Genomic DNA, 114,571 nt, shown 5'->3' on the forward strand with positions numbered 1-114,571 from the left:
TAGTGCACTGGGGTATCGTTCGCCACGGGAATATCTGCGGCGACGAACCAGTCATGGGTTAAGTGATAAAAAGTGTATGGAAATATAGGGGCCAATCCAGTCAATCCTTCCTTGCCAGAATCACAAAATGGTACTAGTTTCAAAAAAAGTATCTAAAGGAAATGTTTGATGGCAGTGATATACCTCTGGAATTACCATAACGCTTTATCTGCTATATGACTGGCTTTGTTGTCATCCTTTCTGATGATTCCAGGCGAGCCATGCCGAGTAGACGACACACATATTATTCATGCGTATAAATCCTTTTTCTTAGCACATCGCATAATGTCCTCCTGATCGAACAGGATGCGGCTTTAAGAGCTGCATTGCCGGGTGGCGGCTACGCCTTACCTGCGAAAACCAATCATCAATTGCCATCATCAAACAAACCCGCCTCGACACTCACCGTAGGCCCGTGCAAGCGTAGCGCCGCCGGGCGCAGCCACGCCTCCGATTAAGCAGATTGCTGCCGCCATTCCCTGACATGGTCAATCAGGGCGCGGAGCTTTGGCGCAATATTGCGACGCTGAGGGAAGTACAGATAAAAGCCAGGAAAATGGGGAAGAAAATCATCAAGCAATGATACAAGCTGACCTCCTTCAATATACGGCCTGAATGTTTCCTGAGTGGCAAGCGTTATGCCGCCACCGGCAAGTGCCAGCCTCAGCATCAGACGCAGATCGTTAGTTGTAATCTGCGGTTCAATCGCCAGGTCGAACGCTTTTCCGTTCTCTTCAAATGGCCAGCGATAAGGCGCAACATCCGGGGCTGGTCGCCAGCCAATGCATCGATGATGCATCAGCTCACGCGGGTGAACGGGTATGCCGTTGCCTGAGAGGTAGGAGGGAGAGGCAACCACCATTTCACGTTGCTTTCCGGTAAGCGGAATAGCAATCATATCTTTTTCAATGACTTCTCCGAGCCTCACGCCAGCATCGTAACCTGCTGCCACGATATCAAACTCCTCATCCGTGACAACAATATCAAGGGTCACCGCTGGGTTAGCAGCCGCAAACGAGGCGATTAGCGGACCCGAAAGAAATTCTTCCGCAATCGAGGTCACTGCGATCCTGAGAAGGCCACGTGGCATATCGTCAGAAGCCATATCATCGAATGCGGCTTCAATACCGGCTACCGGTAATGACAGAGATTTATGCAGCCGTTCTCCCGCTTCCGTTAAATTCACTGAGCGTGTCGTGCGCATGACCAGCATTGTCCCAAAGGCATCCTCAAGCCGTCGTATTCCCTGACTGACCGCCGAACGGGTAACGCCCAGCCGTGCCGCGGCCTTACTGAAACTATGCTCTTCTGCCACCGCGATGAAAAGGGGTAAAAGGTTAAGATCTATCTTCATTGTTTAACGCTGCTAACCAGTGAGTCCAGTAAAAGCAGGATACTGGAACTAATCATCAAGTTCTATTATCTCTTCGAACCCAACTGAAGGAGAGCATCATGGATAAAGTGATATTAATCACCGGCGCATCAAGTGGCATTGGAGAAGGCATTGCCAGAGAGCTAGGAACGGCAGGCGCGAAGGTTTTACTGGGAGCACGCAGAGTGGAGCGTACCGAGGCGATTGCCGCAGAAATTTGCAGTGCGGGTGGTATCGCGAAAGCCCAGCAGCTAGATGTCACAAACCGGCAGTCTATGGCTGGCTTCGTACAGGCCGCGCTGGATAACTGGGGCCGTGTTGATGTTCTTATCAACAATGCGGGCGTTATGCCGCTTTCACCGCTTTCTGCTGGCAAACAGGATGAATGGGAACGCATCATTGACGTTAATATCAAGGGCGTGCTGTGGGGTATTGGCGCTGTGCTTCCGCTGATGGAAGCGCAGGGATCTGGTCAGATAATAAACATCGGCTCTATTGGTGCACTTTCCGTTGTGCCAACGGCGGCAGTGTATTGTGCCTCTAAATTTGCGGTACGGGCTATTTCAGATGGTTTACGACAGGAAAGCTCGAAAATTCGCGTAACGTGCGTTAATCCTGGCGTAGTGGAAAGTGAACTGGCGTCAACCATTACCCATGCGGAAACCATGGCGGCAATGGATGTTTACCGCGCTGTTGCACTTCAACCTGCTGATATTGCTCGCGCCGTAAGGCATATCATTGATGCGCCGGAAAGCGTTGATACAACAGAAATAACCATCAGACCAACCGCGTCTGCAAACTGAAGCACGATTGTAATATATACATCCATTTTAAATTTAATACATCTGGCGGGTATGGTGCCCGGTAACCGCTCGCCTTAACAAAATAATGTACATCACCAATTATCAGGAGAATTATCATGAGAAATATTTTTTCCTTAACTGTAGCGGCAGTTCTGCCTTTCATGACTTTTATTAGTAGCGCCCAGACTATTAGCGCTGTCGACTCAACCATTGACAGTGCTGAGAAAAAAATCTCTTTACTGGCGCAGGAGGAGGGTAAATCCTATGAAATCCTGGGGGCATCTGTTAAAAACAGGGTCTATATGACGGCAAGATTAATTTCTGACAATCCAAAAGAAACCATTCTGACGAAGTGAATAAGTATGGGGAAAGCACCATTAAAAGGGTGCCGAAGCAACACCGCAACAATAGTGTTATTAATCTTATCGCGACTTGACATTCTAAGGAGAATACATGAAAAACGAAACGCTTTACACAGGTGTCTGGGTTACTGAAGATGGATTAATTCGCCATGAACTTTTACCGGATGGACGTTACGATGAAGCACGCGGCACACGGCTTAGTGCCTACCAGGGAGACTATGAAATTCGTCAAAACAGAATCTACTACCAGGACGACTCCGGTTTTACCGCTGATGGGATCTTTGTCAGTAATGACGAACTTCATCACGCCGGAATGGTGCTTATCCGTCAGAAGTAAATATTTTTTCCATAAAGTGTGAAATAGGTTTTAATACATCATAAAGAGGCATGCTTTGCTGAGTCAAAGCCATCGCCATAATGGCAATGGACTGCCTGTTAAAATTCAAATTGTGCCATGTATATTTATTAATCAGGTTTTTTTCCACTTATATAAATATCAGGGCGCGTAATGGTCCATGCATAGTTTTCTCTGTTTACCGGCTCGTAGCCAAACTTTTCATAAAGCCAGGGCGCTGTGGTTGTAAATAACATCACCCTGCGGAGCCGATCAAAAATGGGGTGACTATGTATGCATTCCATAACCCATCTTCCGAGCCCTTCACCCTGGTATTCTTCAAGCACATAAACATCGCAAAGGTAGGCGAAGGTAGCGTAATCTGTTATCAGGCGAGCAAAACCAATCTGATTTTCTTTATGGTAGACGCCGAAGTTAAAGCTGTTTTCGACTGACGCAGAGACAATATCCAGAGGAATGCCTTTTGCCCAGGTCGATCTCGTTAAATATCGATGGATGGCCTGTACATCCAGTTTTTCTCTGTCTGTACTCACCAGGTAGTTATTCTTACTCCATTCATATTTCTCTGAAATATTCACTTTTGTCCTGCCCGTAAGTGAGTGGGGAAATCTACCTTATCATTCGCTATCGAAATTGTAATGCCTGAATCGCCCGGGATTATCAGCCGCTACCTGGCTCAGTGCGCCGGGATATAAGGCTCTTTCACAAACTCCGCCAGCAGCCAGACCATATCGTGCAGCAGCCCGGTCAGGTCTTTTGCCACGTCCGCAGGCAGCGTACCGCCCCTTACCGCACGCGTAAGTGCCAGCGCATAATTCACCTGCAACGTCGTCTCCTGCCAGCAGTCCGGCACACAGGAAACGATCTTTTCCCCCGCAATCAGTTGCTCAACCAGATGCGAGGGGAGTTCTGCATCGCAACGTTCACGCAGGCGTTTCAGTACCGTCAGCAGACGCTCGCAAAGGGTGGCATGGGTCAAGGCATCGTCGGTTTCAACCAGCACGCTGACACAGGCGGCGCAGGTATCTGCCAGTTCGAACAGATCCGCAGAATCGGGAAGGGGCAGATGAGTAAGGTGATACAGCGCGCTTTCTTCAGCGAGCGAGTAAGAAAATCCAGGGAGAGTCGTCATTGAGCATCCTCTTCAGGTAAAAATGTCGCGTCATGCTTGTGGGTTCCAGGCCCCGGTTACGGTGGTGCCGCAACGCAGGCACTTTACGGCCATGAAGATGTGATGAAAAGCCGCCATCCTGAATTACACAAGGTTACTTCCTGGTTTGCGAGGCGCCTTCCAGAAAGCCCTGCCATCCCTCTCTTTCCAAACACCACCCCCTGCGTTTATGGTGTGACTTACCCTCAACTGGCATCAGATGGCACATATGGCGAGCGAAAAAGAGAACAAAGACTGGGTCAAATTTGCACAAACGCCAGGGAAGATAGAGCGCATTGAGGCGTATTTCAGCGGGCATGGCTATGCGCCACATCGGCATGACACCTACGCGATAGGCAGAACCTTGTCCGGGGTACAGAGTTTTCACTATCGGGGTAGCCAACAACACAGCCTTCCGGGCGGGACGATGGTCCTGCATCCCGATGAAGTGCATGACGGAGAAGCGGGGACGACTGACGGATTTTAGTATCGGATGCTGTATATCGATCCCGCGTTAATTCAGAAAATCCTGGGCGGAAAACCGCTGCCGTTTATTCCCGGCGGGATCTCATCCGATCCCCGGCTTTTCGCGGCGACTGAATCCCTGCTCAAAGCGCCAGAGGAAACTGTCGATACGCTGGAAGAAGAGGATGCGCTCTACGATCTGGCCAGCACGCTGGCCATTGTGGGAGGGCAACGCGTTCGTCGATGCGCATTCGATTATCGTCGCGCAGAGCGTGCACGCGAGTATATACAAACCGAGTTTAGCCAGAACATTACGCTGGAGACATTATCCGCCGTCAGCGGCAGGGATCGCTGGAGCCTGAGCCGGGATTTTCGTGCACTGTACGGAACAAGCCCGTATCGCTATGTAACGATGCGCCGTCTTGAATATTGCCGACGTTTGATAGAGAAGGGGCTGTCGCTTGCTGAAGCAGCCGTTGAAGCCGGGTTTTCCGACCAGAGTCATATGACTCGCCAGTTTATAAAAACGCTGGGGATCTCGCCGGGACGCTGGCAAAAATTCATTCAAAACTGCCGTGCCTGAGTTGCACGATCGTTCAAGACTGGCGCAACGGCCTTACTCTATCCTGGTGACTTCTCAACCATAGGGAGTGTCACCATGTATCAACCTGTTAATCTGGAATTTAAATTTTCCCTCTTTGACGCGCACTGGCAGCCGAAAGTCATCGCACAGATGAATGACTACCAGTTTAAAATTGTGAAAATTGAGGGAGATTTTATATGGCACTCGCATCCTGAAACCGATGAAGCATTCATCGTTGTCGAGGGTGTGTTACGTATTGATTTTCGTGACGGGCATGTGCTTGTTAATCCGGGGGAACTGTACGTGGTGCCAAAAGGTGTAGAGCACAAAACCTCTGCAGAGGGGACGGTAAAAATGATGATGATAGAACCTTGCGGCGTCCTTAATACCGGGCACGAAGGCGGGGAACGCACCGCCGAGAATGATGTCTGGATTTGACGCCGGATGGCGGTTACGCCGTATCCGGCCTACAAAAACTACCAACCAAACCGGCCGCTACTCCTCGCTTATCATCGTCAAGAACCGCTTCACTGTCCGCGAGCGTTCAAAGCGCCGCCAGCAGAGCGCGATATCGGTATAAAGCTCCGGTGAGCTCAGCGCGTGGTAGGTGACATTCGGCGGAGAGATGGCCGCCATCGATTTCGGCACCAGCGCGAATCCGCCGCCTGCAGAGACCATGCTCAGGGAGGACGAGAGCTGAGACGACTGCAGCGCGTGCTGTACGTCTATTCCGGCCCGTTCGCAACAGCTGTAAACCCGGTCGAACAGGCCGGGAGCGACCTCCTGCGGGAACAACACCACTGGCGTATCCCGGAGCTGCTCCAGCGCCAGATCGCCGCTTGTTGCGAGCGGATGGTCGCGATGCAGTGCCACCACCATCGGCTCCCGGTCGAGGATTTTTAACTCGAATGCCTTGCTGCTCTCACACGGCAGCCGCACGAAGGCGATATCCAGTTCCCCCTCCGCCAGCATCGCCGTCAGCGAAGACATATTGGCCTCCACCTGGTGTACCTGCACCGCCATGTTCTGTACCTGAAACTGACGAATGAGCGCGAAAATTTTGGGATGAAAAGCATCTGAACTGGTGATGCCAATCGACAGGTTGCCGTTCAGACCGCGCGCGATGCCGCGGGCTTTCTCCAGCGCGGCGTCGCTCAGCGCCAGGATCTTACAGGCATCCTCGTAGAAGGCTTCTCCCGCTTCGGTTAGCTCCACACCTCTCGTCAGACGCCTGAACAGCGGCGTGCCCACTTCCTCTTCGAGCCGTTTGATCTGCTGACTCAGAGGAGGCTGCGAAATACCCAGCGCTTTGGCCGCCCTGGTGAAGTGTCGCTCGCGTGCAACCGCGACAAAATACCGCAGATAACGAAGTTCCATATCTAAAACGTCTCAAACCAGCATGGATTCTATATTGGAACTCTCTGCTGAATCGGGTCAACATTTATTTAACCTTTATAAATAAAGTTGAAGAGGACGAGCATGATGATGCACTCATCTGCCTGCGACTGTGAGGCGAGCTTATGCGAGACCCTGCGCGGGTTCTCCGCTAAACATCCTGACAGCGTGATCTATCAGACATCGCTAATGAGCGCCCTGCTAAGCGGCGTCTACGAGGGGGACACCACCATCGCCGATCTGCTGGCACACGGTGATTTTGGTCTGGGCACCTTCAACGAGCTGGACGGCGAAATGATTGCCTTCAGCAGCCAGGTGTACCAGCTGCGCGCCGACGGCAGCGCACGCGCCGCGAAGCCAGAGCAGAAAACGCCGTTCGCGGTGATGACCTGGTTCCAGCCGCAGTACCGCAAAACTTTTGATGCGCCGGTCAGCCGTCAGCAGATCCACGACGTGATCGACCAGCAAATCCCCTCGGATAACCTGTTCTGCGCGCTGCGCATCGACGGTAACTTCCGCCACGCCCACACCCGTACCGTACCGCGTCAGACGCCGCCATACCGCGCGATGACCGATGTTCTGGACGACCAGCCGGTGTTCCGCTTTAACCAGCGCGAAGGGGTGCTGGTTGGGTTCCGCACGCCGCAGCATATGCAGGGCATCAACGTGGCCGGCTATCACGAACATTTCATTACCGACGACCGTCAGGGCGGGGGACATCTGCTGGATTACCAGCTGGAGAGCGGCGTGCTCACCTTTGGCGAAATACACAAGCTAATGATTGACCTGCCCGCCGACAGCGCGTTTTTACAGGCCAACCTTCACCCCAGCAACCTTGATGCAGCGATCCGTTCCGTCGAAAACTAACAGGAGAACTACCGTGAACAGTGAGAAACAGTCACGTCAGTGGGCGCACGGCGCCGATATGGTTGTCGGCCAGCTGGAAGCGCAGGGCGTGAAGCAGGTGTTCGGGATCCCGGGGGCGAAAATCGACAAAGTCTTTGACTCCCTGCTGGACTCGTCCATCGAAATCATCCCGGTACGCCACGAGGCGAATGCGGCGTTCATGGCGGCGGCGGTAGGGCGTCTGACCGGCAAGGCAGGGGTGGCGCTGGTTACCTCCGGGCCGGGCTGTTCGAACCTGATCACCGGCATTGCCACCGCCAACAGCGAAGGCGACCCGGTGGTGGCGCTGGGCGGGGCAGTGAAGCGGGCGGATAAAGCCAAACTGGTGCACCAGAGCATGGACACGGTTGCCATGTTCAGCCCGGTCACCAAATACGCTGTAGAAGTCAGCTCTCCGGATGCGATTGCTGAGGTGGTATCGAACGCGTTTCGTGCCGCCGAGCACGGCAGGCCGGGGGGCGCGTTCGTCAGCCTGCCGCAGGATATTGTTGACCAGCCCGCCACGGGCGCGATTTTACCGGCCAGCGGGCCGGCGCTGATGGGCCCGGCTCCCGAATCGGCCATTAACGATGTGGCGAAGCTCATCGACAAAGCCAAAAACCCGGTGATCCTGCTGGGGCTGATGGCGAGCCAGCCTGCCAACAGCGCGGCGCTGCGTAAGCTGCTGGAGAAAAGCCGTATTCCGGTCACCAGCACCTATCAGGCCGCCGGGGCGGTGAACCAGGAGCACTTCACTCGCTTTGCCGGACGCGTCGGTCTGTTCAATAACCAGGCGGGCGACAGGCTGCTGCATCTGGCGGATCTGATTATCTGCATCGGCTACAGCCCGGTGGAGTATGAGCCTTCCATGTGGAACAGCGGCGACGCCACGCTGGTGCACATTGACGTGCTGCCGGCCTATGAAGAACGCAATTATGTACCGGATCTGGAGCTGGTGGGGGATATCGCTGAAACGCTGAACCTGCTCGCTAACCGGATCGATCACAAGCTGGAGCTGAGCCAGCGTGCGTCAGAGATCCTGGTCGATCGCCAGCATCAGCGCGATCTGCTCGATCGCCGCGGTGCCTCGCTCAACCAGTTTGCCCTGCATCCGCTGCGTATCGTGCGGGCCATGCAGGACATCGTGAATAACGACGTGACTCTGACCGTCGACATGGGCAGCTTCCACATCTGGATCGCCCGCTACCTTTACAGCTTCCGGGCGCGTCAGGTGATGATCTCCAACGGTCAGCAGACCATGGGCGTTGCGCTGCCGTGGGCCATTGGCGCGTGGCTGGTCAATCCCGGGCGCAAGGTGGTCTCGGTGTCCGGCGACGGCGGCTTCCTGCAGTCAAGCATGGAGCTGGAAACCGCCGTGCGTCTTAATGCCAACGTGCTGCACATCATCTGGGTGGATAACGGTTACAACATGGTCGCCATTCAGGAAGAGAAAAAATACCAGCGCCTTTCCGGCGTGGAGTTCGGCCCGGTCGATTTCAAAGCCTATGCCGATGCCTTTGGCGCCAGGGGCTTTGCCGTGGAGAGCGCCGATGCCCTTGAACCGACGCTGCGTGCGGCGATGGATGTGAATGGCCCGGCCGTGGTGGCCATTCCCGTTGACTACAGCGATAACCCGCTGCTGATGGGCCAGCTCCATCTCAGCCAGATTTTGTGACTCACTATAAGGACAGAGAAATGCAAAAAGTTGCTCTCGTAACCGGCTCAGGCCAGGGGATTGGTAAAGCGATTGCGCTGCGCCTGGTGAAAGATGGCTTTGCCGTCGCTATCGCCGACTATAACGATGAGACGGCGCGAGCCGTTGCCGATGAAATCATCCGTAACGGCGGTAATGCCATCGCCGTGAAGGTGGATGTCTCTGACCGCGACCAGGTGTTTGCGGCGGTTGAGAAAGCCCGCACCGCGCTGGGCGGTTTCAACGTGATTGTGAATAATGCCGGGATTGCGCCGTCTACGCCCATCGAATCCATCACGCCGGAGATTGTCGACAAGGTCTACAACATCAACGTCAAAGGGGTGATCTGGGGCATGCAGGCCGCGATTGACGCGTTTCGCAAAGAGGGACACGGCGGCAAGATCATCAATGCCTGCTCCCAGGCGGGCCATACCGGTAACCCCGAACTGGCGGTATACAGCTCCAGTAAATTCGCGGTTCGTGGCTTAACCCAGACCGCAGCACGGGATCTCGCGCCGCTGGGGATCACCGTTAACGCCTACTGCCCGGGCATCGTGAAAACGCCAATGTGGGCGGAGATTGACCGCCAGGTGTCAGAGGCGGCAGGTAAACCGCTTGGCTATGGCACCGAAACCTTTGCCAAACGGATTACGCTTGGCCGCCTGTCCGAACCGGAAGATGTCGCCGCCTGCGTTTCGTATCTCGCCGGGCCAGATTCCGACTACATGACCGGCCAGTCTCTGTTAATCGATGGTGGGATGGTGTTCAACTAAAAACGTAATACTAATAAGCTCTGACATGAGTTTTCCCCTGCCCCCGTGCAGGGGCTTTTTTTTGTCTCCTCCGCCATTGTGCATTACACTGCGCGCTGCAAAACTTTAGTCATGACGATTTGACAGGCGGTAACAGCGATGAACGGTACAATCACAACGTGGTTTAAAGATAAAGGCTTTGGATTTATCAAAGATGAAAACGGTGACAACCGCTATTTTCATGTGATTAAGGTCGCCAACCCTGATCTGATCAAGAAAGATGCGGCGGTGACTTTTGAGCCAACCACCAATAACAAAGGCCTTTCTGCCTATGCGGTGAAGGTGATCCCGGAAAGTAAATACCTCTATATTGCAGGCGAGCGCGTGAAGCTCACCTCCATCAAATCCTTCGTGGTGTTTAGCGAAGAAGAGCCTGCGGATACGGGCATCGACAAAGAGAACGCGGTGCTGTCTGTCGGGCTGCTGATGAATAACATCAAACCGAAAACCGACAAAAAGCCGGGCGAAATGCGCACGGTGAAGAAGCTGGCGATCACCACCTTCCAGAACACCACGCTGATCTTTACCGAAGATGAAATCGATATCGACGCTACGGTTAAGCTGCTGAAGTAATCTGTTGTCGGGTGGCGTTTCGTGCATTCTGACCCTCTTCCCTGAAGAGAAGAGGGTAAAATGGTTGCCTGTTCAGGCGATCCACATCATTCCCGCAGGGGTTATTTCTCGATCATCTGAACAATTTGGTCGCGGTTGATGGCATGTTCATTTCCGGCAACATCTTCATAGGTAATTAAACCGTTATCATCATCAACTTCTGGTTTTCCATGCGTAATAATCATCTCACCATTTTTCTTCTGTAAGACATAGTCACTTGAACATCCTGCAAGGGTAAGTGACAGAAATACCAGACTAAAAACTGCAACTAACTTCTTCATCTTCATACCTGATTTAAAAAAGCCACGACGGGCCGAAAGACGTTACTGATAATCCAGTCATTAAAATTGAGTCATCAGTAACACTGCATAGATTATGAATATAAATATGAGCGAGCCTATGACGGCGCGGCGTTCAAGTGGCGTGACAACTTTTTCCTGTTTGTCATGGGGTTTCGTTAACATTCTTTTCTCTCCGTTATCCAGCCAGCGTACCCGAGACGTTCACCGGCAGGTGATAGTGCCCGGCAATATTCAGGAAGCGATCGACATTGGCGGAATGGCAATTCCAGCCGTAATCCCTGCTGAGTAATTTATATTTCCCTGTCCCGAAGCGGTGGTAGGGCAATAACTCGACACCCAGAAAATTGCGCCGTCCGTGGGTCAGTGAAGCAATTAACGCCAGTAACTTCGCCGCCTGATCCGGTGCGTCATTAAATCCAGGGATCACCGGGATGCGGATAATGATCTGCTGATCTCCCTGTAATAACCGGGCAAGATTGCGGACAATCGTTTTATTGCTGACGCCGGTAAAACGTTTATGCAGCGTGTCGTCTGCACTTTTTAAATCGTACATAATCAAATTGCAGCCAGCGGAAGCCTGATGAAGCGCATGCCAGGAGGCATAGCCAGCGGTTTCAAGGGTGATATGAATATCCTCGGTCTTCAGTCGATCAATAAGCGCCCGGGCAAAATTGGGCTGGGTAGCCACTTCACCGCCGCTCAGCGTGACGCCGCCGCCGGACTGCCGGAACCAAATCTCGTCCGCCATCACCCGTTCAAAGACCGTCCCTGCGCTAACATGTTCACCAATTACGCCGATCGCGGCGGTGGGACAGTGTGCTTCGCACAGGCCACAGCCTGTACAGCTGCGGTCGCGTTCCAGGATGTGAATATTCTCCATCCGCCGATGAAGCCCTGTCGGGCACAACGCCGCGCATTTGCCGCAGTGCAGGCAGCGGTCAGCGTGATAAAAGAGCTCCCTGCCGGGGGTTATTCCCTCCGGGTTGGCGCACCAGGCGCAGCGCATCTGGCAACCTTTGAAAAAGACAATACTGCGGATCCCTGGCCCATCATGTAACGAAAACCGCTGAATGTTGGAGATCCAGCCGGACACCTGATCAGAAGGATCGCTGAGTGGTTCTGCTGATAATCTCATCCTGGACCTCTTTACTTAATTCAACGAAGAACGCGCTGTATCCCGCTACCCGAATCATCAGGTTGCGATAGTCGGCGGGATTTTGCTGGGCCTTACGCAGCGTCTCATCGTCCACGTAGCTGAACTGCAGCTGGGCATTTCCCAGAACGCTGGCGGTGCGCAGCAGGTGGATCAGGCTGTTCTGCCCCTCTGTCGTTTCCAGCATGCTGTACATCAGCTTGATGTTATGCACCATGCCAATGTCCATCTCTTCAACGTTAATCCGGCTGACGGAGTTGATAATGGCGGTAGGGCCGAGGTAATCCGTTTGCTGAGCCGGGCTTATCCCGTCTGCGAGCGGTTTACCTGCCAGACGCCCGGAGGGCAGTGCGCCGGTGATAAGCCCGAACGGCGTGTTATTGGAGATAGAGAGCGTGCCGAAGGCGAATGGCGCATAAAGCATCCGGTACCGGCGGTGCTCCTGCTCAAGAAAACGCACCAGCTCTCGTGCGATCTCGTCCACGGCCAGAATGTCGTTACCGTACTTCGGTGCCCGCAGACAGGCGGTCTGGATCTCGTCGTAGCCGACAAAATTGTGGTCGAGTGCTTCTACGATCTCCGGCAACGTGAAGCGGGAGGTTTCATAGACCAGGGTTTTGATCGCCATCAGCGAGTTCACGCAGTCGGCGAGGCCGGTCCAAATCAGGCCCGGTCCGGCATTCAGGGAGGCGCCGCCCTGGGTGACATCTTTTGCCGTCGCCATACACCCGTCGATAAAGCATGACATCAGGGGCTTACGGGCATGCTCGGCGTGCAGTTTCTGTACAACCCGCGTGGCCTGTGCCGCGTTGCGAACGATGGCGGAGAGCTGGCTTCGCACCGCCTGTTCTACCTCTTCATACGTGGTAAATTGCGTCACATCGCCGGTTGCCGGGCCGCACGGCTTTCCGGCACGATTATGGCCGTTGCGCAGCGCCAGCTCGATGGCGGCCGTAAAGGTGGTGTAACCCACCGAGGTCCACTGGTACATTTTTCCTGACTTTTGCGGCTCGACGCAGCCCATCAGACAGTAGTCGCGGGCGTCTTCGTAGCTGAAGCCTTTATGTAGCATCATTCTGATATGCGCATCGTCAAAGTGGCAGGCCGGGAATCCCATCCCGCTGCGCACGACGTCGACCACTTTGCGCATAAACGGCTGGGGAGACTGGTTGTGGATACGTACCGCCAGCCCGGGCTGGTAGATTTTTAATTGTGCCGAGCAGTCCATGATCATCAGGGTCAGTGGGTTGGTGGCGTCGCCGCCTTCGCGTTTCTGCCCACCCACCACAAGATTGATAAAAGGCTGGTAACCCGCAAAGTACATGGCCGTCGGTTCACTGCAGATCCACAGGGTTTCGGCCATTTTGATCATCCAGCAGCAGAGCAGCTCTTCTGCCTGCTGCCGGGTGAGCGTACCGTCGTTGAGATCGCGCGCCAGCAGCGGCCAGAGATATTGATCGACGCGGCCAAGAGAGATGCCGGTCTGGTTCTCCTCCAGCATAAAGAGAGAGTGAACGAACCAGATAGCCTGTAGCGCATCGTGAAAATGGCGCGGCGGATGTTCCGGTACGTGACGACAAATGTCGGCAAGCTGCAGCAGTTCGTCCCTGCGCAGAGGGTCATTTTCCGTTTCGGCAAGCTGCGCCAGGTAGCGCGAGTAGCGTTGTGCATAGGTCACTACACCGTCGCAGGTATGCAGCATGGCGGTGTAAAAATTAAAGGCGTCGCTATAGTCGGGCGTAGTCGGATCGAGTGTAGCCAGACGTGCCGATGCTTCGTCCCGAATCCCTTTTATGCCTTTGCCAAGCAGGAGCGTGTCGTAGCCCGGGCAGGAGTCGCCACCGCCGTTTTGGGTTTTGATGGTGACATCGCAGATCCCGTCGTCGTGGCACCACTCCCACAGCCCGAGCGTCGTGAGCCGGGTTTGCGCCATCTCGTCCAGCGAGCGACCTTCCCAGTAAGGAAACACCTCTTCCCGCAGCAAACGCCGTGTTTCATCATCAATCTGGTACGGGTCCTGCGCGCGATGGGGGAGGTTATCCAGCTCTCCGGCCACCCAGCGCCAGCTTATTTCAGGCGAGACTTCGCCGCCCCGTGCGCCCCCGGCCGGATGGCTGACGATCAGTTCATTATCGGCCACGTACAGGGGAGCCTTTTCACAGGCGCGGCGGAAGGCCAGCGCCCTTAACAGGGTGTTATCCATCCCGGGGTTTTCTTTATACACTTCGGTGACGCTGACGGCCCGGTGTGCAGAGACAAAAGGCTTTGCCTGCAGGTACTTATCACGAAGCTGTATCACTCGCAGGGAAAGATGTTCTGTGTTCATGCTATCTCTCCTCAAATGGCGATGACGATCAGTCCTGCCACAATGCAGCAGATCCCAACTTTTTCGAGAATGCTGCTGCGCAACTGGTAAAACAGGCTGCTCATAAGCGTAATCATGACTATCCCCATACCTGACCAGAGGGCGTAGGCCGCCACGGGTGAAATGGCTCCCATAAGCATCGACAAGGCATAAAATGAAATGACGTAGCACACCAGACATTGAATGGTTAGCGGGATATTTTTAAAATTATCCGTTTTAGGGAGCAGAAGCGTGCCGATAACTTCCATCGTGACTGAAATAATCAGCCAAAACAGATAGGTTAATAGAGTAAACATAATTGTTCGCTGTGTTATTTATTTTGCTTAATCGCCAGGTTTAATATGATTATTCCACTGATGACCAGGCATAAACCCATCCATGCATTCTGCCCGAGCGTAAAATGAAAGATACGCGTCTGAATATAGCTAATGCTGAATATGCCGAACGCAGACCAAATTGCGTACGCCACGCCAATATGAATTCTGCGTAATGCGAGGGATAAAAAATAATAACTGATTCCGTAGCATATTATCGCAGCGGTTCCCACAGCAGGACGCTGAAAACTGTTTGAGAGCGATAATAATGTTGTGGCAATCACTTCAATGGATACCGCCGCAATCAGTGCGGTAACGCTTTTGGATAACGTCATTGAATTATTCTCACAAAATAAAATAATACGTAGGGATTACAATAAAACCGATGCCGTGTGTTCACCTCCCGGAAATAAATAATTTAAATATAAGAAATTAAACACACATCCGTGTGCTTACAGAATAAAGGTCCCTTCAATAACCAGACACGCTTCACCCGTCAGCGCGATACGCCCGTTATCCTTAATATGGCAAATCAGCTCTCCTTTACGGCATCCCCCCTGTTGGGCATGCAGCGTTTTCTTGCCCAGCTTTTCACTCCAAAGCGGTGCCAGAAAGGTGTGCGCGGAGCCCGTCACCGGATCTTCGTCCACACCTACCTGAGGGCCAAACCAGCGAGAACGAAAATCATAGGTGCGTGATGCAGCGGTAACGACCACGCCACGCGTGTTAAAAGTATTGAGGGCGGCAAAGTCAGGGTTAAGGGTGTCTAACTGCGCTTCGTCATCAATCACCACGATGAGATCGGCGGCTTGCCAGATTTCGCCTGTCCCTTCTTCCAGCCCCAGCGCGCTAAGCAACCCCTGCGGAGCCTCAATGAGAGAGGGGATGGACTGTGGGAAATCGAGCGTGAATTTGCCGCCGTTTGAGGTCACCGTCAGTTCACCGCTGCGCGAGAAGAAGCGAATGCTGTCGCCAGCACTTTCGTCACCTAGCAGAACGCTGGCCGCCGCGAGCGTTGCATGGCCGCAGAGATCCACTTCCACCGCAGGCGTAAACCAGCGGATCCTGAAACCGTCGTCCTGTTTAACCACGAACGCGGTCTCAGAAAGGTTATTTTCTGTGGCGATATGCTGGAGAACAGAGTCTTCTGGCCAGGCGTCCAGCAGGCAGACTGCTGCTGGGTTGCCGGTAAAGGGGCCGTCAGAGAAGGCGTCAACCTGGTAAAACGGGATGCGCCGGGTGCTGTTATTTTTCACCCATCACCTCAAGATCGTTATAGACCGTATAGCGGGTCACTCCCAGGGCCTGCGCCGCGTGCTGGACACCGCCTCGCATTTTGAAAATGCCTTTAGCATGCATTTCCGCAACAATTTTTAGCCGCTGTGCTTTCTGGACTTTTTTACCCGGGACCGAATGCTTATCAATAATTTCCTGGATTGACTGCTCGATGATACCTCCCAGGTTCATATCCTGCGGGTCCGTCTCTGCAAGCGGGCTGACCGCTATCGCGTCCAGATACTTGCGCATTTGCTCATAAGGCGAGGTATCGACATTGATGCAAAAGGCCATTAACGGTACCCCTTCATCACTGTAGTAAATGGTTGAGGCGCTGTTCAGGATCTTCCCGGATGCAGTGACGGTTTTATAGTTTTTGACTGTAACCGGGGTGCTGTCCTGGCTGTTTTTCAGCAGCAGAGCAAAGCCTTTGTCCTTTTCAGGACCGGATAAGAGATTGTCACCCGCCTTTCTACCGCTCACATGCCCGTTGATAATTTTTACAACGGACTGTTCAGGTGTGGTCAGGTTGTGCAACACAATCTCCTGGTTCGCCGACAACGTACCTGCCAGTGCTTCCATTGCCGCTTCCAGTGGCCCGGAAATCAGTTCAATATGTTTCGCGTAATCTGATTTCATTCGTGTTCCTCTCTATCCGGCATGGTCAGATGTTCTGTTTAATCGCTCGTTTTCATTTCCGTCCCCTGCCATTCCTGGCTGAGGCGGCCTCTCCGTAGCGTCAAATTATACCTGTTATGTTTAAATATCAACAAAAAGTTGATGTTGGTGTCATGTGCGCGTAGATTTCAGGGCTCACCGTACGGTTAAAGAGACCGGAACAGCATAATTTTTAAGGAATACGATGAAGATCCTGAGCGTAATGGTGGCCATAGTGCTGCTGACAGCATGCCAGCTGGTACGGCCTTTTGGCGAGGCTACGACCTATCAACCCTTCACTGTTTCTGCCCATCCCGGGCTGGATGGGCGCTATCACTGTATGCGAAGCGCACTCGTCGCGGAAGGCTACGACGTGGAGCTGATTTTCCCTGAGCGGGATGCTCCCAACTTTTTTGATATTGCTAAAGGAGACAGGCTGATTGCCCAGATCGATATGTCTCATACAACGGGGGCAAACTTTATCGATATTACCCTCATCTCTGGTGCAAAACAGACCAATGCAGAACTTGCTCGGGTGTTAACACCCTGTGTTGGCGGGTGATTGTTGAAAACGTGGGACATGTGGGCGGCCCCCCTTCCCGTATCGTCCACGTAACAGAAAAGCTGTAATTCAACAAAAAGTTGATTATTACTCATTGTGTTTATAATATACCCCCACTGGCATCCGTTAAGGGGGGTATATGAACAGCGATCGTCAAAAGAAAACCGGCTGGAGTAAATGGTCAGAGCGAGGCTTCGTTTATGCCGTCGTTCTGCTTTGCATCATCAACTACGTTTACCAGCTCTTTCGCATATTCTCTGCCTGAGGTCTGCCGTCTAATGTCAGACGGGTGAGAAAGAGGCATTTTCCCGCCTGACAAAAACAAATGAAGCATTGGTTAAGCTGTTATTACTTTTCGTAATCAGTATAAATCGCTAAAAAAAATAGTTTTTCAGACAAAAAACCTCACAAATTTAGTGGTAATTACAATTCAACATTATCATTTATAAACTGTGGAATTATAAATTGGAGTGGTTTTTTGCTTCGTTTTTCTTTCTTTTTCTGGTGCGTTTGACTGCGTTTTTGCATTTTATGTGGTTAAAGGGGTTGGTTTTTTCACTGATTGACACATTTATCGTTACTAAACACAATATAACCTCACAGTGACAGTGGTATTAATCCTGAAGCCAGTTTAGGGAGGTATTCGTATAAAAAAGAATAGGGATCTTGTCGCCTGTCAGGCAGCGTGTAGCGGTTATATTGTGGAATTTAATAATGGCTCCCGCCTCTGGATAAACCGGGAAACATTGCTTGTCGTATGGATTGATAATTCGCAGGCACCCCGAAAAGGAGGGATGCGCTTTCAGAAGACAAAGATGAATCTTTTTGCCTATCTTCTGGAGCACGCAGTCCGAAAAGAGATCAGCCGTGATGAATTATTACATCAGGTATGGGAAAAGTACGGCCTTAAGTCATCCAGCAGACAATTGTGGCATGCAATAGGCCAGCTGAAACTCAGCCTGTTTACATTGGGTATCCCTTACGAATTTATTTCGTCAAATAAAGGGAAGACCTATTCGCTCGAAAAAGTGAAGGTCTTCTTTATTACCCAGGCTGAGATTAATGATGAAGCATTTTAAGAATGCATAAGCAACTTAACTTTTTTTAAATGAGATTGTAAGGATGTCTAATCAAATTAAGATATTTCTGGCGGTATGCACTTATGCCATCACCAGCACTCTGGTTTATGCCGCGAGTTCTGGCACGATCACCTTTACCGGTTCGGTAAACAGTGAGACCTGTGCGGCGGTGGTAAATAATGGTAGTGCTGATGGCACGTTATCTTTACCCGCCGTACCGACCTCAGCATTAAGTGCAGCAGGAGCGACAGCGGGGGCAACCGCGTTCACCATTAATTTGACCGGTTGTGACCCTGCAAATACTAAAACCCGCGCTTTTTTTGAAGCGGGGGGACAGGTTAACAGCGCCGGGCGCTTAAACAACTCGGATACCGCCGGGGCAACAAACGTGGAGCTGGAATTGCTTGATGTGGATGACAACAGCTCCGTCATTATGGCGGGTGACTATGCTTCACAGTCCACGTCCGGAACCACGATTGATGCGTCGTCAACAACCGGCACGCTGAATTATGCCGTCCGTTATTATGCGACCGGGGCGGCGACATCCGGGGCAGTAGCCAGCTCTGTGACGTACAGTATTATTTATCTCTGATTTAATCGCACAGTACGGATATAACAATAATTAAACAAGGAGTGTGTTCTTCTTGAGGTCTGTCGTCGGCCTGAGGAATCAGGCCGTTTTTTACCAGAATGGAAAAATATGAAATTAAAATTTATCGGTACGTTTATTTTATTCTGTTTTTTTAACCATATCGCTGCGGCAGCGATCTCTCTTTCCGGAACGCGCGTTATCTATCCGCAGGGAAAAAAAGAGATAGCGCTGGAAATTAAAAATCATGGCTCACAGCCGGTGCTGACCCAAAACTGGATAGATGACGGAAACAGTGAGGCATCACCCGACAAATTAAATACGCCTTTTGTAATTACGCCGCCTATCGCCAGAATTAATCCGGAACAGGGGCAGTCATTGCGTATATCTGCTGTGGAAAATACGCTACCCCGGGACCGGGAATCGGTTTTCTGGATCAATGTACTGGAAATTCCGGCGGTCAATAAAACGGCGGTAAATAAACTGCAAATGGCTTTCCGGACACGCATTAAATTATTTTATCGCCCTGAAGGCCTTGCCGGAACACCTGAAAAAGCCGCGCAGCAGCTCAGCTGGCGAAAAGTATCTGCCACGCAGCTGGAAGCAATCAATAACACGCCCTGGAGCGTTTCTCTGGCAGGGGTGGCATCCGGCAACTGGAAGACGGTGGGGGATGTCGTGCCTGCCTGGGGTAAAAAAACGTTCACGATAAAACGCGGACATGCTCTCGCCTCCGGCGGAGATATCACCTGGACATATATCAATGATTATGGTGCTGAGCGTTCCGCAAATGGTCTCCTGAAAAATTAATTCACAGGACTCGGATGTTATGAAGAAGGGATTATCGGTATGGCCACCGCTTTCAGGCGTGGCTTGCGGGGTGATTTCTGCGCTGTTTTTCTCTTCCGGCGTTCAGGCTGACGATGACATACAGTTTGACAGTAATTTTTTGCGCATCTCACATCCGGAAAAAGTCGACCTGTCGGCGTATATGAAAAACGGACTGCCGGCGGGCCGGTACCGGGCGGATATTTACCTGAATAATAAGCTGGTCATGATCGATGATATTCGCATTAGCGGAAAAGAGACCGACTCGCAGAGAATTCTGTTGTCGCCAGCGACCGTCGCAGGATTACAGTTAAAACAGAACAGACTGTGTGTAAATAACGACGGGCAATGGTGCGATCTGCAGGCTGTCCTGCCAGAAAGTCATCTGGAATTTAACGGCGGCAGACAGCGGCTTGATGTCAGTATTCCCCAGGCCATGCTGCAGCATGCCGCGCGCGGCCAGGTGAGCCCGGCGCTCTGGGATGCCGGGATCCCTGCGCTATTACTGGGTTATAACGTGAATGGCTACCGTAGCGAGAATAGCGGCGGAGAATATAACAACCTCTATGCGGCGCTGAACGGTGGGCTGAATATCGGCTCCTGGTATTTTCGCCATAACGGGACGTTAAGCTGGCAGCAGCAGAATGGCACGCAGCAGAAAAAATATACGGTGCTCAACAGCTACGTGCAGCATCCGCTGGCGGGTATTGAGGGAAACCTGACGTTAGGGGAGTCGAACACCTCCGGGCAGCTATTTGACTCTGTGGCGTTTACGGGGGCATCGGTCGCCAGCGATGACCGGATGCTGCCCGCCTCCCGGCGAGGCTACGCGCCGGAGATCCGTGGCGTGGCGCAAACCAACGCGAAAGTGATGGTACATCAGAACGGTAAGCTCATTTACGAGACGTCTGTTTCGCCCGGGGCCTTTGTTATCAACGATCTGTATCCGAGCGGTTATGGCGGCGATCTGAACGTCACGGTACGTGAGGCGGACGGTTCACAACATTTTTTTGACGTTCCCTATGCATCGGTTGCGCAGCTGCTGCGCCCGGGAACACACCGTTACAGCGCGACGGCGGGCAGGCTGAGGGGGGATTATCTCAGTGAACGTCCGGCATTTGGTGAAGTGACCTATCAGCGGGGGCTGACGAACCGCCTGACCGGCTCAGGAGGGATACAGGCGACGTCATTTTATCAGGCCATGCAGGCCGGCTTTGCGGTGGGAACGCCTGTCGGCGCGGTGTCATTCGATACCACCTGGTCGCAAACCCGGCTAAGAGAACAGACGCTGCGGGGAGAAAGCATCCGGCTGAGTTACAGCAAATTTATTCCGGCGAGCCAGACGCAGTTTTCCCTGGCCACCTGGCGATACTCGACGGGAAATTATCTTTCTCTGATGGATGCCGCCCTTTTACATCAGCAGCGGCCTGGTGAGGAAACAGACGGACGGACAGGTAAAACCCGCAATCGTATGACGCTGACCCTCAACCAGGGGTTACCGGATAAATGGGGACAGCTGTATGTAACGGGTATTCTGCAGGATTACTGGGGCCGAAAAGGCCACGACCAGCAGTATCAGGCGGGCTACACCCTGACCACGGGCAGGGTGAACTGGAATCTGGGGGTTAACCGCAGCCGCACGGCCGGGGGCGATTTTCAAAATATCTGGACACTGAGTTTCAACATGCCGCTGGGAGGGATCTCCTCGCCGCTGCTTACCGGGCAGATGTCGCGTGACGGCCAGGGACATTTCAGCGAGCAGGTTGCGCTTTCCGGCAGTGCAGGTGAACGACAGCAATTTAGCTGGAATGCCGGGGCATCGCATCAGCATCAGTCGGGAGATTCCGGGCAAATTGGCGGCACGTGGACCGGGCCGGTTTCCACCCTCACGGCAAACTACGCCCAGGGTCAGGCGTGGAAAAGTGGCTCTCTGGGAATGAGCGGTACCGCAGTCGCGCATTCCGGCGGCGTGACTTTCTCTCCCTGGACCGGCAACACCTTCGCGCTGGTGGAGGCGAAAGGTGCTGAAGGGGCTGAAATACCGGGCTATGCCGGGACGCGCGTTAACCGCGCTGGTTATGCGCTGGTGCCAAATCTGATGCCCTATCAGAAAAATAGCGTGTCGATAGATCCCACCTCGGTAGAGGATGACCTGGATCTCGACAGCACAAGCCAGCAGGTGATCCCGTACGCGGGTGCCGTGGTGAAAGTGAAATATCGTGCCGCTGAAGGCGTGCCGGTACTGGTGACGGTACGCCGGAGCAACGGAGAAGGTGTGCCTTTCTCGGCTCGTGCCATCGATGCCAGTCATCAGACAGTGGGATATGTCGGGCAGGGGGGGCGCCTGTATGCCCGTCTGACGCAGCAAAGTGGGGTACTGGAACTTCGCTGGGCGGATGATGCAGCGTCCCGCTGCAAAATGAAGTATTCGCTCCCGTCCACGGCGGGCAAAAAATTGCTGACCTTCGACGCAATCTGTAATTAATACGACGTAACAACGTCAGGACGCTAATGAAAGTTTTAGTTTGTGTATTTACTGATAATGAATTTTTCTTTTCAGCCATGGTGGAATTGATCGCCTCGCATCCGCTATTAGCGAAAAAATATACGCTGTGTAAAATCCGTTCAGATGAGACAGGTGCGTGGATGCGGACAGCCAATAATGAACATATGATTATTGCAGGGCCGGACATGGAATCGCTGGTCAGAATTTTTTGCCTGGAAAAACAATGGGATTATTTGACCGCGCGTTACAATGCCCGCGAAATGCAGGAGTTTCTGTCCCGGAGAATAAACCGACAGCATGAAGCAAAAAAACACCTTGTACGAACAAGAACACACTTAAAACTTTCAACGCAGGAGTTGCGCGTGCTGTCCTGGTTTATTCTTGGGATATCGCCGCATAACATGTCCAGACACTATGGTTTATCAATTAAAACGATCAGCACCTATAAGCGGCGCCTGATGGATAAACTGTATATTAAATCTGATGCCGAGCTGTTTAAGGTTGGCTTGATGTATCAAACATACCGTAACCATTTTGGCTGATTGATGAGGGTTGAATGAACATTTCCGTGAAGGCAGGGGCGGTGATATTTCTGTTTCTGATGGTAATTTCACAAGCGGTAATGGCTGTAACCTGCTCGCTAAGCAGTACGTCATCTTTTAAGGGGGGGAGTATTGTTTCGACACCATTGAATTATGCAAAAATTTCAGTAAGTAATGATATGCCTGATGGTACAGTGTTATATCAGCAGCGATATCGGCCTGGATTTAGTAGCGTTACTGTGAATTGTGATGAGGCGGCGACGTGGTATTACATAACAACCATGACCAGTACCCCTCAGCCTTTATCTGGTTGGTCAGGCACGGTTATACCATCGGAAAGTACATCATGGTCTTCATGGGCAGGAAAAATTTATGAAACAGGGCTCCCGGGTATTGGATTAACGTATTCTATGCTTAGTGCCCATGGTGCTGTTCCTGCCAATATAGGAGGTTCGTGTGCTGCCAGTACCAGCTGTACTGAATCGAGTTCTATGTTGAGCGTCTATCTTACTTTAGTAAAGACTGGCCCGGTAAGTCCAGGCGTAATAAACGCTGCTAATTTTCCTACGATGAATATGGCTTTAGGCAGAAAGACCAGTGCCGTAGACCTGTTCACATTATCATTCTCTGGTTCTATAGATGTGTCCCTCCCGACCTGTACTACGCCAGATTATACTATTTTACTCGGAAAATGGACCACCAGTAGTTTTAACGGAAAAGGTAGTACAACTCCCTGGGTTCAGTCAGATATACATCTAACCAACTGCGAGGTATTTAATGGAAGCCAGGTGACCTCCTGGGATAATGTATCGTCAGATAATGGCACCATTTCTACAGGCACATTTAAAAATAACGCATGGTCTATATCATTTTCACCCGTTAGCTCACTAATTGATGCTACTAATGGGATCATGTCAGTTGATAATAGTACATCAGATGCCGCTACGGGAATTGGGATCCAGATTAGTGCAGGAGATGTTGCTACTGCAGATACAAATATCATTGATTTCGGCCTCCCGATTACCGGAGGACTTCCTTCTGATGGTACAGGTAGTATAACCATTCCCCTTTCTGCAAGATATATCCAGACAGAAGATAGTGTTACGGCAGGAACTGCAAACGGGAAATTAATTTATACGATAAGCTATCTTTAGCGTGATTTGATCTGCCAGCAGCGCCTAAAAAAGCCTCTGCTAAAAGAGGCTCAGGCAATCTTTTCTCACTGTTATGGCGTTAAGCGTGTTTTGCCGTGAGGGCAGGTTTTGAAAATGCATCGTGTTGTCGAAGCGCAATACGGGGTTTCAGGCTCTCTGTCACCCGGGCAGCTGGACATGTTGTGCATGACTCGCCAGAGTGTCGGACTGTATTTATCAATTTGTATAATGTTTACGGTGCGTAATTTTTCGGAAATAATAAAACCGTTGTTGTTAACCGTAATTTTATCACCCGGTTTGATAAGATAATCACCTTTATACCACAATAAATATTTATGGTTATGTTGCGTGATTATTTTGGTAAAGAAGGTGCCTGTGATGGGACTGACAATAGTGCCTAATGAAATCCATAATTTTGTTATTTCCACTCATCTACCTTTTTAACAAATAAAATACTCTATAAATACAGTTTAGCCACCTCAGTAGAGAGTACATAATAGTTATTGCCTATTCATAAGATTAACGCTGATAAGCATCTGATAAATATGCTGTCAAATATACGACAATACTTTACATTGATAAAACATTACGTTGAATATTTAACAAAAGTAATAATATGTTTGTGCTGCGGTGGTAATAAATGATTAAATATTAAACGACAGTCCGGATTTAATGTTCCTCCCACAAAGATAACACCTCCTCAACGTTTCTTACGCCATCGCGAAAATAATTAACATGGCGTTTTTCGATAAAAAAGACTTCAAGGGATAAGAGGAGGAACAGCAACACCACAAAAATAACGAGAAAATTTTTGATCATAATTTGTACCGTATGACGTAAAACCAGGCGGGATAGCGCTTTTCAATGACCTGATGAATTCGAAAACAGGTTTATCACCACCACACCCGCAATGATCAGCCCCATTCCTGCCAGGGCGGCCATATCCAGTTTTTGGCCATAAACAACCCATCCCACCAGACTAATCAGGACAATTCCGGCTCCTGACCATATCGCATAGATAATGCCCGTCGGTATGGTTCGCATGGGAATGGTTAACGACCAAAACGCAAGAAGGTAGAAAAGAACCGTAACGGTGGCAGGCCATAGCCGGGTAAAGCTGTCGGATAATTTTAATGCTGTTGTTGCAATAACTTCACAAATAATTGATATAAAAAGAAAAAGGTAGCTATTCATATAAAGGCCTGTCACAACATACTTCTGTATCACCCAAATCGGGTGGAAAAATAGTATCAACATTTAGTTGTAAATTAAACTTAGTGTTTAATTTTGTGTGAGCCAGCGCACCTTCTCAGGCCAGCTTAAAAACAGAAAATTTTCTGGTTATCGGCGCTATCGCTTCCGTATCCCCGTAGAGCGCAATGGCGACGAATTCCAGTGCTTCAAGCGTGGTTTCTTTCGTTGCCTGAATCTGGGCTTCAGAGGAGGGGCCAAGCATCGTCGTCGTAAAGAAATTAAACGGGATCCCCGCTTCCTGACATTTCAGTGCCGCGGTTTTTAACTGATTGCTGTTTTTGGCCTGCAGAATCACGACCGGATAATGGCTAAGATAAGCGTTCAGCCCGCTTTCAGCGTTTGGGTAGTCATGGAAGAGGACATCATCCGCCTTGCGCATGATCCCGGCGGCCAGGTGGGCCGTGGCATTCAGCAGCAACGCCGGATCCTGCGTGCGGTTAACAACGACATAGAGTTTTTTTTGATTGTCTTCAAACATCTCGATTCCTCAGTGATTTTTTGATTTATACCGTAGCTGGTCATTCACGAACGTTACGCAAAGTATGCCGACAGCAGGTAGCAGCCAGGCCAAACCCTGATTATGTAGCGGCATCCTGGCACTGAGCGTTGTCAGCCATAAGGGGCCGCCCGCGGCGCTAAGTGCCTCAGCCAGACCAAACAGAAAGGTAACGAATGCCGCAGGGACAATGACCCGCGCTGGTGAGTGGAAGGTTGTCCGCATGAAAAAGGTCACGATAAGTACAACAAACACCGGATAAATCGCCGTCAGAACCGGCACCGATAACGCAATCAATTGGGTCAACCCGATATTTGATATCAGCATGGAGACGATGGCAAAAAACCAGATGCAGGTTCGATAGCTAAAACGGGTATGGTCGCTGAACCAGGCGCCACAGGCCGATGTCAGCCCGACAGCGGTAACCAGGCAGGCAAGGGTCATCAACACCCCCAGAAAAATGTCGCCGCCAGGTCCATAGCTAAAGTGGACATAAGCACTGAGCACCTGAGCGCCGTTTGTTGCCCCATCAATCAGCCCGCTGCTACTTAGCCCAAGCCGGAACAGGCCTGCATAAACCACGACAAGGCCCACGCCTGCAATCAGGCCGGAACAGAACGCATAACGAGTAATAAGGCGGGGAGAGGTTACCCCTCTGGATTGAATCGCTCTGACAATCACCAGCCCAAAGACCAGGGCTGCCAGCGTATCCATCGTCAGATAACCATTGGTGATCCCCTGAGAAAAAGGGGAGGTGGCATACAGACCCTGTGGAGGCAGGGGAGCCCCCGCTGGTACGAGCATCGCCGTGATTGTCAGTACCAGAAGCGCCACGATTTTCAAAGGCGACAGGAACTTGCCTACCGTATCGAGAAGGCGGCCGGGATGAAGGGAGATCAGAACGACCAGCGCGAAAAAGCTCAGGCTCCACCATGCTAAGCCATACGCGCCAGGGTGATAATGTTGTAATGCCAGCTCGTACGAGACGGTGGCGGTTCGCGGAATGGCGAACAGCGGTCCGATACAAAGATAACAGGCAATAGTCAGGACCAGACTGCAGAGGCGTCCGGTGGGCTGGGTTATTGCCTGCAGCGATCCCCCGGCTTTCGCCATGGCAATGGCGGTCATCACCGGCAACCCGACACCCGTCAATAAAAAGCCCATTGCGGCATACCAGACGGATGTTCCTGCCTGTAAGCCGATCAGGGGCGGAAAAATGATATTACCGGCCCCAACAAACAAGGCGAAGTTGAGAAACCCCAGGATAAAAATGTCTCTGACGCGGAAAGTTGTCATGTGGATATCGTCTTCACTCTGGTTTTCGGCAGCGCCAGAGGTTAATTATAAAACACGCCCTGAAACCGGGCGTGCCAGCCGTGCATGGGGATCAACGATGGCCGTGATGCCCATGAAAATCATGCCAGCCATGTGCATGGGAAGGATCATGGTGCCAGTGATGATGATCCGGATGATGGCGATCGGTGGAGTGATGATCCCTGATCACGCAGCCGCTGAGCATCAGGCTCAGGATAACCAGGGAGACATTCAGACATAACTTACTGTTCGGCATACTGCCATCCTCTCAAGAGTGCTTAATGAGTTGAGGGCAATGATATAGATTAAACAAAAAGTTGTAATTTCAACATTTGTTGTATGTTGAAATTAAAGGTAACAAAATTATTCAATGCGTAAAATCTTATGAAAATAAAATTACAATTTAACTTATTGTTTTTTAGGCACTTTTGTTTTGATGGATTTGTCTGGCGGTATAAAAATTGGCCTTTTCTCTCACTTCTGTAAAAAGCGTAATAATAAGTAATGGAGATTGTCACGCAGCGGAATAAAACGGATAGTGCGCCCCACAGGAACAAAACCACATAAGGAAAATGGTTTATGAAAACGTTACTCTCTCTTGCTGCACTTCTCGGTCTTGCCTCGTCTTCTGCTTTTGCTGCCACCGCACAGGACTGTGTAAAGGCAGATAACCCGCAAATTGAAGCACTCTTTGACAGATGGAATGCCTCATTACAAACAGGCGATGCCCATAAAGTGGCGGAAAATTATCTGAGTGATGCGGTTCTGCTACCGACAATTTCAAATCAGGTGCGACTGACCGATCAGGAGCGCGTGGATTACTTCCAGGATTTTCTGAAGAAGAAGCCTTACGGGAAAATTGATAGCCGCACCATTCGTCTGGGCTGCAATAAAGCTATTGATACCGGAACGTATACCTTCACTTTCGCCGATAAATCGACCGTGACTGCCCGCTATACCTTCACCTATGCGTGGGACGGAAAAGAGTGGAAAATTTCCTCCCATCACTCTTCCGCAATGCCTGAAGGATAAGATCTGTCCCCTCTCCCTTTGGGGAGAGGGGGAACCACTCAGCGTCTTACCGGCGCTCCGTTCGCCACGTAATATGCCGCTGTACTCTTCGCCAGCGGCTCACGCCCGCGAATGGCATCAGCAATTTTCTCACCGATCATAATGGTGGTGGCGTTCAGGTTGCCGGTGATGATCTGCGGCATGATCGACGCATCCACCACGCGTAACCCTTCCAGCCCGTGAACGCGGCCTTCGCCATCGACTACCGCCATCTCGTCATAGCCCATTTTGCAGCTTCCACACGGGTGGAACGCGGTTTCGGCGTGGTTGCGCACAAACTCGTCCAGCTGTTCGTCGGTCTGGCACTCAACCCCCGGGCTGATTTCGCGGCCACGGTATTTGTCCAGCGCGGGCTGATGCATGATTTCGCGGGTGATGCGGATCGCATCGCGGAATTCCTGCCAGTCCTGCTCGTGGGACATATAGTTGAACAGGATCGCCGGATGCTGGTGCGGATCGCGTGATTTAATACGTACATGCCCGCGGCTTGGTGAGCGCATCGACCCAACGTGACACTGGAAGCCGTGCTCTTTCACCGCGTTGGAGCCGTTGTAGTTAATCGCCACCGGCAGGAAGTGATACTGAATGTTCGGCCACTCGAACTCCTCGCGGCTGCGGATAAACCCACCCGCCTCGAAGTGGTTGCTCGCCCCCACGCCGGTGCCGCCAAACAGCCACTCGGCGCCAATTTTCGGCTGGTTCCACCACTGCAGGGCAGGGTAGAGGGAGACCGGCTCTTTGCATTCGTACTGGAGATACATCTCCAGGTGATCCTGCAGGTTTTCGCCCACGCCGGGCAGGTCATGCACCAGCGGAATATCAAACTGCTTCAGCAGTTCCGCGTTGCCCACACCGGAGCGTTGCAGGATCTGCGGAGAGGCAATCGCCCCGGCGCACAACAGCACCTCTTTGTTTGCCGATGCTTTGGACGGAATGGTGCTTTCGCCTTCCAGCCACTCGACGCCCACGGCGCGCTTGCCGTCAAAGAGAATGCGATCGGTCATGGCATGGGTACGGATGGTCAGGTTCGGGCGCTGCTTCGCCTGGTCCAGATAGCCGCGCGCGGTGCTGGCGCGTCGGCCCTGTGGCGTAACCGTTCTGTCCATCGGGCCGAACCCTTCCTGCTGATAGCCGTTGAGATCGTCCGTGCGCGGGTAGCCCGCCTGTACGCCCGCTTCCACCATTGCCTCAAACAGCGGGTTCACGCCCGGTTTGGAGGTGGTGACGCTCACCGGGCCGTCGCCGCCGTGGTAGTCGTTCGGACCCACGTCGCGAGTTTCAGCCTTACGGTAGTAGGGCAGGCAGTTGAGGTAGCTCCAGTGCTCCAGACCCGGCTCTTTCGCCCAGTTGTCCAGATCCATCGCGTTGCCGCGCACGTAGCACATGCCGTTGATGAGCGACGACCCGCCCAGCCCTTTACCGCGTCCGCACTCCATGCGGCGGTTATTCATATAGGGCTCTGGCTCGGTTTCATACGCCCAGTTGTAGCGCTTGCCCTGCAGCGGGAATGCCAGTGCGGCAGGCATCTGGGTGCGGAAGTCAAAGCGGTAATCCGGGCCGCCCGCTTCAAGCAGCAGAACGGTGGTATCCGGATCTTCAGTCAGTCGTGTTGCCAGAACGTTGCCGGCAGAGCCGGCACCAATAATGATGTAGTCAAATTGCAAAAAAACCTCCCGGTTAAAATATGGACTGGAATTTACCCATCTCAACCTGGATGGACTTCACCTGGGTGTAACTCTGGAGCGTCATCACGCCGTTTTCACGGCCGATACCGGAGTGTTTGTAGCCGCCAACCGGCATCTCTGCCGGGGATTCACCCCAGGTGTTGATCCAGCAAATACCCGCCTCAAGCTGATTAATCGCGCGATGGGCCCGGTTCAGATCGGCCGTCACGATGCCTGCCGCCAGCCCGTAGTCGGTATCGTTGGCGCGGCGGAGAGCTTCTTCTTCAGATTCATAGGTGAGGATGGACATCACCGGCCCGAAGATCTCTTCGCGCACAATGGTCATCTCGTCGGTGCAGTCGGTGAACACGGTCGGAGCGACCCACGCGCCGTTGTCAAAGCCTTCGCCCTTCAGCACGTCGCCGCCGCACAGCACGCGCGCACCTTCCTCTTTGCCTTTGGCGATATAGCGCAGCACATTGTCGCGGTGCGGGAAGCTGACCAGCGGGCCAAAGTTGGTGTTTTCATCGAACAGATCGCCCGCGCGGATGCGGCCCACGCGCTCAACAATTTTCTGCTCAAACGCGGCCTTGAACTTCGCGGGTACGAACACGCGGGTGCCGTTGGTGCAGACCTGGCCGGAGCTGAAGAAGTTGGCCATCATCGCGATGTCGGCAGCGAGATCGAGATCCGCATCGTCAAACACAATCAGCGGGGATTTGCCGCCCAGCTCCATCGTCACCTCTTTCAGGGACGAGGCCGCCGAGTTCGCCATCACCTTTTTGCCGCTGGCGACGCCACCGGTGAAGGAGACTTTCGCGATGCCCGGGTGTTCGGTCAGGTACTGGCCGGTCTCCGCGCCTACGCCCGGCAGAACGTTAAACACGCCGTCCGGCAGGCCCGCTTCGGTGTAGATTTCCGCAAGCTTCAGGGCGGTGAGGGGGGTGACTTCGCTCGGCTTGAAGATCATCGCGTTGCCCGCCGCCAGCGCCGGGGCGGATTTCCACAGGGCGATCTGGATCGGGTAGTTCCACGCGCCAATACCCGCCACCACGCCCAGCGGCTCGCGACGGGTGTAGACGAAAGAGGTATCGCGCAGTGGGATCTGGCTGCCTTCCAGCGCCGGGATCAGCCCCGCGTAGTACTCCAGCACGTCCGCACCGGTGACGATATCCACGGTTGAGGTTTCCGAATACGCTTTACCGGTGTCGAGGGTTTCCAGCTTCGCCAGTTCGTCGTTCCGCTCGCGCAGGATATCGACGGCGCGACGCAGAATGCGCGAGCGCTCCATGGCGGTCATTGCCGCCCAGATTTTTTGCCCTTGCCGGGCACTCTGGACGGCGCGATCGACATCTTCGCGCCCGGCGGCCTGTACGGTCGCCAGAACGTCGCCGTTAGCCGGGTTAATGGTCTCGAAGGTGCGACCGCTGGTGGCGGATGTATAACCACCATTGATATAAAGCTGCTGTTCTGCCATTCGGGACATAAATTCTCCTCGGTTATTCGGTCGGTAAATGCTGGCTGATAAAGTGGCTGGTGAGCGACTGGGCTACGTTTTTATCCAGCGGTTTGCCGCTTAGCGCGGCGCGCAGCCACAGCCCGTCGATCAGCGCTGCAAGCCCGTAACCCGCCTCCTGCGCCTGTTCACGCGGCAGTTCGCGGCGGAATTCGTACACCAGGTTTGAAAGCAAACGGCGGCTACTTACCTGTTGCAACCGGTAGAGCATCGGCTGATGCATGCTGCTCGCCCAGAACGCCAGCCAGGCTTTCATTGCCGCGCTGCTGATCTGGGTTTCATCAAAGTTGCCGCCAACAATCGCCTGCAATCGTTGCTCTGCGCTGCCATCCGGCAGGGCATGCAGGCGGCTCAGAACCGCGTCGCGCAGCTGGCCGGTGATGTCGCGCATGGTCGCTTCCAGCAGGCCATTTTTATCTTTGAAGTAGTGACTGATGATCCCGGTTGAGACTCCCGCCCGACGGGCGATCTGCGCGATGGTTGCGTCATGCATTCCCACTTCATTTATTGCTTCCAGCGTGGCGTTGATCAGTTGCCTGCGCCGGATCGGCTGCATCCCCACTTTGGGCATTTTTGCCACTCCATTCATCAGCGTTGGTTAACCATTAAAGCGGTTTTTGATTGGACGTTCAATATAAAATGTGTCTTAATTGTTGCGGATTTGGATTTTAATAGTTACAAAAATAGTGGGGATACTGGATGACAGATCTTTCGCAAGACAGAGAAAAGGACAAAATCAATCCGGTTGTTTTTTATACATCCGCAGGACTGATTTTGTTGTTTTCCCTGATGACGATCTTCTTTAGCGACTTCTCTGCCGAGTGGATTGGGCGCACCCTGAACTGGGTGTCGAAGACCTTCGGCTGGTACTATTTGCTGGCGGCGACGCTCTATATTGTCTTTGTTGTTTGCATTGCCTGTTCGCGCTTTGGTTCGGTGAAGCTCGGGCCCGAGCAGTCAAAACCCGAGTTTAGTCTGTTAAGCTGGGCGGCGATGCTGTTTGCCGCCGGTATCGGCATCGACCTGATGTTCTTCTCCGTGGCCGAACCGGTCACGCAATATATGCAGCCGCCGGAAGGGGCAGGGCAGACGATGGAGGCCGCGCGCCAGGCGATGGTCTGGACGCTGTTCCACTACGGACTGACCGGCTGGTCGATGTACGCCCTGATGGGCATGGCGCTCGGATACTTTAGCTATCGTTATAATTTACCCCTCACCATTCGCTCTGCGCTGTACCCCATTTTCGGTAAAAAGATTAACGGCCCGATAGGACATAGCGTCGATATTGCGGCGGTGATCGGCACCATCTTCGGTATTGCCACTACGCTCGGGATTGGCGTGGTGCAGCTCAACTACGGGCTGAGCGTGCTGTTTGATATCCCGGATTCGCTGGCGGCGAAAGCCGCGCTGATCGCGCTGTCGGTGATTATCGCCACCATCTCGGTCACTGCCGGCGTGGATAAGGGGATCCGCGTGCTCTCCGAGCTGAACGTCGCGCTGGCGCTGGGGCTGATTCTGTTTGTGCTGTTTGTGGGCGACACCTCGTTCCTGCTCAATGCCTTAGTGCTGAACGTGGGTGACTACGTGAACCGCTTTATGGGCATGACGCTGAACAGCTTCGCCTTTGACCGCCCGGTGGAGTGGATGAACAACTGGACGCTGTTCTTCTGGGCGTGGTGGGTGGCGTGGTCGCCGTTTGTCGGCCTGTTCCTGGCGCGTATTTCGCGCGGGCGCACCATCCGCCAGTTCGTGATGGGCACGCTGATCATTCCGTTCACCTTTACCCTGCTGTGGCTGTCGGTCTTTGGCAACAGTGCGCTGCATGAGATCATCCACGGTGACGCGGCGTTTGCGCAGGAGGCGATGGCGCACCCGGAGCGCGGATTCTACAGCCTGCTGGCGCAATACCCGGCGTTCACCTTTAGCGCCTCCGTGGCCACCATTACCGGTCTGCTGTTTTACGTCACCTCGGCGGATTCCGGTGCGCTGGTGCTGGGGAACTTCACCTCGAAGCTGAAGGACATCAACAGCGATGCGCCAAACTGGCTGCGTATCTTCTGGTCCGTCGCCATCGGCCTGCTGACGCTCGGCATGCTGATGACCAACGGGATTTCCGCCCTGCAGAACACCACGGTGATCATGGGTCTGCCGTTCAGCTTTGTGATCTTCTTTGTGATGGCCGGGCTGTACAAATCGCTCAAGGTGGAAGACTACCGTCGCGTCAGCGCCAGCCGCGATACCGCGCCGCGCCCGTTGGGCGCCCAGGACAGACTGAGCTGGAAGAAGCGTCTCTCGCGCCTGATGAACTACCCGGGCACGCGTTACACCAGCCAGATGATGGAGACGGTCTGCTTCCCGGCAATGGAAGAGGTGGCGCAGGAGTTGCGATTACGCGGTGCCTACGTGGAGCTGAAAAACCTGCCGCCGGAAGAGGGCGAGACCCTGGGGCATCTGGATCTGCTGGTGCATATGGGCGACGAGCAGAACTTTGTCTATCAGATCTGGCCGCAGCAGTATTCGGTGCCCGGGTTTACCTACCGCGCGCGCAGCGGCAAATCGACCTACTACCGGCTGGAGACCTTCCTGCTGGAAGGCAGCCAGGGGAATGATTTGATGGATTACAGCAAGGAGCAGGTGATTACGGACATTCTGGACCAGTATGAACGGCACCTGAACTTTATCCATCTCCACAGGGAAGCGCCGGGGAATAGCGTGATGTTCCCGGATGTGTAAGCGAATCGCATTCTAAATTGATGCCGGGTGGCGGCTTCGCCTTACCCGGCCTACCGCGAGCCAACTTTGTAGGCCTGATAAGCGAAGCGCCATCAGGCTTGTAGCAGCGTCAACACGCTGTCATCCCTTTTGTGCCAGAAGAGGGTGAAACGTGTGCCCTCCGCATATTCTCCAGCCGGGCGCGAAAGCACCAGCACAAGGGTTTTATCATCTAACGCTGCGACTCTCGCACAGTCAAAACCCATGTAAATCTTTACCTGCGGAAACAGCGCTTTAAACAAACTTTCTTTCGCGCTAAACGCGAGCGTCAGCGCCTGTGCAAAAGGGTAGCCTGAACGCGTTAAACACGCTGCTTCCTGCGCATTGATGATACCGTCCTGGATTTCATGGGCTTCACGGTCGGAAAGGATCGCCTCTGTATCGATACCTACAAGGGCATGAGGATGGTGAACCACAACCGCCATCGCCTGCGTGCCGCTGTGAGTGATGCTACCCGAAACCCCGTGCGGCCAGAGCGGTTCGCCGCTGGGGCCGATGCCGGGAACGGCGTGGCCAGGTAAGGCATGCGCGGCGGCGATGCGGCCCGCCAGATGTTCGGCTTTGCGTTTGCGTCCGGCGTCAGCCAGCTGTGCGTGATGGGGGAGCCAGAGGAGATCGGCGTCGTTGAAGGTGGTGGGGGCGAAGGTGATGCGGTGAACGGTGAGGCTGGCGAGAACGAACGTGCTGTGGGTTGTGTGCATGGTATTCCCTTCAGAATTGTGCGGCCTGTTGCCCTCACCCCGACCCTCTCCCACAGGGAGAGGGAGCAAACACTAAAAACGGCAACGGGGTTGCCGTTTTGCTTTTACCTCGCCCTCACCCCGGCCCTCTCCCACAGGGAGAGGGGGGAAGTCACTGCCTGTATCAGAATCGGGTATTCACGCTCATATACCACGTGCGGCCTGGCTCATTATAGGTATAAGCCCCTGCGCCGTACATATAGGCACCCGTCGAGGTATTCCCGGTGGTCTGGGCATTACCCGCACGCCACTGGCGTTTGTCGAAGACGTTATCCACGCCGCCGGTCAGGCTGACGTTTTTGGTCACGTCCCACGTCGCGCTCAGGCCAAGGATGCTATACGGGCTGACCTCGTCTTTCTCTGACCCGGTCACCGGCTGACCTTTGTAGTTGTACTTCTTCGGCTGCTGCTTGCCGTACCAGGTGAAGGTCGACTGGAGCGACACATCCTGATGCACCTGCCAGCTCAGGGTAGAGTTCAGCGTGTACTCCGGGATGATCGACAGACGGTCGCCGGTCTCCTTGTTCTTGCTCTGCAGCATGTAAGTGATGTTGTTGGTCCAGTTGATGGTATCGCTGACCGGCACGTTCAGGGAACCTTCCAGGCCTTCAACCACTGCCTTCGGCACGTTCTCCCACTGGTAGATATCGGTGGTGACTTTGCTGGTGGAGGTCTGGCCGATTGGCGCATAGCCCGCTTCAATCTTGTTGCGATAGTCGTTGCGGAACCAGGTCACGCCCGCCAGCCAGCCGTCGCGTTTCCACTCCAGACCAATCTCTTTGTTGATGCTGGTTTCGGCTTTCAAATCGTCGTTACCCATCATGTAGCAGCCCACGCCGTCAGAGCTGGCGTAGCAGCCCTGGCCCTTGCTGTATAACAGGTAGTTCGGGTTGGTCTGGTACAGGCTCGGTGCTTTGTAGGCACGCGCAATACCCATCTTCAGGGTGAAATCATCCCCCAGACCCTGCGACAGGTTCAGGGACGGGCTCCAGTTGTTACCCACGATGGTGTGATGGTCGAAGCGCAGCGCCGGGGTCAGCATGGTGCTGTCGGTCAGCTCCATATTGTTTTCCGCAAACAGGGAGAAAATCTCTGCGGAGGTATAGGGGCTGCGATCGTCGCTCATCCCTGGAATGGTCCCGCCCTGCAGGGTTTGCGAGAAGGAAGTGGAATCCTTCATGCGCTGCTGGTTCCACTCGGTGCCCAGCGTCAGGTTCTGGTTGACGATGAAATCAATCGGCAGGTTGATCTCACTGTGCAGCATGACGTCGGCCAGGTCGGTATCGGTGAATTTATCGCTGTTGAACAGCCCTTCGGTTCCTCCGGCCAGCCCTTCACCCAGACGCGAGTTGCGGGTGTGTTCGTACTGTGCCCAGTTGCTGGTGGTAATGCCGTTATCCCAGCCGCCATTCCACGTGACGGCGAAGTTCTGACGATAGATACGGTTGGTCTCTTTACCGTAGTTCTTCTTCACCAATGCATTGTCGTTGTTGGTGTTCTGGGTATCACCGGCGTAGAGGTTGTTCTGGCGGCTGTACCCCGCTTCAAACTCCAGAGACTGCATTGGCGCAAAGTCCCAACGCACCACGCCATTGATGTCTTTGTTTTCTACCCCTTCACGGCCTGCAGGCAGGGTGTTGGCATAGGCCCCGGTACGCTCGGACTGATGGCCCTGGTTGATGTCCCACGCATCGGCCTGGGTTTTGTCAAGGTTACCGTACATGCGGAAGCTGAAGTCGCCGCCCAACGGGCCGCTCAGGCTGAAGTTGGTGCGTTTTGTGGAACCTTCATCCTTGTGTTCAGGCGCGTTCAGATAGGTGTTCCAGGAGCCGTGCCACTGGTCGTCGAATTTTTTGGTGATGATGTTCACCACGCCACCTGCCGCACCGTTGCCGTAACGCGCGGCGGCCGGGCCACGGATCACTTCAATACGCTCGATCATCTCTGGCGGCACCCAGCCGGTATCACCGCGGGTGTCGCGCTCGCCGCGCCAGCCCAGACGAATCGAGTTACGGCTGGTCACCGGCTTGCCGTCGATCAGGATCAGGGTGTTTTCCGGGCCCATACCGCGGATATCAATCTGGCGGTTGTTACCGCGCTGGCCGCTGGTGGAGTTACCGGTCAGGTTAACGCCTGGCATGGTGCGGATGATTTCAGACACGTCACGCGCGGGCGGATTTTTACGGATCTCATCGGCGGTAATGGTGGAAACCCCCGGCGCCTGCAAATTCTGCTCGGCGGCGGTGATCACCATGGTGTCTTCATGCTGCGCGGAGGCGGTATTGTCGTCTGCCATGGCAGGCAGCGCGACGCCATAAATCCCTAAATTGACCAGCAAGGCCAGAGAGTGAATCTTCTTATTCATTGGATGTCCCGCTTTTATGGTTTCTTATGAACGCGCTTCCCACAGCGCGGGCATTACGCTATTGCAAATGCAAATAGTTATCAATAATATTATCAATAAAATTTGTCCTGAAACAAAAAAGACTGTTAAACATGAGGTTAGAAGGGTGACGGTGTTAACAACGGGAAGTGAAGCCTGGTGGCAGTCGAAAAACGGCCCGGAATGGGTGCGTGAACAGGGGAAATATCGGGTCACCTTCTGGTGGCGCGATCCGGCGGGAACGCAACACACCTCGGCGGTGAAACGCGTCTGGCTGTATATCACCGGCGTAACCGATCACCATAAAAATGCCCGCCCACAATCCCTCGAACGCATCCCGGATACCGACGTCTGGCAATGGCAGGGCGAGTTCAGCCCCCAGTGGCGCGGCAGCTACTGCTTTATCCCTTCAGAGAATACAGACGATTTTGCGCCCGATGTGTTTCACGGTGAGCAGCCGGATCGCCTGGCGCTGCGCGAAGGCTGGCGCAAGCTGCTGCCGCAGGCAATGTCCGACCCGCTTAATACCCAGAGCTGGCGAGGCGGGCGAGGGCATGATGTCTCTGCGCTGGAGATGCCCGACGCTCCGGTGCAGCCCGGCTGGGATCGCCCCAATACGCCATACCGGCAGCCGGTCTGCATTGACTGGCAGAGCAAGCGGCTGGGCAACCGTCGTCGCGTCTGGATATTTACCACTGGCGATGACGATCCGGAACGCCCGCTGGCGGTGCTGCTCGACGGCCAGTTCTGGGCCGAGAGCATGCCCGTCTGGCCAGCGCTGACGGCGCTTACCCTCGGACGCAAACTGCCGCCTGCCGTCTACGTTTTAATCGATGTGATAGATATGGCGCATCGCAATAACGAATTGCCCTGTAACCCCGATTTCTGGCTGGCGGTGCAGGAAGAACTTCTCCCTCTTGTAAAACAACGCATGCCATTCAGCGACCGCGCAGACCGTACGGTGGTCGCAGGCCAGAGCTTCGGTGGACTCTCCTCGCTTTATGCCGCACTTAACTGGCCGCAGCGTTTTGGCTGCGTGCTGAGCCAGTCCGGCTCTTACTGGTGGCCGCATCGCGGCGGGCAGCAGGAAGGGCTGCTCATCGCGCAACTTAAAGCGGGTGAGAAAACCGCACGCGGCCTGCGCATCGTCCTTGAGGCCGGGCGCAACGAGCCGCTGATTTACCGCGCAAATCAGGCCATTTACGACGAACTGCACACACAGCAGCAGGTTTACTGGCGTCAGGTTGACGGCGGACACGACGCGCTTTGCTGGCGCGGTGGGCTGACGCAGGGGCTGATGACCCTCTGGCAGCCGCTTATTCACTAACGGAGTCTGTATGGAATTCAGCAATCCTTTCGATAATCCGCAGGGGCAGTTTGCTATTTTGCGTAACGATCAGGGGCAGTACAGCCTGTGGCCGCAGCAGTGCGAATTGCCCGCAGGCTGGCGCGTGGTATGCGACGCGCAATCGCAGGACGCATGCCAGCAGTGGCTGGCCGAACACTGGCAGACGCTCAGCCCCTCTAATTATGCGGGGGAGCATGCATGAACCGTCTGCCGCTTGTTGCCGCCCAGCCGGGCATCTGGATGGCGGAGCAGCTTTCCAGCCTGCCGAACGCCTGGAGCGTGGCACACTACACCGAACTGAAAGGCGATATTGACGCACCGCTGCTGGCAAAAGCCGTTGCCGAAGGCATGATGCAGGCCGACACGCTGCGCATGCGCTTCACCGAGGATAACGGTGAGGTGTGGCAGTGGGTGGATGCATCAATGACGCTGCCTGAACCGGAAATCGTGAATGCCGGTTCCCATGACGCCGCCGTGGCGCTGATGGACGCCGACCTTAACCAGAACCTTCGTGTCGACAGCGGTCAGCCCCTGGCGTTTCACCTGCTGATTCAGATCGGTCCGCAACACTGGTACTGGTATCAGCGCTATCACCATTTGGTGGTCGATGGCTTCAGCTTCCCGGCGATTACCCGCCAGATCGCCGCGATTTATGCCGCGTGGAAGAGGGGCGAGCCCACGCCTGACTCCCCGTTTACGCCGTTCGCCGGGGTGGTGGAGGAGTATCAGCGCTACCGCGACAGCGAGGCGTATCAGCGCGACGGTGCCTTCTGGGTTGAGCAGCGCAAACAGCTTCCTTCTCCGGTCTCGCTTTCCTCTGCGCCGCTGCCTGGGCGTGCCGCCACCACCGACATCCTGCGCCTGAAAATCGCCGCCGATGGCCGCGCCTTCAGCCAGCTTGCGCAGGCCGCAGGACAGGTACAGCGCACCGATCTGGCGCTTGCGCTGGTGGCGCTGTGGCTGGGCCGTCTCACCGGACGGCTGGACTACGCCGCCGGGTTTATCTTTATGCGCCGCATGGGCTCCGCTGCCCTGACCGCGACCGGCCCGGTGCTCAACGTGCTGCCGCTGGCGGTGAACATTCATCCGCACGAGAGCCTGCCGGAACTGGCGCAGCGCCTGGCAAACCAGCTGAAAAAAATGCGTCGCCACCAGCGCTACGACGCCGAGCAGATCGTGCGCGACAGCGGGCGTGCCGCGGGTGATGAAGCCCTGTTCGGCCCGGTGCTCAATGTCAAGGTATTCGATTATCAACTGGACATCGACGGCGTGGAGGCCACCACCCACACGCTGGCCACCGGCCCGGTGAACGATCTGGAGCTGGCATTGTTCCCGGACGAGCAGGGGGGGCTGAGCATTGAGATCCTCGCCAATAAACAGCGCTACGATGAAACCACGCTGGCCCGTCACGTGGCGCGCCTGAATGCGATGTTGACGCAATTTGCCGCTAACCCGGACCTGCGCTGCGGCGAGGTTGAAACGGTCTCAGAGCAGGAATACCAGCAGCTTACACGCATCAACGATACCGGGCTGGCGCTACCGTCCACCACGCTTGCGGAACTGGTGGCGGAACAGGCGAGCAAAACGCCGGACGCGCCCGCACTGGCGGATGCGCACATCGAGCTCAGCTATCGCCAGATGCGCGAGCAGGTGGTGGCACTGGCGCATCTGTTGCGTGAGCGCGGCGTGAAACCGGGCGACAGCGTGGCGGTGGCGCTGCCGCGCTCGGTATTCCTGACGTTAGCACTGCACGGCATTGTGGAGGCGGGGGCCGCGTGGTTGCCGCTGGATACCGGCTACCCGGACGATCGTCTGCGGATGATGCTGGAGGACGCGAAGCCGTCGCTGCTTATCACCACCGACGAACAGCGTCCGCGCTTTAGCGATCTGTCCGTCGGGACGTTTAGTTACAACACACTATTACCGGCTGCGGAGGCTGAACCGCTGCGGCTGGCGAAGCCGGAGCAGACGGCGTACATCATCTTTACGTCGGGCTCGACAGGGCGTCCGAAGGGGGTAATGGTCGGGCATACTGCCATCGTTAACCGTCTTAAATGGATGCAGGATCACTACCCGCTGACGGCGTGCGACGTGGTGGCGCAGAAAACACCGTGCAGCTTTGACGTGTCGGTCTGGGAGTTCTGGTGGCCGTTTATCGCCGGGGCGAAGCTGGTGATGGCCGAGCCGGACGCGCACCGTGATCCTCAGGCCATGCAGCAATTCTTTGCGCACTATGGCGTCACCACTACCCACTTTGTGCCGTCGATGCTGGCGGCGTTTGTCGCCTCGCTGACGCCGGAAAACGCCGACTGCTGTAAAAGCCTCAGACGGGTATTCTGCAGCGGGGAAGCACTGCCGACGGAACTTTGTCGCGAATGGGAGCGGCTCACCCACGTGCCGCTGCATAACCTCTACGGCCCGACGGAAGCGGCGGTGGACGTTAGCTGGTATCCGGCATTTGGACCAGAGCTGGCGGCAGTTGCAGGTAACAGCGTGCCGATCGGTTTTCCGGTATGGAACACCGGGTTGCGGATCCTGGATGCGATGATGCGCCCGGTACCGTTTGGCGTGGCGGGCGATCTCTATCTCACCGGCATTCAGCTGGCGCAGGGGTATCTGGGGCGTCCGGATCTCACCGCCAGCCGCTTTATTGCCGATCCGTTCGCGCCGGGCGAGCGGATGTACCGTACCGGTGACGTCGCCCGCTGGCTGGACAACGGCGCGGTGGAGTATTTAGGCCGCAGCGACGACCAGCTGAAAATTCGCGGCCAGCGCATCGAGCTTGGCGAAATCGACCGGGCGATGCTGTCGCTGCCCGACGTGGCTCAGGCGGTGGCGCACGCCTGCGTGTTCAACCAGGCGGCGGCCACGGGCGGCGATGCCCGTCAGCTGGTGGGATATGTGGTTTCTGAATCCGGTTTACCGCTGGATCGCGACGCGCTGCTTGCCTCACTCAGATCGCAATTGCCGCCGCATATGGTGCCGGTGGTGTTACTGCAAATCAGCGCGCTGCCGTTAAGCGCAAACGGCAAACTGGATCGCAAGGCGCTGCCGCTGCCGGAGCTGACCAGCAAAACCAGCGGACGCGCACCGGAAAGTGCAACCGAAATTGCCGTCTCGCAGGCGTTTGCGTCATTGCTGGGCTGCGCGGTGAACGACATCGAAGCCGATTTCTTTGCCCTCGGCGGCCACTCGCTGCTGGCGATGCGCCTGGCTGCACAGCTCAGCCGTACGTTCGCCCGCAAGGTGACGCCGGGGCAGATAATGGTCGCCTCTACGGTCAGCAGGCTGAGTGCTCTGCTGGATTCGCCGATAAGCGACGAGCAGGCACAGCGTCTGGGTTATGAAACCTTGCTGCCGCTGCGCGAAAGCGACGGCCCGACGCTGTTCTGCTTCCATCCGGCTTCCGGTTTCGCCTGGCAGTTCAGCGTGCTGGCGCGCTACCTTAGCCCGCGCTGGTCCATTACCGGAATTCAGTCGCCGCGCCCGGAGGGGCCGATGCAGCAGTGTGCGGATCTGGATGGGGTGATTGAACATCATCTGACTACGTTACGTGGCCGGCAGCCCCACGGGCCGTATTACCTGTTCGGCTACTCGCTTGGCGGTACGCTGGCGCAGGGGATTGCTGCGCGTCTGCGTGAACAGGGCGAAACCGTCGCCTTCCTTGGTCTGCTGGATACCTGGCCACCGGAAACCCAGAACTGGGCGGAAAAAGAGGCCAACGGACTCGACCCGGCGGTGCTGGCCGAAATTGAGCGCGAGCGTCAGGCGTTTATCGCCGCCCAGCAGGGGCAGGGCTCCAGCGCGCTATTCAACGCCATTGAAGGTAACTACGCCGACGCGGTGCGGCTGCTCACCACGGCGCACAGCTCGCGGTTTGACGGGAAAGCAACGCTGTTTGTTGCCGAGCGCACGCGAACGATGGATCCGCAGGTGGCGTGGTCGCCGTGGGTAAATGAACTGGAGGTATACAGCCAGGATTGCGCCCACGTGGACATCATTTCGCCGCAGGCGTTTGAGAAGATTGGGCCGGTGTTGCAGAAGATGTTGGGGGAGTGATTTCCCCTCACTCTAACCCTCTCCCTGTGGGTGAGGGCATCAGCGCGCACGCTTTCCAAGCGGCACCACCAGCGGCGTGCCCGCCACCGGGTCGTCAATAATCATGCAGCGCATGCCGTAGATCCGCTCGATAAGCGCTGGCGTCACAATCTCCTTCGGCGCGCCCTGCGCCACAATTTCGCCGTCGCGCAGTGCAATTAAATGCGTGGCATAGCGGCAGGCCTGATTCAAATCATGCAGCACCGCCGCCAGGGTGTAACCCTGCGTGCGGTTGAGCTCGCTCAGCAACTCGAGCAGATCGATCTGATGGCTGATATCAAGCCAGGTCGTCGGTTCATCCAGCAGCATAATGGAGGTCTCCTGCGCCAGCACCATCGCGATCCACGCCCGTTGACGCTGGCCGCCGGAAAGCGTGTCCACGCTCTGCCGGGCAAGGTCCGTAATGCCCGTTGCCTGCATCGCGCGGTTCACCGCGTCTTCATCTTCCTTGCGCCAGCGGGTAAACAGCGGCTGGTGCGGATAGCGTCCGCGTGAGACCAGCTCCTGCACCGTGATGTCTCCCGGCGTGGTGGCGTTTTGCGCCAGCAGCCCGATGCGCCTGGCCACCTCTTTACTGGCAAAGCGCTGGATCTGCTCGCCGTCGAGGAATACGTGGCCTTCAACCGGTGTCATCAGGCGGCTGAGGGTGCGCAGCAGGGTCGACTTGCCGCAGCCGTTCGGGCCGATAATCGCCGTGAAATGGCCGTCAGGAATGTTGACGGTTAAGTCATGGGCAACGATTTTTTTGCCGTAACCGAGAGTAAGGCTTTCGCCGCACAAGCGGGTGGTTGAATCGGTCATTTCTTGCGTGACTCCTGAACGAGCAAGACGATGAGGTAAATCCCGCCAAGGCTGACGGTGACAACGCCCACCGGAAGTTGATAAGGCATAAACAGCCGCTGGGCGCAGAGATCGGCGGCCAACAGTAACATTGAGCCGCACAGCGCCGCCTGGGTTAAGCCCCAGCGGGCCGTACCGCTAAGACGACGCGCAATGTGAGGGGCAACAAGGGCGATAAAGGAGATGGGTCCGGCAATCGCGGTGGAGGCCGCGGTGAGCAACACGGCGACCAGCATCAGCATCAGACGCGAACGCTCAACGCCGACCCCCAGCGCACAGGCGCTGTCGTCACCCATTTCCAGCAGCCGCATGCGCCGCACCAGCAGCAGCGCGGCGATAAACATCAGCAGAATCAATGGCGCGGCTGGCCAGACTTTGCCCCAGGTCAGGCCGTTGAGGGAACCGGCATACCACAGCCCGGCCGACAGCGCCGTTTCCAGCGAAGCCTGCAAGAGCAGCCAGGTATTGAACGCCATCAGCATGGCACGCACGCCGATACCGATAATGATCAGGCGGAAAGTGTCGATACCGTTGCGCCAGGCGAGCAGCCAGATCACCAGCGCGGTCAGTATCCCGCCGGTCATCGCCGTCACGGTGATGGCCGTCAGATGCTGACCAAACAGCACCATCGCGACCAGCACGCCGCTCCAGGCACCGGTGTTGAGACCCATTACATCCGGGCTGCCGAGCGGATTGCGCATCAGCGACTGGAAAATCGCGCCGCTGACGCCAAGCGCGGCACCCACCAGCATCGCCATTGCCACGCGCGGCAGTCGCCACTCCGTCACCACCATCGTGACAGCGCGCGGGGCGCTGCCGGTGAGCGCGTTAAACACCTGGGCGAGATCGAGCGTCACCGCGCCGCTGCACAGGCTTGCGATCGCCAGCATCAGAATGGCGATAACCAACAGCGAAACGCTGACGATCAAACGACGAGAGGGGGCCATCATGCGTCACCTCCGCGTTTACGTCGTACCAGGAAGATCAGGACCGGTGCGCCGATAAAGGCGCTGACCACCGAAACGCGCAGTTCGCCGGGAACCAGAAGACGCCCGACAACATCAGCGAACAAGAGCAGAGCCGGGGTGGCCAGCAGCGTCACCGGCAGAGACCAGCGGTGATCGGCCCCCACCAGCCAGCGCGACAGATGCGGCATCATCAGCCCGATAAAGGCAATCGGGCCGACCACTGCCGTCGCACTGCCGCACAGCACGGTGATGACCACTAATCCCGTCAACTGGGTTCGAGCCACGCGGTTGCCGAGCGCGGTGGCGGTGTCGCTGCCAAGGCTCAGGCTGTTCAGCGCCCGGCTTAAACCGAGTGCCACGGCGGCGGCAATCATCACCGGGATGACCACCACCTTAAGCGTCTCCAGCGTGCGGATATCCAGCGAACCGGCCTGCCAGAAGCGGAGCTGATCGTAAACGTCCGGGTTAAGCAGGGCGATGCCGTTAGATAACCCTTCCAGCACGGCGGCAAGCGCCACGCCCGCCAGCGTCAGGCGTACCGGGCTAAGCTGCCCGCCGCCCTGGCTGCCGGTAAAGGCGACAATCAGCGAGGCCGCCAGCGCGCCGCAAAAGGCCATTACCAGTTGTTCTGAGGGAGAGGTAAACCCGAACAGCGCCGCGCCAAGCACAATGGCAAAACTGGCACCGCTGTTCACGCCAAGAATGCCGGGGTCGGCCAGCGGGTTGCGGGTGAGGGTTTGCATAAGTGCTCCCGCAAGGCCCAGTGCGCCACCGGCAAGTAATCCGGCCAGGGTACGGGGCAGGCGGGCATCCAGCACGATGGTGCAGTCGGCGCTCTGACAGGTACCAAAGAGCGCATCAACAATCACGGAGGCGGGCAGCGGTTTCGCACCAACCAGCAGACTGAGCGCCATCGCAAGGATTAACAGCAGCAATAACACGGGCACGGCAACGGCGCGCACCGCAGAAGAAGAGGAAAACGACATAGCAACATCCATGATTTGATAATGATAGTGATTATCGTTATCTATCTTATTTGGCTATGTTAGCATGTGCGCCCATGGAATGGGTAGAAATAGACTCAAGGTCTTGTCATGAATCAAAAATCCTGGCTGATTAACCTCAGCCTGCTGAAGACGCACCCGGCGTATCGCGCCGTGTTTATCGCGCGTTTTATCTCCATTTTGTCCCTCGGCCTGCTCGGCGTTGCCGTCCCGGTACAGATCCAGACGTTGACGCACTCCAGCTGGCTGGTCGGGCTGTCGGTCACCTTAACCGGCGGGGCGATGTTTATCGGTCTTATGATCGGCGGCGTGCTGGCCGACAGGTACGAACGCAAGAAGCTGATCCTGCTGGCGCGCGGCACCTGCGGGGTGGGGTTTGTCGGATTGTGCCTGAACGCAATGCTGCCGGAACCCTCCTTACTCGCCATTTACGCCCTCGGGCTGTGGGATGGTTTCTTTGCTTCGTTAGGCGTGACGGCGCTGCTGGCCGCCACACCCGCGCTGGTAGGGCGTGAGAATTTGATGCAGGCGGGGGCAATTACCATGCTTACCGTCCGTCTTGGCTCGGTGATATCGCCGATGGTGGGCGGCCTGCTGCTGGCCACCGGTAACGTGGCGTGGAACTACGGCCTCGCGGCGGCGGGGACGTTTATCACCACCTTAACCTTGCTGCGTCTGCCGCTTCTGCCACCGCCACCGCAGCCGCGTGAGCATCCGCTGAAATCGCTGATGGCGGCGATCCGGTTTCTGTTCAGCAACCCGCTGATTGGTGGTATTGCGCTGCTCGGTGGCCTGCTGACGATGGCCAGCGCCGTACGCGTGCTGTATCCGGCGCTGGCGGGGGTGTGGCAGATGAGCGCCTCAGAGATTGGCGTGTTGTACGCCGCCATTCCGCTCGGCGCGGCGTGTGGTGCGCTAACCAGCGGCAGGCTGGCGCAGAGCGCGCGTCCAGGGTTGATTATGCTGTTGACGACACTGGCATCGTTTATCGCGATGGGGTTCTTCAGCCTGATGCCGGTCTGGGCGCTGGGTGTGCTGTGTCTGGTGCTCTTCGGCTGGCTGAGCGCCATCAGTTCTCTGTTGCAGTACACCCTGATCCAGACCCAGACGCCGGAGGGGATGCTCGGGCGCATCAACGGCCTGTGGACTGCGCAAAACGTGACGGGCGATGCCATTGGCGCGGCGATCCTCGGTGGGCTGGGGGCCGTCATGACGCCGGTGGCTTCGGCGAGCACCAGCGGGTTTGCATTAGCCGTTGTAGGTGGGATCCTGTTAATGGTATTAGCAGAATTGCGCCGGTTCAGGCAGGAGGTTGTATTGAACGACGGTGCGGCCTGATGCCCTCACCCCGCCCCTCTCCCACGGGGAGAGGGAGGGAAAATGCCTACTTAAACAATGCATTTAATCTCTCTAACACCAGCATCGCGCTGTAATAATCCAGGCGGAACGTCTCCGTTCCCAGTGCCCACACGCGTTTATTCTTCACCGCAGGCAGGTGAGCCAGCAGCGGGTTGGCGTAAATCGCCTCAACGTCTTTTTGATCGCCGGCAAACAGGAACAGGCCTTCACCGTTCAGCCCGGTAGCCAGATTTTCACCGCCTAACTGGATGATGTCGTGACGTTTGCCCTGACTTTTTGATGTGTGCAGCCCGGCAGGCAGTTCGGCCAGGGTAAAGCCTAACTGGTGCAACAGCTGGCCCTGGGCAGACTCCGCGGTCCACAGGTTAGCGCTGTGCGCGGCAGCGGTGTACACAATGGCGTTCACCGGCTGCGGCGGCAGCGTCATCTGCTGTTTCACCTGCGCGAGTTGTTTATCGAATGCTGCAATGCGTTCGGCGGCCTGTTTTTCCTGTCCGGTTATCGTGCCTAGCTGCTTCAGCAGTTCCTGCCAGCTTTTGTCGTCGTAGTTGATGATGAGCGTCGGCGCGATGGCGGAGAGCTGATCGTACAACGCCAGGGCCGAATCTCCGCCGGTCGCGCTAATCAGAATCAGATCCGGCATCTGCGCCGCCACCGCTTCCGCACTCGGCTCGCCAATGTACAGGCGCGCCACGTTGCGCTGTTTCGCAATATCACCCCACTGACGTAAAAAGCCCTGCGCATCCGCCACGCGGTTATTGGGCGTGGTCGCCCCGCTGGCCACTACCGGAGCGTCAATCGCCAGCAATGAGCCGGTCAGGGTCACGCTGGTGGAGACAATGCGCGTGGGTTTGCTCTCCAGGGTATGCACGCCGCGGCTGTCGGTTACCTGACGCGGCCAGTCGGCGGCGATGGCTGAGGTTAGTCCTAAAACAAAACATCCCGTTAAAAGAAGGGCATTACGGCAAACGGCGGGGAATTTCACAACGCGGCATCCTGTTCTCTTTGAAGTTAATGCTTCTCATTTTCATGATTGCGGCGAGGGGATGCAAGCGATACTCGCACAAGATGTTCGCTCTGCGGTTGACACCGGCGCGATGTGGGATTAGGTTAGCCAACGAAAATATAAATGATAATCATTATTGCTTCTTTTATCATTTTATGGAGGATGATATGGATACGTCCCTGGCTGAGGAAGTTCAGCACACCGCGACCACGCTGCCATCAGACAGCTTTTTCTTTATGTCGCCTTACCGCAGTTTTACCACGTCAGGCTGTTTTTCCCGTTTCTCTGAACCCGCCGAGGGCGGTGATAACCCGTCGGGGGCCTTCCAGCAGAAACTGGCTCAGGCTTTTCGCAACGCGAAGGCCAGCGGCATTGCCCATCCCGTGATGGTGGGAGCCATCCCGTTCGATACCCGCAAGCCCTCATCCCTGTTTATTCCGCAGCACTGGCAGACCTTTTCGCGCCCGGCGCGTCAGCAGTCCGCGCGCTATTTTTCCGCTTCCCAGGCGTTGAGCGTGGAAACCCGCACTGAGATCCCGCCGCAGCCCGTGTTTGAAGAGATGGTTGCCCGTGCGGCAGCGCTCACCGCCACGCCACAGGTGAACAAAGTGGTGCTGTCGAGGCTGATTGATATTGCGACGGATAAAACGATTGATAGCGGCGCGCTGATGGAGCGACTGATCGCCCAGAATCCGGCCAGCTTTAACTTCCATGTGCCGCTGGAAGATGGAGGCGTACTGCTGGGCGCGAGCCCGGAACTGCTGCTGCGTAAAGAGGGGACACACTTTAGCTCTCTGCCGCTGGCGGGCTCTGCGCGTCGTCAGCCGGATGACGTGCTGGATCGCGAGGCGGGTAATAAGCTGCTGGCCTCCGAGAAGGATCGCCACGAGCACGATCTGGTGACCCAGGCGATGAAAGCCATTCTGGCATCGCGCAGCCATCATCTCAGCATGCCAGCTTCCCCGCAGCTGATCACCACCCCAACGCTCTGGCATCTGGCGACGCCGGTGGAAGGGGAGGCCCGTGAAAATGAGAACGCCCTGACTCTGGCCTGTCTGCTGCACCCGACGCCTGCGCTGAGCGGTTTCCCGCATCAGGCGGCAAAAGAGCTGATTGCCGGGCTGGAGCCGTTCGACCGCGAACTGTTTGGCGGCATCGTTGGCTGGTGTGACAGCGAAGGAAACGGCGAGTGGGTGGTGACCATCCGCTGCGCACGTTTGCTTAAAAATCGCGTTCGCCTGTTTGCCGGTGCGGGCATTGTGCCAGCCTCCTCCCCGGTGGGCGAGTGGCGCGAAACCGGGGTGAAGCTCTCCACCATGCTCAACGTTTTTGGTTTGCACTGAGGAATCATCATGACCATCCCCTTTACCCGTTGGCCTGAGGAGTTTGCCCGGCGCTACCGTGAAAAAGGCTACTGGCAGGATCTGCCGCTGACCCACATTCTGACCGACCACGCGGAGAAAGATACCGTCGCCATTATTGACGGTGAACGTCACCTGACCTGGCGCGCGTTCAACCAGGCAGTGAATAACCTGGCCTCCGCCCTGCAGGGGCAGGGCGTGCGTCGTGGCGAGACCGCGCTGGTTCAGCTCGGCAACGTGGCTGAGTTTTACATCACCTTTTTCGCGCTTCTGCAGGTGGGTGTGGCTCCGGTGAACGCGCTTTTCAGCCACCAACGTAACGAGCTGAACGCCTACGCCGCACAGATCAAACCCGCGCTGCTGATTGCCGACCGCGAGCACGCCCTGTTTGCAGGCGATGATTTCCTGAACCGTTTTGTGGATGAACATCGCTCAGTGCGTGTTGTCCTGCTGCGTGGCGATAACGGCGCACATGCCCTGGAGGCGGCCATCGCCCACCCGGCGGCCCATTTTATCCCCAACCCCACGCCCGCCGACGAAGTGGCGTTCTTTCAGCTTTCAGGCGGCAGTACCGGCACGCCAAAGCTGATCCCGCGTACGCATAACGATTACGACTACAGCATTCGTCGCAGCAACGAAATTTGCGGCATTACCGCGGATACCCGCTATCTGAATGCGCTACCGGCGGCCCATAACTACGCCATGAGTTCCCCGGGTTCGTTAGGGGTATTCATGGCTGGTGGCTGCGTGGTGCTGGCGCACGATCCGAGCGCCACGATCTGCTTCCTGCTGATTGAACGCCATCAAATTAACGTCACCTCGCTGGTGCCCCCGGCGGTCAGCCTGTGGTTGCAGGCGATTGCCGACGGCGCGGGCAATGCGCAGCTTAAATCGCTGAAGCTGCTGCAGGTGGGGGGCGCACGCCTCTCCGCCACGCTCGCCGCGCGCATTCCGGCGGAAATTGGCTGCCAGCTACAGCAGGTGTTCGGCATGGCGGAAGGGCTGGTGAATTACACCGCTCTCGACGATACCCCGGAGCGCATCATCCACACCCAGGGCCGTCCGATGTGCCCGGATGACGAAGTATGGGTGGCGGACGAGCAAGGCAACCCGCTGCCGCGTGGCGAAACAGGACGTCTGATGACCCGTGGGCCGTACACCTTCCGCGGCTATTTCAACAGCCCGGAACACAACGCCAGCGCCTTTGATGCCAACGGTTTTTACTGCTCCGGCGATCTGATTGCCATCGACGAGCAGGGGTACATCACCGTGCAGGGGCGCGAGAAAGATCAGATCAACCGCGGCGGGGAGAAGATCGCCGCTGAAGAGATCGAAAACCTGCTGCTGCGCCATGAGGCGGTGATCCACGCCGCGCTGGTGAGCATGGAGGACAGCCTGTTGGGCGAGAAAAGCTGCGCGTTTCTGGTGGTGAAACAGCCGCTGCGCGCGGTTGAGGTGCGTCGCTTCCTGCGCGAGCAGGGCGTTGCCGAATTCAAACTGCCGGATCGCGTGGAGAGCGTGGATGCGCTGCCGTTAACGCCGGTCGGCAAAGTCGATAAGAAACAGTTGCGCCTGTGGATCGCTGAACGCGCCCGGGCCTGAGGAACAGAGTATGGCTATTCCAAAATTAACCGCTTACGCGCTGCCAACTGCCGCAGAGTTGCCGACAAGTAAAGTGAACTGGGCGTTTGAGCCTGAACGTGCCGCGCTGCTGATCCACGATATGCAGGAGTATTTCCTGAACTTCTGGGGCGAAAACAGCGCGATGATGCAGCAGGTGGTGGCGAACATCGCCAGGCTGCGCGCGTACTGTAAAGCGCACAACATTCCGGTTTACTACACCGCCCAGCCGAAAGAGCAGAGCGACGAAGACCGCGCCCTGCTGAATGACATGTGGGGCCCGGGCCTGACCCGCTCCCCGGAGCAGCAGCGCATCGTCGCTGAACTGACCCCGGATGAAGCGGACACCGTGCTGGTGAAGTGGCGCTATAGCGCGTTTCATCGCTCGCCGCTGGAGCTGATGCTGAAAGAGACAGGCCGCAATCAGCTGCTGATCACCGGCGTGTATGCTCACATCGGCTGCATGACCACCGCCACCGATGCGTTTATGCGCGACATCAAACCCTTCTTTATTGCCGACGCGCTGGCAGATTTCACCCGCGAAGAGCATCTGATGTCGCTTAATTATGTGGCGGGGCGTTCCGGCCGCGTGGTGATGACCGATGACCTGTTGCCGTCGGTTCCGGCGTCAAAAGCGGCGCTGCGTGAGCTCATCCTGCCATTACTCGATGAAACCGACGAACCGATGGATGATGAAAACCTGATCGACTACGGCCTGGATTCGGTGCGCATGATGGCGCTCGCCGCACGCTGGCGTAAAGTCCACAGCGATATCGATTTCGTGATGCTGGCAAAAAATCCGACCCTCGACGCCTGGTGGGCGCTACTCTCCCGCGAGGTGCAGTAATGGTTTTTGATTTCACCGGCAAAACCATCTGGGTGACAGGGGCGGGTAAAGGGATTGGTTATGCGACGGCGCTGGCCTTTGCCGACGCGGGCGCGAAGGTGACCGGATTCGATCTGGCCTTCCCGCAGGGGAATTATCCGTTTGCTACCCAAACGCTGGACGTATCTGACGCGGCGCAGGTGAGCGATGTCTGCGGGCGCTTGCTCGCCGTAGAGGAACGTCTGGATATACTGGTCAACGCCGCCGGCATTCTGCGCATGGGCGCCACGGACCAGCTTTCGCAGGAGGACTGGCAGCAGACGTTTGCGGTCAACGTTGGCGGGGCGTTTAACCTCTTTCAACAGACGATGGGCCAGTTCCGTCGTCAGCAGAGTGGGGCGATTGTCACCGTGGCGTCCGACGCGGCCCACACGCCGCGCATCGGGATGAGTGCCTATGGCGCCTCGAAAGCGGCGCTGAAAAGCCTGGCCCTCACCGTCGGGCTGGAGCTGGCGGGCAGCGGCGTGCGCTGTAATCTGGTGTCGCCGGGGTCAACGGATACCGATATGCAGCGCACCCTGTGGACCTGCGACGATGCGGAGCAGCAGCGCATTCGCGGTTTTGGCGAGCAGTTTAAGCTGGGGATCCCGCTCGGGAAAATTGCCCGTCCTCAGGAGATTGCCAGCACGATCCTGTTCCTGGCCTCCGATGCTGCCAGCCATATCACCCTGCAGGATATCGTGGTGGACGGCGGCTCCACGCTGGGGGCGTAATGATCTGGAAACGCCATTTATCGTTAGATGCGCTGAACGCCACCAGCCAGAACACGCTGGTGGCGCATCTGGGCATCGTTTATACCCGCCTTGGCGACGATACGCTGGAAGCGGAAATGCCGGTGGATACGCGCACCCATCAGCCGTTTGGCCTGCTGCACGGTGGCGCGTCGGCGGCGCTGGCGGAAACGCTGGGCTCGATGGCCGGTTTTCTGATGACCCGCGACGGGCAGAACGTGGTGGGAACAGAGCTGAATGCTACCCATCATCGTGCGGTAGCGCAGGGGACCGTGCGCGGCGTGTGTCAGCCGCTGCATCTGGGTCGATCCAGCCAGAGCTGGGAGATTGTGGTGTTCGACGAGCAGGGACGGCGGTGCTGTACCTGCCGGTTGAGTACGATGGTGCTGGGGTAATGTTGTGCGGCCTGTTGCCCTCACCCTAACCCTCTCCCACAGGGAGAGGGAACGGTGTAGTACAAAATTAGAGCATTGAGACGACGCGTTTAAGTAACCGAATTCGCGGCGCAATGGACGCTTTGTCCAGCCACTCCGCCGGGCTGTGGAAGCCCGCGCCAATCGGCCCTAAGCCGTCAAGCGTGGGGATACCCAGCGCAGCGGTGTGGTTGGCATCGCTGCCGCCGCCGACCGCCTGCCAGGTAATGGCGATGCCTTCCGCTTTACCTGCCGCTTCAACCTGCTGCATCAGTGCCTGAGTCGCAACGCTTGCTGCCATCGCCGGTTTGTGATTGACCCGCGTCAGCGTCGTCGTCACGCCGTCTAAAAAGCCTTTTTCACATAAGGCTTCCAGCGCCTGATTCACCCGGTCGTACTCGTCGTTTTCCCAGAAGCGCACGTCGAGCTCGGCCACGGCGTGGTCCGCCACCACGTTTGCCGCGCTGCCGCCGCGAATCACCCCTACGTTGAGTGTGGTGCCGCGCGACCCGTCGCTCAGCGCATTCAGGGCAACGATGCTGTTTGCCAGCGCAGTGATTGCCGAACGGCCTTTTTCCGGGTCGTTACCCGCGTGTGCCGCCACGCCCTTGAAGGTAAGGTGATAGCCCGCCATACCTTTACGGGCTTTCACCAGAGAGCCATCAGCACGGGCAGCTTCGCACACCAGCACGCAGCGGGAGCGTTGTGCCAGTGCACCGATCCATTCGTGGGAGTATACCGAGCCCGTTTCTTCGTCCGGGTTCATCGCGACCGCGATTGCCAGGCGATCTTTATCCGCAGGATCTAGCTCGCGCATTGCCCACAGAATATTGAGCAGTCCGCTTTTCATATCAGACACGCCGGGGCCGTAGAGACGCGTATCGTCCTCGCTCAACGGGCGTTCGGCCACGGTGCCGGGGGCAAAAACGGTATCAAGATGGCCGACCAGCAGCACGTCGAACTGCTCTGCCTGCGGCTTGTTGCTGACGAAGAGGCCCGGGCCAACCTTCTCGCCCAGGTTTACCTGCCCGGTATGCCAGCCTTCGCGTTGCCAGAGAGATTCTAAAATGCCAGCCACGGCGGCAACGCCCGCGATGGTCTGGGTGCCGCAGTCCACGTTCACCAGGCTTTTCAGCTCTTCAATGTAGCGATCCAGATTCATTTCCTTTTCCTTGTAAGCGGTAAGCGGTAAGCGGTAAGCGCGCGATCGCGCAGGGTCATTCTGGCGAGGTTGAGCGTAAAAAAAATGATACAAATCATCCCGTAAGGTTGAGCCAGGACGAAAAACGCAGAAGTGTGACCGATGACAGCGACGGGGTTGTTTCAGCCTGAAAGTGATCGACTTAACACTGTGGTGTAAATCTCTGGTTTGACCACGCATTATTGCGTTTCAAAGTTGTTAAATTTTACGCGTTGTTCTAGAAACAAAATGTAACATCTCACTGTTCCACAACAACGGACAACAACTATGAACAACTCAGGGAAATACCTTACATGGGCACTGCTTTCCGTTGTGGGAGCTTTTGCCCTGGGCTATATCGCCCTCAACCGGGGGGAACAGATCAATGCGCTCTGGATTGTCGTTGCCTCCGTCTGCATTTATCTGATCGCGTATCGTTTTTATGGTCGCTATATCGCCAAAACGGTGCTGGCGGTTGACGGCACGCGCATGACGCCCGCCGTTCGTCATAACGACGGGCTGGACTACGTTCCGACCGATAAGAAAGTGCTGTTCGGTCACCACTTTGCGGCGATTGCCGGGGCAGGCCCGCTGGTGGGGCCGGTGCTGGCGGCGCAGATGGGCTATCTGCCGGGGATGATCTGGATCCTTGCCGGCGTGGTGCTGGCGGGGGCCGTACAGGACTTTATGGTGCTGTTCGTCTCCACCCGTCGCGATGGCCGTTCGCTTGGCGAGCTGGTGAAAGAGGAGATGGGCGCGACGGCCGGGGTGATTGCGCTGGTGGCGACCTTTATGATCATGGTGATCATCCTTGCGGTGCTGGCGATGATTGTCGTGAAAGCGCTGACCCACAGTCCGTGGGGGACTTACACCGTCGCGTTCACCATTCCGCTGGCCATTTTTATGGGGATCTACATTCGCTACCTGCGTCCGGGACGCATTGGTGAGGTGTCGGTGATTGGTCTGGTGCTGCTGGTGTTCGCCATTATCTCCGGCGGCTGGGTGGCAGAGAGCCCAACCTGGGCACCGTTCTTCGACTTTACCGGCGTACAGCTAACCTGGATGCTGGTGGGGTACGGGTTTGTGGCGGCAGTGCTGCCGGTATGGCTGCTGCTGGCCCCGCGTGATTACCTTTCCACGTTCCTGAAAATTGGCACCATCGTCGGGCTGGCTATTGGTATTTTGATCATGCGCCCGACGCTGACCATGCCAGCGTTAACCAAATTCGTTGACGGTACGGGCCCGGTCTGGACCGGTAACCTGTTCCCGTTCCTGTTTATCACCATCGCCTGTGGTGCGGTGTCTGGCTTCCACGCGCTGATTGCCTCCGGGACCACGCCGAAGATGCTGGCGAATGAAAATCAGGCCTGCCTGATTGGCTACGGCGGCATGCTGATGGAGTCCTTCGTGGCGATCATGGCGCTGGTCTCTGCCTGCATTATCGACCCGGGCGTCTACTTCGCGATGAACAGCCCGATGGCGGTTCTGGCTCCGGCGGGCACCGCCGACGTGGTGGCATCCGCAGCACAGGTGGTAAGCGGCTGGGGCTTTGCCATTACCCCGGATACGTTGACGAGTATCGCCAGTGAAGTGGGCGAGCAGTCGATTATCTCCCGCGCGGGTGGCGCGCCTACGCTGGCGGTGGGCATGGCCTACATACTTCACGGTGCGCTGGGCGGGCTGATGGATGTCTCGTTCTGGTATCACTTCGCCATTCTCTTTGAAGCGCTGTTTATTCTGACGGCGGTGGATGCGGGGACGCGTGCGGCGCGCTTTATGCTGCAGGATCTGCTGGGCGTGATCTCCCCGAACCTGAAGCGTACCGATTCGCTCCCGGCGAACCTGCTGGCAACGGCCTTGTGCGTGCTGGCGTGGGGGTACTTCCTGCATCAGGGCGTGGTGGATCCGCTTGGCGGTATTAACACGCTGTGGCCGCTGTTCGGTATCGCTAACCAGATGCTGGCAGGGATGGCGCTGATGCTGTGTGCGGTAGTGCTGTTCAAGATGAAGCGCCAGCGTTATGCCTGGGTGGCGCTGCTGCCTACTTCCTGGCTGCTGATTTGTACCCTGACGGCGGGCTGGCAGAAAGCCTTCAGCCCGGACAATAAAGTGGGCTTCCTGGCGATTGCCAATAAGTTCCAGGCGATGATCGACAGCGGTAAAATTCCTGCGCAGTATACGGAATCACAGCTGTCGCAGCTGGTGTTTAACAACCGTCTGGATGCCGGGTTGACCATCTTCTTTATGGTGGTGGTCGTGGTACTGGCGTTGTATTCTCTGAAGACCGCGCTGGCGGCCCTGAAAGAAGACAAACCGACAGCGAAAGAGACACCGTATGAACCGATGCCTGAGAACCTGGACGAGATTGTGACCCAGGCGAAAGGGGCGCATTAACCTGTGTGCCGGGTGGCGCTAGCGCTTACCCGGCCTACATTTCTTATCCTCCCTCTCCCTTTGGGAGAGGGCCGGGGTGAGGGAAACAAACGAGAAATGACTTATGTTCGACACCCTTTCGAAAGCAGGCAAATACTTAGGCCAGGCCGCCAAAATGATGATTGGCGTGCCGGACTACGACAACTACGTCGAGCATATGCGCGTCAATCATCCGGACCAGACGCCAATGACCTACGACGAATTTTTCCGCGATCGCCAGGACGCCCGTTACGGCGGCAAGGGCGGGGCGAAGTGCTGTTAACCCTCTTTCGGTAAATAGAGGCTGATCTGTTCCTGTTTACAGCCGTAGATCGCCGCCAGCTTTTCACGGGTGCGCTTTTGCGGACGGGAGTCCAGCGCTTCCAGCTGTGATACGGCAGACTGGGTGATGCCGAGTTTTTCTGCCACCTCCTGCTGGGACATGCCGCGCAGGATGCGCCAGGCGGCCTGCAGGCTGACGTTCTGCCAGGTCATGATGCTGCAAACCTCACCTGGAAGTTCAACGTCATCCAGCTCATCGTGTTCGACTTCAATATCCTCCAGATCGTCGTCGGTTTCGTCGTCGATTTCCGCCATCTGCAGGCACATACGAAAATATTCATCATAGGGAATAACCACGTACTGCGTTTTTCCGTTATCGTCCTTAATTAGCTGAACAGCCATAGGTGGCTTTCTCCTCGTGCAGGTAAGTTGTTGATGTTCTGCGCTTAACGGCCAAAACATAACAATGGTTATCGGGTTCGTCCCGAAGCGTATAGACGATGCGGTAATCGCCAACGCGTACTTTAAAAATGCCTTCTTTGCCCCATTGGACCAGACAATCTTCATCCGTACCTCCACTGTACGCCCACACAAAGTATAAGGAAATAATAAGACTATTAGATAAATTCCGAATTTCTTATGGGCTACTGTAGAGCGGAGAACAAATGCAGGTAAGCGGCAAAACGCAAACCGTCGAGGCTGTGCGAAAACGCCTCTGCCGGGCGACAGAGGCTTGCAGAAAATGTGCGATCAGGCGTTCAAACCGCCGTCCACATCCAGCCCCGTACCGGAGATCTGTCCGGCGGCCGGGCTGGCGAGGAAGGTGACCGCCGCCGCGATATCTTCCGGTTGTCCGTAATGACCGACGGCAATCATCTGACGCTGGGCTTCTGCCTGTTCGCCGTCCTCCGGGTTCATATCGCTGTTGGTCGGGCCGGGATGCACCAGGTTCACGGTAATACCGCGGGGCCCCAGATCCCGTGCCAGACCGCGCGTAAAGGAGTTAAGCGCGGATTTGGTCATGGAGTAGACGGAGATACCCGGCATCGCCACGCGGTTTGCCAGACAGCTACCGATATTGATAATGCGTCCGCCGTCAGACATGTGTACCAGCGCTTCCTGAGTGGCGATCACCACGCCGCGAATGTTGACGTTAATCAGGGCATCGATATCCGCCAGCGTCATGGACTCCAGCGGGCCGCCGCGGGCGATACCGGCGTTATTGACCAGAATGTCCAGTCCGCCGAGGGTGCGCGCCGCATGGGTGACCGCGTCCTGAATAGCCTCTGCGCTGGCGCTATCGGCCTGAACCGCCTCACTGTGCCGCCCCAGCGCGCTTATCTCATCGACCACGGCCTGGGCTTTATCGACGGACTTTTCATACGTGATAACCACATCGGCACCGGCGCGTGCCAGCGACAGCGCGATAGCACGGCCCAATCCCCGGCTGGCACCGGTGACCAGCGCTTTCTTACCGGTTAAATCGATCTGCATGATGACCTCGTTGCGAGAGTGGTGAGAATCATCATTAGGTATAGTCGCTCGGCGCGTTTAACGGCTGAAGGATTCCACTTTCTCGAATGCCGCGCGCAGAACGTCAGGTGTGAGCGCCACGGGCAAATAGTGAATCGACTCCACCGGGCGCAGGGTGTGATTGATGACCTTGTCCAGTTCGTCACGGTTGTTGATATCCACCTCCAGCTCGCGAAGCCGGGTCGGCAGGTTAAAGCGCTGATACGCGGTGACAAGCTGCGCCAGCACGTCGTCCTGACCGAGCAGGGCGCTTTGCACCAGAATGCCGTAGGCCACTTTGGTGCCGTGCAGGTATTTTTCCGTCTGCGGCAGGACGGTTAAGCCGTTATGCACCGCATGTGCCGCCGCCACGCGTGTATAACGTTCGCCGAGCCCACCGACCATGCCGCCACCGGCAATAATGGCATCCACCACATCCCTGAATGCCTGCGTTGCTTCGCCGCGCTGCTGGTCAGCCAGCGCGTCCTCGCTGCGTTCCAGCAGCACGTCGCGGATAGCCAGCGCGCCGTTAATCCCCAGACGTACGGTCAGCGGCAGGTGTTCAGGCTGCGGTGCGAGTACAACCGCTTCATACCACTTCGCCAGGGTATCGCCGATACCAGCCAGCAGGTATTCCGCCGGGGCGTTAAGGATGATTTGCGGCTCCACCAGCACCAGGAAATTGGCATCGTCGAAAATTTCAAACTGCAGCGCCTGCCCGGCATCGTTGTACCAGACGGAGAGCGGCGTCCATGCCGCACAGGTAGCGGCGATAGTCGGGATACCCACGAACGGAACGCCCAAACGACGCGCCACGGCTTTGACCGTATCCATCACCGCTCCGCCGCCAATGCCAATCACCACGGCCGCCTCGCTGCCGGATTCATTCACCAGATGGGTGACGTCACGCTCGCTGCAGTGGCCTTTGAACAACAGGTGTTTTGCGCCGGGGGCCGCAAAGCTCTCCGGCAGGTAGGGACGTGCGCCTTCAAGCGCGCGTTCGCCGTAGATCCACACCGCGCGGGAAAGCTGCTCCGAGGTGAAGAAGTCATGCAGATGCGCAAGGCTTCCGGGGTGAGAAAAGTAGTTCGCCGGGCCGGGAACGACGCGGATATCGGTGTTGCTCATGGTGTTGTCCTTTTTTAGCAAGCGCTAACCCGATGTTATGTCTGGACATCCGGATGGCTAATAATATTTGGCTTTATCTTATGCCTTTTCTGTCGTTGTCAGTCAACCGGAGCTGTGAAAAATTCAATAAATCAAACTATTAATGAGGATCCTACGCGGATGGTTTCCAGTCGCCTTGAGATGCGCGGTATCAGCCTGGCCTTTTCCGGCTTTCAGGCGCTGTCGCGCGTGGACTTTACCCTGAACGGCGGATCGGTGCATGCATTGACCGGGGCTAACGGCGCAGGGAAATCGACGCTGATGGCGGTGCTGTGCGGAACGCACGATCGCTATGAGGGGGAGATCTGCATTAATAACCAGCCGGTGACGATCCGCGAACCGCTCGATGCCAAACGGCTGGGGATCCACCTTGTGCAGCAAGAAGTGGACGTGGCACTGGTTCCGGGGCTGAGCATCGCTGAAAACATCATGCTCGACCAGCTGGCGCAGCCGGGACATCGCTACCGCTGGCGTGCTATTCGTCAACAGGCGAAGCAGGCGCTGGCGCAGCTCGACGTTACGCTGGACGTTCGCCGTTCCATCGACAGCTGTTCGTTGGCTGAAAAACAGCAGGTCCTGCTGGCGCGGGCGCTGTCGCATCACTGCCGTTTTTTGATCCTCGATGAACCTACCGCACCGCTGGATGCCCACGACAGTGAACGCCTGTTCGCGGTGGTGCGACGTTTAAAGCAGCAGGGCATTGGCGTGGTGTTTATCTCGCACCGCATTCATGAACTGAAAGCCATCTGTGACACCTTAACGGTGCTGCGTGATGGCAAGCTGATTGAGACCGGCCCGATGGCGGATCTCAGCGGTGAAGCGATCGTCGAGAAGATGCTCGGCCACGAACTGAGCGATATCTACCCGCCAGCACGTCCTGTGCATAGCGACGAGACGCTGCTGCGGGTTGAGGGGCTGCACGACGACGCGTTGCTGAAAGATATCTCTCTGCATCTGCGTAAAGGCGAAATCCTTGGCATTGCCGGTCTGGCGGGCGCAGGCAAAACCGAACTCTGCAAGGCGCTGTTTGGTGCCAGCAAAAGCCGGGTGGAGCGTGGCGAGCTCAATCATCAGCCCTGGAAACCGCGCGATCCGGCCGATTCTGTGCTGCGCGGGCTGGCGCTGGTACCGGAGGAGCGGCGCAAGGAGGGGATTTTCATCGACGAGCCGGTGAGCATGAACCTGGCCGTGACGGCAGATAACAGCTTTTCGCGCTGGAGTCTCTTTGGTCATCGTCAGGCGTGGCGCTGGGCGGAAGAGGTGATAGCCCGCGTTGGCGTGCGAACACGCGGGCCGGGGCAGGTTTTACGTCGGCTTTCTGGCGGTAACCAGCAGAAGGTTGCTATTGGCAAATGGCTGCGCAATGACGCCAGCGTGCTGATATTTGACGAGCCGACCAAGGGCGTTGACGTCAAAGCGAAGACCGATCTGTTTCAACTGATCGACGGCCTGGCCCGCGAGGGCAAAGGGGTGATTTACGCTTCGGGCGAATTTGCCGAACTGGTAGGGCTGTGCGACCGCATCTGCGTGCTCTGGGACGGACGCATCGTGGCGGAAATCCCCGGGGCCGAGGCGCGGGAAGAGACACTACTTTATTATTCAACCGGAGGAACGGCGTCGTGAGCAAGGCCCTTTCAGTAACGGCGACGGTATCTGGCCGTCAGCAACTTTTCGATTTTCTCTACCGGTGGGGCATGTTGCTCACCGTGGTGGCGCTGGTGGTGGTTTTTGGCCTGGCCTCAGACAGCTTCCTCGACCCGAACAACATCATCAACATTCTGCGCTCGATTGCCATCGTCACGGTGATTGCCATTGGCGTATCGATTTCACTCACCGTGGGCGGGTTCGATCTCTCCGTTGGCTCCACGGCGTCGCTGGCGAATGCGCTGGTGATTTCGCTCTTCGTCTGGCACGGCTTCGGCACCACCGAGTCGATCCTGATCACCCTCGCGCTCTGTACCCTGGTCGGGCTGTTTAACGCCTTTCTGATCGTCATTCTGCGTATTCCGGACATGCTCGCGACGCTTGCCAGCCTGTTCGTGATACAGGGCGTGGCGATGACCTACAGCTACGGCGGGTCAATTACCGAGAACATGGTGCTGCCGAGCGGTGAAATGGCGGAAGGAACCATTCCGGCGGCGTTCGGCCTGCTGGGGCAGGTGCCGACCATCGTCATCATCATGCTGGCGGTGACCCTGCTGGCACAGCTGGGATTGTCATTGACCACCCACGGCCGGCGCATGTACGCCATCGGCGGTAACCCGGAGGCGGCGCGCCTTTCAGGCATTCGCACCACGCGCTACAAGGTCGCGGCCTACGTGCTTGCCTCGCTGCTGGCCGGACTGGGTGGGATTTTGCTGGCCTCGCGCATTGGGTCGTCGCAGGTGAATGCGGGCGGCGGATATCTGATGGACGCGGTGGCGGCAGCGTGGATCGGCTTTTCGCTGGCCGGTTCCGGCAAGCCGAACGCGCTGGGAACGCTGGTGGGGGCGGTCATTCTGGGCGTGCTGTCGAACGGGCTGGTGATGCTCTCCGTACCGTATTACGCCATGGACATTATAAAAGGGCTGGTGCTTGCCGTGGCGCTGGCGATTACTTACATACAAAAACGCTGACAACACAACGGGATAAAAAATGAAAAAGATTGCACTCTCTTTGGTGGCTCTTGGGTTACTCACCTCTCTGCCGGGCTTTGCGGCCACGCCTGCACCGGTTCCGGCGGCCATTGCCAACCACGACGGCCCCATTCGCATTGCGGTGATCCGCAACCTTGGCTCGGATGACAACACCACGCAGTTTGTCGCCGGGGCGATTCAGGAAGGGAAAAAACTTGGCTTTAAGGTCAGCACCTTTTTAAGCAACGGTGACGACGCAAAATTCCAGGACTTTGTGAATCAGGCGATCAGCCAGAAATATGACGGGATTATTCTCTCTCAGGGGCGTGATCCGTATGCGACCGCGCTGGTGAAGAAGGCGGTGGATGCCGGGATTAAGGTTTCGGTGTTTGATACCGCCGTCAACGGCGAGATCCCAGGCGTGACGGTCACCCAGCAGGACGATGCCTCCCTGACGAATCTCTCCTTCGGCCAGCTGGCGAAAGATTTCAACGGCAAGGCCAATATCGTCAAGCTGTGGGTCGCTGGTTTCCCGCCGATGGAGCGTCGTCAGGCGGCGTATAAGGAACTGCAGAAACAGTACCCGAATATCAAAGAGCTGGAGTCTATTGGCGCGGTGTCGTCGGACGTGCAGGGCGATACCGCCAACAAGGTCGGGGCAATTCTGGCGAAATACCCGAAAGGTAAAATCGACGCTATCTGGGGCACCTGGGACGCCTTCAGCCAGGGGGCGTATAAAGCCCTGAAGGAGAATGGCCGCACTGAAATCAAGCTCTACAGCATCGACATCTCCAACCAGGATTTACAGCTGATGCGCGAGCCGGGAAGCCCGTGGGCAGTGAGCGTGGCGGTGGATCCAAAGCTGATTGGGGCAACTAACGTGCGTCTGATCGCCAACAAGATTGCCGGAGAGCCGACGCCTGCGACCTATGATTTTAAAGCAGCGGCGATCCCGCAGGCGCTGCTGACGGCCCAGCCGGGTGCGGTGAACGTGGCGTCGCTGGGGAAAATCATTCCGGGCTGGGGACAGACCGAAGACTTTATTGCGCCGTGGTTTGCGACGCTGGAAGCGAAGTCAAAATAGTACCCGGTAAGGCGCAGCCGCCACCCGGCGAAAGGAGCTAAAGGTGACAACATTACCCACCCCTGAATACAGCCGCAATATGCGGCTGATTGGCCATAGCGACCAGGGCGGTCGCCCGGACGGCGTGCAACTGATGGTGCACCGCGGTTATGCGTATATTGGCCATATGGTGTCGCAGGGCTTTTCGATTGTTGACGTGCGCGACCCGAAAAACCCGAAAGCGGCGGGTTATGTGCCCGCGCCGCCCGGCACCTGGAATGTGCATTTGCAGGCACACGACGATTTGCTACTGGTGATTAACGCCCGGGATCTGTTTGCCGATGCCCGCTTCGCCGATGAAAAGGTCTACTACACCCGTCAGGTGGGGGAGACCGTCAGCGACGTGCAGGACAAAGGCTGGAGCGCCGGGCTGCGCGTGTTTGATATCTCCACGCCGGACAGGCCGCGTGAAATCGGCTTTCTGTCGTTAAATGGCATTGGCATTCACCGCATCTGGTACGTCGGCGGTCGCTGGGCCTATGTGTCGGCGCTGATCGACGGCTTTACCGACTATATCTTCCTGACCATCGACCTGGCCGATCCGCGTAAGCCCGAAGTGGCAGGGCGCTGGTGGTTGCCGGGCATGAATCAGGCCGCAGGTGAACGGCCAGAGTGGCCGGAAGGCAAACGCTACGCGCTGCATCATGCCATTATTGCCGGGGATACGGCTTACGGCAGCTGGCGTGACGGTGGTTTAACGCTGCTGGATGTGAAAGATCGCACTCAGCCGAAGCTGATTAGCCACCGCAACTGGAGCCCGCCGTTTGGTGGCGGAACGCATACCGCGCTGCCGCTGCCGGACCGCGATCTGCTGGTGGTGCTCGACGAAGCGGTGCTCGACAACCAGGAGGACGGCGAGAAGTTCATCTGGCTGTTTGATATCCGTGAGCCGTCGAACCCGGTAAGTATCTCCACCTTCCCGCAGCCGGATGAAAGAGACTACGTGGCGAAAGGCGCGCATTTCGGCCCGCATAATCTGCACGAAAACCGGCCGGGAAGCTTTGTCAGTTCCACGCTGATCTTCGCCACCTGGCAGAATGCAGGGGTGCGTGCGTATGACATTTCGAATCCCTACCGCCCGGTGGAAACGGGGGCGCTGGTACCTGCTGCACCTGAAAGGATGATGGATACACGCCCGAATCGCCCGCAGGTGATCCAGTCGTGTGATGTTTTTGTGGATACGCAGGGAATTATTTACAGCACGGATTATAACGGCGGGTTGTCGGTGATTGAATATTTGGGCTGAAAGGGAATGCGGGACTGAAATATATTTATTAGGTGAATGCTTATATTTATAGATTCTTAAAATAAACGCGCCGACTTTATCTTTAAGTCCTGATACGTACTATGGCTCTTTTTTTATTCAAGGATGAATTTAATGAGCCTGAAAAAATGTGCAGCCTGGTTGCAAATAGCACTGCAACTCCTTCCGTCGTCATTATTTTCGCTGAGCGCGACGCCCGTCGCCGCGCAGGATAAGGTAGCCGAGCCGCAAACCACAGAGCGGGTAGTGGCACAAACCGCCGTGCAGGCGGGGTCACTGCTGGAGAGCGGCAGTGGCCGTTCTGTCGCCAGCGCAATTACGTCCCAGGCAACAAATACCGCCACGCAGGAAATTGAGTCCTGGTTAAATCAATTTGGTACCACGCGTCTGAATATCGGTACTGATGAGCATTTTTCCATTCAGGACGCGGAGTTAGATCTGCTTATCCCTTTATACGAGCAAAAAACGTCGCTGCTGTTCACCCAATTGGGTGGCCGTCGTCACGACGACAGAAATATCGTTAATGTCGGGTTTGGCTACCGTGAATTTAATACCGCATGGATGTGGGGCGTGAATACCTTTTACGATCGCCAGGTTTCGGCGAATCAGCATCAGCGCCTTGGTGTTGGAGCCGAGCTAGGCTGGGACTATCTGCGTCTTTCAGCCAACGGCTACTACCGTTTAAGCGACTGGATGTCTTCGTCCCGCTATCGCGATTATGACGAGCGCGTGGCGAACGGCTTTGACCTGCGTGCAACCGGGTATCTCCCCGCGTATCCGCAGCTTGGGGCGAACCTCGTCTACGAACAATACTATGGTCAGCACGTCGGGCTTTTCGGTGACGATGAGGACGATCGTCAGAAAGATCCTTACGCCGTAACCGTTGGACTGAGCTACACGCCCGTTCCACTGGTTACCCTGGGCGTAAACCAAAAAATGGGTAAGGGCGAGGCATCGGATACGCAGTTTAACCTTGCGGTCAACTGGGCGCCGGGCGTGCCGCTGCGCACGCAGCTTGATGCGGACCAGGTGGGGGCACGCCGTACGCTGCTGGGGTCACGTCAGGAGCTGGTCGATCGTAATAACAATATTGTCCTGGATTACCGTAAGCAGGAGCTGATTTCGCTCGCACTGCCAGAAAACATTGCCGGGAATGAAAATGCCCGCCAGACCGTAACCGCGAAGGTTAAAACGAAATACGGGCTCGAACGCATCGACTGGCAGGGTGACAATTTGATACGTAACGGCGGCAAAATCACACCGGGTGCCGATCCGGCCCAGGTGGTGATTACGCTTCCAGCCTGGAAAAATGGCGGTTCCAACGCGTATACGTTAACCGCAACGGCCTGGGATAAGCACGGTAACGCTTCTGATACCGCGCGGATGACGGTGAACGTAAACGGAATGGACGTAACCACGCTGCAGCCCAGCCTGACGGCGTCTCCGTCCCGCTTACCGGCGGATGGCACCAGTCAGTCGGTATTAACATTGGCGCTAAAAACCGCATCCGGCGAGGCTGCAACCGGGTTATCGGAGCGTCTTGGCGCATCGATCACCCTGAAAAATGCCGTTACAGGCACCGCGGCGCCTGTCGCACCGCAAATAAGCGCGTTTCGCGAAACGAGCAGCGGCGTATACAGCGCAACGCTTATCAGCGGAACCGCGCCTGCCACCCTCACCATTCAGACGTTCATCGACGGCAATATTAAGCTTGCTACCGCCTCTGTGACTGAAGAGGCGGTGTCCGAGGTTGTGGAACTTGCATCACTCAGTCCGTCGACCGTAAGCGCACCGGCAGACGGCGTAACGCCAATTGTCGTAGTGGCAAGCGTTGTCGATCGGTCCGGCAATCCCGTTTCGGGGCAAGAGGTGAAATGGACAGCGGATAACGCTGCGGTTCTGCTGTCTGCTGAACGCACCCTCACCAATGAACAAGGGCAGGCCAGCATTCAGCTCATTAGCCGTGACGTGGTTTCGACGACAGTGAGTGCGCAACTGGCGGACGGTAACCCGCTCTCTACCCCGACGCTAAAATTTGTTGCGGACAGCGCCAGCGCACAGGTGAGATCGGTCAATGTCGATAAAACCCGCATTGTTGCCAATAACAGCGACAGCGTAACGTATACCGCGCAGGTCGCAGATAACAGCAATCATCCGCTTGAAGGCGTGACGGTTAACTGGACGGTGAAGCGGGAAGATGGCACGACCGCAGGAAGCAAAACCTCGGTTACCGACGCCGCCGGAAACGCAACGCTGTCGCTGTCGTCAGCAAAAACGGGCGTTGCCTGGGTTTATGCTGATGTAAATCAGCAGAATGCGGTGAAAGCGGAAGCCGTAACGTTTGTCGCAGACACCAGCACGCAGCGTATCGCCGCCGTGGTGGCCGATAAGCAACAGGCCGTGGCCAACGGCAGCGACAGTATTACCTGGACGGCGCAGGTGCGCGATCTGCAGGGTAACGCCATTTCGGGCGTAGAGGTTAACTGGTCGGCAGATAACCCAGACGTTAAGCTCGCCGCCAGCAGTACGCGGACGGATGCGCAGGGCAATGCCTCGCTGGTGGTTACCTCGCTGAAATCAGGCAGCGTTGTAATCACGGCTCAGACCGCTGAAAGCGCACCCGTTCGTGCTGACAGCGCAACCTTCACGGCCGATCTCACGACCGCGAAAATGACGGAGATGGCCGCCGACAGCGTGACGGCGGTAGCCAATGGCACCGACGGTATCACCGTGCGCACTACCGTTGTGGATGCCAATGACAACTCGGTTGACGGAGCGAAGGTTGGCTGGGCGGTGAGCCCTTCCGGCGCGACGTTATCCGATACGAACAGCGTGACGAATGCATCGGGTGAGGCGAGCGTGACCTTACGTTCTGAAACCGCGGGGGAATATTCTCTTCAGGCCACGTTCGGCAATAACACGTTACGTGTGACAAAACTGACCTTCACCGGTGACACCACCACGGCAAAGCTGGCTACCCTCACGGCGGATAAAACGACCGGCATTGTGGCCGACAGCGATACCGTACTGTTAACCGCAACCGTGGTGGATAGCCATCAGAACCCTGTACCAGGCGTTGCCGTTAACTGGAGCAGCAGTAATGCGGCTGATGTGACCCTGACACCCGTTTCAGCAATGACCAATGCGCAAGGGCAGGCTGAAACGCGCTTCTCATCGCGCAAAGCGGGCAACATGACGGTTACCGCGACGGTGAATGGTAGCGGTCAGACGCTTACTCTCTCCGTGACCGGTAATCCGGCGACAGCGCAATTTACGAGCCTGAGTGCGGATAAAAAAGAGGCGGTGGCTGACGGGAACGCGACCATACGCTGGACCGCCACCGTCGAAGACGCCAACCATAACCCGCTTAGCGGTGTGGATGTGGCGTGGCGTGTAGATAACAGCAGCGTGAAGCTTGCCAGCGCCAGCACAAAAACCAACGAAGCGGGTCAGGCGGTTGTAACGGCGTCAACGACAACGGCCGGAACGGCAACGGTTAGCGCAACAGTTGTCGGTTCAACGGCGGCGATAAACGCGGAGCCGGTAACATTTATTGGCGATGCGACCACCGCCAGGGTTGAGAGCCTCAAGGCCAGTTCTGACCACGCGGTAGTCAACACCGACCGCATTACTTACACCGCAGTGGTGAAAGACGTAAACGGTAATGCCGTCAAAAATGCGACGGTCAACTGGAACACCACGCTTAATACCCTTTCAGCGCAAACCAGTGTGACCAATGGCAGCGGCGTGGCGACCGTGAAGCTGAGTGGCCCGGATACCGGTACGGCAAAGGTGAGTGCAGAGAGTAATAACACCACTAAAACCGATCAAACGGTTGTGTTTATTGCCAGCTATTCAGCCATGTGGAGCGTCACCGGTTCGACAAGCGCATTCAGTACGGGCGCAATATTTGGCTTCCCTTCGCTTGGGTTTGTGGCAACGGGAAGTACGCAGGGGCCGACGTCCCTGGTATGGACCGCAGAAGGTTACAGTACGCTTGTCGTTCCGATGAAGGACGAACAAGGCAATACCCGGGACGTGAAGATTCGCGCGCAGCGCAGATCGGATTGCTCCACCCGTCCGTTCAATGTGGCGGTTCTGTGTAGCAGTTGGGAAACCACAGGCTATAGCGCCAGCCTTAAGTATGTTGAGGCCGATAACCCGGATCTCCCGAGCGGGGTTTACCGTGGGGATATCAAGTTTGCCGGTAAAGACTGGCATTCATCGTGGTCTCTCGATTACACCGTGACCACCACGCTCACCAAAAACTGATGCAAAAACCTCCCGAAAGGGAGGTTTTTTTTAACTGTACTGGCGCACTCTTGCCACCAGCTCTTCCACGCTGTCGATGCGATCGGCAATCACAATCAGCGCTTTACCCAGCGTGATGGCGTGGCGCAGACATTCGTGGCGCATCGCGTCGTCCTGAATGGTATCGATGTCCGCGACGTGAGACAGCCCCACACTGCGGCGGATCAGCTCCGTTCCGCAGAAACCAATGGTATCTCGCCAGACCTTTTTCAAAAATTCAGAGGCATAGCCCGGCGCACTCAGCGCGGCATCCCGGGTTTTCTCGTGCGCCAGCGCCTGGAAGCGCTCCGCAAAGGTATTCCATAACGCCTGAATGTCGATCAGACGCTGTTCCCGGGCGGCAGCGGCATCGCGGATGCCTAAATGCCCCGGCAGGCCACAGAAGTTCAGCAGCAGGTTGCCGATGGCGGTACCCACGTCAAACCCAATCGGGCCAAAGTAACCGAATTCGGCGTCGATCGCTTTTAGACTGCCCTCGGCCACGAAAATCGATCCGCTGTGGATATCCCCGTGCAATAGCGCTTCGGCGTGAGAGAAGAAGCGATGCTTCAGGGAGGCCACGGCAATTTTCAACTGGGCGTCGTCGCGCAGGGCGGCGACATCGTTTTCCAGCTCAGCCGGATAGTTGTTGCGCTCGTGGATCTGGTACGGATCGTTAAAGAACAGATCTTCAGTAATCTCGCACATCTCCGGGTTAATGAACTGGGCAACCTGCGCTTTTTTCTGGTGCGGGTGCAGGTAAAAATCGCTGGTGTGGAACAGCGTGTGCGCCAGGTACTCCCCCAGTTGACGCGCAGCCTGCGGGTAGGCGTTATTCTTAATCAGCTCCCCGCGCCAGATGCGATGGTCGGAGAGATCTTCCATCACCATGACCGCCAGTTCCGGGTCAAAATGATGAATTTTCACGGTATGCTGCGGGCTGTGCTTGTAATGCTCCACCAGCGTTTGCGCCTCAAGACGGGCGCGGTCCAGCGTCAGCGGCCAGGACTCACCGACGCAGCGAACGTATGGCAGCGCCTGTTTTACGATGATGCGGCTCACGCCCTGAGCATCGAAAATTTTGAAGACCAGATTGAGGTTGCCGTCGCCCACTTCCTGCGCCTCTACCAGTGATGATGGATTATCAAGGCCGCCAAACTGCCTGGCATACTCCACGGCGTCCTGGGCGGTAAAGGTACGGTATTGCGACATTGCCTGCTCCTCACTGATTTGCGAATAAAGACATTTAGACGTCTATACATCTGGATTTCATCCTGACACAATGTGCTACAACAACGCAACAGGGAATTAACGACATGCAGACATTACAGACGACCAGCCTGCGGGTGGCGGATAATCAGCTCTTTATTCTCGACCAACAGGCCCTTCCGCAGGAGAAACGCTGGCTTGACGCCTCAACGGTCGAGGCGCTGGTGGGGCATATTCACGCCCTTAGAGTGCGCGGTGCGCCGCTAATTGGTCTCTCTGCAAGTCTGCTGCTGGCGCTGCTGGCGGAAAAGGGGAAAAGCCGCGACGAGCTGGCGCTGGCGCTGGAAACGCTGCGCGCTGCCCGCCCGACGGCGGTCAACCTGATGAACAATCTCGACCGCATGAAGCAGGCGCTCTGGCAGGAAGATTTCGTTCCGGCGCTGGTGACGGAAGCTCTGCGACTGATTGACGAAGACAGGCAGCTTTGTGACGCCATTGCGACAGCGGGCAGCGCACTGGTGAAGCCCGGTAGCCGCCTGCTGACCCACTGTAACACTGGCGGTCTGGCAACCGCAGGCGTCGGCACTGCGCTGGGTGTTATTGCTCGCGCACATGAGGAGGGCAACGTCAGCAACGTCTGGGTGGATGAAACCCGTCCGCTGCTGCAGGGCGGCAGGCTGACCGCGTGGGAGCTCGGCGAGCTGGGCGTGCCGTATCAGCTGATTACCGACTCCATGGCCGCCAGTCTGATGGCAAAAGGGGAGGTGGATGCCGTGTGGGTGGGGGCAGATCGTATTGCCGCCAACGGCGATGTGGCGAACAAAATCGGCACCTATTCCCTGGCGGTGCTGGCGAAATTTCACGGCATTCCGTTTTATGTCGCCGCCCCGCAAACCACCCTCGACCCGGCCTGCCCGAACGGTGAGGCGATCCCGATTGAGCAGCGCGCGGCCAGTGAAGTGACGGGCGTGGCGGGAAGCTTCGGCGCGGTACAGTGGGCACCAGAAAATGCGCAGGTTTACAACCCGGCGTTTGACGTCACCCCAGCCTCGCTGATTAGCGGCTGGGTACTGGATACGGGCGTGGTCACGCCGGAAGCGGTAGCAAACGGGAAATTCGCCTGAGTCCGGCTATCCTTGTAAGGGGTTCCCCTGAGAGGACAACATCGTGACGCTCGATCCCGAAACAGACTTAAAACTGGAACGCGTGGTGGATGCACCGCGCGACCTGCTGTGGCTCTGCTGGACGACGCCAGAGCACATCAAAAACTTCTTTATTCCTGCCCCCCATAAAGTGACCGAATGCGACCTCGACCTGCGCGTGGGTGGACGGTTCAATACCGTTTTCGACGTGGACGGGCAAAAAATGGACAATAAAGGTGTTTTCCTGGAAATCGATCCCGGCAAAAAGCTGGTCTTTACCGACGGCTATACCGAAGGGTGGAAACCGGCCGAAAAGCCGTTTATGACGGCGATTTTGTTGCTGGAAGATCTCGGGGAGGGCAAAACCCGCTATACGGCGATTGCGCGCCATCCCACGAAAGAAATCCGTGAGCAGCATGAACAGATGGGCTTCCATGAAGGCTGGGGGATCGTGCTGGATCAGCTGGTGGGGTATGTGAAGGGATTGAAGCATTGAAGATAGAGCGGCCTGATGCCCTCACCCCAGCCCTCTCCCACAGGGAGAGGGAGCAATGCTTCCACCTATGCGAGACGCGGATACGCATCCGCAATCGCATCACCGGTAAACTGCGCCACCCAGCCCTCCGGATTATCGAATATACGGATGGCCGTAAAGTTTGGCTCTGAGCCCATATCAAACCAGTGTGGTGTGCCCGCCGGTACCGAAATCAGGTCGTTTTTCTCGCACAGCACCTGATACACCTCATCGTCAATGTGCAGGCAGAACAATCCCGCGCCTTCCACGAAAAAGCGCACTTCATCTTCGCCGTGGGTGTGCTCGTTGAGGAATTTCGCGCGCAGCGCTTCTTTTTGCGGGTTGTCGGCGCGCAGGCTGATCACATCCCAGCTCTGGTAGCCTTTCTCCGCGACCAGCTTGTCGATGGCATGCTGGTAAGCGTCAATGACCACTTCTGGGGCAGGGTCGCGCCCTAAATCACGGTCAGCCGCCCAGCGTTCAAAACGCACGCCTTTGGCGTTGAGCTGTTGGGCGATCTCGGCGGCGTCGGTGCTGTGCCACAGGTGCTTACTCGCGTCTTTATCGGAATAAATGGTTAATGCGCTCATGAAGGGATCTGCTCCGGGTTAATCTCGTCGAACTGGTGAACCTGATGATGGTGGCTTGCACCGTCATCATCACCGCGAATCAGCTGCAGGGTGCGAAAACCGGCCTGTTCAGCAGCGTCCAGCTCCTGATGGATATCCGACAGGAACAGGATCTGCGACGGGGCAATGCCCGTCTGCGCCGCAATATTCTGATAAGACTGCACCTCACGCTTGGCACCAATATGGGTATCAAAGTAGCCGCTGAACAGATGAGTAATATCACCTTCATCGCTGTAGCCAAATAACAGTTTCTGCGCGGCGACGGAGCCAGAGGAATAAACATAGAGATCAATACCTTGCGCTTTCCATTTTTCCAGCGCGGGCAGCACGTCCGGGTAGAGATGGCCGGTAAAGTCGCCGTTGACGTAACCGTCGTGCCAGATAATTCCCTGCAGGGCCTTCAGCGCCGTCGATTTACGGTCTTCATCCATAAAGGTGAAGAGGGTCTCGATAAGATCGCTGACGCTGGCGTGCGGAGCGTCGATTTCATCGCGCAGGTTGTCCAGAATCGATTTGACCGGCTCGGCGTACTGCTGGGCGGTGACGAAGGCCGCCAGACGCTCACGCGCATAAGGGAACAAAACATCATGGACAAAACGGATATCGCTGGTGGTTCCCTCAATATCCGTCACAATCGCGCGAATCATATCTTCTCCAGTTGTCGTAAACGCATTTCGCATTCAAATAAGAATTCTAATCCTTCCAGATGACGGCGGGCTTCGGCCACATCACGTCCCCAGCAGGTTAAGCCATGGCCGCGCAGAAGAAAACCATAATTAAGCGGGCGCTCCTGCGTGTAATGGGCGATTCGCGAAGCGAGGGCGTCTATGTCCTGGTCGTTATCGAATACCGGAATGGCAACCGTAGACAGGTGCGTAGTCTGCCCGGTGAGGGATTTTTGCATCTCAAAGCCGCTGATGTACAACTCCGCCTCTTTCACCAGCCGCGAGAGCACCGTGGCGTTCACCGTGTGGACGTGCAGTACGGCGTTGGCCTCCGGGAACAGGCGATAGATGAGCGTGTGTAACCCGGTTTCGGCCGAAGGTTTACGGCCAGAGGGCGCGCGATTGGTGGCGATCTCCACCTGCAAAAAATCATCCGGCGTGAGGCTGCCTTTGTCTTTGCCGGATTCACTGAGCCAGCACAGGTTTTCATCCTGACGTACCGACATGTTGCCGCCGGTGGCGGGGGCCCAGCCTTTGGCACCAATCCAGCGGCAGGCTTCGACCAGTTGCGTGAGTTGCAGGTTGTCTGTCATTTCCTTTTACCCTCTCGGTCAGGAATATTCATATTGTTTAGACGTCTAAGCGTCTTGATTGCCAAAGACTAACATCGTGTTATAGTGGCAGCAACATAAGTATTACAAGCAGGCACCCCACAATGAGCAATAACGCATTGATTCCGCAAAGCAAACTTCCCAACCTGGGCACCACTATCTTTACGCAGATGAGCGCTCTGGCCCAGAAGCACAACGCCATTAACCTCTCGCAGGGGTTCCCGGATTTTGATGGTCCAGGCTATTTGCAGGAGCGTCTGGCCTGGCACGTTGCCCAGGGGGCGAATCAGTATGCGCCGATGACCGGTGTGCAGGCACTGCGTGACGCCATTGCGGATAAAACGGCGGAATGCTATGGCTATCAACCGGATGCCAACAGCGACATTACGGTGACGGCAGGTGCGACTGAAGCGCTGTATGCGGCCATCACCGCGCTGGTTCGCGCGGGCGATGAGGTTATCTGCTTTGACCCAAGCTACGACAGCTATGCGCCTGCCATCGAACTGTCCGGCGGCGTGGTGAAGCGCGTGGCATTACAGCCGCCGCATTTTCGCCCCGACTGGCAGGCGTTTGCTGCGCTGCTGAGCGACAACACCCGGCTGGTCATTCTGAATACACCACACAACCCGTCGGCGACCGTGTGGCAGAAGAGCGATTTCGCCGCGCTGTGGCAGGCCATTGCGGAACATGAAATTTATGTCCTGAGCGACGAAGTGTATGAGCACATCTGCTTTGCCGGGGAAGGGCACGTCAGCGTGCTGGCCCATCCGCAGCTTCGCGAGCGCGCTGTGGCGGTGTCGTCATTCGGTAAAACCTATCATATGACCGGCTGGAAGGTGGGGTACTGCGTGGCGCCGGCGGCCATCAGCGCGGAGTTGCGTAAAGTGCACCAGTACCTGACGTTTGCGGTGAACACGCCTGCCCAGCTGGCGCTGGCCGATATGCTGCGCGCTGAGCCTGAGCATTACCGTGAGTTGCCCGAGTTTTACCGCGCACGCCGGGATCGGTTTGTGAGTGCCCTGAGTCAGAGCCGTCTGGAGATCCTGCCGTGTGAAGGCACCTATTTCCTGCTGGCCGATTACAGCGCCATCTCCGATCTGGACGACGTCAGTTTTTGCCAGTGGCTGACCAAAGAGGTGGGTGTGGCGGCGATCCCGTTATCCGTCTTTTGCGCCGATCCCTTCCCGCATAAGCTGATTCGTCTCTGCTTTGCGAAACAGGAATCGACGCTGCTGGCGGCGGCAGAGCGTCTTAACGCGATCTGATTATTTGACCGTCCAGGCTTCTGAATAACGGCGGTCTGCAAAGAGTTCCAGCAGACCGTTGATTTGCTTGAGGCGTAATACCTCGTCGCTATCCATTCCCAGTTCCTGACTGATTCTCTCGTCGTCCCAGCCAAGCTGCACCAGCTCGCGGACGATATCGGACATCGCATTAATCTGATGGCGGCCGCGCGCCCGATTGTGGCGAATGGTGGCCGCTATCCGGTCGAACTTTTTCTGCCGCTCTTTACGCAGACAGGTGACAGGAAGATAGCCTTTAAGCTGGCGTTTCAATACCGCCCGGTTGGACCCAATTTCATGCCGATGGAAGCCGTCGACAATTTCATAATGCCGGGCCTCACTTTCCGTCACTACAATGGGTTGGGTAAAACCGTCCATTTCCAGGGATTTACAGAGCAGCCGTTTTTCCGGCGGGGCAACGTTGTTGGGGTTGTAATCGTTCGCGGTAATCTCGTCCTGTTTGATCCACAGCACGCAGTCGACAGGCTGTTCGCGAAAAGGGCTATTTTCATGGATGGCCTGGCGAAAGGCGTTAATGGCTTCAATGCGTTTATCTTCGGGCAGAGACTGAAGATAATTTTTCATCTCGTTAATTAATTGCTGCTGCATAAGATCCCCCACTCCTTGCGTTTTGATTTCATCCGTTCGCTGTAACGCTGGTAATGCCTGGGTTTGTTCGGACTGAATGACAGCGCCCGGCACCAGTAGTCATTGTTGAGTAATACCTTGCACACGCGTCGCCAGGACGGGATATCTTTGGCGCCGATATCGCCCTCCTGGGTGTCGGGAATATCGGCCATGCCTCTCTTCTGATACCAGTGCAAATAGATCGCGATTTTATTGCGGTAATGTTCCGCAGTGGTGTGCGGCATGCTGTCGAGAAGCAGCATGGCGTATTCCCGCCAGCTGAGCGCGTCGGGTTTCAGAATTTTGCGGTGGCCATAGAAATGATTGTCCTGCCCTGCGTAGACCCCGCCACTGTGCACGCCGTTTACCCGCTCACACATCGCCGCCCAACGTTCGGGCTCCACAACATGATAGAGCCACAATCCCTGACGTTGCTCCGGGCCAAAGGGTTCACAGATGCGCATATAGCGCGGCGGCACGCCAGCCTGAAACATCAGGTCGTAAAGCGGGTTATAGCACCCGCCCGTTTTCGCAAACCAGGTCCAGATATCGGCGGTTTTCCAGTCATAAAGCGGATAGACATACCAGGCGTGCCCGCCGGGGGCGACAGTGGTCCAGGGTTTGTCATCGGCAAAGCGCTGCTTTCGTGCGTTGGCGATAGTCAAAAAGCGATTGTAGGATTCATCGGCACGAATGCCGATCATCATTGCTGCCGGGCGCCTTTTGGCAAACCAGTCGGAAAATTCGCGAACAAAGGCCTCGAAGGTCATGCCCGGCTGGTAGAACGAGAAGTAATCTGGATCGGTTACCGCCTCTTCCGGGGGCGTGCGTACCCAGTTTTTACCCGGCTCCCAGCACTGCCATTCGGGCTGGAATTGTGAAAGTGAATTTTGCGTGGTCAACGGGAGCGCTACCCACCAGCATTTTTCAATCACATCGGCGTATTGTGCGATCATGTTATTCACATGCTGAATGGTACAGGTGAACTGCGCTTCCCAGTCGATAAATAGCAGACAGATTTTCTTTCCCATTTTTCGGGCTTGTTGGGCCGTTAAATGGAACATAATGGTGGAATCTTTTCCGCCAGAAAATGAAACACAGACCCTTGGCAGATTCTCAAGCGTCCATGTTATGCGCTCTGTGGCAGCGTCAAGGACATTTTGATTAAGTGGATGCTTATAAATTGACAAAGGCAACTCCTCCTGGAAATAAATACCGGACGTTCATGTCAATGCAGGAGAGAGAATAATAGTAGTGAAAATAAAGGCAGGTAAATCAAAAAAGGCAGATTTTTTATTATCTATAAATGAGGGTTATATTTTGAAGAGAGAAATGGCTGTAAATATTACAGCCATTCGGATTTATTTTTGCGTAATCTGCTCAACAAACTTCGAGAAAACCGAGCTGTTAAGCGCTGAGCGGTTATAAACCATGAAGACTTCCATTTGAGGCAGCGTGAAGGGGGCGTCCACTTTTTTCAGTCGCAATACGTCACGGTATTTTTCATACAGGACTTCCGGGATATATCCCACTAAATGCGATGCGCTGATCATGTTTATGATTGAAAAGAGAGAGTCGCAGCGAAAACCGATTGTCCTGTCGGCATGCACTTCCTCAGTCTTTGACTGATAGTGTTTCACACCCGCTTCATCGCTCAGGAAGATCGTAAACTTCTCTTTCTGCAGCTCTTCCAGGGTAGCGGTCTCCTGCAGACGGGGGTGATCCTGGCTGCACACCAGAATCATTCGGTAATTAACATAGGGAACGCATACCATTGAGCGATTGTTGATAGGCGCAATGGAGAAAATTAAGTCTGCTTTACGGTAGGCAAGCAGGTCTTCTGCGGAATCCGCGGATAGCAGCATGTCATGAAGCTCTATTTCATAATTGTGCTCTCGCATCAATAGCTTCATGGGGTTGAGCAGATTGTCGGTTGTCAGAACCTGCGGGCAGTAGATGACAAAATTCTTTTTGAGCGATGAGCCATGCATGATGTTGATGGTCTGCTCAAGCTGATTGAGGTTTTGCTCAAGATGATGATGCAAATTTGCCCCGACGGTGGTGGGAGTGATCCCTTTTCCCGAACGGATAAACAGCGGATCGTTCAGCTGGTTACGCAGCCGCTGCAGGGATTGACTAACCGCGGAAGGCGTTATGTAGAGCGTTTCTGCTGCCTTGCTGATGCTCAGGTGTTGGTAGATGCATTCGAAAATGACCAGCAGATTGAGATCGAATTTTTTTAAGTCGTAAAGATTTGCCATGTTTCATCCTGAGTGTGCTGCGTTGCGTTATCACATCACTGATAACTATAGAAGGAACGTAACCATTTACCATCCTTGATGGTTAGCTCGCTTAATTATGATTGAAAACCAACTTAATATATCACGAACGTAGATTAATGAAATAGAACTTCAATAATGGTTAAGATATTTTTACCTTTAAAATAGAAAACAGAACTGAATAAAAATAGTCAGATTTATATATGGACAAGTAATTATCACTCATTTTTATTTTTACTGGCGTGAGCATTAGCAGCGATGGGGAATGCGTAGTTTGGTAAAACCTATCGCAGCCATAGATATGATTATCCCTTCAATCCATTGCCCTGTCCCGACACGAGTGCTGTAATCGGGGGGCTGTAACGACCTTGATATAAAGGTATGTAGAGCGCAACGCAACGCCAGTCTCACTGGCACTGAAAGTTCCTGTGGAAAGTTCAGGTATCAGGGCCGCCCACCAGGGCGGCCTTTTTACTTTCGGGCTTTTATTCATTGGGTTCACAACGTTGTCTTGTTCGGGTTGTTAGGTATGGCTGATTGATTTGATAAAGCAAACGCATTAGCCCATGTAGCGAAAGTTCGTTACCTTACATCTCAACGAAAACACGGAGGAAGTACAGATGTCTTTGATTAACACCAAAATTAAACCTTTCAAAAACCAGGCGTTCAAAAACGGCGAATTCATTGAAGTCACTGAGAAAGATACCGAAGGCCGCTGGAGCGTGTTCTTCTTCTATCCGGCTGACTTCACTTTCGTTTGCCCGACCGAACTGGGTGACGTGGCCGATCACTACGATGAACTGCAGAAGCTGGGCGTAGACGTGTACTCTGTCTCTACCGACACCCACTTCACCCACAAAGCGTGGCACAGCAGCTCTGAAACCATCGCAAAAATCAAATACGCGATGATCGGTGACCCGACTGGCGCCCTGACCCGTAACTTCGACAACATGCGTGAAGATGAAGGCCTGGCAGACCGTGCGACCTTCGTTGTTGACCCGCAGGGCATTATCCAGGCTATCGAAGTTACCGCTGAAGGTATCGGCCGTGATGCATCTGACCTGCTGCGTAAAGTGAAAGCAGCTCAGTACGTGGCGTCTCACCCAGGCGAAGTGTGCCCGGCGAAATGGAAAGAAGGCGAAGCGACGCTGGCTCCATCTCTGGACCTGGTCGGCAAGATCTAAGTCTGTAAAGCCTGGCGGCGCTGCGCTTGCACAGGCCTACAGTATCGTAGGCCGGGTAAACGACGTGCCACCCGGCAACCCATGGGCGCCCCCCGCGCCCATTTCATTCCAGCACCATGATGCAAGTTGCATTCAGGCCGCCCGTATAAGGCAGCTTGCATGATGACGTTTTTAGAGAGGGAAGAACAATGCTCGACACTACAATGAAAACCCAGCTCAAGGCATACCTTGAGAAACTGACCAAACCTGTTGAGCTGATTGCCACGCTGGACGACAGCGCTAAATCGGCAGAAATCAAGGAACTGCTGGCGGAGATCGCCGAACTGTCACCGAAAGTGACCTTCAAAGAAGCGAACGATCTGGCGGTGCGTAAGCCATCTTTCCTGATCACCAACCCGGGCTCTGATCAGGGGCCGCGTTTTGCCGGTTCACCACTGGGCCATGAATTTACCTCACTGGTGCTGGCCCTGCTATGGACCGGTGGGCATCCGTCGAAAGAGGCGCAGGCGCTGCTGGAGCAGATCCGCGATATCGACGGGGATTTCACCTTTGAAACCTACTATTCGCTCTCCTGCCACAACTGCCCGGACGTGGTGCAGGCGCTGAACCTGATGTCAGTCCTGAACCCGCGTATCAAACACACCGCGATTGATGGCGGCACTTTCCAGAACGAAATCACCGATCGCAACGTGATGGGGGTTCCGGCAGTGTTCCTGAATGGGCAGGAGTTTGGCCAGGGCCGTATGACCTTGTCCGAAATTGTGGCCAAAGTGGATACCGGCGCCGAAAAACGTGCCGCAGAAGAGCTGAACAAGCGCGATGCGTATGATGTTCTGATTGTCGGCTCTGGCCCGGCGGGCGCCGCGGCAGCGGTCTATTCCGCACGTAAAGGTATTCGCACCGGTCTGATGGGCGAACGCTTTGGCGGCCAGGTGCTGGATACCGTGGATATCGAAAACTACATCTCTGTACCGAAGACCGAAGGCCAGAAACTGGCTGGCGCACTTAAAGCGCACGTCAATGATTACGCAGTGGATGTGATCGACAGCCAGAGCGCCAGCAAGCTGGTTCCTGCCGCAGTCGAAGGTGGCTTACACCAGATTGAAACTGCTTCCGGCGCGGTGCTGAAAGCCCGCAGTATTATCATTGCCACCGGTGCCAAATGGCGCAACATGAACGTGCCAGGTGAAGATCAGTATCGCACCAAAGGCGTGACCTACTGCCCGCACTGCGATGGTCCTCTGTTTAAGGGCAAACGCGTGGCGGTGATTGGCGGCGGTAACTCCGGTGTTGAAGCGGCTATCGACCTGGCGGGCATTGTTGAACACGTTACCCTGCTGGAATTTGCACCAGAGATGAAGGCAGACCAGGTACTGCAGGATAAAGTACGCAGCCTGAAAAACGTCGACATCGTGCTGAATGCGCAGACCACGGAAGTGAAGGGCGACGGCAGTAAAGTCACCGGTCTGGAGTACCGCGACCGCGTCAGTGGCGATGTGCACAGCGTTCCGCTTTCGGGGATCTTCGTGCAGATTGGTCTGCTGCCAAACACCACCTGGCTGGAAGGCGCCATTGAGCGTAACCGCATGGGCGAGATTATCATCGATGCCAAATGTGAAACCAGCGTGAAGGGCGTATTTGCGGCGGGCGACTGTACTACCGTGCCGTACAAGCAGATCATCATCGCGACCGGTGAAGGGGCGAAAGCGTCTCTGAGCGCGTTCGACTACCTGATTCGCACCAAAACAGCATAATAAAAGTCAGTAAGACTGCACCTGCACCAGGAGAGGCCACCAGAAGGTGGCCTCTTTTTTTTATCTCACGACCATCACCGGAATGTGGGTGTGACGGATAACGCTGGAGGCGTTTGAACCCAGCAGATGCGTGGTAATGGACGGATTGCGTGAACCGATAACCACCACGTCGGCGTTCAGCTCGCTCGCCAGCTCGTTAACGGCATCGCGCACGCTGCCAAACCGGACATGCGTTTTAATGCGGGAAGGGTCGATGGTGAAGTGCCCAACCATCGTTTGCAGGCGATTTTCCGCCTCGTGCTGCAGATGCTCTTCAAAGCGGCGTACATCGGCGGCAAAGCGATGCAGACTCAGGCTGGCAGAACCCGGCAGCACGTGTAGAAGATGAATAATCCCGTCCTGCTGCGCCAGAAATTCCGCATGGCGTACGGCCTTGTCGCTCAGCTCCATCTCAAAAACATCAACCGGCATAATAATTCTTTGATACATACCCGTTTCTCCTTGTTTATAAACGCTGGAATCATTCAACCATAAAATGAATATGGTTTTTGTAAGCGCTGCGGCACTTTTCTGTTTTTCCCAGGATAAATCTCAAAAGCCCGCTAATCCCGGGCAGGTCGTCAGGGAACGCTACCCTTAAATACTTACCCGGATCCTTTCGGAGGTCGCATGAAAGCACTCACGTACCACGGTCCACATCATGTTCGTGTCGAGAATGTCCCCGATCCTGTTATTGAAAAACCTGACGATATTATCCTGCGCGTAACGGCCACGGCGATCTGCGGATCGGATCTGCATCTCTACCGCGGGAAGATCCCCAAAGTTGAACACGGCGATATTTTTGGCCACGAGTTCATGGGCGAAGTGGTGGAGACGGGCAGGGAAGTGAAGACGCTGCAAAAAGGCGACCGGGTGGTGATCCCGTTTGTCATCGCCTGTGGTGACTGCTTCTTTTGCCGCCTGCAGCAGTACGCGGCCTGCGAGAGCACCAACGCCGGTCAGGGCGCCGCGCTGAATAAAAAGCAAATTCCCGCACCCGCAGCGCTGTTTGGCTACAGCCATCTTTATGGCGGCGTGCCCGGTGGACAAGCGGAATACGTTCGGGTGCCCAAAGGTAACGTTGGGCCGTTCAAAGTGCCTCAGCTGCTCTCCGATGATAAAGCGCTGTTCCTCTCCGATATCTTGCCTACCGCCTGGCAGGCGGCGAAAAATGCCCAGATTGAAAAAGGCTCCAGCGTCGCCGTTTTTGGTGCAGGACCGGTGGGGTTACTGACCATCGCCTGCGCGCGGCTGTTAGGTGCTGAACAGATCTTTGTGGTTGACCATCACCCGTATCGTCTGCGTTTTGCCGCAGAGCGCTACGGCGCCATCCCCATCAACTTTGATGAAGACAACGACGCAGCGGAAAAAATCATTGAGCAAACCGCAGGCCAGCGCGGCGTGGATGCCGTCATTGATGCCGTGGGGTTTGAAGCCAAAGGCAGCACCACGGAAACCATCCTCAGCAACCTTAAAATTGAGGGCAGCAGCGGTAAAGCGCTGCGTCAGTGTATTGCTGCTGTTCGACGGGGCGGGGTGGTGAGCGTGCCCGGCGTGTATGCGGGCTTTATCCATGGCTTCCTGTTTGGTGATGCCTTCGATAAGGGGCTCAGTTTTAAGATGGGCCAGACCCACGTCCACGCCTGGCTTGGCGAGTTGTTACCGCTGATCGAAAAGGGGCTGCTGACGCCGGAGGAGATTGTCACCCACTATCTGCCGCTGGACGATGCCGAACGCGCCTACCGGATCTTTGAAAAACGGGAGGAGGCGTGCCGCAAGGTGATTCTGGTGCCCGGTGCAGAAACGCCGGAAGCGGCGGAACAGCAGGTTAAAGGGCTGGTGAATGCGTTTCCGGGTGGGGTGGTTTAAGACGGTCCCCTTACCTGCGGCACGATATAGGACGTCCAGGTGAATCTGCGGAAAGAGGATGCGCAGGCATCCTCTGTGCAACGCGGGTCGCGCTTGTTCAGATGGGATTAACGCAGGTAATCGCCTGCCGCTTCTGGCTGGTAGAGCAACGCCAGTACTTCCAGATGGGTCGAGGCACCGCCCGGCAATTCCCAGTGAATGGTATCCCCCGTACGCAGGCCCAGCAGGGCCGCGCCGACCGGTGCCAGCACGGAAAGCTGAGCGCTGCTGTCGGTCATTTGCGCCGGGTAGACCAGCGTGCGGGTTAACTCTTCGCCCGTTGTCAGGTTGCGGAATTTGACCTGGCTGTTCATGGTGACCACGTCATGCGGCATGGACTCTGGGGTACACATCTGCGCCCGGTCGAGCTCTTCATTCAGGGCATCGGCTACCGGGAGCGAGGCGAATTCTGGTTTTTCCAGAAGTCGGTCAATACGTTCTGCGTCAAGTTCATTGATAATGATGGTGGGTCTGGACATTTTTTACTCCATGTCGTTAATGCTGCGTGTAACGCAGAAACCAATCCAAAAGAAAACCCTCGCCGTCTGGCAGCGAGGGTTTAACTCTCCCGATGATACTGTCTGCGCACGCAACTTTGAAGTGATAGAGGTCACATTCATGGGCCATATGAATTTTCGCTGAAATTTATTCAGTCTGCATTTCTGGCGGATTGCGTTACGCTGAACGTTCTGAATCAGGATAGTGGGTAAACGCAGTTCGCGTCTGACCCTCATTAAGAGAGCGCTATGTACTTTTATCAACCGTCACAGGGGCATGGCCTGCCGCATGACCCGCTGAATGCCATTATTGGTCCGCGTCCGATTGGCTGGATCTCCTCCTGCGACCAGGCAGGACAGATCAACCTGGCACCGTATAGCTTCTTTAACTGCTTTAACTACCGCCCGCCGATTATTGGCTTTTCCAGCAACGGCTGGAAAGACAGCGTGCGTAATATTAACGAAACGGGTGAGTTTGTCTGGAACCTTGCCACGCGCGATCTGGCTGAGGCGATGAATCTCACCTCCGCTACGCTGCCTCACGATCAAGACGAGTTCTCTTTTTCCGGATTGACGCCTGCGGCAAGCCAGCTTGTAAAGGCGCCACGCGTGGCCGAGAGTCCGGTGAACTTTGAGTGCCGCCTGTCGCAGTGTATTCAGCTGACCGGCGCCGACGGCACACCGGTTGACACCTGGCTGGTGCTGGGCGAAGTGGTGGGGATTCATATTGCCGAATCGCTGCTGGAAGAGGGGATCTACCAGACGGCGAAAGCGCAGCCCATCCTGCGTGCGGGTGGGCCGACGGCCTATTATGGCATCAGTGATGAACACCGCTTCGATATGGTGCGCCCGATTGTGGATCAGTAACCCACTTTATCGATAACAAACTGTTTGCCACAGTTACCCGGATGTGGCTGTGGCGCAAAAGAGCCGGCAGACAGCGGGTTATTAATGGTGCTGGCCTTAAGCGAGATCTGCATTTCGGTCAGATAGGCCGGATTACCATTGCAGGTCAGTTTGAACGCTTTGACGTTGTCTTTGCTCCAGCTTTTCGCCACGGCGTTATCAAAATCTTTACGGCTTACCGTTTTACCGTAGTTATCCGCCAGGAATTTACCCACCGCGCTGTTTTTTATCTCCTGATTCATCCGCACCATGGTGCCGAAATAGGCGTCAGGATCAAAGCCGAAGCAGACGCCGTGTTTGGCGTACTCATAGCGTTCCAGGCAGGAGTTACCGCCAGCACCGGGCATGACGCTGTTCAGCTTTGCGGCACCCGACAGTGATAGCCCGGTTTCGGCGGCTGAGCATTTGCGGCTGGCTTTGGCTTCCGGCATGTTCGGGATTGGGCGGGTCGCGCAGCCAAAACGCATCCAGCGGCGTTCATCCACGCCGCGTGCGGCGATGGATTTAGGCAGGCTCGGCCATAATCCGTGTACGGTCAGATAATCGGTCTTGTTATTGCTCTCTTTTTGCAGACGGCATTCTTCGGGTTCGTTACGGTTACGTTCAGCCATGCTCTGGCAGAACCCGGTTTGCCAGGAAAGCGCCAGAACGTAGCGATCGAAATCGCCATACTGCGTGGCTTTGAGCGGATCCGCCTGCGCGGAGAAGACACAGAGTGCAAGCGCCATGGCGCCAGACGGGATAACGATATCCTTCCTGAACATGTGATTTCCTGATGGGTTAACGCGATAGATTTCTGGAAGTTATTAAAGCACAAAAAGCGCCCGCAGGCGCTTTTTGGATATCGGTCATTTTACTCAGGCTGCGCCAGGAACCAGCACTTCGGTTGCGATAATCACGATGATCAGGCCCACAAGCACCGGGACCGACGTGCGTTTTACCACTTCGAACGGCGAGATTTTTGCCATCCCGGCGACCGCGACTACGACACCCGATACCGGCGAAATGGTACGACCGAGGTTAGACGCCTGCAGCATGGGAATGGAGAGGTAAGCCGGGTTAATACCGGAAGAATGTGCCAGTTTTGGGATCATCTCAACGAAGGCATAGAACGGCGCGTTGCCTGAACCGGTGGTCATAGCTGCCAGCATGGTCAGCACCACCAGTACCAGCATCAGGATAATGCTGGCAGAGCCAAACGACGTGGCGATGGAGATGAGGCTCTGAATAAAGCCGATAGTGCTCAGCCCCTGCGCGAAGACGCCTGCCGCCACCAACAGCATCACAACGCCTGCAAATGCATCAGCCATACCGCGATACGCCACTTCCAGGCCAGAAAATACCTTCTGAGTGTTGAAACCGCGAATAAATTCCAGCATGGCGGCCAGCAGCATACAGATAACCAGAATGGTAATGATGTGCAGCTGTGGTCCCCATTTGCCGTCAAAAATCAGCACGCCGATGATAGGGGTGAACGGCAGAATGGAATAGAACGCCGGGGCGGTGGTGGTGATTTCATTCACGTCCATCATTTCGTGGCTGATGTGCTCTTTTTTATCGAGATAACGCTGCCAGAAGAAATGCGCGATGCCCATGCCCACGATAGCCACAATGGAAATCGGCAGCGTGGTTTTAAAGGCGAAATCGATGAGTGACATTTCCGCGGCTTTCGCCGCCAGTACGACGTCGCCAGAGGTAGGGGAGAGAATAATGGCCGCCGGAGAGGCGCAGATAGCCGCCGCTGCACCACGGCTAATGCCGACGTTAACCATCACCGGGAACAGGGTAGCCATTAACAACACCCCCAGGCCAGTGGCGGACGACACGGCCAGCGACATCAGACAGGCGAGGAAGTAGGCTGCCACCATCAGCAGATACGGGGAGTTGATGTACTGCAGCGGCCTGGAGGCCAGCTTCACGACCATATCGTTGGCACCAATATGGGTCATGTAGGCGGCAAAACCGCACAGCATCATGATCATCATGCCCAGATCGCCACCACGGCTCATGAGCAGAATTTTAATGTATTCAACAATGTCTGTGGCGGTATACCCGGTGCTGGCTGCGCTGGCGGGTAAGACCTGGTGACCCATCAGGGCGCTAACGATCAGCAAGGCCAGGCCGCCGACAAATAACACGCCCGTGGCGGAATACCCCTTAATGATGTAGCGTGCTACACCGACAATGACGACGACTCCGATAAGGAGCTCGAAAAACGTAAGCATGATTTCCCCTGTATCCTTGCTGCCCGAGAGCACAAATAATCAATAAAAAAGAAGGATGAGAATGTGCCGAATTAATGGCCAGTCCTTGCTGATTAAAATCAATAAATATACTACTAAAGCAGATGTTAGCGATATTTTTGCCATGGTGATGGCAATAATGACATATGGGTATTGACCGGTGACAACAGTGGAGTATGTCATTTAAATGCTAATGAGTTGTTAATTAATTGGTTTTATATTAACACGTTCCTGAATAAGAGGGGAAAAGACTTTTCCTGCCGGTGCGCGTTGGTGAGTGGGTCCGTACAGCGTTTCGCGGGAAAGGGGCTGAGCAGCACGAAAACACTGGCTGTAGTGGCTAATGATAATCTTTATACCTTGAAGACAGGGCGTTATGTTTGCCCTTAAAGCCATATTAACAGAAGGGTTATTTTTGCCGGTGGGCATTATTAAAAAAGGTTTAAACGCGCCCGGGAGATGATTATTCAACAGGCCGCCGTGCCGCTCTCAGAATATTCTCGCAAAGTGGCTGATTAATTAGGAGTAATGCCGATGCCGTTAAGGCTCCATTCAACTATTGTATGGTAAACTTTGCCTCGAATACTAAGAATGGTAATTGCATTGTGATCGTACGTAATAAATTTTTCTTCATTTTTCTGTTTATTTTTGCACAGTTAACGTTCTCTTCTGTGGCACAGGCTGAAGAGAACGCGACGGATAAGGGCTGGTTCTCCACCTTTACGGATAATGTTTCGCAGACCTGGAATGCGCCAGAGCACTATGATCTCTACGTGCCGGCCATCACCTGGCATGCACGCTTTGCCTATGACAAAGAAAAGACCGACAAATATAACGAGCGCCCGTGGGGGGCAGGTTTTGGTCAGTCGCGCTGGGACGAAAAGGGCAACTGGCACGGTATTTATCTGATGGCCTTTAAAGACTCCTTTAACAAATGGGAACCGATCGGTGGCTATGGCTGGGAGAAAACCTGGCGTCCGTTAGCTGACGACAACTTCCACGTTGGCCTGGGCTATACCGCCGGGGTGACTGCACGCGACAACTGGAACTATATCCCCATTCCGGTTCTGCTGCCGCTGGCCTCAATTGGTTATGGCCCTGCAACGTTCCAGATGACCTACATTCCCGGTACGTACAACAACGGTAACGTTTACTTCGCCTGGATGCGTTTTCAGTTTTAACTGAAAAAAGCTGACAAAGCGGTGAAAAAATGCGCAGTCGTTGATTCATATGGGATAAAAATCCGCCAGCGAAAATTAACGCGACTTTAGTCACTTTTTATCAAAGATCCGCTGGACAAAAGGTCCCACAATTGTTGTACTGGTAACCGACACAGCATTTGTGTCGTTTTTTAATGTAAAGGTAATTTTGATGTCTAAGATTAAAGGTAACGTTAAGTGGTTTAATGAGTCCAAAGGATTCGGTTTCATTACTCCTGAAGATGGCAGCAAAGACGTGTTCGTACACTTCTCTGCAATCCAGTCTAATGGTTTCAAAACTCTGGCTGAAGGTCAGCGTGTAGAGTTCGAAATCACTAACGGTGCCAAAGGCCCTTCTGCTGCTAACGTAATCGCTCTGTAATTCAGACGCGTCAGCAAGAATTTCAAAACCCGCTCACTGAGTGGGTTTTTTTCGTTTTGCATCAGCCAAGCAGATACATCTTCAGGAAGCTGGCAACGATCAGCACGCTCAACAACACCACGCCTGCGCTCATCAAACTCTCTTTCATTCTGTCACCCTCGTTCTGTATTGGCACCAGAGTGACAGAGAAAAATTAAGCCAACATTAACGCTTCGGCAGTTAGTGGGGGCTGGCGGAAGAAAATAGCCAGAATGCGATCCCGGTCATCGCAAAAGAGCCGAGCATATTTATCGCAACGTTCAGCAACGCCCAGCCGATACGGCCTTCCTGAAACAAAAACACCGTTTCCGCAGAAAAGGTGGAGAAGGTGGTTAAACCGCCGCAGAACCCGGTGGTAATCAATACTTTCCACATGGGATCGATGTGCGTCATACGGTTAAACCAGGCCAGACCCATGCCAATGATAAACGCACCAATCAGGTTTGCGGCCAGTGTTCCCATTGGAATCGCCTGATGCAGTGGATTAAACCGCATACTCAGGAACCACCGCGCAACGCTTCCCGTCCCCCCACCAATAAAAACAGCTAAAAGGAGTTGTAACACTGTAAATACCTGCTATTTGATGTGTAAGAGTGGCGAGTTTAACGCTGTTTATAATCAGGGGACAAATATGTATGTTGCGGTAGGGCAGTTTGCGGTCACGCCTCGCTGGCATGAGAATGCGGCGCAGTGTGTCTCGCTGATGAAACAGGCACAACAGAAGGGAGCGTCGTTGCTGGTGCTGCCAGAGGCCTTGCTGGCTCGCGATGATAACGACCCGGATTTGTCGGTGAAATCCGCGCAGCCGCTGGATGGCGCGTTTTTACAGCAATTACTGGCCGAGAGTGCGGGTAATGACATGACCACAATGTTGACGCTCCATGTGCCGTCTACGCCCGGCCGGGCAGTTAACACACTGGTAGCCATCCGTGGCGGCGTCATCATCGCCAGCTATGCCAAGCTTCATCTCTATGATGCGTTCAGTATCCAGGAGTCGCGCCTGGTTGACCCGGGGGAGTGCGTTCCGCCCCTGATCGCGGTTGATGGTTTAAATATTGGGCTGATGACCTGCTACGATTTGCGCTTTCCTGAGCTGGCGTTGAGCCTGGCATTACAGGGAGCGGATGTGCTTGTTCTGCCTGCCGCGTGGGTTAAAGGGCCGCTGAAAGAGCATCACTGGGCCACGTTGCTTACGGCGCGCGCGCTGGATACCACCTGTTATGTGGTCGCGGCAGGGGAGTGCGGCAATAAAAATATCGGGCAGAGCAGGGTGATTGACCCGCTGGGCGTCACGATTGCCGCCGCAGCGGAAGGTCCGGTTTTACTGATGGCGGAGATAATTTCAGAAAGGATAGCGCTTGCACGGCAGCAATTACCTGTTCTTCGCAACCGACGTTTTGCGCCACCGCAATTATTGTGATGTTTTTTTCAACAATGCTTGATTCACCTTGTTACAGGTTGCTATTGTGTGCACGCGCCAAATGACCGTTAATATGATCCGGTTTTGACGCTGAATGCAGCCTGTTTTAAGTAAAGAAGGTATCTATGGGTGAGATTAGTATTACCAAACTGCTGGTGGTTGCCGCACTGGTCGTCCTGCTGTTTGGTACCAAGAAGTTACGCACGCTGGGTGGTGACCTGGGTGCCGCCATCAAAGGCTTTAAGAAAGCGATGAACGACGATGACGCGGCAGCGAAGAAAAGCGCCGGGGATACCGTTCCGGCTGAAAAGCTCTCTCACAAAGAGTAACGGCAATGCCTTAAGGCTTGCGAAAAAAAACCGGCTCAACAGGCCGGTTTTTTTGTATTCCTGTAAGTGAATATTACAGGGTTATTTAACTTCTTCGCCTTTTGCCTGCATATCGGCATGGTAAGAGGAGCGCACAAACGGACCGCAGGCAGCATGGGTGAAGCCCATCGCCATCGCTTCCGCTTTCATCTCATCAAATTCATCCGGGCTAACGTAGCGCTGCACCGGCAGGTGATGACGGCTTGGCTGCAGATACTGGCCCAGCGTCAGCATGGTCACGCCGTGGCGACGCAGATCGCGCATCACTTCGATGATTTCGTCATTGGTCTCACCAAGACCAACCATCAGACCTGACTTGGTAGGGATATGTGGATGCGCTTCTTTAAAACGCTCCAGAAGCTTCAGGGACCAGTTGTAGTCAGCACCCGGACGCACCTGACGGTAGAGACGCGGTACGTTCTCCAGGTTGTGGTTAAAGACGTCTGGTGGCGTTGCGGTCAGGATATCCAGCGCGCGGTCCATACGACCACGGAAATCCGGCACCAGCGTCTCAATCTTAATGTTCGGGCTTTTCTCGCGAATGGCAGTAATGCAGTCAGCAAAGTGCTGAGCACCCCCATCACGCAGGTCATCACGGTCAACGGAGGTAATGACCACATAACGCAGCGCCATATCAGCAATGGTCTGCGCCAGTTTTTGAGGTTCGTTTGCATCCGGCGCTACCGGGCGGCCATGAGCAACATCGCAGAACGGGCAACGGCGGGTACAGATAGCACCCAGAATCATAAACGTCGCGGTGCCGTGGTTGAAACACTCAGCAAGGTTCGGGCAAGAGGCTTCTTCACATACAGAGTGAAGGCCATTCTTACGCATCGCCGCTTTGATCCCCTGGATACGCGAAGAGTCGGCCGGAAGTTTGATTTTCATCCATTCCGGTTTTCTTAACAGCGCCTCGCGCTCTGTAGCCACGTTTTTAACCGGGATAAGGGCCATTTTATCGGCATCGCGGTATTTAACACCGCGTTCCATCACAATGGGTTTACTCATAGCGTGCGTGTTCCAGTTGCGAATATCGAAGGAAAGCGTTTCAATTCAAGGGAATGTTGTATTTATCAACTATTTTTGAACGAACGACAGGCAGTATATCATTGAAACGGTCGTTAAAGCAGCCTGCCAGGTCGCCAATTTGTAAAATAGTTGTTGTTTTGTGCCTTTTGCCCTGCGTGCGGCAGGGGCTTGTGCTGTGTCAACCTGTCAGAAGGCCTGGCGGATGATGCGGATCACATTTTCAAGTACCGGATCGCGCAGACTGAGCTTATTGTAATGCAGTGAAATCTCGATAGATTCTGCATTCAACTGGCTGAGCGGAATACTCTCCAGCGGCCAGCATTTCCGCAGCAGATGATACAGGCGCGAAGGCATGATGCAGAGCATGTCACTGCTGCCAATCAGGGACGCGGTAGTGAACATATTGTAACTGCTGAAGCTTATCTGGCGCTCCGGAAAAATGTCATCGATACGCTGGCGCAGCGCATGATGAGACTGTCCTTCCGTCATAAATGACGAGTGATCGTAGTTACGCAGATTTTCTATGGTGAGCGGCTCGCTGAGCACCGGATGCTGCTGGCGACAGACCAGCACCAGGTTGTCGGCATAGAGGACATTTTGCCCCAACGCGCGGGCGCTGAAGCTGCCGCTGTCGATAATTAAATCGGTCTGGAACTGGGCAAGCTGCACGTCAGGTTCGCTGATCGGTACATTACGCAGCAGCAGCTGCGGCGCATGCTCTTTTACGGCCTGGTAAATTGCAGGCATAACCAACACCCCCACAGAGGGAGAGCAGCCGATGGTGATGGTTCGCTGTTTGTCGTAGCTTCCGGTTAAATCCAGCGCGCCCAGAATCGACTCCAGCCCCTGGCTGATGTACTCATGCAGATGCGTGGCGTAAGCCGTGGGGGTAACACCCTGTCCCTTACGAATAAATAACGGGTCCGGAAATATAGCGCGCAGCTTTTGAATTGACTGGCTTATTGCAGAGGGCGTGAGATTAAGAATTTTCGCAGCGTTAACGATACCCTTATGGACATATACCGCCTCAAAAATAGTCAATAAATTGAGATCAATATTACGTAAAGTCCGAAAAATTTGCGGCTTGTCTTCGCCACCGGGTTCATTCAGGCGTTTGGCTGGTAAATTATTATACTCCACGCTTTTACTCCGTACACATTCACAACATGAATGATAGTTGAATTTATTTATTATGCTTGTAGAGATTCGTAAAGTGTTGGTTTTGTTTCACTTGTTTATCAAAAACAACCAGTTGAGTGATTATCACGCAAGTTACTTAGGTCCTGCACGCAGCGCTGACGGGAGGCTAAATAATATGGATCGGTAATATTCGAGCGCTTCGAAAATATAGAATCTGCGGATTATTGTAAAGTGTAAAAGCGGCAATTAAATCGTGGCCCGTCAAATTATCGAGCCACGATGTATAATATATTAAGCAGTGATATATTCGTGCGGGGGATTGTTAAGTAGTGCTAACATATTAGCTAAAAGCACAGGACGGATATTTTCTGTTGTTGCCGTATCAACCCACTGGCACATTTGCGTCATTTCCATCCCGGCATAGCCGCAGGGGTTGATGCGCTGGAAGGGCTTCAAATCCATATTAATGTTCAAAGCCAGCCCGTGAAACGAGCAGCCTTTACGGATACGCAGCCCCAGCGAGCAGATCTTCATCTCGCCCACGTAGACTCCCGGCGCGTCGGCCCGCGGATGCGCATCAATACCATATTCCGCCAGCGTGTTGACGACCGTTTGCTCAAGCAGAGTGACCAGTTCACGTACGCCCAGCTTTCTGCGTTTGAGGTTCAGGAGAACGTACATCACCTGTTGCCCTGGGCCATGGTACGTAACCTGCCCGCCGCGGTCGCTCTGAATAACCGGGATATCGCCCGTCATCAATAAATGTTCCGCTTTTCCCGCTTGCCCCTGCGTAAACACCGGCAGGTGTTCTACCAGCCAGATTTCATCAGGGGTGGTGTCATCGCGTGAGTCGGTGAAGTCATGCATAGCCTGGGAGACAGGCTCATAAGGTTGCAGCCCGAGATGACGGACAAGAATTTTATCCTGATACAAAACGACGTCTCCGAAGACGAGGGACAAAAGATGAGGGGGAGTATATCACAGCGGGGAGAGGGGTTACCCGGCAAACCGGGTAACCGCAGAGGGACTACAGCACCATACGAACAATTTCGATATTGCCGAGCTCTTCGTACAGCGTCTCAACCTGCTCAATGTGTGTTGCGGTAATGGTAATAGATACCGAGTGGTAGTTGCCCTTGCTGCTTGGTTTTACTGACGGAGAGTAGTCACCCGGCGCATGGCGCTGTACCACTTCAACCACCTGATCAACCAGCTCAGGTTTCGCCAGACCCATTACTTTGTAAGTAAATGGGGTAGGGAATTCAAGCAGTTCGTTAAGTTTGGTTTTCATGTCAGCTCCGGCGTAACGTCAAAAAGAATAACTCCCACGTCAGGTGGGAGTTATCAGGATACTTAGTATATGGGGATCAAAATCACACTTTCAAGTGTTCGATTTTTAGCCAAACCAGTGATGGAACATCAATTTAATGTAATCAATGATTTTGCCGAAGAAATTGCCTTCAGGAATTTCCTGCAGGACAACCAGCGGGCGCTGATCGATAGTTTTGCCATCCAGCTGGAAGTTAATGGTGCCTACAACCTGGTTTTTCTGCAGCGGTGCATGCAGCTCGGTGGTGTTCAGCACGTAGCTGGCTTTCAGGTCTTTCATGCGTCCGCGTGGAATGGTCAGGTACAGATCTTTGTCCACGCCCAGGGAGGCGCGATCGTTATCACCGAACCAGACCGGCTCAGAGGCAAACTCTTTGCCTGCTTTCAGCGGGTTCACGGTTTCGAAGAAACGGAAGCCCCAGGTCAGCAGTTTTTTGCTTTCTGTCTCACGGCCTTTAAAGGTACGACCGCCCATCACGGCAGAGATCAGGCGCATCTGACCTTCGGTAGCAGAGGCGACCAGGTTGTAACCCGCTTTGTCGGTATGACCGGTTTTGATGCCGTCAACGTTCAGGCTGTTATCCCACAGCAGGCCGTTACGGTTGGTCTGGCGAATACCGTTGAAGGTAAACTCTTTCTCTTTATAGATGGCGTATTCGTTCGGTACATCGCGGATCAGCGCCTGGCCAATCAGCGCCATATCGCGCGCAGAGCTGTACTGACCCTCCGCATCCAGGCCGTGAACGGTCTGGAAGTGGCTGTTTTTCAGGCCCAGCGCAGAAACGTAGCTGTTCATCAGGCCCACAAACGCATCCTGGCTGCCCGCAGCGAAATCGGCCATGGCGACACAGGCGTCGTTACCGGACTGCAGGTTGATACCACGAATCAGCTGAGAGACAGGAACCTGCATACCCGGTTTCAGGAACATTAAAGAGGAGCCTTTAAAGACCGGGTTCCCGGTTGCCCACGCATCGTTACCGATGGTGACCAGGTCTGTTTCTTTAAATTTACCTGCCTTCATCGCCTGGCCGATAACGTAGCTGGTCATCATTTTCGTCAGGCTGGCCGGATCGCGGCGGGCATCGGCATTCTGTTCTGCCAGAACTTTGCCAGAGTTGTAATCGATCAGGATGTAGGATTCCGCATCGATTTGCGGAACGCCAGGGATCATGGTCTTGATGTTCAGGTCATCGGCGTGAGCTGCGGAGAGCGCAGCAGCGCAAAGGGCCGTGGTCAGCGCCATGCGCTGCACAAAACGAGCAGAAAAAGTGGTCTTCATGGTCAGAACTACGACATCCGTGATGGAATTAAAAAAAGTGCCTTACTATAGCAAATGCTATTCAGGCAGGCATCCGACTTTAAGCATGAGTTTGTGAATGACTTTTACACAAACTGACAATTCGGATGCCGCCGATACATTATTTCGCTACAGCGATAAATGACTGGAGTTGCGCTTCATTTTGCAGACGCTGCTGCAGGGTCGCTGCCTGCGATTTGCTGGCAAACGGTCCCATCTGAATACGCCACACCGCCCCGTTTTGCTCAACGCGACCTGGAACGCCAAACTGCTGGCTCAGGCGCTGTTGATATTGCTGCGCGCGGGCCTGATCGCTGACGGCGCCCACCTGAACGACAAAGCCGCCGCTGGAAGCGGCAGCAGGCGCTGCTACCGCTGCGCTCTGGGTCGTTGCCGAAGCGGTGACGGGGGCTGGCTGCTGCGCGACGGGGGCGGCAACAGGCGCTGGGGTAGGCTCACTGCCTTCGAGCACGCCGGAGGCCAGGGTCGTTGGAGCCCCCAGGAAACCGCTACTTTTTACCGGTGCGCCAGTGCTGTCATCGCTTTGCAACGTGTCGTTGCTGATAGGGCGCACTTCGCCTGCTGGCTGAGAAGGCTCGGCCGGCGATGAGACGCTCCCCATGCCACCGTCAAGATTCGGACGATCGGGAAGGGCGTAGGTCTGTTTCGCCACTGTCGTACACGCGGTACCCGGCCCGGAGAGCGAGCCATCCGGTGCCACGATAATGGGGTCGATACGAACCTTGGTATTGTTCGAGGTGTTCAGGCGGTCGGCGGAGGCGCGCGACAGCGAAATCACACGGTCGTTACCGTACGGACCGCGATCGTTAATGCGGACCACGATCATACGGCCATTCGCCAGGTTGGTGATACGCGCGTAGCTTGGGATAGGCAGCGTCGGGTGTGCCGCAGTAAGTTGCGTCGGGTCGAACGCTTCTCCTGATGCCGTCAGGTTGCTCCCGGGTTCCGCATCATAAATGGCGGCGAAACCCGCCTGGCTGAAACGGGAAGGGTCCTGAACGATTTTGTAGCTTTTGCCGTCGCGCTCATAATCCTGATTCGCGCTGGCGTTGAGCGGTTCATAAACGGGATCGGCGCCGCTGATTTCAACGATTGGGCCATTACACACCGCAGGCTGCGGCGGCGCGACGGTTGCCTGTTGCTGACCATCATCACTTGTGCACGCCGCAAGTAAACTTGCCGCAATGCAGATCCCCAGCCACTGCTTACGCATTCCGATCCCCTTATTTTTATACGCTTTTTGACAACATTTTTCTGTGGGTATGGATCGACATCACGATACCAAACCCGGCCATCAACACGATCAGTGCCGAGCCTCCGTAACTCACCAGCGGAAGCGGAACGCCTACAACCGGCAGAATACCACTCACCATACCAATATTTACGAAGACATAAACGAATAAAATCAACATTAACCCGCCCGCCATGACGCGGCCAAAGGTGGTTTGCGCGCGCGCGGCAATCCACAACCCGCGCATGATTAACAGTACATACAGCGCGAGTAAGATCAAGATGCCGACCAGCCCAAGCTCTTCCGCCAGGACCGCAAAGATAAAGTCGGTATGGCGCTCTGGTAAGAACTCCAGCTGCGACTGGGTGCCGTGCAGCCATCCTTTACCGCGCAGGCCACCGGAGCCAATCGCGATCTTGGACTGAATAATATGATAGCCCGCACCCAGCGGATCGGTTTCCGGATCGAGCAGCATCATCACGCGCTGGCGCTGGTAATCATGCATCAGGAAGAACCAGAGAATAGGGATGAACGCGGCAACCAGCACCACCGCAATACCAATCAGACGCCAGCTCAGGCCCGACAAGAAGAGAACAAACAGGCCGGAGAGGGCGATGAGGATCGAGGTACCAAGGTCAGGCTGCGCCGCCACCAGCAACGTTGGCAGGAAAATCAATACCAGCGCGATGGCCGTGTTTTTCAGTGATGGCGGACAGACGTCGCGGTTAATAAAGCGTGCCACCATCAGTGGAACGGCGATTTTGGCAATTTCCGAGGGCTGGAAGCGAACTACGCCCAGATCCAGCCAGCGCTGTGCGCCTTTAGAGATGGCCCCAAAGGCATCTACCGCAACCAGCAAAATAATACAGAAGATGTAGAGATAGGGGGCCCAGCCTTCGTAGACGCGTGGTGGGATCTGCGCCATGACGACCATAATGACCAGCCCCATCGCGATCTGGCCAATCTTGCGCTCCATCATGCCGATGTCCTGGCCGCTGGCGCTCCAGATAACCAGAGCGCTGTAGACCAGCAGAGCCAGCAGGATCAGCAGCATGGCTGGGTCGATGTGGATTTTATCCCACAGCGATTTTTTATTTGGATTATCCGTCATGATTATTGGTCCTCCGCCGCAGCGGCCGCCGGGTTTTCAGCCGGCAGTTCGGTGTTGTTATCACCCAGCATGATGTGGTCGAGGATTTGGCGCATGATGGTACCCACGGCTGGCCCTGCGCCACCGTTTTCCAGAATCATTGCCACCGCCACCTGCGGGTTATCATAGGGTGCAAATGCCGTCATGAGCTTATGGTCACGCAGTCGTTCGGCAATGCGGTGCGCGTTATAGGTTTCGTTGGCCTTCAGGCCGAAGACCTGCGCCGTACCGGATTTGGCGGCCACTTTATACGGCGCTCCGGCGAAATACTTATGCGCGGTACCGTTCGGGCGGTTTGCCACCCCGTACATCCCGTCTTTGGCGATCTCCCAGAAGCCGGAGTGAATATCCCCCACCGGCGGTTCATGCGGCTGGATCCACGGCACTTTTTTGCCCTCTTCAACGGTACTTTGCAGCAGGTGCGGGACTTTCACCACACCATCGTTGATGAGGATCATCATCGCTTTGTTCATCTGCAGCGGGGTTGCGGTCCAGTAGCCCTGGCCGATACCCACCGGAATGGTATCACCCTGGTACCACGGTTTCTTAAAGCGCTTTAGCTTCCACTCGCGGGTTGGCATGTTGCCGGAGCGTTCTTCGGCGAGATCGACCCCGGTGTAATGGCCGTAGCCAAATTTGCTCATCCACTCTGACAGGCGGTCAATACCCATGTCGTACGCCACCTGATAGAAGAAGGTATCCGCAGACTCTTCCAGCGATTTCGTCACGTTCAGATGACCGTGGCCCCATTTTTTCCAGTCGCGATAGCGTTTCTCTGAACCCGGTAACTGCCACCAGCCCGGGTCAAACAGGCTGGTGTTGCGATTGATGACACCCGCGCTCAGCGCCGAGACGGCGACGTAAGGTTTCACCGTGGACGCCGGCGGATAGACCCCCTGCGTGGCGCGGTTGACCAGCGGCGTGTTCGGGTCATTAAGCAGGCCGGAGTAGTCCTTACTGGAAATTCCATCGACAAAGAGGTTAGGGTCGTAGCTTGGCATGGAGACCATCGCCAGTATGCCGCCGGTACGCGGATCGGTCACGACAACTGCCGCACGGCTGCCCGCCAGTAAGGTTTCAATATACTGCTGGAGTTTCAGGTCGAGCGTCAGGTAGACGTCATGTCCTGCCTGCGGCGGCACCTCTTTCAGCTGACGAATAACGCGGCCACGGTTGTTAACTTCCACCTCTTCATAGCCGGTCTGCCCGTGCAGGACATCTTCGTAATAGCGTTCAATTCCCAGCTTACCGATATCGTGCGTCGCGGCGTAGTTTGCCAGCTTGCCGTCTTTATCGAGACGCTCAACGTCTTTGTCGTTGATCTTGGAGACGTAGCCGATTACGTGCGTCAGTGCGGAACCGTAAGGGTAATAGCGACGCTTGTAGCCTTTCACTTCCACACCGGGGAAACGGTACTGGTTGACGGCAAAGCGGGCGACCTGGACTTCCGTCAGGTTGGTTTTAACCGGAATGGAGGTAAAACGGTGAGAACGGGCGCGCTCTTTCTTGAACGCAGCGATATCGTCATCGTTAAGATCGACAACGCTTCGCAATGCTTCCAGCGTATCCTGCACGTTGTCGACTTTTTCCGGCATCATCTCAATCTGGTAGATGGTGCGGTTTAAGGCCAGCGGGGTGCCGTTACGGTCGTAAATAATGCCGCGGCTGGGGGCGATAGGCACCAGCTTGATGCGGTTTTCGTTTGAGCGTGTCTGGTAATCGGTATAGCGGACAATTTGCAGATTATAAAGGTTGGCGATCAGCACGCCGGTAAGCAGCAAAATCCCCGTAAAGGCGACCAGCGCCCGGCGCACAAACAGCGCGGACTCAGCCGTATAGTCGCGAAAAGAATTCTGTAGTTTCATCCGCTGCTTAATCTACCCTGGTCAGTCATTACTCGCGGTGATAGGGGTGGTTGGTAGTAATGCTCCACGCGCGGTACAGGCTTTCTGCCACCAGTACCCGAACGAGCGGGTGGGGAAGCGTCAGCGCGGAGAGAGACCAACTTTGTTCTGCCGCCGCTTTACAGGCAGGGGACAACCCTTCAGGCCCGCCAATCAACAGACTGACGTCACGACCATCCTGCTTCCAGCGCTCCAGTTCGTGCGCCAGCTGCGGCGTATCCCAGGGCTTGCCTGGAATATCGAGGGTCACGATGCGGTTTTTGCCTGCGGCAGCCAGCATCAGTTCTCCCTCTTTATCAAGAATGCGTTTGATATCCGCGTTCTTGCCGCGCTTTCCGGCGGGGATCTCCACCAGCTCGAACGGCATATCTTTAGGGAAACGACGCAGATATTCAGTAAAACCGGTTTGTACCCAGTCCGGCATTTTGGTGCCGACGGCGACCAGCTGCAACTTCACGCATTAACCCCAGAGTTTTTCCAGCTCATACAGGCGACGGCTCTCTTCCTGCATGACGTGGACAATCACATCGCCAAGATCGACAACCACCCAGTCAGCGGTTGCTTCACCTTCAACACCGAGCGGTAACAGCCCTGCTGCACGTGATTCCTGCACAACATGATCGGCAATTGAAACCACATGGCGAGTAGACGTACCGGTGCAGATGATCATGCAGTCGGTGATGCTGGATTTACCCTTAACGTCGATAGCGATGATGTCCTGACCTTTCAGGTCATCAATTTTGTCGATAACAAAATCCTGGAGTGCTTTACCCTGCAAGTTTTCCCCCTGGGTGAATGAGATTGTGCAACTATGAATTCGTAGCCAGACAGTATACCTGAACTGACGCCCCTGTCGGGACAAATGTCACCGGCCGGGCTTTTGAAGGCGGGTATCATCCCACCCTCCGCCGGAGATTGCATCGCCATTTTTGTAAAACAATTTCTGTAAAGCAATGAGCGGCGGGAAAGTCTGGCAGCGGAGGATAACAGTATGGCTTACTCTGTCAAGGCAGGATAATCAATAAGGCGCTTTTTGTGCGCCCGGATTATGCGTCTGCGCTTTTCTGATACAACCCGTGCGCGTGGATATAGTCCAGCACTGACGATGGCAGGAGATCGTCACAGGCTAAACCGTGCTGAAGCCGGTCGCGAATGATTGTCGCAGAAATATCAAACCACGGCGTCTCCGCCAGATAGATCTTCCCGGCAGGTTGATTATGCAGATCTTCCACATTGTCGGTCAGATGAGCCTCCAGCCACTGCTGATACTGCTCTTCACGCATGGTCAGCGGATAGCCCGGACGGCGGCAGACGAGGAGATGGCTGTTCTCCAGAATGGTTTCATACTGGTGCCAGGTGGGGAAGTTGAGCAGAGAATCCTGGCCGATGATAAAGGCCAGCGGTTTGTCCGGCCCCTGTTCGGCCCGCCACTCCTGTAGCGTTTGCGAGGTCCAGGACGGGGTGTCGCGACGGAGTTCACGCTCGTCCAGGCTGAAGAGCGGTTTATCCGCAATGGCCAGGGCGAGCATCTCTTTTCGCTGCTCGCTGGTGGCCTCAGGCTGAGGCCGATGTGGCGGAACGTTATTGGGCATGATAATCACGCGCTGAAGACCAATCAGATTCGCCAGAATTTCAACCGGTTTCAGATGACCGTAATGGACCGGGTCAAAGGTGCCACCGTACAGGGCCTGTAGAGAGTGCATGCTATCCATCGATAAATACATCTGCCAGCGCCTTGTGGCAGAGCAGCAGAGAAAGGCTTTCCAGTTCCGCCCAGACGGACTGGCCGTAATCTTGTTTTAACGTGAGCTCTGCGCGCATCAAAAGCTGTACCGCCTGGCGCAGCTGTTCATGGCTCAGACGATTAATGGCCTCGGTGGTCATCGCCCGACGGTTTTGCCAGATACGGTGTTTGTCGAACAACGAACGCAATGGCGTATGAGCAGACTGGCGCTTGAGCGTGATGAGCATTAGCAGTTCACGCTGCAACGTACGCAGCAATATAACTGGTTCGCTACCCTCAAGGCGTAGCTGCTGCAAAATATGCAGGGAACGCTTGCTCTTTGCCATCAGCAGCGCATCAACCCAGTGGAACGGCGTGAAGTGTGCGGCGTCGTTAACCGCCTGCTCCACGCGCGGCAGAGTCAGCTTGCCATCGGGCCAGAGGAGGGCGAGCCGGTCCAGCGCCTGGGCCAACGCCAGCAGGTTGCCTTCATAGCAGTAGCACAGCAGCTGATTCGCTGCGTCGTCCAGTTGCAGGTTATTCTGCTTCGCTCTTGCCGCCACCCATTTCGGCAAATGGGCCTGCTCAGGCGTCTGGCAGGTGACCAGCACGGCATGAGTGGCGAGTTGGGTAAACCACGCGGCGTTTTCCTGCGCTTTGGTGAGCTTGTTGCCACGCACGATTAACAGCAGATCGCTGTGCAACAGGCTGACCAGCGTCGCCAGCTGTTCATTGATGGCCGCGTTCGGACCATTCTCTGGCAGCAGGATCTGGATGGTCTGGCGTGATGCAAAGAGACTCATCGCCTGGCAAAGGGAGAAGAGGGCATTCCAGTCGGTATTGTTATCCAACTGGACGGTGTGGTGTTCATCAAAGCCCTGAGCGGCGGCGGCATGTCGCACGGCATCCAGGCTTTCCTGAAGCAAGAGCGGGTCGTTACCCAGTAGCAGATACGCCGCGCGCAGCCCTTCATTGAGCTGCGCGCGGAGTTGTTCAGGATACAGCCTGATCATCAGTTACCCATGGAGGTAGAAACAGGAGGCGTGTTGGCATCCGGTTTGTCGATGATGTCAGAACCCTGTCTTGTCGTTGCGGCAATGCCTGGCAGCTTACGGATCAGCTGTTCTGCGGCCTTGTCGTACATTTCGTTAATGATAATCTGCTGCTCAGCATCTTTTGCCAGCGCCGTTTGCGGGTTATCAAAGAACGAGCGGTACACTTTGGTATTGATAGGGAAAATGTCTTTACCCGGGATCAATACTGCCGCGTTCACCGTCAGCACCATCTGATATTCCGCAGTACGTCCATCCTGGAAGATCGACGCGGTATCTTTAGCCAGCGATGAGCTTAAGATACGTAATGACGGTACATCCTGGCGCAGGGTGCCTTTTTCGATCAGTTGAACATCGTTCAAACGAAGCTGGTTACGCACTGCCCGGCTGAGTGGACCATTTGGATCCCCTGAGTCGAAAATCATCGTTTTCATCTCAGCGGGCACCGCCGTGGTATTGCGCAGGTGCCAGCCACACCCCGCGGTGACCAGCACCGCCAGAGATAAGAGTATTGTTGCCAGTTGTCGCACGTTTCCTCCCGCGCTTAGCCAACGACCAGATTCAGCAGTTTACCCGGTACGTAGATCACTTTACGTACGGTAACGCCCTCAAGATATTTCGCCACCAGATGTTCCTGGCCAGCACGCTCACGAACCTGTTCTTCGGTTGCATCAACGGCGACGGTAATTTTACCGCGTACTTTACCGTTGACCTGTACCACCACCAGCGTGGTGTTTTCCACCATGGCGGATTCATCAGCAACCGGCCACGGCGCGTTGTCGATATCGCCTTCGCCTTTCAGCTCCTGCCACAGGGTGAAGCTGACATGCGGGGTGAACGGGTTCAACATGCGCACGACGGCCAACAGTGCTTCACGCATTAAGGCACGATCCTGCTCGCCTTCCTGCGGTGCTTTCGCCAGCTTGTTCATCAGTTCCATAATAGCCGCAATTGCGGTATTGAAGGTCTGACGACGACCAATATCATCGGTCACTTTTGCAATCGTTTTATGAACATCACGACGCAGCGCCTGCTGGTCTTCAGTCAGGGCAGCAACGTTCAATGCCGGTGCGTCGCCCTGAGCGGTGTGTTCGTAAACCAGTTTCCAGACGCGCTTCAGGAAGCGGTTCGCCCCTTCAACACCGGACTCCTGCCACTCCAGGGTCATGTCTGCCGGTGAGGCAAACATCATGAACAGACGCACGGTATCCGCGCCGTAGCGCTCAACCATCACCTGCGGGTCGATGCCGTTGTTTTTGGACTTGGACATCTTGCTCATGCCGGTATACACCAGTTCATGACCTTCGGCGTCTTTCGCCTTCACGATACGGCCTTTCTCGTCGCGCTCAACAATCGCATCAACCGGAGAGACCCAGTTACGTTCGCCGTTCGCACCCACATAGTAGAACGCATCTGCCAGTACCATGCCCTGACACAGCAGCTGTTTCGCTGGCTCGTCAGAGTTCACCATGCCTGCGTCACGCATCAGCTTGTGGAAGAATCGGAAGTAGAGCAGGTGCATGATGGCATGTTCAATACCACCGATGTAGATGTCTACCGGCAGCCAGTAGTTTGCCGCGTCGGAATCCAGCATCCCTTCCTGATACTGCGGGCAGGTGTAGCGGGCGTAATACCAGGAAGACTCCATAAAGGTGTCAAAGGTGTCGGTTTCACGCAGCGCAGGCTGACCGTTAACGGTGGTTTTTGCCCACTCAGGATCGGCTTTGATCGGGCTGGTGATGCCATCCATGACCACATCTTCCGGCAGGATCACCGGGAGTTGATCTTCCGGGGTTGGCATTACGGTGCCGTCTTCCAGCGTGACCATCGGGATTGGCGCACCCCAGTAACGCTGACGGGAAACGCCCCAGTCGCGCAGGCGGTAGTTTACTTTACGCTCGCCCACGCCCAGCGATGCCAGTTTGTCGGCGATGGCGTTGAAACCCTCTTCGAAGCTCAGGCCGCTGAACTCACCAGAGTTAAACAGCGTGCCTTTTTCCGTCAGTGCTTGCTCAGACAGGTCAGGTTCAGAGCCGTCAGCCGCCAGAATAACGGCTTTGATCGGCAGGTTGTATTTGGTGGCAAATTCATAGTCGCGCTGGTCGTGACCCGGAACAGCCATCACGGCACCGGTACCGTATTCCATCAGCACGAAGTTTGCTGCCCAGACCGGAATCGCTTCGCCAGTCAGTGGGTGCTTCGCATAGAAGCCCGTGGCAACGCCTTTCTTCTCCATGGTCGCCATGTCGGCTTCTGCCACTTTCGTGTTGCGGCATTCGTCGATAAAGGTAGCCAGCTCTGGGTTATTTTCGGCAGCTTTCTGCGCCAGCGGGTGACCTGCGGCCACGGCCAGATAGGTCGCGCCCATGAAGGTATCCGGACGGGTGGTGTAGACGGTCAGAGTCTGATCGTAGTTTTCAACGTTGAAGGTGATCTCCACGCCTTCAGAACGGCCGATCCAGTTGCGCTGCATGGTCTTAACGGTATCCGGCCAGTGGTCCAACGTGTCCAGATCGTTCAGCAGTTCGTCAGCGTAAGCGGTGATTTTGATAAACCACTGTGGGATCTCTTTACGCTCAACTTTGGTGTCGCAGCGCCAGCAGCAGCCGTCGATAACCTGTTCGTTCGCGAGAACGGTCTGGTCGTTCGGGCACCAGTTAACGGCAGACGTCTTCTTATAGACCAGGCCTTTTTTGTACAGCTCGGTAAAGAACTTCTGTTCCCAGCGATAGTATTCCGGGGTACAGGTCGCCAGCTCGCGGCTCCAGTCATAGCCAAAGCCCAGCATTTTGAGCTGGTTTTTCATGTACGCGATGTTGTCGTACGTCCACGGCGCTGGCGCCGTATTGTTTTTGACCGCCGCGCCTTCAGCTGGCAGACCGAATGCATCCCAGCCGATTGGCTGCAGCACGTTTTTGCCCAGCATACGCTGGTAGCGTGCAATCACATCACCGATGGTGTAGTTACGCACGTGGCCCATGTGTAGTCGACCAGAAGGATAGGGAAGCATCGACAGGCAGTAATACTTCTCTTTGCTCTCGTCTTCGGTTACTTCAAAGGTACGCTTCTCGTCCCAGTGTTGCTGGACTTTTGATTCTATCTCTTCCGGGCGGTATTGCTCTTGCATGGCAGCCAGTGGTCCTGTTTTCAATACAGCTACAAATGTAGCCAATGGATGTGGTATTTCAGATCCGCATAGCATAGCCCAAACGTCCGCGTCAAAACAGCCTTTCGCACAAATGCGCTTTGCAGGAATTTACCGGGTCTGTGGTTCACCTGACAAAGCGGCGATGAAATAAGGTCTATTATTAGAAATAGTTACTTACCCGGGAGGCAAAATGATGAACAAGGTTGCTCAATTTTACCGCGAACTGGTGGCAACACTGACGGAACGGCTGCGTAACGGCGAGCGTGATATCGACGCGCTGGTGGAACAGGCGCGTGCGCGCGTGACGCAAACGGGTGAGTTAACGCGAACCGAAGTGGAAGAGGTGACGCGCGCCGTGCGTCGTGACCTCGAAGAGTTCGCGCGCAGTTACCAGGAGAGCCAGGACGAGGTGACCGACAGCGTATTTATGCGGGTGATCAAGGAGAGCCTCTGGCAGGAACTGGCGGATATTACCGATAAAACACAGCTGGAGTGGCGTGAAGTCTTTCAGGATCTGAATCATCACGGCGTGTATCACAGCGGTGAAGTGGTGGGGCTGGGAAATCTGGTCTGTGAGAAATGCCATCACCATATTGCCGTTTATACACCGGAGGTGCTGTCACTCTGTCCGAAGTGCGGGCACGATCAGTTCCAGCGTCGGCCGTTTGAGCCCTAGGTAAAAGCGAAACGGCAACCACGTTGCCGTTTTTAGTGTTTGCACCCTCTCCCTGTGGGAGAGGGTTGGGGTGAGGGCATCAGGCTGCACTGTAGTATGCGAGCCTCTCCGCCAGCAAATCCACAAACGCCTGCCGATCGATATCCACCATTAGCGTGGTATTCGGTTTATTCCCCGTCAGTGAATAGTAATCCACTACCGTCATCCCTTGGGTGTATTTCCCCTGGGTCTCCACACCAACCCAGCGCTCTACCGTGGTAAACATCTCAGGCTTCAGCAGCCAGGCAATGGTGCACGGGTCATGCAGCGGCGCGCCGTGGAATCCCCATTTCTCGGCTTTGTGATATTCCATAAAGAAGTCGAGCAGCTCGGCCACGGTCGTGGCAACCGGGTTGCCAATCGCACGAAAACGCTCGATGTCATTCGCCATAATCTGCGCCCGGTGGGTAACATCCAGCCCGGCCATCACAATCGGCAAGCCCGACTGGAAGACGATCTCCGCCGCTTCCGGGTCGACAAAGATGTTGAACTCCGCCGCAGGCGTCCAGTTACCCAGCCCCATGGCTCCGCCCATAATCACGATACGGGCAATTTTGCTGTGCAGTTCAGGATGGCTGTTCAGCAGCAGCGCAACGTTGGTTTGCGGGCCCGTTGCTACCAGCGTGACGGGTTCAGCACTCTCGCGTAGTACCTTTGCCATCAGCTCCACGGCGGTACAGGATTGCGGGGCGAAACCCGGTTCCGGCAGCGCCGGGCCGTCCAGGCCGCTTTCTCCGTGTACGTTGTCGGCAATGATCAGTTCACGCATCAGCGGTTTGACCGCGCCACCGGCCACGGGAATATCGGGGCGCTTTAGCAAGGTCAGCATACGCAGGACGTTGCGCAGGGTTTTATCCGGCGTCTGGTTGCCGGCAGATGAGGTGACAGCTTTGACTTCAAGTTCAGGGGAGGCAAGTGCAAGGACGAGGGCAATCGCGTCATCATGACCCGGATCGCAATCGAAAATAATAGGCTGTGCCATAGCGTTCTCCATACGTAGCGTTATTTTGTGACAAGGTTAACGCTGCAATGTGACGCCGACGAGAAGCAGAGATTGAAAGCGTGAGACAGTGCGCAATCCGCAGATTGCGCACTGAGATGATTAATGCAGGATTTTAGCCAGGAAGTCTTTAGCGCGTTCGGATTTCGGGTTGGCGAAGAACTCTTCTTTCGGCGAGTCTTCAACGATCTTGCCTTCATCCATAAAGATCACGCGGTTTGCCACTTTGCGGGCGAAGCCCATTTCGTGGGTCACCACCATCATGGTCATCCCTTCGTGGGCCAGTTCAACCATGACGTCCAGCACTTCGTTGATCATTTCGGGATCGAGTGCGGAGGTCGGTTCGTCGAACAGCATTGCCACCGGATCCATACACAGTGCGCGAGCAATCGCCACACGCTGCTGTTGGCCGCCGGAAAGCTGTGCCGGGAACTTATCGGCGTGCGCAGAAAGCCCCACGCGATCCAGAAGCTTCAGCCCTTTCTCACGCGCCGCTTTTTTGTCACGCTTAAGCACTTTCACCTGCGCCAGCGTCAGGTTCTCGATGATGGAGAGGTGAGGGAACAGTTCAAAATGCTGGAACACCATCCCGACATGGGAGCGAAGCTGGGCAAGGTTGGTTTTCTTGTCGTTCACTTTGGTGCCGTTAACAACAATTTCACCCTGCTGCACAGGCTCCAGACCATTAACCGTTTTGATCAGCGTCGATTTACCGGAACCGGACGGCCCGCACACTACCACCACATCACCTTTTTTGACTTCGGTGGAGCAGTCGGTCAGCACCTGAAAGTGCCCATACCATTTAGAAACATTTTTCAGGGAAATCATTATACCGTCCTTTTCTTCAGCCAACTGACCAACAGCGACGCGCTTAAACTAATCACAAAATAGACCGCACCTGCGAAGAGCACCATCTCAACCTGCGTACCATCACGTTCACCGATGGTGGACGCGGTACGGAAGAAGTCTGCCAGGCTCAGGACATATACCAGAGAGGTATCCTGGAACAGCACGATGCCCTGGGTCAGCAGGAGGGGAACCATGGCGCGAAACGCCTGCGGCAGAATAATGAGTTGCATGGACTGCCAGTGGGTCATCCCCAGCGCCAGCGCCGCGCTGGACTGCCCGCGCGAGATACTCTGTATGCCCGCACGGATGATCTCGGAATAGTAAGCGGCCTCAAACATGGAGAACGCAACCATCGCGGAAATCAGGCGGATATCGGTTTTCGGTGACAGTCCCAGAACGTTTTGCAGGAATCCGGGAACAATCAGGTAAAACCACAGCAGCACCATCACCAGCGGGATAGAGCGGAAAACGTTAACGTAGGCAGTGGCAAACCAGGCGAGCGGTTTGAAGCTCGACAGGCGCATTACCGCCAGCAGGGTGCCCCAGACGATACCGACGATGATGGCGATCGCCGTGATTTTTAAGGTGATCACCAGGCCATCCAGCAGGTACGGCATGGAAGGAACAATGGAACTCCAGTCAAATTCGTACATTATTTGCCCCCCAGATTGCCCGGCAGGCGAATTTTGCGTTCAACCAGGTTCATCACCAGCATGATGAAAGCGTTAATCAGAACATACGCGAGCGTAATTGCCGTGAAGGATTCCCACGCGTGGGCGGAATAATCCAGCAGTTTACCCGCCTGCGCCGCCATATCGACCAGACCGATCGTGGAGGCGATGGCCGAGTTTTTGACCAGGTTCATCATCTCTGAGGTCATCGGTGGAACAATGACGCGGTAGGCGTTAGGCAGCAGGACGTAGCGGTAGGTTTGCGGCAGCGTTAACCCCATCGCCAGACCCGCGTTCTTTTGTCCACGCGGCAGCGACTGAATAGCGGCGCGTACCTGCTCGCACACGCGTGCGGCGGTAAACAGCCCCAGACACATCATCGAGGAGACAAAGAACTGTACGTTAGGATCCAGTTCCGACTTGAACCACATGCCAATATTTTCCGGCAGCAGTTCAGGAACGACCAGATACCAGGTAAAGAACTGCACGATCAGCGGAACGTTACGGAACAGTTCCACATACAGCGTGCCGATAGAAGAGAGAAAACGGTTAGGGACGGTGCGCAGAATACCGAACAGTGAACCGACAAGGAACGCAATAATCCACGCCGTTATCGATAACGCAACGGTAACCTGAAAGCCGCTCCACAGCCAGCCAAGATAGGTTGTGTTGCCGAACGGGGCTTGTTGCAGAAATATGCCCCAGTTCCAGTCTATTGACATAATAAACTCCAGAAAAAAAAGGGTAGCAGCGCTACCCTCGAAGATTGGTGAGAAGCTCATTTTTCGCGCTGAGTGGGGAACGACCACTCAACGTATAGTCTGTCCATGCTTCCCGACAATCGAGAGGGCAGGAGATCCTGCCCCTGTAGTTCTAATTAGTTAAGAGCCTTGTCATTTGGTGATTTGAACAGTGCTTTCATGTCGTCAGACAGTTCAAAGTTCATGTTGAGATTTTTGGGTGGAATTGGGTTCTTGAACCATTTGTCGAACCATTTTTCCGCTTCACCGGAGGTTTGCACCTGGGCGATGGTGTCATCGATCAGCTTCTTGAATTGCGGATCGTCTTTACGCAGCATACAGCCGTAGGCTTCTTTCGACTGGGCGGTACCAACGATATCCCAGTTGTCCGGTTTCTTCGCTTTTGCACGTTCGCCAGCCAGCAGAGCATCATCCATCATAAACGCGACGGCACGGCCACTTTCCAGCGTACGGAAGGAGTCACCATGGTCTTTCGCGCTGATGATGCGCATATCCATTTTCTTCTCGTCGTTCAGCTTGTGCAGCAGCACTTCTGAGGTTGTCCCGGAGGTCACAACAACGGCTTTGCCTTTAAGGTCAGCAAAATCTTTGATGTCGCCGCCTTTTTTGGTCAGCAGACGGGTCCCCACCACAAAGATGGTGTCGGAGAAGGCGGCCTGTTTCTGACGCTCAAGGTTGTTGGTGGTTGAGCCACACTCAAAATCGAAGGTGCCGTTTTGCAGCAGTGGGATACGGTTCTGCGAGGTGATTGGAATCAGTTTTACCTGCAGGTCGGGTTTGTTCAGCTTTTTCTTCACGGCCTCAACGATGGCGTTAGAGTAGTCCTGTGAATAGCCCACGACTTTTTGCGTGTTGTCGTAGTAAGAGAACGGGACAGAAGATTCACGGTGGCCGACCACGATCACGCCGTTTTTGGCAATCTTGTCGAGAGTGCTGCCGGCTGCCGGCGCGTCTTCAGCGTGTACAACGCCTGCGGACATCCCCATTACCAGCATTGCTGTGGCCAGTTTACGTAATTGCATACCCAACTCCTTTCTTATCAGCGTCAGTGACGCATTGATACCCATTGTGATGTTGTTATATCTCGCGCTATGCGAGTGCAGTGTTATGCAAGCTTGTTAACATTTAGTCTGGCTTAATGTAAAGATTTTGCTGCGTTATTGTTTATTTTTGCGAAGCGCGCCGCACCATTCCGAGGCAGAAATCTCTCGTTGCACCGTTTCGGTGCTACCGGCGATCTATGCTGGTGCGACAAGGTTGCACACGAAGCCAAACTGCGTTTACCTGAATAAACAAAGCAATAGGCGTGCCAGAATTGAAATTTGGGAGGGAACTGTCGGGTGGCGGCTACGCCTTACCCGACCGACGAAGCAAATGTAGGCCGGGTAAGCGTCAGCGCCACCCGGCAACAGAAGGTAAGATTAGCGACGACGCTGACGAAGGCTCATCAGCACAGCCCCAAAGCCAAACAGGGCGGTCAGGATCCACAGCGGCCAGTTGCCGGTGCGGGCATATGGCGTCAGGCCGCTTGTCGGCGTGACTTTAGCCGTCAACACGTCGCGCGTAAACTGCGGGATCATGGCCTGAATTTCTCCCCGCGGTCCAATCACGGCGGTGATGCCATTGTTGGTGCTGCGCAACAGCGGACGCGCCAGCTCCAGTGAACGCATCCGCGCCATCTGGAAGTGCTGCCACGGACCAATCGACTTACCGAACCAGGCATCATTAGAGATAGTCAGCAGGAAGTCCGTATCCGGACGGAAGTTGTCGCGCACCTGTTCACCGAGGATGATCTCGTAGCAAATGGCCGCCGTCAGGGCAAAGCCGTGTGCATGCAGCTGCGGCTGCACATACGGACCCCGACTGAAGGAGGACATTGGCAGGTCAAAGAACGGTGCCAGCGGACGCAGTATCGATTCCAGCGGAACAAACTCGCCAAACGGAACAAGGTGATTCTTGTTATACCGGTCAGTCGAGGTGTAGCTGTACTCGCTGTCTTTGCCGAGCGTAATGATGGTGTTGTAGGTATCGTAGCGGTTCTGCTGATTCAGACGCGCATCCACAATCCCGGTGATCAGCGTACTGCCGCGCGCGCGCAGCAGATCGTTCATCATGTTGAGAAACGGCTGCTGGTTAATTTCCAGATCCGGAATGGCAGATTCAGGCCAGATGATCAGCTGTGATTTACCCATCACCTCTTCAGTGGCGTTGGCGTAAATTTTCAGCGTGTTCAGCAACTCTTTTTCATCCCACTTCATCGCCTGCGGAATATTTCCCTGCACCATCGATACCTGTGTGGCGCGCTCTGGCATCAAGGTATACCACTGGATATAACGCAGCGGGAAGGGTAGAGCGAAAAGAACCAGCGCCACCACCAGTGGTTTCCAGTTACGCGTGACCAGCGCCAGCACCAGCAGGCCGCTCACCACCATCAGCAGGAAGTTAATGGCTTCAACGCCCATTACTGGCGCCAGACCTTTCAGCGGGCCGTCAATCTGGCTGTAGCCAAACTGCAGCCACGGGAAGCCGGTCAGCACCCAGCCGCGCAGAAACTCGGTAATCTGCCAGACCACGGGAGCCGCAATGGCAACGCGCAGCCAGCTGGTTTTAGGCCACAGGCGGGAGAGAATGCCCGCAAACAGACCGGTGTAGAGCGAGAGATAGGCGGCCAGCAGAACCACAAGGAAGACGTTAACCGGCCCCGGCATACCCCCAAACTGGGCGATGCTGACGTAGACCCAGTTGATGCCGGATCCAAACAGCCCTAGCCCCCAGAAGTAGCCAATGGCTGCAGCCTGAACGGGACGACGATTCAGGGTTAACCCCTGTAACCCCATCAGGGAGAGAATGGCCGCCGGCCAGATATCGTAAGGAGAAAAAGCCAGCGTACCGCTGGCTCCGAGTAACAGCGCCAGCAGCAAACGGACGCGCTGGCGTTCAAGCAGTGGGGCAAATGCCATTTACATTAATCTTCCAGTTTTGGCACCGGTGAGTCGTCCGGCGTTCTGACATGAACCTGTATAATACGTCGGCTGTCGGCCATCGCCACTTTGAACTGGTAACCATCGATGTCAACGGTTTCGCCGCGGGCAGGAAGATGACCAAAGGCCTGCATCACCAGCCCACCAATGGTATCCACCTCTTCATCGCTGAAGTGGGTGCCGAAGGCGTCGTTGAAATCCTCAATGGAGGCCAGGGCGCGAACGGTCCACGTGTGGCGGCTAAGCTGACGGAAGTCGATATCTTCTTCTTCGTCATACTCGTCTTCGATCTCGCCCACGATCAGCTCAAGAATATCCTCGATCGTGACAAGGCCTGACACGCCGCCAAATTCATCAATTACAATCGCCATGTGGTAACGCTGGGAGCGAAACTCTTTCAGCATCCGATCCACACGTTTACTTTCCGGCACAACCACGGCCTGGCGTAACACTTTTTCCATGCTGAAGGCTTCGGCATCGCTGCGCATAAACGGCAGCAGATCTTTGGCCATCAAAATCCCTTCGATGTGATCTTTGTCTTCGCTGATGACCGGGAAACGGGAGTGAGCGGATTCGATAATCACATCGAGGCATTCATCGAGGCTCTGGTTACGTTTCAGGGTGATCATCTGCGAGCGGGGGATCATGATATCGCGAACGCGCTGGTCGGCGATGTCCATTACCCCTTCGAGCATTTCGCGCGTATCTTCGTCGATAAGATCGTTTTGCCCGGAATCACGAATCAGCTCCAGCAGTTCATCACGGTTTTTGGGCTCACCATGGAAAAGCTGGCTCAGAATGAGGGAGAAAAATCCCTTTTTACTGTTTGTCGTGTCGCTACTGTGTGAATTGTCGTCGCTCATGGCGTTTGTTAAGGGTTCTCTCGTCAGTTCAATGTTTACCGCCGCGCTATTTCCTTACGCGGCGGCATGTTAGTCAGTCGGTTGTCTGACTATTCTTTCTCGGCAATGTACGGATCCTCATAGCCCAGAGCAAGCATTATCTCTGTCTCAAGGGACTCCATCTCTTCCGCTTCGTCATCTTCAATATGATCGTAGCCCAGCAGGTGCAGGCTTCCATGGACGACCATATGCGCCCAGTGGGCCTCGAGCGGCTTTTGCTGCTCTTTGGCTTCCTGTTCCACCACCTGACGGCAGATGATCAGATCGCCGAGCAGCGGCATTTCAATACCCGGTGGGGCTTCGAACGGGAAAGAGAGCACGTTGGTTGGCTTATCTTTACCGCGGTAGGTCAGGTTAAGCTCATGGCTTTCTGCTTCATCCACCAGGCGAATCGTGACTTCTGACTCTTCCTGAAACTGGGGGATAACAGCATCCAGCCATTTCTGAAACTGCGCCTCTTCTGGCATGCCGGAATTATCTTCACAGGCCAGCTGTAAATCGAGGATCACCTGACTCATTTCTGTTCTTGCTCCTGCGCTTCGCGCTTACGTTCTGCGGCCAGTTCGGCCTTACGCTTCTGATCGGCCTCTTCCCAGGCTTCATAGGCATTAACGATACGCGCGACCACCGGGTGGCGTACTACGTCTTCACTGTGGAAGAAGTTAAAGCTGATTTCATCCACCTCTGCCAGCACTTCGATGGCGTGGCGCAGGCCCGATTTGGTGCTGCGCGGCAGGTCAATCTGGGTGACGTCACCGGTGATAACCGCTTTCGAGTTGAAGCCGATACGCGTCAGGAACATCTTCATCTGTTCGATGGTGGTGTTCTGGCTCTCATCCAGAATAATGAACGCATCGTTAAGGGTACGGCCACGCATGTAGGCCAGCGGGGCGACTTCAATCACGTTACGCTCAATAAGCTTCTCAACTTTCTCAAAGCCCAGCATTTCGAACAGCGCGTCGTACAGTGGGCGCAGATAAGGATCCACCTTCTGACTCAGGTCCCCTGGCAGGAAGCCGAGTTTTTCACCTGCTTCAACCGCCGGGCGGGTCAGCAGAATACGGCGGATCTCCTGGCGCTCCAGCGCATCAACCGCAGCGGCGACGGCCAGATAGGTTTTACCTGTACCCGCCGGACCTACGCCGAAGGTGATGTCATGGTCGAGAATGTTGGCAATGTACTGCGCCTGGTTCGGTGTACGCGGCTTAATGACACCACGTTTGGTCTTGATATTTATGGCTTTGCCATAGTCCGGCACGCTTTCTGCGCTCTGCTCAAGCACGCGCGCCTCTTTAATGGCGAGGTGAATTTGTTCCGGTTCGATATCCTGAATTTCGCCACGCATCGGGGCGGTATCAACATACAGGTTACGCAGGATGTCCGCAGCCGCATTGACGCAGATAGGGCGTCCGGTGAGTTTGAAATGATTATCGCGACGATTGATTTCGATACCCAGACGTCGCTCCAGTTGTTTGATGTTGTCATCAAACGGCCCGCACAGGCTCAGCAGGCGAGCGTTGTCTGCGGGCGTTAGGCTAATTTCAAGCGTGTCTATGTTCAAACTGTTCCTCTTTGATTGGTTAACTGGCCCGGCGCCCTCAGGCGTAATAAAACGGTCATTACCGAAATTATTCACGCCATGGAAAAAAGGCGCAAGCGTTGCGGAAGATATTGGGGACGTTGAGAGGAAATACAAGGCCTGCCGGGAAGGCAGGCCTGAAGGATTATGGCTGGTAAACCCGAACGCCAGAATCGTTTTCTTTACGCGTGCGGGAAATGACGGATTCAGGCGATTGCGCAATGCGCAGCCCCATCTCATCCTCGGTGCGCACCAGTTTTCCGCGCAGCGAGTTGGTCAGTACTTCCACAATCTCGACGTCCACAAATTTACCGATCATGTCCGGGGTGCCTTCGAAATTCACCACGCGGTTGTTTTCGGTACGGCCTGAGAGTTCCATGATGCTCTTACGGGAGGTGCCTTCCACCAGAATACGCTGGACGGTGCCGAGCATGCGCCGGCTCCAGGCGTTGGCCTGCTGGTTGATACGCTCCTGCAGAATATACAGACGCTGTTTTTTCTCTTCTTCCGGGACATCGTCAACCATATCGGCCGCCGGTGTGCCAGGGCGTGCAGAGAAAATAAAGCTGTAGCTGACATCAAAATTCACTTCGCCGATGAGCTTCATGGTGCGCTCGAAGTCGTCAGCGGTTTCACCAGGGAAGCCAACG

Annotated in this window: 111 protein-coding genes and 1 pseudogene (1 of these 112 cut by a window edge); 47 read left to right on the forward strand and 65 right to left on the reverse strand. The window is 55.4% G+C overall.

Features of this window, described 5'->3' with window-relative positions:
• Positions 1–493: 493 nt before the first annotated feature.
• Positions 494–1,393 (reverse strand): LysR family transcriptional regulator, encoded by a 900-nt coding sequence (locus ACMWKA_RS00005; RefSeq protein WP_248032414.1) that lies wholly within the window; start codon positions 1,391–1,393, stop codon positions 494–496.
• A 98-nt stretch (positions 1,394–1,491) separates the two neighbouring features.
• Between ACMWKA_RS00005 and ACMWKA_RS00010 the strand changes: the two genes are divergently transcribed.
• The 3 genes from ACMWKA_RS00010 (at position 1,492) to ACMWKA_RS00020 (ending at position 2,913) form a co-directional block, all read left to right on the forward strand.
• Complete coding sequence (locus tag ACMWKA_RS00010) at positions 1,492–2,214, forward strand: SDR family oxidoreductase (RefSeq protein ID WP_248032416.1); 723 nt, start codon at positions 1,492–1,494, stop codon at positions 2,212–2,214.
• A 116-nt stretch (positions 2,215–2,330) separates the two neighbouring features.
• Positions 2,331–2,570, forward strand: coding sequence for a hypothetical protein (locus ACMWKA_RS00015; RefSeq protein WP_095454657.1), 240 nt, complete (start codon positions 2,331–2,333; stop codon positions 2,568–2,570).
• Between the two features lie 97 nt (positions 2,571–2,667).
• Positions 2,668–2,913 carry an Atu4866 domain-containing protein gene (locus ACMWKA_RS00020; protein WP_414759886.1) on the forward strand — a complete coding sequence of 82 codons (246 nt, stop codon included), beginning with the start codon at positions 2,668–2,670 and terminating at the stop codon, positions 2,911–2,913.
• Between the two features lie 128 nt (positions 2,914–3,041).
• Here the strand turns inward: ACMWKA_RS00020 and ACMWKA_RS00025 are convergent, their stop codons facing one another.
• On the reverse strand, positions 3,042–3,509 hold the full coding sequence (locus tag ACMWKA_RS00025) for a GNAT family N-acetyltransferase (RefSeq protein WP_248032420.1): 468 nt from the start codon (positions 3,507–3,509) through the stop codon (positions 3,042–3,044).
• A gap of 98 nt (positions 3,510–3,607) precedes the next feature.
• Entirely contained in the window at positions 3,608–4,063 is a 456-nt protein-coding gene (locus ACMWKA_RS00030; RefSeq protein ID WP_248032421.1) for a hypothetical protein, read from the reverse strand.
• A gap of 247 nt (positions 4,064–4,310) precedes the next feature.
• Here ACMWKA_RS00030 and ACMWKA_RS00035 point away from each other — a divergent pair.
• Both ACMWKA_RS00035 and ACMWKA_RS00040 read left to right on the forward strand, forming a co-directional pair.
• Positions 4,311–5,129: pseudogene (locus tag ACMWKA_RS00035) on the forward strand (AraC family transcriptional regulator).
• 75 nt (positions 5,130–5,204) lie between these two features.
• Complete coding sequence (locus tag ACMWKA_RS00040; RefSeq protein ID WP_248032425.1) at positions 5,205–5,567, forward strand: cupin domain-containing protein; 363 nt, start codon at positions 5,205–5,207, stop codon at positions 5,565–5,567.
• A gap of 57 nt (positions 5,568–5,624) precedes the next feature.
• Here the strand turns inward: ACMWKA_RS00040 and ACMWKA_RS00045 are convergent, their stop codons facing one another.
• Entirely contained in the window at positions 5,625–6,506 is an 882-nt protein-coding gene (locus tag ACMWKA_RS00045; RefSeq protein WP_020684590.1) for a LysR family transcriptional regulator, read from the reverse strand.
• Positions 6,507–6,611: 105 nt separating this feature from the next.
• On the opposite strand from ACMWKA_RS00045, the gene budA reads away from it, so the two are divergent.
• The 4 genes from budA to ACMWKA_RS00065 all read left to right on the forward strand — a co-directional run bounded on the left by budA (position 6,612) and on the right by ACMWKA_RS00065 (position 10,487).
• A complete protein-coding gene (budA, locus tag ACMWKA_RS00050; RefSeq protein WP_014831009.1) occupies positions 6,612–7,391 on the forward strand; it encodes an acetolactate decarboxylase in 780 nt (259 codons plus the stop codon).
• Complete coding sequence (alsS, locus tag ACMWKA_RS00055) at positions 7,363–9,084, forward strand: acetolactate synthase AlsS (protein WP_176601416.1); 1,722 nt, start codon at positions 7,363–7,365, stop codon at positions 9,082–9,084. Before budA ends, alsS begins: the two co-directional genes overlap by 29 nt.
• A 20-nt stretch (positions 9,085–9,104) precedes the next feature.
• A complete protein-coding gene (locus tag ACMWKA_RS00060; RefSeq protein ID WP_013097651.1) occupies positions 9,105–9,875 on the forward strand; it encodes a (S)-acetoin forming diacetyl reductase in 771 nt (256 codons plus the stop codon).
• A gap of 138 nt (positions 9,876–10,013) precedes the next feature.
• Complete coding sequence (locus tag ACMWKA_RS00065) at positions 10,014–10,487, forward strand: cold-shock protein (protein WP_013097650.1); 474 nt, start codon at positions 10,014–10,016, stop codon at positions 10,485–10,487.
• A 101-nt stretch (positions 10,488–10,588) separates the two neighbouring features.
• Here the strand turns inward: ACMWKA_RS00065 and ACMWKA_RS00070 are convergent, their stop codons facing one another.
• From ACMWKA_RS00070 to ACMWKA_RS00100, 7 genes are all read right to left on the reverse strand, one after another.
• Positions 10,589–10,807, reverse strand: a complete 219-nt coding sequence (locus ACMWKA_RS00070) for a YgdI/YgdR family lipoprotein (RefSeq protein ID WP_029883734.1) — start codon at positions 10,805–10,807, stop codon at positions 10,589–10,591.
• A 196-nt stretch (positions 10,808–11,003) separates the two neighbouring features.
• Positions 11,004–11,963 (reverse strand): glycyl-radical enzyme activating protein, encoded by a 960-nt coding sequence (locus ACMWKA_RS00075; RefSeq protein WP_248725066.1) that lies wholly within the window; start codon positions 11,961–11,963, stop codon positions 11,004–11,006.
• Positions 11,926–14,307 carry a choline trimethylamine-lyase gene (gene cutC, locus ACMWKA_RS00080; protein WP_414759887.1) on the reverse strand — a complete coding sequence of 794 codons (2,382 nt, stop codon included), beginning with the start codon at positions 14,305–14,307 and terminating at the stop codon, positions 11,926–11,928. Before cutC ends, ACMWKA_RS00075 begins: the two co-directional genes overlap by 38 nt.
• 11 nt (positions 14,308–14,318) lie before the next feature.
• The gene (locus ACMWKA_RS00085) at positions 14,319–14,642 is read right to left on the reverse strand and encodes a DMT family transporter (protein ID WP_058651695.1); all 324 of its coding nucleotides are present in this window, start codon (positions 14,640–14,642) and stop codon (positions 14,319–14,321) included.
• Positions 14,643–14,656: 14 nt separating this feature from the next.
• Complete coding sequence (locus ACMWKA_RS00090; protein WP_029883738.1) at positions 14,657–14,995, reverse strand: DMT family transporter; 339 nt, start codon at positions 14,993–14,995, stop codon at positions 14,657–14,659.
• A 117-nt stretch (positions 14,996–15,112) separates the two neighbouring features.
• A complete protein-coding gene (locus ACMWKA_RS00095) occupies positions 15,113–15,916 on the reverse strand; it encodes a PhzF family phenazine biosynthesis protein (RefSeq protein ID WP_248725069.1) in 804 nt (267 codons plus the stop codon).
• On the reverse strand, positions 15,906–16,574 hold the full coding sequence (locus ACMWKA_RS00100) for a transcriptional regulator (protein ID WP_029883740.1): 669 nt from the start codon (positions 16,572–16,574) through the stop codon (positions 15,906–15,908). Before ACMWKA_RS00100 ends, ACMWKA_RS00095 begins: the two co-directional genes overlap by 11 nt.
• A 223-nt stretch (positions 16,575–16,797) precedes the next feature.
• Here ACMWKA_RS00100 and ACMWKA_RS00105 point away from each other — a divergent pair, with 223 nt between their 5' ends.
• The 8 genes from ACMWKA_RS00105 to ACMWKA_RS00140 all read left to right on the forward strand — a co-directional run bounded on the left by ACMWKA_RS00105 (position 16,798) and on the right by ACMWKA_RS00140 (position 23,852).
• Positions 16,798–17,154, forward strand: coding sequence for a hypothetical protein (locus ACMWKA_RS00105; protein WP_248725070.1), 357 nt, complete (start codon positions 16,798–16,800; stop codon positions 17,152–17,154).
• 139 nt (positions 17,155–17,293) lie between these two features.
• Positions 17,294–17,419 (forward strand): hypothetical protein, encoded by a 126-nt coding sequence (locus ACMWKA_RS00110; protein WP_283095035.1) that lies wholly within the window; start codon positions 17,294–17,296, stop codon positions 17,417–17,419.
• A 436-nt stretch (positions 17,420–17,855) separates the two neighbouring features.
• Positions 17,856–18,233 carry a hypothetical protein gene (locus ACMWKA_RS00115; RefSeq protein WP_248725071.1) on the forward strand — a complete coding sequence of 126 codons (378 nt, stop codon included), beginning with the start codon at positions 17,856–17,858 and terminating at the stop codon, positions 18,231–18,233.
• Positions 18,234–18,276: 43 nt separating this feature from the next.
• A complete protein-coding gene (locus ACMWKA_RS00120; protein WP_414759888.1) occupies positions 18,277–18,825 on the forward strand; it encodes a fimbrial protein in 549 nt (182 codons plus the stop codon).
• 108 nt (positions 18,826–18,933) lie between these two features.
• Positions 18,934–19,632, forward strand: a complete 699-nt coding sequence (locus ACMWKA_RS00125) for a molecular chaperone (RefSeq protein ID WP_130626527.1) — start codon at positions 18,934–18,936, stop codon at positions 19,630–19,632.
• A 19-nt stretch (positions 19,633–19,651) separates the two neighbouring features.
• On the forward strand, positions 19,652–22,135 hold the full coding sequence (locus tag ACMWKA_RS00130; protein ID WP_414759889.1) for a fimbria/pilus outer membrane usher protein: 2,484 nt from the start codon (positions 19,652–19,654) through the stop codon (positions 22,133–22,135).
• 26 nt (positions 22,136–22,161) lie between these two features.
• Complete coding sequence (locus tag ACMWKA_RS00135) at positions 22,162–22,698, forward strand: helix-turn-helix transcriptional regulator (RefSeq protein ID WP_058651700.1); 537 nt, start codon at positions 22,162–22,164, stop codon at positions 22,696–22,698.
• A 14-nt stretch (positions 22,699–22,712) separates the two neighbouring features.
• A complete protein-coding gene (locus ACMWKA_RS00140) occupies positions 22,713–23,852 on the forward strand; it encodes a fimbrial protein (RefSeq protein WP_414759890.1) in 1,140 nt (379 codons plus the stop codon).
• A 71-nt stretch (positions 23,853–23,923) separates the two neighbouring features.
• On the opposite strand, the gene ACMWKA_RS00145 is transcribed toward ACMWKA_RS00140, so the two are convergent.
• The 5 genes from ACMWKA_RS00145 to ACMWKA_RS00165 all read right to left on the reverse strand — a co-directional run bounded on the left by ACMWKA_RS00145 (position 23,924) and on the right by ACMWKA_RS00165 (position 27,172).
• Positions 23,924–24,280, reverse strand: a complete 357-nt coding sequence (locus ACMWKA_RS00145; RefSeq protein ID WP_156037812.1) for a hypothetical protein — start codon at positions 24,278–24,280, stop codon at positions 23,924–23,926.
• Positions 24,281–24,713: 433 nt separating this feature from the next.
• Positions 24,714–25,046, reverse strand: a complete 333-nt coding sequence (locus ACMWKA_RS00150; RefSeq protein WP_146257225.1) for an SMR family transporter — start codon at positions 25,044–25,046, stop codon at positions 24,714–24,716.
• A gap of 115 nt (positions 25,047–25,161) precedes the next feature.
• Complete coding sequence (locus ACMWKA_RS00155) at positions 25,162–25,584, reverse strand: DUF2000 domain-containing protein (RefSeq protein WP_353798200.1); 423 nt, start codon at positions 25,582–25,584, stop codon at positions 25,162–25,164.
• A 9-nt stretch (positions 25,585–25,593) separates the two neighbouring features.
• A complete protein-coding gene (gene brnQ, locus ACMWKA_RS00160; protein ID WP_102751653.1) occupies positions 25,594–26,898 on the reverse strand; it encodes a branched-chain amino acid transport system II carrier protein in 1,305 nt (434 codons plus the stop codon).
• 91 nt (positions 26,899–26,989) lie between these two features.
• A complete protein-coding gene (locus tag ACMWKA_RS00165) occupies positions 26,990–27,172 on the reverse strand; it encodes a hypothetical protein (protein ID WP_154819466.1) in 183 nt (60 codons plus the stop codon).
• A gap of 323 nt (positions 27,173–27,495) precedes the next feature.
• Between ACMWKA_RS00165 and ACMWKA_RS00170 the strand changes: the two genes are divergently transcribed.
• Positions 27,496–27,948 carry an SgcJ/EcaC family oxidoreductase gene (locus ACMWKA_RS00170; RefSeq protein ID WP_029883750.1) on the forward strand — a complete coding sequence of 151 codons (453 nt, stop codon included), beginning with the start codon at positions 27,496–27,498 and terminating at the stop codon, positions 27,946–27,948.
• Between the two features lie 38 nt (positions 27,949–27,986).
• Here the strand turns inward: ACMWKA_RS00170 and betA are convergent, their stop codons facing one another.
• From betA to betI, 3 genes are read right to left on the reverse strand one after another with little or no spacing between them, the layout of a single operon-like run.
• Entirely contained in the window at positions 27,987–29,651 is a 1,665-nt protein-coding gene (gene betA, locus ACMWKA_RS00175; protein ID WP_038418873.1) for a choline dehydrogenase, read from the reverse strand.
• A gap of 13 nt (positions 29,652–29,664) precedes the next feature.
• Positions 29,665–31,137: a betaine-aldehyde dehydrogenase gene (gene betB, locus ACMWKA_RS00180; protein WP_058651703.1), complete on the reverse strand. Its 1,473-nt coding sequence runs from the start codon at positions 31,135–31,137 to the stop codon at positions 29,665–29,667.
• Between the two features lie 13 nt (positions 31,138–31,150).
• Positions 31,151–31,738 (reverse strand): transcriptional regulator BetI, encoded by a 588-nt coding sequence (betI, locus tag ACMWKA_RS00185; protein ID WP_013097647.1) that lies wholly within the window; start codon positions 31,736–31,738, stop codon positions 31,151–31,153.
• Between the two features lie 128 nt (positions 31,739–31,866).
• Between betI and betT the strand changes: the two genes are divergently transcribed.
• Positions 31,867–33,900 (forward strand): choline BCCT transporter BetT, encoded by a 2,034-nt coding sequence (gene betT / locus ACMWKA_RS00190; protein WP_013097646.1) that lies wholly within the window; start codon positions 31,867–31,869, stop codon positions 33,898–33,900.
• A gap of 92 nt (positions 33,901–33,992) precedes the next feature.
• Here betT and entD read toward each other — a convergent pair whose 3' ends face one another.
• Positions 33,993–34,640: an enterobactin synthase subunit EntD gene (gene entD, locus ACMWKA_RS00195; protein ID WP_094916042.1), complete on the reverse strand. Its 648-nt coding sequence runs from the start codon at positions 34,638–34,640 to the stop codon at positions 33,993–33,995.
• 163 nt (positions 34,641–34,803) lie between these two features.
• A complete protein-coding gene (locus tag ACMWKA_RS00200) occupies positions 34,804–37,044 on the reverse strand; it encodes a TonB-dependent siderophore receptor (RefSeq protein ID WP_013097643.1) in 2,241 nt (746 codons plus the stop codon).
• A 67-nt stretch (positions 37,045–37,111) separates the two neighbouring features.
• On the opposite strand from ACMWKA_RS00200, the gene fes reads away from it, so the two are divergent.
• Genes fes through entF form a run of 3 tightly spaced genes read left to right on the forward strand, consistent with a single transcriptional unit; the run spans position 37,112 to position 42,469 of the window.
• Positions 37,112–38,389, forward strand: a complete 1,278-nt coding sequence (gene fes / locus ACMWKA_RS00205) for an enterochelin esterase (protein ID WP_414759977.1) — start codon at positions 37,112–37,114, stop codon at positions 38,387–38,389.
• Positions 38,390–38,399: 10 nt separating this feature from the next.
• Entirely contained in the window at positions 38,400–38,612 is a 213-nt protein-coding gene (locus ACMWKA_RS00210) for an MbtH family protein (protein WP_058650478.1), read from the forward strand.
• Positions 38,609–42,469: an enterobactin non-ribosomal peptide synthetase EntF gene (gene entF / locus ACMWKA_RS00215; protein ID WP_414759891.1), complete on the forward strand. Its 3,861-nt coding sequence runs from the start codon at positions 38,609–38,611 to the stop codon at positions 42,467–42,469. Before ACMWKA_RS00210 ends, entF begins: the two co-directional genes overlap by 4 nt.
• 39 nt (positions 42,470–42,508) lie before the next feature.
• On the opposite strand, the gene fepC is transcribed toward entF, so the two are convergent.
• The 3 genes from fepC to fepD are packed head-to-tail and all read right to left on the reverse strand — an operon-like array spanning position 42,509 to position 45,302.
• Entirely contained in the window at positions 42,509–43,309 is an 801-nt protein-coding gene (fepC, locus tag ACMWKA_RS00220) for an iron-enterobactin ABC transporter ATP-binding protein (protein ID WP_414759892.1), read from the reverse strand.
• Entirely contained in the window at positions 43,306–44,298 is a 993-nt protein-coding gene (gene fepG / locus ACMWKA_RS00225; RefSeq protein ID WP_038418881.1) for an iron-enterobactin ABC transporter permease, read from the reverse strand. Before fepG ends, fepC begins: the two co-directional genes overlap by 4 nt.
• Positions 44,295–45,302, reverse strand: coding sequence for a Fe(3+)-siderophore ABC transporter permease (fepD, locus tag ACMWKA_RS00230; protein WP_023621325.1), 1,008 nt, complete (start codon positions 45,300–45,302; stop codon positions 44,295–44,297). The genes fepG and fepD overlap by 4 nt, the downstream gene beginning before the upstream one ends.
• 108 nt (positions 45,303–45,410) lie before the next feature.
• Between fepD and entS the strand changes: the two genes are divergently transcribed.
• Entirely contained in the window at positions 45,411–46,658 is a 1,248-nt protein-coding gene (entS, locus tag ACMWKA_RS00235) for an enterobactin transporter EntS (protein WP_038981022.1), read from the forward strand.
• Between the two features lie 46 nt (positions 46,659–46,704).
• Here the strand turns inward: entS and fepB are convergent, their stop codons facing one another.
• Entirely contained in the window at positions 46,705–47,664 is a 960-nt protein-coding gene (gene fepB, locus ACMWKA_RS00240; RefSeq protein ID WP_013097635.1) for a Fe2+-enterobactin ABC transporter substrate-binding protein, read from the reverse strand.
• A gap of 188 nt (positions 47,665–47,852) precedes the next feature.
• On the opposite strand from fepB, the gene entC reads away from it, so the two are divergent.
• Genes entC through entH form a run of 5 tightly spaced genes read left to right on the forward strand, consistent with a single transcriptional unit; the run spans position 47,853 to position 52,678 of the window.
• Positions 47,853–49,028, forward strand: a complete 1,176-nt coding sequence (gene entC / locus ACMWKA_RS00245; protein WP_248076751.1) for an isochorismate synthase EntC — start codon at positions 47,853–47,855, stop codon at positions 49,026–49,028.
• Positions 49,029–49,037: 9 nt separating this feature from the next.
• Positions 49,038–50,648, forward strand: a complete 1,611-nt coding sequence (gene entE, locus ACMWKA_RS00250; RefSeq protein ID WP_414759893.1) for a (2,3-dihydroxybenzoyl)adenylate synthase EntE — start codon at positions 49,038–49,040, stop codon at positions 50,646–50,648.
• 10 nt (positions 50,649–50,658) lie between these two features.
• Positions 50,659–51,513 (forward strand): isochorismatase family protein, encoded by an 855-nt coding sequence (locus tag ACMWKA_RS00255; RefSeq protein WP_414759894.1) that lies wholly within the window; start codon positions 50,659–50,661, stop codon positions 51,511–51,513.
• Positions 51,513–52,265: a 2,3-dihydro-2,3-dihydroxybenzoate dehydrogenase EntA gene (gene entA, locus ACMWKA_RS00260; protein WP_414759895.1), complete on the forward strand. Its 753-nt coding sequence runs from the start codon at positions 51,513–51,515 to the stop codon at positions 52,263–52,265. The genes ACMWKA_RS00255 and entA overlap by 1 nt, the downstream gene beginning before the upstream one ends.
• Positions 52,265–52,678: a proofreading thioesterase EntH gene (gene entH / locus ACMWKA_RS00265; protein ID WP_029883765.1), complete on the forward strand. Its 414-nt coding sequence runs from the start codon at positions 52,265–52,267 to the stop codon at positions 52,676–52,678. Before entA ends, entH begins: the two co-directional genes overlap by 1 nt.
• A 67-nt stretch (positions 52,679–52,745) precedes the next feature.
• Here the strand turns inward: entH and ACMWKA_RS00270 are convergent, their stop codons facing one another.
• The gene (locus ACMWKA_RS00270) at positions 52,746–53,858 is read right to left on the reverse strand and encodes a M20 family metallopeptidase (protein ID WP_047351890.1); all 1,113 of its coding nucleotides are present in this window, start codon (positions 53,856–53,858) and stop codon (positions 52,746–52,748) included.
• A gap of 306 nt (positions 53,859–54,164) precedes the next feature.
• Between ACMWKA_RS00270 and cstA the strand changes: the two genes are divergently transcribed.
• Both cstA and ACMWKA_RS00280 read left to right on the forward strand, forming a co-directional pair.
• The gene (cstA, locus tag ACMWKA_RS00275; protein ID WP_262789199.1) at positions 54,165–56,270 is read left to right on the forward strand and encodes a pyruvate/proton symporter CstA; all 2,106 of its coding nucleotides are present in this window, start codon (positions 54,165–54,167) and stop codon (positions 56,268–56,270) included.
• A gap of 103 nt (positions 56,271–56,373) precedes the next feature.
• The gene (locus tag ACMWKA_RS00280) at positions 56,374–56,571 is read left to right on the forward strand and encodes a YbdD/YjiX family protein (protein ID WP_013097627.1); all 198 of its coding nucleotides are present in this window, start codon (positions 56,374–56,376) and stop codon (positions 56,569–56,571) included.
• On the opposite strand, the gene ACMWKA_RS00285 is transcribed toward ACMWKA_RS00280, so the two are convergent.
• The 3 genes from ACMWKA_RS00285 to ACMWKA_RS00295 form a co-directional block, all read right to left on the reverse strand.
• Positions 56,568–56,972, reverse strand: a complete 405-nt coding sequence (locus tag ACMWKA_RS00285) for a helix-turn-helix domain-containing protein (RefSeq protein WP_013097626.1) — start codon at positions 56,970–56,972, stop codon at positions 56,568–56,570. The genes ACMWKA_RS00280 and ACMWKA_RS00285 overlap by 4 nt on opposite strands.
• Positions 56,973–57,320: 348 nt before the next feature.
• On the reverse strand, positions 57,321–58,064 hold the full coding sequence (locus ACMWKA_RS00290; RefSeq protein WP_013097624.1) for an SDR family NAD(P)-dependent oxidoreductase: 744 nt from the start codon (positions 58,062–58,064) through the stop codon (positions 57,321–57,323).
• A gap of 57 nt (positions 58,065–58,121) precedes the next feature.
• Positions 58,122–59,210 carry an oxidoreductase gene (locus tag ACMWKA_RS00295; RefSeq protein WP_414759896.1) on the reverse strand — a complete coding sequence of 363 codons (1,089 nt, stop codon included), beginning with the start codon at positions 59,208–59,210 and terminating at the stop codon, positions 58,122–58,124.
• Positions 59,211–59,369: 159 nt separating this feature from the next.
• Here ACMWKA_RS00295 and ACMWKA_RS00300 point away from each other — a divergent pair, with 159 nt between their 5' ends.
• From ACMWKA_RS00300 to ACMWKA_RS00320, 5 genes are all read left to right on the forward strand, one after another.
• Positions 59,370–60,872: a sugar ABC transporter ATP-binding protein gene (locus tag ACMWKA_RS00300; RefSeq protein ID WP_414759897.1), complete on the forward strand. Its 1,503-nt coding sequence runs from the start codon at positions 59,370–59,372 to the stop codon at positions 60,870–60,872.
• On the forward strand, positions 60,869–61,864 hold the full coding sequence (locus tag ACMWKA_RS00305) for an ABC transporter permease (protein WP_414759898.1): 996 nt from the start codon (positions 60,869–60,871) through the stop codon (positions 61,862–61,864). Before ACMWKA_RS00300 ends, ACMWKA_RS00305 begins: the two co-directional genes overlap by 4 nt.
• A 19-nt stretch (positions 61,865–61,883) precedes the next feature.
• Positions 61,884–62,948, forward strand: a complete 1,065-nt coding sequence (locus tag ACMWKA_RS00310; RefSeq protein WP_029882119.1) for a sugar ABC transporter substrate-binding protein — start codon at positions 61,884–61,886, stop codon at positions 62,946–62,948.
• 43 nt (positions 62,949–62,991) lie between these two features.
• Complete coding sequence (locus tag ACMWKA_RS00315; RefSeq protein ID WP_072207528.1) at positions 62,992–64,233, forward strand: LVIVD repeat-containing protein; 1,242 nt, start codon at positions 62,992–62,994, stop codon at positions 64,231–64,233.
• Positions 64,234–64,365: 132 nt separating this feature from the next.
• On the forward strand, positions 64,366–68,523 hold the full coding sequence (locus ACMWKA_RS00320) for an Ig-like domain-containing protein (RefSeq protein ID WP_058683853.1): 4,158 nt from the start codon (positions 64,366–64,368) through the stop codon (positions 68,521–68,523).
• 30 nt (positions 68,524–68,553) lie between these two features.
• On the opposite strand, the gene mtnK is transcribed toward ACMWKA_RS00320, so the two are convergent.
• Positions 68,554–69,753 carry an S-methyl-5-thioribose kinase gene (mtnK, locus tag ACMWKA_RS00325; protein WP_040020582.1) on the reverse strand — a complete coding sequence of 400 codons (1,200 nt, stop codon included), beginning with the start codon at positions 69,751–69,753 and terminating at the stop codon, positions 68,554–68,556.
• A 104-nt stretch (positions 69,754–69,857) separates the two neighbouring features.
• On the opposite strand from mtnK, the gene mtnA reads away from it, so the two are divergent.
• Both mtnA and ACMWKA_RS00335 read left to right on the forward strand, forming a co-directional pair.
• Complete coding sequence (gene mtnA, locus ACMWKA_RS00330; protein ID WP_013097616.1) at positions 69,858–70,874, forward strand: S-methyl-5-thioribose-1-phosphate isomerase; 1,017 nt, start codon at positions 69,858–69,860, stop codon at positions 70,872–70,874.
• A gap of 43 nt (positions 70,875–70,917) precedes the next feature.
• Entirely contained in the window at positions 70,918–71,388 is a 471-nt protein-coding gene (locus ACMWKA_RS00335) for an SRPBCC family protein (RefSeq protein ID WP_020685647.1), read from the forward strand.
• 65 nt (positions 71,389–71,453) lie between these two features.
• On the opposite strand, the gene ACMWKA_RS00340 is transcribed toward ACMWKA_RS00335, so the two are convergent.
• From ACMWKA_RS00340 to ACMWKA_RS00350, 3 genes are read right to left on the reverse strand one after another with little or no spacing between them, the layout of a single operon-like run.
• Entirely contained in the window at positions 71,454–71,996 is a 543-nt protein-coding gene (locus ACMWKA_RS00340) for a 1,2-dihydroxy-3-keto-5-methylthiopentene dioxygenase (RefSeq protein WP_029882124.1), read from the reverse strand.
• Positions 71,993–72,682 (reverse strand): acireductone synthase, encoded by a 690-nt coding sequence (gene mtnC, locus ACMWKA_RS00345; RefSeq protein WP_014831058.1) that lies wholly within the window; start codon positions 72,680–72,682, stop codon positions 71,993–71,995. The genes ACMWKA_RS00340 and mtnC overlap by 4 nt, the downstream gene beginning before the upstream one ends.
• Entirely contained in the window at positions 72,679–73,293 is a 615-nt protein-coding gene (locus tag ACMWKA_RS00350; RefSeq protein WP_040020585.1) for a methylthioribulose 1-phosphate dehydratase, read from the reverse strand. Before ACMWKA_RS00350 ends, mtnC begins: the two co-directional genes overlap by 4 nt.
• Before the next feature lie 122 nt (positions 73,294–73,415).
• Here ACMWKA_RS00350 and ACMWKA_RS00355 point away from each other — a divergent pair, with 122 nt between their 5' ends.
• Complete coding sequence (locus ACMWKA_RS00355; protein WP_040020587.1) at positions 73,416–74,576, forward strand: pyridoxal phosphate-dependent aminotransferase; 1,161 nt, start codon at positions 73,416–73,418, stop codon at positions 74,574–74,576.
• Here ACMWKA_RS00355 and ACMWKA_RS00360 read toward each other — a convergent pair whose 3' ends face one another.
• The 3 genes from ACMWKA_RS00360 to citR all read right to left on the reverse strand — a co-directional run bounded on the left by ACMWKA_RS00360 (position 74,577) and on the right by citR (position 77,482).
• A complete protein-coding gene (locus ACMWKA_RS00360; RefSeq protein WP_013097610.1) occupies positions 74,577–75,203 on the reverse strand; it encodes an IbrB-like domain-containing protein in 627 nt (208 codons plus the stop codon).
• A complete protein-coding gene (locus ACMWKA_RS00365) occupies positions 75,188–76,411 on the reverse strand; it encodes a phosphoadenosine phosphosulfate reductase (RefSeq protein WP_040020589.1) in 1,224 nt (407 codons plus the stop codon). The genes ACMWKA_RS00360 and ACMWKA_RS00365 overlap by 16 nt, the downstream gene beginning before the upstream one ends.
• 171 nt (positions 76,412–76,582) lie before the next feature.
• Positions 76,583–77,482 (reverse strand): DNA-binding transcriptional repressor CitR, encoded by a 900-nt coding sequence (gene citR, locus ACMWKA_RS00370; RefSeq protein WP_062730130.1) that lies wholly within the window; start codon positions 77,480–77,482, stop codon positions 76,583–76,585.
• Between the two features lie 638 nt (positions 77,483–78,120).
• Between citR and ahpC the strand changes: the two genes are divergently transcribed.
• Both ahpC and ahpF read left to right on the forward strand, forming a co-directional pair.
• Positions 78,121–78,684 carry an alkyl hydroperoxide reductase subunit C gene (ahpC, locus tag ACMWKA_RS00375; protein WP_008501015.1) on the forward strand — a complete coding sequence of 188 codons (564 nt, stop codon included), beginning with the start codon at positions 78,121–78,123 and terminating at the stop codon, positions 78,682–78,684.
• 188 nt (positions 78,685–78,872) lie between these two features.
• Positions 78,873–80,438, forward strand: coding sequence for an alkyl hydroperoxide reductase subunit F (gene ahpF / locus ACMWKA_RS00380; RefSeq protein ID WP_029882129.1), 1,566 nt, complete (start codon positions 78,873–78,875; stop codon positions 80,436–80,438).
• A 60-nt stretch (positions 80,439–80,498) separates the two neighbouring features.
• Here the strand turns inward: ahpF and uspG are convergent, their stop codons facing one another.
• Complete coding sequence (uspG, locus tag ACMWKA_RS00385; RefSeq protein ID WP_013097606.1) at positions 80,499–80,927, reverse strand: universal stress protein UspG; 429 nt, start codon at positions 80,925–80,927, stop codon at positions 80,499–80,501.
• Between the two features lie 180 nt (positions 80,928–81,107).
• Between uspG and ACMWKA_RS00390 the strand changes: the two genes are divergently transcribed.
• Entirely contained in the window at positions 81,108–82,346 is a 1,239-nt protein-coding gene (locus ACMWKA_RS00390) for a zinc-dependent alcohol dehydrogenase (RefSeq protein WP_129327707.1), read from the forward strand.
• 107 nt (positions 82,347–82,453) lie between these two features.
• Here ACMWKA_RS00390 and rnk read toward each other — a convergent pair whose 3' ends face one another.
• On the reverse strand, positions 82,454–82,864 hold the full coding sequence (gene rnk, locus ACMWKA_RS00395; RefSeq protein WP_013097604.1) for a nucleoside diphosphate kinase regulator: 411 nt from the start codon (positions 82,862–82,864) through the stop codon (positions 82,454–82,456).
• A 267-nt stretch (positions 82,865–83,131) separates the two neighbouring features.
• Between rnk and ACMWKA_RS00400 the strand changes: the two genes are divergently transcribed.
• Positions 83,132–83,749 (forward strand): flavin reductase family protein, encoded by a 618-nt coding sequence (locus ACMWKA_RS00400; protein WP_013097603.1) that lies wholly within the window; start codon positions 83,132–83,134, stop codon positions 83,747–83,749.
• Here the strand turns inward: ACMWKA_RS00400 and rna are convergent.
• Positions 83,743–84,552, reverse strand: a complete 810-nt coding sequence (rna, locus tag ACMWKA_RS00405) for a ribonuclease I (RefSeq protein ID WP_414759899.1) — start codon at positions 84,550–84,552, stop codon at positions 83,743–83,745. The two genes, ACMWKA_RS00400 and rna, sit on opposite strands and share 7 nt — an antisense overlap.
• 93 nt (positions 84,553–84,645) lie before the next feature.
• Positions 84,646–86,013: an anaerobic C4-dicarboxylate transporter DcuC gene (dcuC, locus tag ACMWKA_RS00410; RefSeq protein ID WP_020685657.1), complete on the reverse strand. Its 1,368-nt coding sequence runs from the start codon at positions 86,011–86,013 to the stop codon at positions 84,646–84,648.
• A gap of 581 nt (positions 86,014–86,594) precedes the next feature.
• Between dcuC and pagP the strand changes: the two genes are divergently transcribed.
• Positions 86,595–87,212: a lipid IV(A) palmitoyltransferase PagP gene (gene pagP, locus ACMWKA_RS00415; protein WP_201747533.1), complete on the forward strand. Its 618-nt coding sequence runs from the start codon at positions 86,595–86,597 to the stop codon at positions 87,210–87,212.
• Between the two features lie 190 nt (positions 87,213–87,402).
• Positions 87,403–87,612, forward strand: a complete 210-nt coding sequence (gene cspE / locus ACMWKA_RS00420) for a transcription antiterminator/RNA stability regulator CspE (protein WP_002439184.1) — start codon at positions 87,403–87,405, stop codon at positions 87,610–87,612.
• A 219-nt stretch (positions 87,613–87,831) separates the two neighbouring features.
• Here the strand turns inward: cspE and crcB are convergent, their stop codons facing one another.
• Positions 87,832–88,215, reverse strand: a complete 384-nt coding sequence (gene crcB, locus ACMWKA_RS00425) for a fluoride efflux transporter CrcB (RefSeq protein WP_029882131.1) — start codon at positions 88,213–88,215, stop codon at positions 87,832–87,834.
• Positions 88,216–88,282: 67 nt separating this feature from the next.
• Between crcB and ACMWKA_RS00430 the strand changes: the two genes are divergently transcribed.
• A complete protein-coding gene (locus tag ACMWKA_RS00430) occupies positions 88,283–89,071 on the forward strand; it encodes a deaminated glutathione amidase (RefSeq protein WP_058650495.1) in 789 nt (262 codons plus the stop codon).
• Between the two features lie 125 nt (positions 89,072–89,196).
• On the forward strand, positions 89,197–89,400 hold the full coding sequence (gene tatE / locus ACMWKA_RS00435) for a twin-arginine translocase subunit TatE (protein ID WP_058661780.1): 204 nt from the start codon (positions 89,197–89,199) through the stop codon (positions 89,398–89,400).
• A gap of 81 nt (positions 89,401–89,481) precedes the next feature.
• Here the strand turns inward: tatE and lipA are convergent, their stop codons facing one another.
• The 14 genes from lipA to leuS all read right to left on the reverse strand — a co-directional run bounded on the left by lipA (position 89,482) and on the right by leuS (position 104,442).
• On the reverse strand, positions 89,482–90,447 hold the full coding sequence (gene lipA / locus ACMWKA_RS00440; protein ID WP_013097595.1) for a lipoyl synthase: 966 nt from the start codon (positions 90,445–90,447) through the stop codon (positions 89,482–89,484).
• A gap of 207 nt (positions 90,448–90,654) precedes the next feature.
• Positions 90,655–91,608 (reverse strand): YbeF family transcriptional regulator, encoded by a 954-nt coding sequence (locus ACMWKA_RS00445; protein ID WP_013097594.1) that lies wholly within the window; start codon positions 91,606–91,608, stop codon positions 90,655–90,657.
• A 291-nt stretch (positions 91,609–91,899) separates the two neighbouring features.
• Complete coding sequence (gene lipB / locus ACMWKA_RS00450; RefSeq protein ID WP_013097593.1) at positions 91,900–92,541, reverse strand: lipoyl(octanoyl) transferase LipB; 642 nt, start codon at positions 92,539–92,541, stop codon at positions 91,900–91,902.
• Positions 92,542–92,635: 94 nt separating this feature from the next.
• Positions 92,636–92,899 carry a DUF493 family protein YbeD gene (ybeD, locus tag ACMWKA_RS00455; RefSeq protein ID WP_003858718.1) on the reverse strand — a complete coding sequence of 88 codons (264 nt, stop codon included), beginning with the start codon at positions 92,897–92,899 and terminating at the stop codon, positions 92,636–92,638.
• A gap of 105 nt (positions 92,900–93,004) precedes the next feature.
• Positions 93,005–94,216, reverse strand: coding sequence for a D-alanyl-D-alanine carboxypeptidase DacA (dacA, locus tag ACMWKA_RS00460; protein WP_013097592.1), 1,212 nt, complete (start codon positions 94,214–94,216; stop codon positions 93,005–93,007).
• A 139-nt stretch (positions 94,217–94,355) separates the two neighbouring features.
• Positions 94,356–95,468 (reverse strand): endolytic peptidoglycan transglycosylase RlpA, encoded by a 1,113-nt coding sequence (rlpA, locus tag ACMWKA_RS00465; RefSeq protein ID WP_414759900.1) that lies wholly within the window; start codon positions 95,466–95,468, stop codon positions 94,356–94,358.
• Between the two features lie 16 nt (positions 95,469–95,484).
• Positions 95,485–96,597: a peptidoglycan glycosyltransferase MrdB gene (mrdB, locus tag ACMWKA_RS00470; protein WP_013097590.1), complete on the reverse strand. Its 1,113-nt coding sequence runs from the start codon at positions 96,595–96,597 to the stop codon at positions 95,485–95,487.
• A gap of 2 nt (positions 96,598–96,599) precedes the next feature.
• The gene (mrdA, locus tag ACMWKA_RS00475) at positions 96,600–98,501 is read right to left on the reverse strand and encodes a peptidoglycan DD-transpeptidase MrdA (RefSeq protein WP_013097589.1); all 1,902 of its coding nucleotides are present in this window, start codon (positions 98,499–98,501) and stop codon (positions 96,600–96,602) included.
• 28 nt (positions 98,502–98,529) lie between these two features.
• A complete protein-coding gene (gene rlmH / locus ACMWKA_RS00480) occupies positions 98,530–98,997 on the reverse strand; it encodes a 23S rRNA (pseudouridine(1915)-N(3))-methyltransferase RlmH (protein ID WP_003858701.1) in 468 nt (155 codons plus the stop codon).
• A gap of 3 nt (positions 98,998–99,000) precedes the next feature.
• A complete protein-coding gene (gene rsfS / locus ACMWKA_RS00485; RefSeq protein WP_003858696.1) occupies positions 99,001–99,318 on the reverse strand; it encodes a ribosome silencing factor in 318 nt (105 codons plus the stop codon).
• Between the two features lie 268 nt (positions 99,319–99,586).
• Positions 99,587–100,252, reverse strand: coding sequence for a nicotinate-nucleotide adenylyltransferase (gene nadD, locus ACMWKA_RS00490; protein WP_020685664.1), 666 nt, complete (start codon positions 100,250–100,252; stop codon positions 99,587–99,589).
• Positions 100,245–101,276, reverse strand: a complete 1,032-nt coding sequence (holA, locus tag ACMWKA_RS00495; protein WP_058661782.1) for a DNA polymerase III subunit delta — start codon at positions 101,274–101,276, stop codon at positions 100,245–100,247. The genes nadD and holA overlap by 8 nt, the downstream gene beginning before the upstream one ends.
• Entirely contained in the window at positions 101,276–101,845 is a 570-nt protein-coding gene (gene lptE, locus ACMWKA_RS00500) for an LPS assembly lipoprotein LptE (RefSeq protein ID WP_028028133.1), read from the reverse strand. The genes holA and lptE overlap by 1 nt, the downstream gene beginning before the upstream one ends.
• Positions 101,846–101,859: 14 nt before the next feature.
• Positions 101,860–104,442 carry a leucine--tRNA ligase gene (gene leuS, locus ACMWKA_RS00505; RefSeq protein WP_020685667.1) on the reverse strand — a complete coding sequence of 861 codons (2,583 nt, stop codon included), beginning with the start codon at positions 104,440–104,442 and terminating at the stop codon, positions 101,860–101,862.
• Positions 104,443–104,656: 214 nt separating this feature from the next.
• On the opposite strand from leuS, the gene ACMWKA_RS00510 reads away from it, so the two are divergent.
• The gene (locus ACMWKA_RS00510; protein ID WP_014831082.1) at positions 104,657–105,139 is read left to right on the forward strand and encodes a zinc ribbon-containing protein; all 483 of its coding nucleotides are present in this window, start codon (positions 104,657–104,659) and stop codon (positions 105,137–105,139) included.
• A 79-nt stretch (positions 105,140–105,218) separates the two neighbouring features.
• Here ACMWKA_RS00510 and rihA read toward each other — a convergent pair whose 3' ends face one another.
• From rihA to miaB, 10 genes are all read right to left on the reverse strand, one after another.
• Entirely contained in the window at positions 105,219–106,160 is a 942-nt protein-coding gene (gene rihA, locus ACMWKA_RS00515; RefSeq protein WP_029882138.1) for a pyrimidine-specific ribonucleoside hydrolase RihA, read from the reverse strand.
• Between the two features lie 120 nt (positions 106,161–106,280).
• Positions 106,281–107,006, reverse strand: a complete 726-nt coding sequence (locus tag ACMWKA_RS00520; protein ID WP_014831084.1) for an amino acid ABC transporter ATP-binding protein — start codon at positions 107,004–107,006, stop codon at positions 106,281–106,283.
• Entirely contained in the window at positions 107,006–107,680 is a 675-nt protein-coding gene (gene gltK, locus ACMWKA_RS00525) for a glutamate/aspartate ABC transporter permease GltK (RefSeq protein ID WP_013097580.1), read from the reverse strand. The genes ACMWKA_RS00520 and gltK overlap by 1 nt, the downstream gene beginning before the upstream one ends.
• Complete coding sequence (locus ACMWKA_RS00530; protein ID WP_013097579.1) at positions 107,680–108,420, reverse strand: amino acid ABC transporter permease; 741 nt, start codon at positions 108,418–108,420, stop codon at positions 107,680–107,682. Before ACMWKA_RS00530 ends, gltK begins: the two co-directional genes overlap by 1 nt.
• Before the next feature lie 155 nt (positions 108,421–108,575).
• Positions 108,576–109,481 (reverse strand): amino acid ABC transporter substrate-binding protein, encoded by a 906-nt coding sequence (locus tag ACMWKA_RS00535; protein WP_014883004.1) that lies wholly within the window; start codon positions 109,479–109,481, stop codon positions 108,576–108,578.
• A gap of 399 nt (positions 109,482–109,880) precedes the next feature.
• Complete coding sequence (gene lnt, locus ACMWKA_RS00540; RefSeq protein WP_013097577.1) at positions 109,881–111,419, reverse strand: apolipoprotein N-acyltransferase; 1,539 nt, start codon at positions 111,417–111,419, stop codon at positions 109,881–109,883.
• Positions 111,420–111,424: 5 nt separating this feature from the next.
• Positions 111,425–112,303 (reverse strand): CNNM family magnesium/cobalt transport protein CorC, encoded by an 879-nt coding sequence (gene corC / locus ACMWKA_RS00545; RefSeq protein WP_013097576.1) that lies wholly within the window; start codon positions 112,301–112,303, stop codon positions 111,425–111,427.
• Between the two features lie 89 nt (positions 112,304–112,392).
• On the reverse strand, positions 112,393–112,860 hold the full coding sequence (gene ybeY, locus ACMWKA_RS00550; protein ID WP_003858677.1) for an rRNA maturation RNase YbeY: 468 nt from the start codon (positions 112,858–112,860) through the stop codon (positions 112,393–112,395).
• Positions 112,857–113,903 (reverse strand): PhoH family protein, encoded by a 1,047-nt coding sequence (locus ACMWKA_RS00555; protein ID WP_020684942.1) that lies wholly within the window; start codon positions 113,901–113,903, stop codon positions 112,857–112,859. The genes ybeY and ACMWKA_RS00555 overlap by 4 nt, the downstream gene beginning before the upstream one ends.
• 163 nt (positions 113,904–114,066) lie before the next feature.
• Positions 114,067–114,571 carry the final stretch of a tRNA (N6-isopentenyl adenosine(37)-C2)-methylthiotransferase MiaB gene (gene miaB / locus ACMWKA_RS00560; RefSeq protein WP_013097574.1) on the reverse strand. The gene runs 920 nt beyond the window's last position, so the window shows 505 of its 1,425 coding nt (coding positions 921–1,425); the start codon falls outside the window, past its right edge; its stop codon occupies positions 114,067–114,069.

The organism is Enterobacter sp. 03-F-07-AD-ECC, from assembly GCF_047530935.1.
GTDB classification, from domain to species: Bacteria; Pseudomonadota; Gammaproteobacteria; order Enterobacterales; family Enterobacteriaceae; genus Enterobacter; species Enterobacter cloacae.

Bases quoted from the DNA above. Each gene is read 5' to 3' on its own strand.
- ACMWKA_RS00005 (WP_248032414.1), bottom strand. From the start codon at position 1,393: ATGAAGATAGATCTTAACCTTTTACCCCTTTTCATCGCGGTGGCAGAA.
- ACMWKA_RS00010 (WP_248032416.1), top strand. From the start codon at position 1,492: ATGGATAAAGTGATATTAATCACCGGCGCATCAAGTGGCATTGGAGAA.
- ACMWKA_RS00015 (WP_095454657.1), top strand. From the start codon at position 2,331: ATGAGAAATATTTTTTCCTTAACTGTAGCGGCAGTTCTGCCTTTCATG.
- ACMWKA_RS00020 (WP_414759886.1), top strand. From the start codon at position 2,668: ATGAAAAACGAAACGCTTTACACAGGTGTCTGGGTTACTGAAGATGGA.
- ACMWKA_RS00030 (WP_248032421.1), bottom strand. From the start codon at position 4,063: ATGACGACTCTCCCTGGATTTTCTTACTCGCTCGCTGAAGAAAGCGCG.
- ACMWKA_RS00040 (WP_248032425.1), top strand. From the start codon at position 5,205: ATGTATCAACCTGTTAATCTGGAATTTAAATTTTCCCTCTTTGACGCG.
- ACMWKA_RS00045 (WP_020684590.1), bottom strand. From the start codon at position 6,506: ATGGAACTTCGTTATCTGCGGTATTTTGTCGCGGTTGCACGCGAGCGA.
- budA (WP_014831009.1), top strand. From the start codon at position 6,612: ATGATGCACTCATCTGCCTGCGACTGTGAGGCGAGCTTATGCGAGACC.
- alsS (WP_176601416.1), top strand. From the start codon at position 7,363: ATGCAGCGATCCGTTCCGTCGAAAACTAACAGGAGAACTACCGTGAAC.
- ACMWKA_RS00060 (WP_013097651.1), top strand. From the start codon at position 9,105: ATGCAAAAAGTTGCTCTCGTAACCGGCTCAGGCCAGGGGATTGGTAAA.
- ACMWKA_RS00065 (WP_013097650.1), top strand. From the start codon at position 10,014: ATGAACGGTACAATCACAACGTGGTTTAAAGATAAAGGCTTTGGATTT.
- ACMWKA_RS00070 (WP_029883734.1), bottom strand. From the start codon at position 10,807: ATGAAGAAGTTAGTTGCAGTTTTTAGTCTGGTATTTCTGTCACTTACC.
- ACMWKA_RS00075 (WP_248725066.1), bottom strand. From the start codon at position 11,963: ATGAGATTATCAGCAGAACCACTCAGCGATCCTTCTGATCAGGTGTCC.
- cutC (WP_414759887.1), bottom strand. From the start codon at position 14,307: ATGAACACAGAACATCTTTCCCTGCGAGTGATACAGCTTCGTGATAAG.
- ACMWKA_RS00085 (WP_058651695.1), bottom strand. From the start codon at position 14,642: ATGTTTACTCTATTAACCTATCTGTTTTGGCTGATTATTTCAGTCACG.
- ACMWKA_RS00090 (WP_029883738.1), bottom strand. From the start codon at position 14,995: ATGACGTTATCCAAAAGCGTTACCGCACTGATTGCGGCGGTATCCATT.
- ACMWKA_RS00100 (WP_029883740.1), bottom strand. From the start codon at position 16,574: ATGAAATCAGATTACGCGAAACATATTGAACTGATTTCCGGGCCACTG.
- ACMWKA_RS00105 (WP_248725070.1), top strand. From the start codon at position 16,798: ATGAAGATCCTGAGCGTAATGGTGGCCATAGTGCTGCTGACAGCATGC.
- ACMWKA_RS00110 (WP_283095035.1), top strand. From the start codon at position 17,294: ATGAACAGCGATCGTCAAAAGAAAACCGGCTGGAGTAAATGGTCAGAG.
- ACMWKA_RS00120 (WP_414759888.1), top strand. From the start codon at position 18,277: ATGTCTAATCAAATTAAGATATTTCTGGCGGTATGCACTTATGCCATC.
- ACMWKA_RS00125 (WP_130626527.1), top strand. From the start codon at position 18,934: ATGAAATTAAAATTTATCGGTACGTTTATTTTATTCTGTTTTTTTAAC.
- ACMWKA_RS00130 (WP_414759889.1), top strand. From the start codon at position 19,652: ATGAAGAAGGGATTATCGGTATGGCCACCGCTTTCAGGCGTGGCTTGC.
- ACMWKA_RS00135 (WP_058651700.1), top strand. From the start codon at position 22,162: ATGAAAGTTTTAGTTTGTGTATTTACTGATAATGAATTTTTCTTTTCA.
- ACMWKA_RS00140 (WP_414759890.1), top strand. From the start codon at position 22,713: ATGAACATTTCCGTGAAGGCAGGGGCGGTGATATTTCTGTTTCTGATG.
- ACMWKA_RS00150 (WP_146257225.1), bottom strand. From the start codon at position 25,046: ATGAATAGCTACCTTTTTCTTTTTATATCAATTATTTGTGAAGTTATT.
- ACMWKA_RS00155 (WP_353798200.1), bottom strand. From the start codon at position 25,584: ATGTTTGAAGACAATCAAAAAAAACTCTATGTCGTTGTTAACCGCACG.
- brnQ (WP_102751653.1), bottom strand. From the start codon at position 26,898: ATGACAACTTTCCGCGTCAGAGACATTTTTATCCTGGGGTTTCTCAAC.
- ACMWKA_RS00165 (WP_154819466.1), bottom strand. From the start codon at position 27,172: ATGCCGAACAGTAAGTTATGTCTGAATGTCTCCCTGGTTATCCTGAGC.
- ACMWKA_RS00170 (WP_029883750.1), top strand. From the start codon at position 27,496: ATGAAAACGTTACTCTCTCTTGCTGCACTTCTCGGTCTTGCCTCGTCT.
- betB (WP_058651703.1), bottom strand. From the start codon at position 31,137: ATGTCCCGAATGGCAGAACAGCAGCTTTATATCAATGGTGGTTATACA.
- betI (WP_013097647.1), bottom strand. From the start codon at position 31,738: ATGCCCAAAGTGGGGATGCAGCCGATCCGGCGCAGGCAACTGATCAAC.
- betT (WP_013097646.1), top strand. From the start codon at position 31,867: ATGACAGATCTTTCGCAAGACAGAGAAAAGGACAAAATCAATCCGGTT.
- entD (WP_094916042.1), bottom strand. From the start codon at position 34,640: ATGCACACAACCCACAGCACGTTCGTTCTCGCCAGCCTCACCGTTCAC.
- ACMWKA_RS00200 (WP_013097643.1), bottom strand. From the start codon at position 37,044: ATGAATAAGAAGATTCACTCTCTGGCCTTGCTGGTCAATTTAGGGATT.
- fes (WP_414759977.1), top strand. From the start codon at position 37,112: ATGCAAATAGTTATCAATAATATTATCAATAAAATTTGTCCTGAAACA.
- ACMWKA_RS00210 (WP_058650478.1), top strand. From the start codon at position 38,400: ATGGAATTCAGCAATCCTTTCGATAATCCGCAGGGGCAGTTTGCTATT.
- entF (WP_414759891.1), top strand. From the start codon at position 38,609: ATGAACCGTCTGCCGCTTGTTGCCGCCCAGCCGGGCATCTGGATGGCG.
- fepC (WP_414759892.1), bottom strand. From the start codon at position 43,309: ATGACCGATTCAACCACCCGCTTGTGCGGCGAAAGCCTTACTCTCGGT.
- fepG (WP_038418881.1), bottom strand. From the start codon at position 44,298: ATGATGGCCCCCTCTCGTCGTTTGATCGTCAGCGTTTCGCTGTTGGTT.
- fepD (WP_023621325.1), bottom strand. From the start codon at position 45,302: ATGTCGTTTTCCTCTTCTTCTGCGGTGCGCGCCGTTGCCGTGCCCGTG.
- entS (WP_038981022.1), top strand. From the start codon at position 45,411: ATGAATCAAAAATCCTGGCTGATTAACCTCAGCCTGCTGAAGACGCAC.
- entC (WP_248076751.1), top strand. From the start codon at position 47,853: ATGGATACGTCCCTGGCTGAGGAAGTTCAGCACACCGCGACCACGCTG.
- entE (WP_414759893.1), top strand. From the start codon at position 49,038: ATGACCATCCCCTTTACCCGTTGGCCTGAGGAGTTTGCCCGGCGCTAC.
- ACMWKA_RS00255 (WP_414759894.1), top strand. From the start codon at position 50,659: ATGGCTATTCCAAAATTAACCGCTTACGCGCTGCCAACTGCCGCAGAG.
- entA (WP_414759895.1), top strand. From the start codon at position 51,513: ATGGTTTTTGATTTCACCGGCAAAACCATCTGGGTGACAGGGGCGGGT.
- entH (WP_029883765.1), top strand. From the start codon at position 52,265: ATGATCTGGAAACGCCATTTATCGTTAGATGCGCTGAACGCCACCAGC.
- ACMWKA_RS00270 (WP_047351890.1), bottom strand. From the start codon at position 53,858: ATGAATCTGGATCGCTACATTGAAGAGCTGAAAAGCCTGGTGAACGTG.
- cstA (WP_262789199.1), top strand. From the start codon at position 54,165: ATGAACAACTCAGGGAAATACCTTACATGGGCACTGCTTTCCGTTGTG.
- ACMWKA_RS00280 (WP_013097627.1), top strand. From the start codon at position 56,374: ATGTTCGACACCCTTTCGAAAGCAGGCAAATACTTAGGCCAGGCCGCC.
- ACMWKA_RS00285 (WP_013097626.1), bottom strand. From the start codon at position 56,972: ATGGCTGTTCAGCTAATTAAGGACGATAACGGAAAAACGCAGTACGTG.
- ACMWKA_RS00290 (WP_013097624.1), bottom strand. From the start codon at position 58,064: ATGCAGATCGATTTAACCGGTAAGAAAGCGCTGGTCACCGGTGCCAGC.
- ACMWKA_RS00295 (WP_414759896.1), bottom strand. From the start codon at position 59,210: ATGAGCAACACCGATATCCGCGTCGTTCCCGGCCCGGCGAACTACTTT.
- ACMWKA_RS00300 (WP_414759897.1), top strand. From the start codon at position 59,370: ATGGTTTCCAGTCGCCTTGAGATGCGCGGTATCAGCCTGGCCTTTTCC.
- ACMWKA_RS00310 (WP_029882119.1), top strand. From the start codon at position 61,884: ATGAAAAAGATTGCACTCTCTTTGGTGGCTCTTGGGTTACTCACCTCT.
- ACMWKA_RS00320 (WP_058683853.1), top strand. From the start codon at position 64,366: ATGAGCCTGAAAAAATGTGCAGCCTGGTTGCAAATAGCACTGCAACTC.
- mtnK (WP_040020582.1), bottom strand. From the start codon at position 69,753: ATGTCGCAATACCGTACCTTTACCGCCCAGGACGCCGTGGAGTATGCC.
- mtnA (WP_013097616.1), top strand. From the start codon at position 69,858: ATGCAGACATTACAGACGACCAGCCTGCGGGTGGCGGATAATCAGCTC.
- ACMWKA_RS00340 (WP_029882124.1), bottom strand. From the start codon at position 71,996: ATGAGCGCATTAACCATTTATTCCGATAAAGACGCGAGTAAGCACCTG.
- mtnC (WP_014831058.1), bottom strand. From the start codon at position 72,682: ATGATTCGCGCGATTGTGACGGATATTGAGGGAACCACCAGCGATATC.
- ACMWKA_RS00350 (WP_040020585.1), bottom strand. From the start codon at position 73,293: ATGACAGACAACCTGCAACTCACGCAACTGGTCGAAGCCTGCCGCTGG.
- ACMWKA_RS00355 (WP_040020587.1), top strand. From the start codon at position 73,416: ATGAGCAATAACGCATTGATTCCGCAAAGCAAACTTCCCAACCTGGGC.
- ACMWKA_RS00360 (WP_013097610.1), bottom strand. From the start codon at position 75,203: ATGCAGCAGCAATTAATTAACGAGATGAAAAATTATCTTCAGTCTCTG.
- citR (WP_062730130.1), bottom strand. From the start codon at position 77,482: ATGGCAAATCTTTACGACTTAAAAAAATTCGATCTCAATCTGCTGGTC.
- ahpC (WP_008501015.1), top strand. From the start codon at position 78,121: ATGTCTTTGATTAACACCAAAATTAAACCTTTCAAAAACCAGGCGTTC.
- ahpF (WP_029882129.1), top strand. From the start codon at position 78,873: ATGCTCGACACTACAATGAAAACCCAGCTCAAGGCATACCTTGAGAAA.
- uspG (WP_013097606.1), bottom strand. From the start codon at position 80,927: ATGTATCAAAGAATTATTATGCCGGTTGATGTTTTTGAGATGGAGCTG.
- ACMWKA_RS00390 (WP_129327707.1), top strand. From the start codon at position 81,108: ATGAAAGCACTCACGTACCACGGTCCACATCATGTTCGTGTCGAGAAT.
- rnk (WP_013097604.1), bottom strand. From the start codon at position 82,864: ATGTCCAGACCCACCATCATTATCAATGAACTTGACGCAGAACGTATT.
- ACMWKA_RS00400 (WP_013097603.1), top strand. From the start codon at position 83,132: ATGTACTTTTATCAACCGTCACAGGGGCATGGCCTGCCGCATGACCCG.
- rna (WP_414759899.1), bottom strand. From the start codon at position 84,552: ATGTTCAGGAAGGATATCGTTATCCCGTCTGGCGCCATGGCGCTTGCA.
- dcuC (WP_020685657.1), bottom strand. From the start codon at position 86,013: ATGCTTACGTTTTTCGAGCTCCTTATCGGAGTCGTCGTCATTGTCGGT.
- pagP (WP_201747533.1), top strand. From the start codon at position 86,595: ATGGTAAACTTTGCCTCGAATACTAAGAATGGTAATTGCATTGTGATC.
- cspE (WP_002439184.1), top strand. From the start codon at position 87,403: ATGTCTAAGATTAAAGGTAACGTTAAGTGGTTTAATGAGTCCAAAGGA.
- ACMWKA_RS00430 (WP_058650495.1), top strand. From the start codon at position 88,283: ATGTATGTTGCGGTAGGGCAGTTTGCGGTCACGCCTCGCTGGCATGAG.
- tatE (WP_058661780.1), top strand. From the start codon at position 89,197: ATGGGTGAGATTAGTATTACCAAACTGCTGGTGGTTGCCGCACTGGTC.
- lipA (WP_013097595.1), bottom strand. From the start codon at position 90,447: ATGAGTAAACCCATTGTGATGGAACGCGGTGTTAAATACCGCGATGCC.
- ybeD (WP_003858718.1), bottom strand. From the start codon at position 92,899: ATGAAAACCAAACTTAACGAACTGCTTGAATTCCCTACCCCATTTACT.
- dacA (WP_013097592.1), bottom strand. From the start codon at position 94,216: ATGAAGACCACTTTTTCTGCTCGTTTTGTGCAGCGCATGGCGCTGACC.
- rlpA (WP_414759900.1), bottom strand. From the start codon at position 95,468: ATGCGTAAGCAGTGGCTGGGGATCTGCATTGCGGCAAGTTTACTTGCG.
- mrdB (WP_013097590.1), bottom strand. From the start codon at position 96,597: ATGACGGATAATCCAAATAAAAAATCGCTGTGGGATAAAATCCACATC.
- mrdA (WP_013097589.1), bottom strand. From the start codon at position 98,501: ATGAAACTACAGAATTCTTTTCGCGACTATACGGCTGAGTCCGCGCTG.
- nadD (WP_020685664.1), bottom strand. From the start codon at position 100,252: ATGGATAGCATGCACTCTCTACAGGCCCTGTACGGTGGCACCTTTGAC.
- holA (WP_058661782.1), bottom strand. From the start codon at position 101,276: ATGATCAGGCTGTATCCTGAACAACTCCGCGCGCAGCTCAATGAAGGG.
- leuS (WP_020685667.1), bottom strand. From the start codon at position 104,442: ATGCAAGAGCAATACCGCCCGGAAGAGATAGAATCAAAAGTCCAGCAA.
- ACMWKA_RS00510 (WP_014831082.1), top strand. From the start codon at position 104,657: ATGAACAAGGTTGCTCAATTTTACCGCGAACTGGTGGCAACACTGACG.
- rihA (WP_029882138.1), bottom strand. From the start codon at position 106,160: ATGGCACAGCCTATTATTTTCGATTGCGATCCGGGTCATGATGACGCG.
- ACMWKA_RS00520 (WP_014831084.1), bottom strand. From the start codon at position 107,006: ATGATTTCCCTGAAAAATGTTTCTAAATGGTATGGGCACTTTCAGGTG.
- gltK (WP_013097580.1), bottom strand. From the start codon at position 107,680: ATGTACGAATTTGACTGGAGTTCCATTGTTCCTTCCATGCCGTACCTG.
- ACMWKA_RS00530 (WP_013097579.1), bottom strand. From the start codon at position 108,420: ATGTCAATAGACTGGAACTGGGGCATATTTCTGCAACAAGCCCCGTTC.
- ACMWKA_RS00535 (WP_014883004.1), bottom strand. From the start codon at position 109,481: ATGCAATTACGTAAACTGGCCACAGCAATGCTGGTAATGGGGATGTCC.
- lnt (WP_013097577.1), bottom strand. From the start codon at position 111,419: ATGGCATTTGCCCCACTGCTTGAACGCCAGCGCGTCCGTTTGCTGCTG.
- corC (WP_013097576.1), bottom strand. From the start codon at position 112,303: ATGAGCGACGACAATTCACACAGTAGCGACACGACAAACAGTAAAAAG.
- ybeY (WP_003858677.1), bottom strand. From the start codon at position 112,860: ATGAGTCAGGTGATCCTCGATTTACAGCTGGCCTGTGAAGATAATTCC.